This is a genomic window from Thalassovita sp., from assembly GCF_034670005.1.
In the GTDB taxonomy this organism is placed as follows: Bacteria; Pseudomonadota; Alphaproteobacteria; order Rhodobacterales; family Rhodobacteraceae; genus Thalassobius.
In genome coordinates this window covers 1-110,701 of sequence record NZ_JAXMOH010000001.1, presented here as the reverse complement: position 1 = coordinate 110,701, position 110,701 = coordinate 1, and the positions used below count along the sequence as shown (strand labels likewise).

Here is a 110,701-nt window from a genome sequence, read left to right as displayed (position 1 = left end):
TTCTGGGAACTTCGCGTCGCGCGATGATCCCGTCGCGTAGCCAGTCGGTAGGCGAATTGGCCTATGGCTTTGTCTACAAGATGGTCGAGGATGTGACCGGTAAGGACGCGGTCAAGTTTTTCCCCTATGTGATGACCTTGTTCATGTTCATCGTCTTTGCCAACTTCCTTGGCCTGCTGCCGATGAGCTTTGCCACCACGTCGCATTTCGCCGTCACCGTTGTTCTGGCGCTGCTGGTGTTCCTGACCGTGACCATCGTCGGTCTGGTTAAGCATGGGGTCGGTTTTCTGGGCCTGTTCTGGGTGTCCAGCGCGCCGTTGGCGCTGCGCCCGGTCCTGGCCATTATCGAACTGATTTCCTACTTCGTGCGCCCCGTCAGCCACAGCATTCGTCTTGCTGGCAACGTGATGGCGGGCCATGCCGTGATCAAGGTTTTCGCGGGCTTTGCGGCGATTGCCGCGGTCAGCCCCGTCTCGGTGGTTGCGATCACCGCGATGTATGGTCTGGAGGTCCTTGTGGCCTTTATTCAGGCTTATGTCTTTACCATTCTGACCTGCGTGTATCTGAAAGATGCTCTGCATCCGTCGCACTAAGGTCTGTCTCAAGAACTATATCTATTCCAACTTCCAATCGTAAGGAGATACATCATGGAAGGTGAACTGGCACATATCGGCGCAGGCCTGGCAGCAATCGGTTCGGGTGCAGCCGCAATCGGTGTTGGCAACGTTGCAGGTAACTACCTGGCAGGCGCACTGCGCAACCCGTCGGCAGCCGCGTCGCAGACTGCGACCCTGTTCATCGGCATCGCGTTTGCAGAAGCTCTGGGGATCTTCTCGTTCCTCGTCGCTCTGCTGCTGATGTTCGCCGTCTAAGCCTTACGGAACACATCCTTACGGCCGGGTGGGCGCAGCGCGCCCGCCCGGTGTAACCGGAAGTTCCCAAGGAGGACGTCATGGCGACTGAAACGCACGAAGCCGCAGGCCACGCTGCCGAGGCAATGCAAGGAGGGCACGAAGCTGCCGCTCCGGGTATGCCGCAGCTGGATTTTTCCACCTGGGGCAACCAGATTTTCTGGCTTCTGGTCACGCTGGTCGTGATCTATTTCGTCCTGTCGCGCATCGCGCTGCCCCGCATCGCTGCGGTTCTGGCCGAGCGTCAGGGGACAATTACGAATGATATCGCCAAGGCTGAAGAGCTGAAGGCGAAGGCGCTGGAAGCGGAAGAGGCCTATAACAAGGCCCTGGCCGAAGCCCGCGCCGAAGCTCAGCGTATCGGTGCTGAAACCAAGGCTGCAATGCAGGCCGAGTTAAATGCAGCGATCGACAAGGCAGATGCCGAGATCGCCGTCAAACTGGCCGAAGGTGAAAAAGTCATTGCTGAGATCCGCGCCAATGCCGTTGAAAGCATCACCGATGTTGCCAAGGACACTGCCGCAGAAATCATTGCTGCCTTGGGCAGTGAAGCAGATGCAAAAACCGTCAACGCAGCCGTGGCTGCCCGGATCAAGGGGTAAGGGATATGCGTAAACTGGCAACTCTTTTCGCCCTGACGGCCGCCAGCCCGGCATTTGCCGCGTCGGGTCCGTTCTTTTCGCTGCACAACACGAACTTCATCGTGTTGCTGGCCTTTATCCTGTTCATCGCAGTGCTGTTCTATTTCAAAGTGCCCGGCATGATCGGCGGGATGCTGGACAAGCGGTCCGAGGGCATCAAGTCCGATCTGGACGAAGCCCGTGCGCTGCGTGAAGAAGCCCAGGCTGTTTTGGCCTCCTACGAGCGCAAGCAACAGGAAGTTCAGGATCAGGCTGGCCGGATCGTTGCGCAGGCCAAGGAAGAAGCTGGCATTTTTGCCGAGCAGGCCAAGGCGGATTTGGAGAAATCCATTGAACGTCGTTTGCTTTCAGCGAAGGACCAGATCGCTTCTGCCGAAGCCTCTGCGGTACGGGATGTTCGCGATGCGGCGATCTCTATCGCTATTGGCGCAGCCAATGACGTGATCGCCAAGCAGATGACCGCAGCATCCGGCAACAAGCTGATTGACGCGGCCATCAATGAAGTCGAAGCGAAGCTGCACTAAGACGCAACTGCGTGGAACGATCTACAAAAAAAAACACCCCGCCACTGGCGGGGTGTTTTTTTTATGGGATGTCGATGTGCTTTGGCGGGCTTTCGGGATCAGTGATGCCGGGTTTCGGCCGGGTAGACACCTAGGATCTTGGTGTGGGTAGTGAAATAGTCCAGTTCCTCTAGCGCCAGTTTGACATTCGGATCGTCCGGGTGGCCTTCGATATCGGCATAGAATTGGGTTGCGGTGAATGAGCCGTTCACCATGTAGCTTTCCAGTTTGGTCATGTTGACGCCATTCGTGGCGAAACCGCCCATCGCTTTGTAGAGCGCCGCAGGAATGTTGCGAACCTGAAACACGAAGGTGGTCATCATCCCGGTATCACCGCGCCGGTCATGGTTTGGATCGCGCGCCATAACAAGAAAGCGGGTGGTGTTATGGCCGAAATCTTCGATATCGCGGGCGAGGACGTTCAGGCCGTAAATCTCGGCGGCCAGCTCCGAGGCCAGAACACCCAGATCGGTCGCCCCACTGGCAGCCAGATCGGCCGCCGCGCCGGCGCTGTCGGCATAGGCTTCGCCACGGATACCGTGCTGCTTGAGGAAATTTGCGCTTTGCGGCAGTAGCACCAGATGGGCATTGACCGTGCTGATCTGGTCCAGCGTGACGCCGGGATTGGCCATCAGCGCGATGCGCACCCGAACGAAGGTCTCATCGACAATATGCAGCCCGCTTTCAGGCAGCAGCCGGTGGATGTCGGCGACCCGGCCATAGGTGGAATTTTCAATCGGCAGCATGGCCAGTTCGGCCCGCCCGTCGCGCACCGCGGCGATAACGTCCTCAAAGGTGCGACAGGGCAGCGCCTCCATTTCGGGCCGCGCGGCCCGGCAGGCTTCGTGAGAATAGGCTCCGGGTTCGCCCTGAAATGCAATCCGCTGGGTCATATGTTGTCTTTCCTGTCACTTTGCGCGCCTCAGGCGTTTGGTCGCGGAAACTACACCTTGCACAAGGTAAGGGGAAGCGGATACATACGCGCCGACAGACACGAAACGGATGGGTGACCCATGCTTGATACGATGACCCTCACCAAGGCCGGTGGTGCACTTTGCGGAACGCTGCTGGTGTTCCTGCTTGGCAACTGGGCGGCAGAGGAACTCTATTCGATGGAAGGCGGCCACGGCGATCACGCCGAGCAGGCCTATGTCATTGATACCGGTGCCGATGAAGGACACGGTGAAGAAGCCGTCGACGAAGGTCCGAGCTTCGGCGAATTGCTGGCCGAAGCCGATATCGCCAAGGGTGCCAAGGTTTTTTCGAAGTGCAAAGCCTGCCACAAGATCGAAGAAGGACAGAACGCAACCGGACCGTCGCTGTACGGGGTTGTCGGTCGTAATGTCGGGGCGATGGACGGATTCGGGTACTCGGGCAGTCTGGTCGCTGTGGCAGATGTCTGGACACCGGAACATCTGAACGATTTCCTGACCAACCCTAAAAGTTTCGCACCGGGCACCAAGATGTCGTTCGCGGGTCTGAAAAAGATCACCGACCGTGCTAACCTGGTGGCATATCTGGACAGTCTGGATAACTGATCGTAAGCGATCCGCATGAAATTATGCAGCCGCTGTCCTAACTGGGCGGCGGCTTTTTTGCTGGGCAAGGGGATAATCACGTTTTGATCAGGTATTCTTGTCTTGAACCTGCAAGATGTCTCTATAGCTTGATTGAAAAAGCAGAAGTCCATGCAGGAGGACCAGAGATGATCCCTGACCACCGGGAAAACACGAATCGATCCACCGCCAAAGCCATAGCGAAACCAGCGGTGCGGCGCGTGATGGCGATGCTGATGGTGCTGTGCCTGGCACTGCTGGCGCTGCCGCTGAGGGCAGAGGAAAAGATCATCCATAGCCATGGAATTTCCGCCTTTGGCGATCTGAAATACGAAGAAGGCTTTGCGCATTTCGATTACGTCAATCCCGATGCTCCGAAGGGCGGGGAATTTTCGACCTGGGCCTTTGGCACATTTGACAGCCTGTCGCCCTATATCCTGAAGGGCAACGCTGCCGCGATGTCGTCTGTGTTCTTTGATAGCCTGCTGACTGGAAACCTTGATGAACCCGATGCGGCCTATGGTCTGGTCGCCGACTGGCTGGAATATCCCGAAAACAGGGAATGGGTGGTATTCCATCTGCGGCCCGAGGCTAAATTTTCGGATGGCACCCAGATCACCGCGCAGGACGTTGTGTTTTCCTATGAGGTGCTGCGTGACAAGGGGCAGCCGGTCTACAAGGTGCTGTTCAAGGATATCCAAAACGTCGAGGCGCTGGATGACGCGCAGGTTAAATTCACCTTCAACCCCGATGGCCCACTGCGCGAAATGATCATGACCGTGGGCGGTCTGCCGATCTTTTCCAAGGCCTACTACGAAACCCGGGATTTCTCCGAATCCACGCTGGAACCGCCATTGGGATCGGGGGCCTACGAATTGCTGTCGGTCGATCCGGGCCGGTCGGTCAGCTACAAGCGGCGCGACGATTACTGGGCCAAGGATCTGAACGTGAATGTCGGTCAGAACAATTTCGATGTCCTGAAGGTGGAATATTATACCGATTACACCTCGGCTTTCGAAGCGTTCAAGGGTGGCGCCTATAGTTTCCGCGAAGAGTTCCTGTCGCTGCTCTGGGGGACGGCCTATGATTTCCCGGCCATCGAAAAGGGCTGGGTCAAGGTGGAAACCCTGCCCGATGGCCGCCCGGCGGGAACGCAGGGCTGGTGGTTCAACCTGCGCCGACCGATCTTTGCCGATCCCCGTGTGCGCGAAGCGATTTCAATGGCGTTCAATTTCGAATGGTCGAACGAAAGCCTGTTCTACGGGCTGTATGAACGCACCGACAGTTTCTGGGAAAACTCGGACATGCAGGCCGAAGGGATGCCGTCGGAGGCCGAACTGGCGCTGCTGGAGCCGCTGCGCGAATTCGTGCCTGAAACCGTATTCACCGAACCGGCCTTCGTTCCGGCCGTGTCGAACCCATCTAAGGTAGCCGACCGGCGGGTGTTGCGTCGGGCCGGTAAGTTGCTGGACGAAGCAGGATGGACCGTGGGTAACGATGGTATCCGAGTTAACGACAAGGGAGAACGGTTGAAGATCGAGATGCTGAACGACAGCCCGTCTTTCGAGCGCATTTTCAACCCATATATTGAAAACCTGAAGCGGCTGGGGATCGAAACCGCCAGCAAACGCATCGACAATGCGCAGGCTCAGGAACGCGAGAAGAACTTCGAATTTGACATCACGGTACGCCGTTATTCGATGTCGCAGACGCCGGGCAACGAATTGCGCGGTATCTTCGGGTCGGAAACCGCCGATGTGCATGGGGCCAACAACATCGCCGGGGTGAAGAACGAAGCGGTCGATGCGCTGATCAGGGTGATCGAGAACGCCAAGAGCCGCGAAGAACTGACAACGGCGGTCAAGGCGTTAGACCGGGTTTTGCGGGCGATGCATATCTGGGTGCCGCAATGGTACAAGCCGGTGCACAACATCGCCTATTTCGATATCTACGACCGTCCCTATACCGATACCCCACCGAAAATCGCATTGGGGGAAATGGGGCTGTGGTGGTTCAACCCGGACAAATATCAGGCGTTGAAAGACGCCGGGGCAATCCGGTAAGGCAGAACCATGGGAGCCTATATTCTTCGCCGCCTGTTGCTGGTGATTCCGACACTGATCGGGATCATGGTAATCAATTTCGTGCTGGTTCAATTCGTACCGGGTGGTCCGATTGAACAGATCATCGCCCAGGTCCAGGGCCAGGGCGATGTGTTCGAAGGTATTGCCGGGGGCGGCGATGCGGGTGGCGGCAGCGCCGCGGCAACCTCGGAAAGCGAATATGCCGGGGCACGTGGGTTGCCTCCGGAATTCATCGCCGAGCTGGAAAAGGAATTTGGTTTCGACAAACCGCCGTTGCAGCGGTTCTTCAACATGATGTGGAATTATATGCGGCTGGATTTCGGCCAAAGTTATTTCCGGTCGATCAGCGTGACCGATCTGGTTCTGGAAAAGATGCCGGTGTCGATCACCCTGGGCCTGTGGTCTACCTTGATCGCCTATGCCATTTCGATCCCGCTTGGCATCCGCAAGGCGGTGCAGGATGGCGGCCGCTTCGACACCTGGACCAGCGCGGTGATCATCGTGGCCTACGCGATCCCAGGCTTCCTGTTCGCGATTCTGCTGCTGGTGCTGTTCGCGGGCGGCAGTTATTGGCAGATCTTCCCGCTCAGGGGGCTGACATCGGACAACTGGGCGGAACTTTCACTGGTCGGCAAGGTGGTCGACTATTTCTGGCATATCGCGCTACCGGTCTTCGCTTCGACCATCGCAGCCTTTGCGACGCTCACGCTGCTGACCAAGAACAGTTTCCTTGATGAGATCAAAAAGCACTACGTGATGACCGCGCGGGCTAAGGGGCTGACCGAACAGCGGGTGCTGTATGGCCACGTGTTCCGCAACGCGATGCTGATCGTGATCGCGGGGTTCCCGGCGGTGTTTATTGGCGTGTTTTTTGGCGGCTCGTTGATCATCGAGACGATCTTCAGCCTCGATGGGCTGGGCCGGTTGGGATTCGAAGCGGCGGTGGCGCGCGACTATCCGGTGATTTTCGGCACCCTGTTCATTTTCGGTATCATCGGGCTGGTGGTCGGGATTCTGTCGGATCTGATGTATGTCTTTGTCGACCCACGGATTGATTTCGAGAAGAGGGAAGGCTGATGGCGCTGTCCCCGCTCAATCAACGCCGCTGGAATAATTTCAAGCGCAACCGCCGCGCCTTCTGGTCGCTGATCGTGTTCGCGATCTTGTTCGGCCTGTCGTTGTTTGCCGAGTTCATCGCCAATGACAAACCGATTCTGGTGAAGTACCGCGGCGACTTCTATGCGCCGATCTTCCGCTTCTATCCCGAAACCGCCTTTGGCGGCGATTTCCAGACCGAAGCGCCCTATCGCGACCCGGAAGTGCAATGCCTGATCATGAGTGGCGGGCTGGAAGACTGCTGGGACGATCCCGAGGGGATGGTGACAGCGATCTCCGAGGGCACGTTCGACAAAGGTACAGACGGGTTTCAACGCGGCTGGGCACTGTGGCCGCCGATCCCCTACAGTTACCAGACCACTGTGGACCGGCCCGGCGCGGCGCCGTTGCCGCCGAACGGGATGAACTGGCTTGGCACCGACGACACCAAACGCGACGTGGTCGCGCGTGTGATCTATGGCTTCCGGCTGTCGATCCTGTTTACCCTGATCGTCACTACTCTGGCCAGCGTGGTGGGCATTGTCGCGGGGGCCTTGCAGGGCTATTTCGGCGGCTGGCTGGACCTGATTTTCCAGCGGGTGATCGAAATCTGGGGGGCAACCCCGGCGCTTTATGTCATCATCATCCTTTTCGCAATTCTTGGGCGCGGATTTTGGCTGCTCGTGCTAATCATCGTGCTGTTCAGCTGGACAGCGCTGGTCGGTGTGGTGCGGGCCGAATTCCTGCGGGCGCGGAACCTCGAATATGTGCGCGCGGCGAAAGCTTTGGGCGTGTCGAACCGGGTGATCATGTTCCGCCACATGCTGCCCAACGCGATGGTGGCGACGCTGACCATGCTGCCCTTCATCGTCACCGGGACCATTTCGACGTTGGCTGGGCTGGATTTCCTTGGCTTTGGCTTGCCATCCTCGGCGCCAAGCCTGGGCGAACTGACATTGCAGGCGAAACAGAACCTACAGGCGCCGTGGCTGGCCTTCACCGCCTTTACCGTCTTCGCGGTGATGCTGTCGCTGCTGGTGTTCATCTTCGAAGGCGTCAGGGACGCGTTTGACCCGAGGAAGACCTTTCAATGACTGCGCCCGTCTGTATCTCAAAAGGACAGTGCGCCCTTAACGGGTTGAGCGGAACTGCGGTTGTCATGTCTGCCATTATGTTGGGCTGGATTGGGTTCGGGGTTTTGAGCGCCGATCTGTCGGCGCGTAGTTTTGGAAAACTGCTGTGGGTTTGGGCGGTGCCGTTTGGGCCGGTGGCGATGTCGGTGCTCTATGCAGCCTTGATGCGGTGGCAAGCCCGCCCCCTGAGTTGGTTCGGGTTGTCCTTCACGATTGGCGGCGCGATCTGGGGCGTGATCATGCTGAATGCGATGAGGTCTCTATGAGCATACTTGAGGTCAAGGACCTGACCGTCAGTTTCCGCCAGGACGGTAAAACCAATATGGCGGTCAGGGGCGTTTCCTTCAGCTTGGACCGGGGCGAAACCGTGGCCTTGGTGGGCGAAAGCGGGTCGGGCAAATCGGTTACCGCCTTGTCCACGGTGTCATTGTTGGGTGATGTGGCACAGGTCAGCGGATCGGTCACCTATGACGGTCAGGAAATGATCGGCGCCCCGGACCGGTTGCTGCGCAAGGTGCGGGGCAACGATATCAGCTTCATTTTTCAGGAACCGATGACGTCACTGAATCCGCTGCACACGATTGAGCGGCAGTTGACTGAATCTCTGGCGCTGCATCAAGCGGTGGTGGGCAACAAAGCCCGGGCGCGGGTATTGGATCTGCTGAAACGAGTCGGAATCCGTGATGCGGAAAGCCGGTTGGGTGCTTATCCGCATCAATTGTCAGGCGGGCAGCGGCAACGGGTGATGATCGCAATGGCGCTGGCCAACAAGCCCGACATCCTGATCGCTGATGAACCGACCACGGCGCTGGATGTGACCATTCAGGCGCAGATTCTGGAATTGCTGGCCGAACTGAAACGATCCGAGAATATGGGGCTGTTATTCATCACGCACGATTTGAGCATCGTGCGGCGGATCGCCGACAGGGTCTGTGTGATGAAGGATGGCGAAATCGTTGAGACCGGGCCGACGGTCGAGATTTTCGATAATCCGCAGCACCCTTATACCCAAAAGCTGCTATCGGCGCAGCCGGCGGGGCAGCCGGTCGCGGTGCCGGAGGGCGCCAAGGAATTGATCAAAACCGAAGACCTGCGGGTCTGGTTCCCAATCCAGCAGGGGTTTTTCAAAAAGGTCGTCGGCCATGTGAAGGCGGTGAATGACGCCAGTATCAGCGTGCGCGAAGGTGAAACCCTTGGCATCGTCGGCGAAAGCGGATCGGGCAAGACCACGCTGGCGCTGGCAATCATGCGGCTGATCGGGTCCGAGGGCGGTATCACCTTTGACGGGCGCGATGTGCGCGGTTGGTCGACGCGGCAGTTGCGGGCGCTGCGCAAGGAAATGCAAATCGTATTCCAGGACCCGTTCGGCAGCCTGTCGCCGCGGATGACCTGCGAACAGATCATTGCCGAGGGGTTGAGCGTACATGGCGTAGATCCCGGGCGAAACCGGAACGACATGGTGGCCGAAGTGATGCAGGAGGTCGGGTTGGACCCGGCCACGATGCACCGCTACCCGCATGAATTTTCCGGCGGTCAGCGTCAGCGTATCGCCATCGCCCGGGCGATGATCCTGCGGCCGCGTCTGGTGGTGCTGGACGAACCGACCAGCGCGCTGGACATGACGGTGCAGGTGCAGATCGTAGACCTGTTGCGGCATCTGCAGGAAAAACACGGGTTGGCCTATTTGTTCATCAGCCACGATCTGAACGTGGTGCGCGCGATGAGCCACAAGATGATCGTGATGAAGCAGGGCGATGTGGTCGAGGCCGGAACGGCGCAGGCGCTGTTCGACAATCCACAGACGGAATATGCTAAGTCGTTGCTGGTGGCGGCGACGATGGAATCTGGCAGCTAAGGCTGCAGGATCAGATCCCGTCTATTTCGACCACCACGGCGGCATGATCGCTGGCATGGGGCCGGTGGTATCCGACGCCCGGCAGGTGCGGGCCGGTGTTTCGGCGGGTTTCCAGCCCCATACCGCTGCGGATGATCTGCGGTACTGCGTTGGGCCAGCGTCGGGCCAGTGCCGGGCTGGCCAGCAGGGCATCGGGATGACCGTAAAGCCGTTCAATCGGGTTGTGCCAGGACCAGCGGTCCGTCTGCGGGATACGGGTCAACAGATCGGTGGCAAAGTCGCCACGCAGCGGCGCGATGGCCGCGGGGCGGTGTTGGCTATGGGCGGGCTCATTCAAATCGCCAAGGATCATCCAAAGAGCCCGGGCAGGGTCGGGGATTTCGCGTTCGATTAGTGCGCGCAGCGCCAGCGCCTCGGCATGGCGAATGGCCCAAACCTGTTCACTGTCGGGGTAGGGGGCCTTGAAATGGCAGATAAACAGGGTCAGCGGACCGATTTGAGCCAGCAGCACATCGCGCCGGAAGATCGGCAGATCGTCGGCAAGAGCATCGAAATGCAGACCCAGATCATTCGGCGTCAGGGTGGCATGGGACCGGATCAGTGCCGGTTCGATCCGTGACATCAGCCCGACATCCAATCCGCGTCCGTCATTGCCCGGCAGGCAGGTGCGGAATGGATACCCGGCCCCTCTTGGGACCAGGTCATGGGCGTTGAAATGATCCAGCGTCGGCTGATCGAAGACTTCCTGCAATGCCAGGATATCGGCATCCGTGTCGCGGATGACCTGTGCGGTCAGGGCCCGGTCAGCCGGGTCGAGCGCTCTGGCTTGCGCGCCACGATCTTGCGGCACGTCGCCGTCGCGTGCGCCGTCCAGATGGTCGCCGCGCAGGCGCAGGTTTTGCAGGTTGAAGGTGGCAATCCGCATGGGCGCTATCCTATCCGTCAGGGGCAAGAGAAACCGGATACGGATTTCGCTTGCCCCTGTGGTTCAGATCGCCGAGCTGTGCCCGGCCTTGGACAGATCATACGCATCGAAGCTGCGGGCAATGATCCGGGTCAGCGGGCGCGCTTTGGGTGGAATGGAGATATCCAGACCCTTACGGTTCAGAATGCCGGGAAAGGTTGTTTCTACCTTGTCCAGCATGTTCTCGAGTTGTTCGCGGCTGACATCGTAGCATTCGAGAAGTTCTTCGCTATCTATAGCGAAATCGCACATCAGCATTTCAATAATCCGGCCGCGCAGCTTGTCATCTGCGCTGAACACATGCCCGCGAGCAGTCGAAAAATGACCGTCGCGAATTGCAGCCGTATGAGCCCCTGTCGAGGGATGGTTTTGGGCATATCCCTGCGGGAAGCGCGAAATCGATGATGCGCCGACGCCAATCAGAACCTGTGACCGATCATCTGTATAGCCTTGGAAATTGCGCCGAAGCTTGCCAGCTTTCTGCGCTACGGCCAGACTGTCTTCGGGGATGGCGAAGTGGTCGATGCCGATTTCGACATAATTGTCCCACAAGAACAGATTCCGAGCGGTTTCGAACAGTTCCAGCCGTTCCTGAGGGGTCGGCAGCGCGTCGGAGGGTATCATCTGCTGGCGCTTGGCCATCCACGGCACATGGGCATAGCCGTAAAGCGCTACGCGGCTGGGATTGAGCGACAGCAGTTTCTGAACGCTTTCGGTGATCTTTTCGCGCGACTGATGCGGCAGGCCGAACAGGATATCGGCGTTGATGCTGTCAATTCCGTGCGCCCGGATCGCGTCGATCGCGTCACGGGTCACGTCGTAGCCCTGTAGCCGTCCGATGGTCCGCTGAATTTCGTCATCGAAATCCTGGACCCCGATCGAGGCCCGATTCATCCCGGCAGCAGCGAGAGCTGTCAGCCGGGCATCATCAATTTCATTAGGGTCGATTTCCACCGAAAATTCGGCCCCTTCCGCGAACGGGGCGACATCGGCAATTGTCCCCGCCAGATCGCTCATCATAGACGGCGACAGCAGGGTCGGGGTTCCGCCGCCCCAGTGCAGCCGCGACAATTTTACCCCCCGTGGCAGAACGCTTTTCAGAAGAGCCAGTTCAGACTTCAGCGTTTCCATATAGGCAATGACGGGCGAGTCGCTTTGTGTGCCTTGAGTGCGACATGCACAAAACCAACACAGTCGGCGACAAAATGGAACATGGACATAAAGAGATATCTCTGAGTCAGATTCTATCTCTTTGATCCATTGAGAGAATTTTGTAGCATCTACATTTCCGGAAAAATGCGGGGCTGTGGGGTAACTGGTATACCTTGGCACTTTCGCGTCAAACAGTCCCAGTTTTGCAAGTTGCGTTTTTGTTTCCATGCGCATAGCCTGTAGTAGAATCCAGATGGGTCCACTTTGACCCAGATCAAGCGCGCGAACGGTTCGATATGTTGAAAGAAGAGCAATCTCAGAACAGCCATGAGTGTGATGACTGTCCGATCCGGCATCGTGCAGTTTGTGCACGCTGTGAGGCGGATGAGTTGGGCCTGCTGGAAGCGATCAAATATTATCGGACATTTGAAGCCGGTCAGACGGTGATCTGGTCGGGTGACAAGATGGATTTCGTGGGCTCAGTGGTGACCGGTATTGCCACCCTGACTCAGACGATGGAGGACGGCCGCACCCAGATGGTTGGGTTGTTGCTGCCCAGCGATTTTGTTGGGCGTCCGGGCCGCGACGGGTCGGCTTATGATGTCGTGGCGACCACGGATCTGGTCATGTGCTGTTTCCGCAAGAAACCGTTCGAGCAGTTGATGGAAAGAACGCCGCATATCGCGCAGCGTCTTCTGGAAATGACGCTGGACGAACTGGATGCGGCGCGGGAATGGATGTTGGTGCTGGGTCGCAAGACGGCCCGTGAAAAGATTGCCAGCCTGTTGTCGATCATCGCCCGGCGTGATGCGACGCTGAATCTGAGGCCAGCCGAAGGCGCGCTGGTCTTTGACCTGCCATTGACCCGCGAAGCGATGGCGGATTATCTGGGCCTGACGCTGGAAACGGTCAGTCGCCAGATTTCGGCGCTGAAACGCGATGGCGTCATTCTTCTCGAAGGTAAGCGTCACGTGACGGTGCCCGATTTCACCCGCCTGATGGAAGAAGCGGGCGACGATTCCGATGGCGGTATGTTCGCCTGACGACGCGAATGGTGGGGCCGAGCCAGTTACCGGTGTCGGCGTTTGTGATTTCTGTTTTGGGCGATTTTCCCGGTTGAGGATCTACGGCCCTGCAGGCAGCATTTTGATGCCGCCGAAAAAAGCGCGATAAGCAGACCAAACCGCGCCAAGCCCTGAATTACCGTTTTGACACCGCCTGAATACAATGCTCGAAGCCACCGGACATTGTGGGGTTTCCGGATCGCGGGAACTGGGCGGGAAAATCCGCCCAGCCTTATCAATGCGCCATAAAGACAGGCAGTTCCGCTTTTTCCAGCATATCACGCGTGGCACCGCCCAAAATGGCTTCGCGGAAACGCGAATGGCCATAGGCCCCCATCACCACCATATCGGCATCGTTGTCGGTGGCGTGACGCAGGATTACGTCGGAAATTCGCGGCAGTGTTTTCGCCAGAACGTCGATTTCCACCCGAATGTCGTGGCGGGCCAGGAATTGCGACAGCATGCCGCCCGGGTCGGATCGGTTCGGGCCATGTGCCGGCGGATCAATCACAACCACACGCACCGAAGCCGCTTCTTTCAGCAAAGGCATGGCCGCGCGCACCGCTGCCATCGATTCGTTGCTTTCATTCCAGGCGATAGTGATCCGGTTGAGATCAGTGACTTTGCGGTCCTCGGTTGGTAGAACCAATACCGGAACTTTGCCGTCGAACATTGCCGCTTCGATGACCGGTTCCAATTCGGCACCGCGATTTTCTCCATAAGGTTGCGGCAACAGCACCAGATCGGCAAAGCGCGCATGGGCGGCGACATGCCGTCCGATATCGGCCAACTGAGCGACGCCCAGATCTGAGTTCCAGCGGATATCGGATTTACCGAGCCGCTGTTTCACCTTCGCGTCGATCTCTTTGGCCTCTTCATTGGCGCGGGTGATGGTTTCTTGCAGAACCATCGCGTTGGCCCCCGCGTAATAGTATCCGGTCTGGGTCCGATCCACCCCCAGGCAGAGCACCTCAAAATGAGCGTCGTAGGCATTGGCCAGGACGATTCCTTTTTTCAGAATGGGTTCCACCAGGTCGGCATCGGTCAATACCGTGAATAGGGTCTTGTAAGCCATGATTGTCCTCTTTGGTTCAGGCCGCATGTTGCTACCCTAAGCCCCGTACGGGGCGCTGACTTTGATACGGGTCAATTAGAAAGCCCGCGACGCGACAAAAAGGAGGGATTGCTTTTGATGCAGATCAAGGTAACTGACCCGTCCCGGGCGCATTAAACGCACGGTCTGGAACCGCTCGTGCGGCATACGAATCGCGCGGGTCAAAGACGAAGGGACGCAAAATGGTTAACTATATCAAGCTGATCGCGCTTGGTCTGGTCACGCTTCTGGCGCTGATCGCGGCCAATTACGGTCGCGATTTGGCCTATACGGTGAACGCGCTAGAAATCGCGCTGTTCGCTTTCGTGGCATTTATTTTTATCCTGCGCCGCACGGACGAACCGGCGGGCAGGGATTTTTCAGGGGAATATCTGGACGGTGTGGTCCGCTTCGGCGTGATCGCAACCGCCTTATGGGGCGTTGTGGGCTTTCTGGTGGGTGTTATCATTGCCTTCCAACTGGCTTTCCCGCAGCTGAACTTCGAGTTCCTGCAGGGATACGGAAATTTCGGACGTCTGCGTCCGTTGCACACTTCGGCTGTTATTTTCGCATTTGGCGGCAACGCATTGATCGCGACCTCGTTCTACGTGGTGCAGCGTACCTCGGCGGCGCGTCTCTGGGGCGGCAATCTGGCGTGGTTTGTGTTCTGGGGATACCAGCTGGTGATCGTGCTGGCCGCGTCGGGCTATCTGCTGGGGGCAACCCAGTCGAAAGAATATGCAGAACCGGAATGGTATGTCGACCTGTGGCTGACCATCGTTTGGGTCGCTTATCTGTTGGTCTTTGCGGGTACGATCATGAAACGCAAAGAACCCCATATCTATGTGGCTAACTGGTTCTACCTGTCCTTCATTCTGACCGTCGCTCTGCTGCATATCGTCAACAACCTGTCGATCCCGGTATCGGTCTTCGGATCGAAGTCGGTTCAGGTCATGTCGGGTGTACAGGATGCAATGACCCAGTGGTGGTACGGCCACAACGCTGTGGGCTTCTTCCTGACGGCGGGTTTCCTGGGCATGATGTACTATTTCGTGCCGAAACAGGCCGAACGCCCGATCTATTCCTACAAGCTGTCGATCATCCACTTCTGGGCTCTGATCTTCATCTATATCTGGGCCGGTCCGCACCACCTGCACTATACCGCGCTGCCCGATTGGGCGTCGACGCTTGGGATGGTGTTCTCGATCGTGCTGTGGATGCCCAGCTGGGGTGGCATGATCAACGGTCTGATGACCCTGTCGGGTGCTTGGGACAAACTGCGTACCGATCCGATCATCCGGATGATGGTGATTTCGATCGGGTTCTACGGCATGTCGACCTTTGAAGGTCCGATGATGTCGATCCGCGCAGTTAACTCGCTGTCGCATTACACGGACTGGACCATCGGTCACGTGCATTCCGGTGCGCTGGGTTGGAACGGCATGATCACCTTTGGTGCTTTGTATTTCCTGGTGCCCAGACTGTGGAACCGCGAGCGGCTCTATAGCCTGAGCCTTGTGTCCTGGCATTTCTGGCTCGCGACGATCGGTATCATTCTTTATGCGGCATCCATGTGGGTGACCGGCATCATGGAAGGCCTGATGTGGCGCGAAGTGGATGCAAACGGTTTCCTCGTGAACTCGTTCGCCGACACCGTGGCTGCCAAGTTCCCGATGTACGTTGTGCGTGGTACGGGTGGTTTGATGTTCCTCACCGGTGCATTGATCATGTGCTACAACCTGTTCATGACCGTTAAGCGTTCGCCGGCTGTAGAAGCCACGAATGGCTTGGTCCCGGCTGAATAAGGAGGCCTGGAGAGATGGCTATTCTAGACAAACACGTCATTCTTGAGAAGAACGTAACGCTTCTCGCTATCTTCGCCTTCCTCGTCGTGACCATCGGTGGCATCGTTCAGATCGCTCCGTTGTTCTGGCTGGAAAACACCATCGAGGATGTAGAGGGCATGCGCCCCTACACCCCGCTGGAGTTGGCGGGCCGCGACATCTATATCCGTGAAGGCTGCTATGTCTGTCACAGTCAGATGATCCGGCCGATGCGGGACGAGGTCGAACGTTATGGCCACTATTCACTGGCGGCGGAATCGCAATACGATCACCCGTTCCAGTGGGGGTCAAAGCGAACCGGGCCCGATTTGGCCCGGGTGGGCGGCCGGTATTCGGATGAATGGCACGCCGACCATCTGCGCAACCCGCAATCGGTGGTGCCTGAATCGGTGATGCCAAAATATGGCTTCCTCGAACACCGGCAGATTGATGGTCAGTATATCGGCGACTTGATGGCGACGCATAAATTCGTCGGCGTTCCCTACACCGATGACATGATCGAAAACGGGCAGGCCGACTTTGCCGCTCAGGCGGATCCGGATGCCGACTATGATGGGCTTCTGGAACGCTATGGCGAAGACAGCGTGCAGGTGCGTAACTTCGACGGTCATCCGGGTGTTTCGGAAGCGGATGCTCTGATCGCTTATCTGCAAATGCTGGGTACGTTGGTCGATTTCTCGACCTTCACCCCCGATGCAAGTCGCTGAGGAGGGAATGATGGAAACTTATTCCCTGCTCAGAGAGATCGCAGATAGCTGGGTGTTGTTGGCTTTGTTCATCTTCTTTGTGGGCGTCATCGTTTTCGTGATGCGTCCGGGAAGCAGCAAGACTTACCGCAACGTTGCAGACATCCCCTTCCGGCACGAAGACAAACCCGCCCCGGGCGGTGACGCCAAGGAGGCGTGAGGAAATGGCTAAGAAACCAAACCAAAAACAAGAGGTCGGCACCACCGGCCACGAATGGGACGGAATCGAGGAACTCAATAACCCGCTTCCGCGCTGGTGGCTGTGGACCTTCTACGCCTGTATCGTCTTTGCCGTGATCTATTCGCTTGCCTACCCGGCCTGGCCGGGCATCAAGGGGGCCTCTGCCGGTTTCCTTGGGTGGTCGACGCGTGGTGACGTGGCTGCGGAAATCGCCGCTCATGAAGCAAAGCTGGGACCGATCAACGAAAAGCTGGCCTCGGCCGAGCTGACCGAGATCGTGAACGATCCCGAACTGCAAGGCTATGCCGTGTCCGCCGGTTCTGCCGTGTTCAAGACCTGGTGTGCCCAGTGTCATGGGTCGGGGGCAGCCGGTGCCAAAGGGTATCCCAACCTGCTGGACGACGATTGGCTGTGGGGTGGCGATATCGAAGCGATCCACCAGACCATTTCCTATGGCGTGCGCAGCGAGGATTCGGACGACACCCGGTATTCGCAGATGCCCGCCTTTGGGCGCGATGAATTGCTGGAGCCAACTCAGATCAATCAGGTGGTGAATTTCGTCATGTCGCTGTCCGGTGATCCGCTGGATGCAGCGCAGGCAGCGGAAGGCGCGGTTGTCTTCGAAGAAAACTGCGCGGCCTGTCATGCCGAGGACGGCACTGGCGACATCTATCAGGGGGCACCGAACCTGACCGATGCGATCTGGTTGTATGGTGGTGACTTCGACACGATCAAAGAAACCGTCACCAATGCCCGTTTCGGCGTGATGCCCAACTGGGACGCCCGGTTGTCTGAAGCGCAGATCCGTGCCGTGGCGACCTATGTTCACCAGCTTGGTGGTGGCGAGTAACATCGCTTAAAGAATACCCGAGGCGTTTCCCGACGCCCCGGGTCTGGCACCGGTCCTTCCGTCCTGTTCGCGCGTTTCCTGGAAGGCCGGTGCCTCTTATTCCCCAATTCAGAAAAAAATCAACCCATTGAGCTGTCGGTTTTGCGTTGCTGAGCCCGCCGGTTGTCGTCATTTCGGCTCCAGATTGCGATACCGATCCAGGTAAAAACGTAGACGAGCCCAATACCGATGACGATCTCACCGGGAAGAGGGCCGACATCGGCGCGTTGGAATGCCTGGTCCAGATTTTCCACGGGCGTCGGGTGGACGGCCAGTTTTCCGGCATAGGCCAGAGACTGAATCATCAGTATCCACAGATAGTTACGTCGAATCCTGCGTCCAATGGCAGTCATCAGCGGGACGTGGTAGCGCGGGTGCAGGTAATCGTTGGCCAGCGTCTTTTGCCAGTTTTCTTCCAAATGCAGATCGCCGTCATCCAGCATCGGGGCATAAAAATGGGTTTCCATCCATCTCGCGCGCGCGCGCCAGACGTTGAAATAGCGATAGCGCCGGGCCTCTTGCATCAGAAAGAAAATGATCAGAACGCCGACCAGAACCAGCGGTAGTGGTGACGCGTCGGGCGACGCGAAGGAAATCGACAGAGCCACGCCCAGCGTGACGACAGCCCAGTTGGTGGTGGTGTCCAGTCGCGTGCGCCAGATCGTACTTCGGTAAACCTCACCGCGATAGAGATGCGCAACGGCGGTGATTTCTGACGTTGTCAGGCTTTTGCGGTTCTTCTCGCCCCTGTCTGTCAATGCCTCTCCCAAAGTCTTTGCGTGGCCCTTGTGGGCTCGCTCTCCTCCATGTTGATAAATGAACTATGGCATGGAGAAGAACGACCGGTCAAAATCTTCCAAGCAAGCGCCGCCGGGCCGGGCCAGAAGGGCGGGCGGGTTTCGCCTTTTGAAGTGGGGTTTCGATCCGCCTTTCAGCCACCTTGGGATAGGATGGTTCGGTGGCCCCGGTTGGATTGTTCCGTGCCGCAACAAGGAATGAACCTGCAAGTATCGTCAACATTTCAAATCTCCTTTTTTGCATGTCGTGTTCAATTAAATATGGGTAAAGTTCTGTTCTGGCGACTCTGGTAATTTTTTGTAACCGTAAGTATAACTTACGTATGAATTTACGGAATCTGCCTCCTTTACACGCCTTGCGTGCCTTTTCAGCTTTCCATCAGGCAGGCAGCATGGCTGCGGCCGGTACGATGCTGAATGTCAGCCATGCTGCGATCAGCCAGCAGATCAAAGCGTTGGAGGCGCATCTTGGATTGCACTTGCTGGACCGCAAACCGCGCATTCCGGTGCTGACTGATGACGGGGTGCAACTGGCTGCCGTACTGGACCGGTGTTTCGGGGAAATCGCCCGCATGGTCGACAGTTTGGTGGATGCGGATGCAGACCGGCCGATTCAGATTTCTACGACCCCGGCCTTTGCCTCGGGCTGGTTGATGCCGCGGCTGTCCGACTTCCGGCAAAAACATCCAGAGGTCAGTCTGATGATCGACCCCACTGCCGAGGTGAAGCAACTGGAACCCGGCGGGATTGACGTTGCTCTGCGTTATGGCAGTGGGGACTGGCCGGGGCATGACGCCACATTGTTGGTCGAATCCCCGATTGTTGTGGTTGCATCGCCCGACCTTGTGCCGAAACAGGGGCAGCTTTGCCCGTCGGAGCTGGAAAAGCTGCATTGGCTACAGGAATTGGGCACTCATGAAAGCACCGACTGGCTGCGTGAACAGGGGGTGGAAAAGCGCCCGGCTTCGGGCATGACCACGTTGCCGGGAAACCTGATCATGGAAGAAGCGCGGGCGGGACGTGGCGCGGCCGTTCTGGCGCGGGCTTTCGTCGAGCCCGATATCGAGGCTGGGCGGTTGCGGGTGCTGTTTCAGGACGAACGCAAAAAGGGATATTTCCTGGTGATCCGTCCCGGACTGCAGCGGCCCCATCTGAGTGCCTTCACGAAATGGTTAAAGAGTCAGATTTGAAAATAGATATTTGGAAAATATTTATTTGATGCAGGTCAATGCCGCGTCTTGCTATGCCTGTGACAAGGGGTGGAAAAAACCGAAATAATCGGAGTGATTCCGTGTCTCAGACCGAACCCGAAACCCCGCCAAGCCTTTATGCTGCGCGAGAACCCATTTTTCCGCGCCGGGTGAAAGGCGCATTTCGCAATTTCAAATGGGTCTTGATGGCGATCATGCTGGGTATCTATTACCTGACCCCTTGGATTCGTTGGGACCGTGGTCCGCAGTTGCCAGATCAGGCGGTGTTGGTTGATCTGGCCAATCGCCGGTTTTTCTTCTTTTGGATCGAAATCTGGCCGCATGAATTCTATTTCATTGCCGGCCTTCTGGTGATGGCTGGGCTGGGGTTGTTTCTGTTCACCTCGGCGCTGGGCCGGGTGTGGTGTGGCTATGCCTGTCCGCAAACGGTTTGGACCGATCTTTTCATTCTGGTCGAACGCTGGATCGAGGGCGACCGGAATGCCCGTTTGCGCTTGCACCGGCAAAAGAAAATGGATTTCCGCAAAGCCCGGCTTCGGGTGACCAAATGGGTGGCGTGGTTCCTGATCGGGCTGGCCACTGGTGGCGCTTGGGTGTTCTATTTCACCGATGCGCCGACGCTGCTGGTCGATCTTGTCACGCTGAACGCGCATCCCGTTGCTTACACGACGATGCTGGTGCTGACCGCTACAACCTTCCTTTTTGGCGGCTTCGCCCGCGAACAGATCTGCATCTATGCCTGTCCGTGGCCGCGGATTCAGGCCGCGATGATGGACGAAGACACCCTTACCATCGGATATCGCAGCTGGCGCGGGGAACCACGCGGCAAGCACCGCAAGGCCGAGGGCGCGGAAGCCTTGGGCGATTGCATCGATTGCATGGCCTGCGTCAATGTTTGCCCGATGGGCATCGATATCCGCGACGGTCAGCAGTTGGAATGCATCACCTGTGGGCTGTGCATTGATGCCTGTGATGAAATGATGACCAAGGTGGGCAAGCCGCGCGGGTTGATCGATTACATGGCGTTGACGGACGAGGCGGCGGAACGCGCTGGCAAACCGGTCAAGAGCGTCTGGAAACATATCCTGCGCCCGCGCACGATCATGTACACATCGCTTTGGTCGCTGGTCGGTATCGGCTTGGTGGTGGCGCTGTTCATCCGGCCCGAAATTGATCTGACCGTCGCACCGGTGCGCAACCCGACCTTTGTGACGCTGTCGGATGGGTCGATTCGCAACACCTATGATGTGCGACTGCGCAACAAGCATGGCGAGGACCGACCGTTCAATATCACATTGAAGGGCGATCCGACCCTGCGGGTACAATTGGAAGGGACACCTTATTCCTCTGTTTCGGTGCCAGCAGATGACATGCTGTTACAGCGGGTTTATGTGATTGCTCCGAAAGGGTCAGTCCCGGCAGAAAGCGAACGGGTTGAATTCCGCTTCTGGGTCGAAGACACCGCCAGCGGAGAGCGAGCCTATAAAGACACCGTCTTCAACGGGAGGGCCAACTGATGGTCAAGGAAATTACCGGCAAGCATGTTCTGATCGGTTTCGTCGCGGCCTTTAGCGTGATCATCGGGGTAAATCTCGTTTTGGCAGTACAGGCGGTGAGAACCTTTCCCGGGCTGGAAGTGAAAAATTCCTACGTTGCCAGCCAGGAATTCAACAAGCGTAAGGCCGCACAAGAGGCGCTGGGCTGGACCATCTGGGCAGGTGAGGCAGACGGGATGATCACCCTGAAGATCACCAATGCAGAGGGCCGACCAGTGCGCGCTGCCAAGCTGGATGCAGCGGTAGGGCGGCCGACCGAGATCGCTGAGGATGTGACGCCCGAGTTCACCTATGATGGCGAAGCCTATGTTGCGCCTTTGCAGTTGAGCGGTGGCAAGTGGTATGTGCGGATGAAAGCGATTTCCGATAACGGTACCGAATTCACCCAACGGGTGAACCTGCACGTGAAACGCTAAGCCAATGACCGCCGCCATGCGCCCTCCTCCGTCGGCCTGTCCTGCCTGTATCGCCGCGCCCGCCGCCGCAGCCTTGGCCGAACGGGATGAGCCGCAAGAGGCTCGTATAGCCCTGTCAGTGCCCGCTGTGCATTGCGCGGTCTGTATTTCGTCGGTGGAAAGCGCGTTGATGGATCATCCCGGGGTGCGTTCGGCGCGGGTGAACCTGACGCTGAAGCGGGCCAGCGTCGAGGCCGACCCAGATGTCATGCCGCAGGACCTGATTGGTGTTCTGGACCGGATCGGATACGAGGCGCATGAGTTGGACGCGGGGACGCTGTCAGCGACGCAAACCGACAAAGCCGGGCGCGATTTGCTGATGCGGCTGGCGGTGGCGGGATTTGCGTCGATGAACGTGATGTTGCTGTCGGTTTCTGTCTGGTCGGGGGCGGCGGATGCAACCCGCGATATGTTCCACTGGATTTCAGCGGCGATTGCACTGCCGACCATCGTCTTTTCCGGTCAGCCGTTTTTCCGCAACGCCTGGAGCGCGCTGAAGAACAAGCGGCTGAACATGGATGTGCCGATCGTGTTGGCGATCACGCTGGCGGTGGTCACGTCACTGTGGGAAATCTCGCTTTCGGGAGAACATGCCTATTTCGACGCGGCGCTGACGCTGACATTTTTCCTGCTGGCGGGGCGGTATCTGGACCACCGCACCCGGGCGATTGCGCGGTCAGCGGCCGAAGAATTGGCGGCGCTGGAAGTGCCGCGGGCCTTTTTGTTGCTCAATGGCGAGGAAAAGCAGGTACCGGTGGCGGAGTTGAAGCTGGGAGATCTGGTGCTGGTAAGGCCCGGCGGGCGGATGCCGGTGGATGGCGAAATTGTCGAAGGCACTTCGGAAATCGACCGGTCGCTGCTGACTGGTGAAACCTTGCCGGTTTTTGCCGAAGCTGGCCGGATCGTTTCTGCGGGCGAGGTCAATCTGACCGGCCCCTTGGTGGTGCGGGCCACGGCGGTGGGCAAGGACACGTCGCTGCACCGGATGGCCGATCTGGTCGCCATCGCGGAATCGGGGCGGTCGCGCTATACCTCGCTGGCCGACAAGGCGGCCAAGCTCTATGCGCCGGGAGTGCATATCCTGTCTGCACTAAGCTTCTTTGGCTGGTTGCTGTATTCCGGCGATGTCCGGATATCGCTGAACATTGCCGCGGCGGTGCTGATCATCACCTGCCCTTGCGCCTTGGGGTTGGCGGTTCCTGCGGTGACTACCGCGGCGTCGGGGCGGTTGTTCCGCAAGGGGATGCTGATCAAGCACGCAACGGCGCTGGAACGGTTGGCGCAGGTCGATACGGTGGTTTTCGACAAGACCGGCACCTTGACCGCAGGTACGCCCGAGCTGACCAATATGGGCGATCATGTGGTGCGCGATCTGGAAATCGCGCTGGCCTTGTCGCAGGGCAGCGCGCATCCGTTGTCGGTATCACTGAGTTCTGCGCTGACCGCTGCCGGGGTGAAACCGGCCCGGGTCGAAGATTTGACCGAGGTTCCGGGATACGGCACCGAGGGCCGCTGGCAGGGGTGCCGTGTCCGCTTGGGTCGCGCCGCATGGGTTGGTGCAGAGCCGCGTGCGGAAACCAGCGCCTGGCTGGCGGTCGAGGGCGACACGCCGAAAGCCTTTGCCTTTACCGATCGTCTGCGCGCGGGCGCGGATGAGGCGGTCAAGGCGCTGCTGGACAGCGGCAAGGAAATTATCCTGATGTCCGGCGATGCGCCGGGCGCGGTGGAAACGCTGGCCCGTCGGCTGGGTATTCAGGATTGGGTCGCCGAAGCCCTGCCCGAGGACAAGGCGGCGCGGATCGCGGCGCTGGGCGCGCAGGGCAAACATGTGCTGATGGTCGGTGACGGGCTGAACGACACCGCCGCGTTGAGCGCGGCGCATGTGTCGATTTCTCCAGCATCGGCTCTCGATGCGGCGCGGGTGGCGTCGGATATCGTTCTGTTGGGCGGCGATCTGAGTCCGATTGCGGACGCGGTGCAGACCGCCCGTTCCGCCACAAAGAGAATTCGGGAAAATTTCCGCATCGCCACGATTTACAATGTGATTGCGGTACCGATTGCGGTGCTGGGTCTGGCAACGCCATTGGTTGCGGCCTTGGCCATGTCGGCCAGTTCGATTACGGTGTCGCTAAATGCATTGCGGCTGAGGTAAGCGATATGGATGTTCTGGCCTATCTGATCCCGATTTCCCTGATACTGGGCGGCGCGGGCCTGCTGTTTTTTCTCTTCACGCTGCGGACCAATCAATACGACGATCCCGAGGGCAATGCGCAACGCATCCTGAACGGCGATTGGGACGATCACCCCAAGCCCTGATCCGATCACTTTTCACAAAGCTATCAATCCGGAACCTGCCCGCAAGCAGGCAGCGGGCAAGCGCTGAACCGTGTTGCGGTCTGGCGCTTTGTCAGAGTTTGAATGTCTATTATTCTTGGCTGGTGCCGTTGTTCAGCCTGGCCCGACCATGAAGCAGGTAACTTGCCGTGCCTGCAACCGGCGGCAAGCCAAGTCGGCACTGTCACGGGTCAGACCAAGGAAGTTGGCGTCATACCCATTTTTTCGGTTCACGACCTTGCGCAGGCTGCCGTCCAGCGTACTCATTTCCGTCAGTGCGACCTTCAACAATTGCCGTTCGGCGGCATAGCGGCTGGGAAAACGGCCGATATTGATGCCCCAATGGCGCCCGCCCGAAGTGCTGACGCGGGTGACGATTTCAGGTTCTTCTGTAGCGGATTCACGGACGAGGGTTTCTGTGACCGCAGAGGGATTCGAAGTGCTGGCCAGAACCACATCTTCAGGACGCATTTTGGGGCTGACGGTGGCGATGTCGGCGGTCTCGACTTCGGCCAGGGCGCTGTTGATGTCATCCTTAAGCGCCAGCAGGACCGGCGGCTGAGCCTGATTGCCGGGACGCAGCCGAGGACGCAGGCTGAGCTTGACCGCAGTGGCCAGTCTGATGGTTTTGCCTGCGGCCCCGGCTTCGGGTGCGATATCGGCATAGTTGGGCCGCTGCGGTTTGCGGATTGCGACCCGGTTGGGCGCACGGCGAAACCCCAGATCCATCAATTCGGCAACCTTTGCATTGCGGGTGCTGGTGGACCGGCCACCGAAAACGGTGGTGATGATCCGTTTGTTACCGCGTTCGGCCGACGCGACGAGGTTGAAACCGGCGGCCCGGGTGTACCCCGTCTTGATCCCATCTGCGCCCTTGTATGAATTCAGAAAGCGGCGGTTTGTGTTGTTCACTTCGCGGATACCGGCATCGGTTGAGCGGCGCGAAAACAGATTATAATACTGCGGGAAGTCGAAAAACAGGTGACGTCCAAGGGTAGTCATGTCGCGAGCAGTGGACAAATGGCCCGATTCCGTCAGCCCGTTGGCGTTCTTGAACGTGGTCCGGGTCATCCCCAGCGCTTTGGCGGTGCGGTTCATCCGTCGGGCAAAGGCCTCTTCGGACCCTGAGATCGCAATGCCGATGGCGGTGGCGGCATCATTTGCAGATTTCACGGCTGCCGCACGAATCAAATAGCGCAGTTTGATCCGTTGCCCGGTCACCAGACCCAGTTTTGAGGGCGGTTCAGCGGCGGCTTTTTTCGCTACGCGCACGACGGTATCAAGGCTGATCTCGCCATGTTCGATCGCCTCGAAGGCGATGTAGAGTGTCATCATCTTGGTCAGGGACGCAGGGTGTAGGCGCGTATCGGCATTGCGCGAATGCAGCACTTCGCCCGATCGGGCGTCGATAACCATCGCCGCATAAGGGGCCGCGCACACGCTGAGCGGTACGATGGCCAGAAACCAAATTAATGCGATCTTCACCAAACCCAAGCGGGCCGGTTTCCACTGCTGATCCGTCACGATCACTGCCTTTACTGCCTCTGCGCCGCCGGTTTTCCGGTCTGGCGTCTTTTATTATCTAAGAGGCTAACACATGAGTTTTCACGAATAAAGCAATCATTTTTAAGGCTTTTGTCCCGTTCAGAGAAGATGCGCGCGGGATGAGGGTTTAATGCGCAAATCTTGGGGGTAGGTGGGGAGGTATCCCCTACAAGTGCGATTGTGGCAGGAATGTGGTTTTTTCAATCGGCGGTTTTGCTACGTCTCCGGCGCCTGAATTTTCGGCACATTTGGTCGCATCAACCGATGCGCGTGTGTGATCGGATCTCCGGCGGGTCTTGCAGCTGTTTATACATATATGTGGTGGCATCGAACCGCTGGCCGCTAACGTCCATGCAGTAGCCGGGGATGACACCAGCGGTTGCAAAACCGAGGGAGGTGTAAAAAGGTTCGGCCGTATCGCCGGTGCGGGTGTCCAGCGTCAGGAGGGTTTTACCCTCCTCTACCGCAACCGTTTCGGCCCGTTGCATCAGGTGCCGCGCAATGCCCTGTCGCCTGCCGTCGGGATGGACCAGAAGTTTGGAAATCTCGGCCCGGTGTGGCTGATTGCCCGGGGTCGCCAGTACAACGCTGACCGTCCCGGCGATAAACGCCCCGTCACGCGCGACGAGAAGCGCCCGCTGTCCCTGCCGGACCTGATCGAGAACGTCGCCGCGCCAGAAGGCGCGGGCGTCTTCGATGCCGTGGGGAAGGATGAAGCCGACGCTGGCACCATCGTGGACGCGAGCGTGCAGCACCCTGGCCAGATCATCGGCTCCGTGCAGCAGGTCATCAGCGGTCCATCTTTGTATGTCCATCGGGGGTCTCACAGCAGATAAAGGTAATAGTCAGCAGGCGTTTCACCGGTCTGAAACGCACTTTGGCCGAACAGTTTGTAGCGCAGGCAATCGCCCGGGGTCAGAGAATGGACACGAGCCTCGACGGTGACGGTCAACGCGCCATGCAACAGTAAAAGGTGATGTTCCAATCCGGGTCTGGGCGGTCGATCATACTGCAGCGTCTGAAACGCGGGCAGATGGCACAGCAGCACCTCGCCTGTCAGCCCCGCCGCTGCGTCGGATACCACGTCACGGTGGAAACCGGTTTCCGGGTCGGTCCAGCGCTGCCGCGCGCTGGCCGTAATCACAGGGCGGAATTCATTTTCCACCAATGCCAACAGTCTCGACATGCTGAGACCGTAGGCGGAGCAGAGTTTTCCGAGGGTTTCGGTCGTTGGGCTGACCTGAGCTTTTTCTATCCGGGCCAAGCTGGCGCGGCTGACGCCGCAGATTTCGGACAGCTGATCGAGGCTCAAACCGCGTTCTGCGCGCAGGTCGGCAAGATGTTGGGCAAGGCGGGATGTTTGCGGCATTTCTCTTATGTGTTCAATTTTCTCTTTTTAGAGAATTGCCGATTCCTATCTGGACGTAAAGCCTTTAGCCCGCTTCGATCCGTTCGACCAGCGCGGGCAGTTCGCCCAGATGGTCAATCGCCTGATATTTGTGCGCCCCGGCTGGCGCCTCGGCCCGTTCGATTTCCCAGACCAATCCATGCGGGACGTAAACGCCCCAACCTCCGATTTCGACCATCGGTACAACATCGGATCTCATGGAATTTCCCACCATCAGCCCGGTTTCGGGACCGTTGCCCAACCGGTTGAAAATCTCGGCATACACGGTGGGCGTTTTCTGTGACACGATTTCGACCCCGTCGAACAGATCGCCAAGGCCCGATTGCGCCAGTTTGCGTTCCTGATCAATCAGATCGCCCTTAGTGATCAGGATCACCCGGTGGGTTTTGGCCAGAGCAGTTACCGCATCGCGGGCATGGGGCAGTAATTCTATCGGGTGTTGCAGCATGTCCTGCCCGGCATCGACCAAAGCCCGGATTACCGATCCCGGCACCCGGTCCCCGGTCACGTCCAGCGCTGTTTCGATCATCGACAGGACAAAGCCTTTGATGCCGAAACCGTATTGACCGATATTCCGCTTTTCCGCCTGCAAAAGGCGGTCCATCAGATGATCGGGGTCGGCATAATCCTGAAGCAGAGTTGCGAATCGATCCTGTGTCAGGCGAAAAAAACGTTCGTTATGCCACAGCGTATCATCTGCATCGAACCCGATTGTCGCAAGTTTTTCGGCCAAGTTTTCCCCCCCTGTCTGCGGCAGACCTCTTTCCTATTCTAACACACAGGTTATATACACCGTTCTAAGCCACAACCGTCAAAACCGAAGAAGCGCGCTCATGATCGATTGGCCCGTCAAAATGTCTGACAAGAATGACGATGATTCCGATCTGTCCGTCGTCCTGCAGACCCGACCGAAAACCAAACGCCCACCGCTTTATAAAGTCATGCTGCTGAACGACGATTACACGCCGATGGAATTCGTCGTGCAGGTGCTGGAGCGGTTTTTCGGAATGAGCCATGCACAATCCTTTGAAATCATGTTGACCGTGCATAAGAAGGGTCTGGCTGTGGTTGGTGTGTTCAGCCATGAAATCGCGGAAACCAAGGTGACGCAGGTGATGGATTTCGCCCGGCGTCATCAGCATCCGCTGCAATGCACGATGGAAAAGGAATGATCCTTTTCCCCTGTCAAAGGGTCTGAATAGATGAGCCATCCGCGACTGTCGCTGGCCCTGGAGGGCGGCGGTCTGAACCTGTCTGACGACCGGATCGGTGTGTTTGCTGCCCGGTCCGATACCGATTTGTCGGATCTGCCGCAGGCACAATGCCAGGTCGTGACCGGTTTCAAACCCGATTTCGACCGGCTGAGCGGGCAGGGGTTTGAGTGCCTGATCAGGCCTGAGGGCCGTTTTGGTTCCAGCATCATTTTTCTACCGCGCGCCAAACGGCTGGCCCAGGCGCTGATCGCGCGGGCGGTGGCGCTGACCGATGGGGCGGTGGTGATCGACGGACAGAAAACCGACGGCATCGACAGCGTATTGAAGGAACTGCGCAAGCGTGCCGACGTGCAGTCGGTGATTTCCAAGGCGCATGGAAAGCTGTTCTGGTTTGTCAGCGACATCGACCTGAGCGATTGGAATACGCCCGAAACGGTCGAAATCGAAGGCGGTTTCGTCACTGCGCCTGGTGTGTTTTCTGCCGATGGCATCGATCCGGGCTCAGACCTTCTTGCTGCCAGCTTGCCGGAAAAGCTGAGCGGCGACTGGGCCGATCTGGGCGCTGGGTGGGGGTATCTGTCGCGGGCGCTTTTACAGCGCCCCGGGGTGAAGTCTCTGCGCCTGGTCGAAGCGGATCATGCTTCGCTTGACTGTGCGCAGGCCAATATCTCAGATGAGAGGGCCAGTTTCCATTGGGCCGACGCGACCACATGGCAGGCGGATCGCCGGTTAAACGGCATCGTGATGAATCCGCCCTTTCACACCGGGCGGGCCGCCGATCCCGAATTGGGCCGGTCCTTTATCGCGGCGGCGGCGCGGAATTTGACACCTCAGGGTGAGCTGTGGATGGTGGCCAACCGGCATCTTCCTTATGAAACGGCGCTTGCAGGGTTTTTTACCGATGTTAAAGAAGTGGCAGGCGACAATCGCTTTAAGGTGCTGCACGCCAAACGGCCCTCTCGTCAGAAACGATAGACCCGGTTACCCTACCTTTCAGAATCAGGAGCTTCGCACATGACCTTTGCCATTTCGGGCAAGACAGCCATTGTGACCGGCGGTGCCAACGGGATTGGTTTGGCGATCGGCCGTCATTTCATCGACAAAGGGGCGAACGTGGTGTTCGCCGATATGGATGAAGAAAACCTGGCCAGAGAGCTGGGACCGAATGAAGAGGGTAATAGTTATCGCTATTTTTCGGGTGATTTGCGGGAAAAGCTGACTTTGGCAAATCTGCTGTCGGCCACGTTGGATGCTTTCGACAGCGTCGATATCCTGATCAACGCTTCGCGTCAGATTATCACCGCCGATCCGCTGAATGCCGATGACGACGCAGTCGAGGCAATGTTGCAACAGAACTTGCTGACATCGTTGCGGTTGTCGCAACTGGTCGCCAAGCGGATGATCAAGCAGGCCGATGTCAATGGAACCGGCAGCGCCGGGGCGATCGTGAACCTGTCGTGTATCGCGGCGCGGCGTACGTCGCCCGAATTATTGGCCTATTCGGTATCGACTGCTGCCTTGGACCAGATGACCCGGTCTTTGGCAGTGGCGCTGGCACCGCACCGGATTCGGGTGAATGGGCTGTCCTTTGGATCGGTGATGTCGAACAGCCTGATGGATACCCTGCGCGATCACAGTGATTATCGCGGCGAGATAGAAAAGCATACTCCGCTCGGGCGCATCGCGGCCCCGACCGAACTGACGCATGCTGCACAATATCTTGCGTCAGAAGCGTCTGCATTCATGACCGGGCAGATCCTGACGGTCGATGGTGGCCGTACCCTGATCGACCCGGTTTCAGCCCCCGCCCACTAGCCCGTTTTTGTTGATCCTTGCGCCAATGTGACGGTGGCCCTGCGTGACGGCTACTGCTATTTCTGTGATACCGACAGGATGAGGACCCAATGACCGAAGCATTCGCAGCAGAAAAACAGCGCGCCAGCGCGTGGTTCCGGCAATTGCGCGATGATATCGTCGCCGCCTTTGAGGCGCTGGAAGACAGCCAAACCGAAGGCCCCTTTGCCGATCAACCGGCGGGCCGGTTCGAGGTGACCGAGACCAAGCGCGCTTCGGAGGACGGATCGGATGCCGGTGGCGGGTTGATGAGCGTGATGCGCGGCGGGCGTGTGTTCGAAAAGGTCGGCGTGAACGTGTCAACCGTATACGGCGCATTGGGCGAACGTGCGCAGGCCGCGATGGCCGCGCGCAAAGGCATTCCGGGGATGAAAGACGACCCGCGTTTTTGGGCGTCGGGCATTTCGCTGGTGGCGCATATGCAAAACCCGCATACGCCTGCGGTACATATGAACACGCGGATGTTCTGGACCCCGCATGCGTGGTGGTTCGGTGGTGGGTCGGATTTGAACCCTTGCATCGAATATGACGAAGACACCGCTCATTTTCATGCGGTGCAGAAAGCCCATTGCGACAAACACGATGCATCCTATTACCCGCGGTTCAAGGACTGGGCGGATGACTATTTCTATATCCCGCACCGCCATCGTGCCCGTGGTGTCGGTGGGATATTCCTCGATGATCATAACACTGGTGATTGGGAAGCCGATTTCGGCTTCATTCAGGATGTCGGGCGCGCCTTCCTGCCCGCCTTCGTGCCGGTCACCGAAAAACGCCGGAACACGGTGTGGGATGAGGCCGACAAGGACGCTCAGCTGATCCATCGCGGGCTCTATGCCGAATACAACCTGGTCTATGACCGGGGTACCAAATTCGGGTTGGAAACCGGGCATGACGCGAATGCCGTACTGATGAGCCTGCCGCCTTTGGCCAAGTGGGTCTGAGGCGGGCGGACTGAAAGGGCAGGCGCGTTGCGCAGCTGTTAGCCTGTCGCCATATCCGGTTTTCGGATTTTCGGCGCGGCTTCGATCACCAGAGGTTTCAACCCGTCCGCGCCTGCATCCAGCAGCTCGAACAGTTGCAGCCGCATTCGCGGTTCCCAGAAATCGCTGATGTGATCGGCAACGCCCTGCACACCTTCGTCATGCGGTTTGCTTTCGAAAAATGTTGCGATCTGGTTTGCCATATAGATCAGTTTGTCAGGCTTCATTGTGGGCCTCCGGTGTCGATGCGTTCGGCATGGGTGAAAATGTCGAATTGACCGTTCCTGGCGCGGGCGACAAGGGTAATACCCGCCTCTTCGGCCAGTTGGACCCCCAAAGCGGTGGGGGCAGAGACTGCGATCAGCATCGGTGCTCCGATCATCGCGGCCTTCTGCACCATCTCCGAAGATAACCGGCTGGTTACGACCAAAGCGCCCGAGGCCGGGTTTTCGCCTTGCAGTGTCAGGGCTCCGGCCAGCTTGTCCAACGCATTATGTCGTCCGACATCTTCGCGGGCGCACAGTATACCGTCGCCGGGACGGTAGAATCCTGCGGCATGCACGGCGTGGGTTTCGTCATGCAAGGGCTGCACGTTTCGCAATGCATCGGTGGCAATTGCGACGTCCCTCCCACGCAGGGTCGTGCCGGTCCCGACACGGGGCAGCGGTCGCAGCGCCTGATCAAGGCTGTCGATCCCGCACAGCCCGCAGCCCACTGGCCCGGCAATGGCACGGCGTCGCTCGGCAATGGCGGTGGCCCTGTCCTTGGGCAGCCACATCCGCAGTTCGATCCCGCGTTCATGTTCGATCACTTCGATTTCGCCCAGTTCCTGTGCAGACCCGACGATCCCTTCGGTCATCGAAAAGCCAAGGGCGAAATCGGTCAGGTCGGCCGGAGAGGCCATCATCACCGCCAGCGTAGATCCGTTATAGACCAGCGCAACCGGCATTTCGGCGGGCAGAGCGCGATCCAGATCTCGCATGCCGGCCGGGCCAGAGGTGTGAACCGGGAGGATATGAGAGGCGCGCCGCTGCATCGCCTACTCCGCCGCCGGCAGGATGCGCCGCGACCGCTTGGATTGTTCGGCATAGCTTTCCTGCCAATCCGAGGGACCGTTCGACATTGAAACCTGTACCGCTGTCACCTTGTATTCCGGGCAATTGGTGGCCCAATCGGAATAGTCGGTGGTGATCACATTGGCCTGCGTGTCGGGATGGTGGAAGGTGGTGTAGACGACGCCGGGACTGACCCGGTCAGTGATTTTTGCCTTCAGCGCGGTTTCGCCAGACCGCGAAGCCAGCTTGATCCAGTCGCCATCCTTAACACCGCGGACTTCGGCATCATGCGGATGAATTTCCAGAAGATCCTGATCGTGCCAGACTGCATTTTCGGTGCGCCGTGTTTGCGCCCCGACATTGTATTGGCTCAGGATCCGCCCGGTGGTCAGCAGCAGCGGGAAGCGCGGCCCGGTCTTTTCATCCGTCGCCACATATTCAGTAACGATGAACCGCCCCTTGCCGCGCACGAATCCATCGACATGCATGGTCGGGGTGCCTTCGGGATGGGCCTCGTTACAGGGCCATTGGATCGAGCCTTTTTCCTCAATCAGATCATAGGTCACACCGGCAAAACTGGGGGTGGTGGCGGCGATTTCTGCCATGATCTGGGCGGGGTGGGTATAGTGCCATCCGGCACCCATTGCGTTGGCCAGCAACTGGGTCACTTCCCAATCTGCATAGCCGTTTTTCGGCGCCATCAACTTGCGCACCAAGTTGATGCGACGTTCGGCATTGGTAAAGGTGCCGTCTTTCTCCAGAAAACTCGACCCGGGCAGGAAAACATGAGCGTAATTGGCGGTTTCATTGAGGAAGAGATCATGCACGATCACGCAGTCCATCGCCGCCAGACCCGCCGCCACATGTTTGGTATCAGGGTCCGATTGCAGGATATCTTCGCCCTGACAATAAAGCCCCTTGAAAGTGCCTTCTACGGCGGCGTCCAGCATATTTGGAATCCGTAACCCCGGTTCCGGATCGATCTTGACGCCCCAGGCATCCTCAAAAATCGCCCGCACCTCGGGCAATTTGACATGGCGATAGCCCGGCAATTCGTGCGGGAACGATCCCATATCACAGGAGCCCTGAACGTTGTTCTGTCCGCGCAACGGATTCACGCCGACGCCTTCGCGGCCGATATTGCCGGTCAGCATCGCCAGATTGGCAATCCCGATCACTGTGGTTGATCCCTGGCTATGTTCGGTTACGCCCAGACCGTAGTAGATCGCACCGTTGCCCCCCGTCGCATAGAGCCGCGCTGCCTGGCGCAATTCGTCTGCCGGAACGCCGGTCAGCGCCTCGGTCATTTCGGGGCTGTGCCGCGGATCGCTGACAAAGGCCGCATAGTCCTGAAATTCATCCCAATCGCAGCGGGTTCGGATGAAGTCTTCGTTGATCAGGCCTTCGGTCACGATCACATGGGCCAGCGCGGTCACGGCTGCGACATTGGTGCCCGGGCGCAGCGCCAGATGATGCGCGGCGCGAATATGGCTCGATTTAACCAGATCGGTACGGCGCGGGTCGACCACGATCAGCTTGGCCCCTGCGCGCAACCGCTTTTTCAAGCGCGATGCGAAAACCGGATGGGCATCGGTGGGGTTGGCACCGATGACGACCACCACGTCGGCTTGTTCGATACTGTCGAAATCCTGTGTTCCTGCGCTGGTGCCAAAGGTCTGGCCCAACCCGTATCCGGTGGGTGAATGGCAGACCCGGGCGCAGGTATCGGTGTTGTTGTTGTGGAACACGGCCCGCGTCAGTTTCTGCACCAGATAGGTTTCTTCGTTGGTGCAGCGGCTTGACGTGATCACCCCAATGGATTGCCGGCCATGCTTCTGCTGAAGTCCACGCAGGCGATCGGCGGCAAAGCTCAGCGCTTCGTCCCAGCCGACTTCGCGCCATGGCTGGTCGATGCTGTCGCGGATCATCGGGTTCAGGATGCGTTCGCGGTGATTGGCGTAGCCATAGGCAAAGCGGCCCTTGACGCAGGAATGGCCGCGGTTCGCCTTGCCATGGCGGTAGGGCACCATGCGAACCAGTTCATCACCTTGCAGTTCGGCCTTGAACGTACAGCCAACGCCGCAATAGGCACAGGTGGTAAGTACGGATCGTTCCGGCGTACCAAGTTCGATCACCGATTTTTCCTGCAGGGTCGCGGTCGGGCAGGCCTGTACGCAGGCACCGCAACTGACGCAATCGGACGACAGGAAATCATCGCCCGCCATGCCCGCAGAGACCCGGCTGTCCCAACCGCGCCCCTCGATGGTCAGGGCAAAAGTGCCCTGTACCTCTTCGCAGGCGCGCACACAGCGCGAACAGGCGATGCATTTCGCCGGATCATAGGTGAAATAGGGGTTGCTGGTGTCTTTCGGAATATAATCGGGATTGACTTCCCCCGAGGTGTTGCGCGGTTCGAAATGGTTTATTTTGGCCTCATAGCGCACGTCGCGCAGTCCGACCGCACCAGCCATATCCTGTAATTCGCAATCCCCATTGGCCGCACAGGTCAGGCAATCCAGCGGGTGGTCGGAGATATAAAGCTCCATCACCCCGCGGCGCAGCTTTTTCAGTTTGGCACTTTGGGTTTGTACTACCATGCCTTCGGATACAGGCGTGGTACAGGAGGCAGGCGTACCGCGTCGGCCCTCGATTTCCACCATACAGAGCCGACAAGACCCGAACGCCTCAACGCTATCCGTGGCGCAAAGCTTGGGGATCGCGATCCCGGCTTCCATGCCTGCGCGCATCACGCTGGTGCCTGCGGGCACGGTAACCGTGAACCCATCGACGGTCAGGTTGACCATATCCGTTGATTTCGACGCGGCGGTGCCCATGTCGCGATCGTCAGGAATGACAAAATCTCTCATCGAAAAATCCTCCCGCCGTTTTTCTTTTCGCAAATATCCCGGGGGGACTCGGGGGCAGCGCCCCCCAGCGGATCGCCGCGCAAGGGCGTGACGAAAACTCTGTCAAAATTCATTCCGCTGCCTCCTTTACGCCTGCAAACTCTTCGGGAAACTGTTCCAGCGCTGACATCACCGGGAACGGGGTGAAGCCGCCCAGGGCACAAAGCGACCCGTCTTTCATCACCTCGCAAAGATCGGTCAGCAGATCGACGGCCCCCGCATCCCCAGCGGCGATCCGGTCGAGCGTTTCCACGCCCCGTACCGCGCCGATCCGGCAGGGGGTACATTTACCGCAGCTTTCTACCGCGCAGAATTCCATCGCGAACCGGGCCATTCCCAGCATGTCGGCTGTATCGTCGAACACGACGATCCCGGCGTGGCCTATCAACCCGCCCTGATGGTCGAATTCCTCGTAGCCGAAAGGGGTGTCAAACTTGCTCACGCCCATATAGGCCCCGAGCGGACCACCGACCTGCACCGCCTTAACCGGACGACCCGAAGCGCTGCCGCCGGCCACGTCATTGACCAACACGCCCAGCGGCATCCCGAAGGCGGTTTCAAACAGGCCGCCATATTTCACGTTCCCGGCGATCTGGATCGGCATGGTGCCGCGCGAACGGCCAAGGCCGAAATCGGCATAAGCCTTTGCGCCTTTTTGAAAAATCACGGGTATGGTGGCCAATGACAGGACGTTGTTCACCACGGTCGGCTTCCCCATGAACCCCTCAAGCGCGGGCAAGGGCGGCTTGGCGCGGACCACGCCGCGCTTACCTTCAAGCGAATTCAGCAGCGAGGTTTCTTCACCGCAGACATAGGCCCCGGCACCGACGCGGATCTCGATGTCGAAGGCGCGGCCCGAACCCAGTAGATCAGCGCCCAGCAGACCGCTGGTCTGTCCTGTCCGGACAGCCTCGCGCAGGACCGCGATGGCATCGGGGTATTCGGATCGCAGATAGACATAGCCTTTGGTCGCCCCGGTTGCGATCCCGGCAATGATCATGCCTTCGATCAGGCTGAACGGGTCGCCTTCGATGATCATCCGGTCGGCAAAGGTACCACTGTCGCCTTCATCGGCATTGCAGACGATGTATTTCTGGTCGGCTTGCGCACCGGCCACGGTCTGCCATTTGAGGCCGGTGGGAAATCCCGCGCCGCCGCGTCCGCGCAAACCGCTTTCGGTGACCTCGGAGACGATTTCTTCGGGTACCATCTTCAGCGCCCGGCGCAGTCCGGATAATCCGCCATGGGCTTCGTAATCGCTCAGCGACAGTGGATCGATCACACCGCAGCGGGCAAAGGTCAGCCGGGTCTGGCGGGCGAAAAACGGGATTTCCTCGACCAGTCCCAAGGCCTTGGGATGGGTCGACAGATCGCCGAACAGGGCCGGGATATCGGCGGGGCCAACCGGGCCGAACCCGATCCGGCCGGTTTCCGTTTCGATCTCGACCAGAGGTTCCAGCCAGACCATGCCACGGCTGCCATTGCGCAGCAGCGTCACCTCGATGCCACGCGCCTTTGCTTCTGTCCCGATGGCTTCGGCAACCGCATCGGCGCCAAGCGCCTTGGCGGCGCTGTCACGGGGGACATAGATCTTCACGCGCCCGCCTCCGTCAGGATCCGGTCAAGCCTGGCCGCATCGACCCGGCCTACCACCTTGTCATCGATCATTGCCGCCGGACCACAGGCGCAGAGCCCAAGACAATAGACAGGTTCGATCGTCACCGCACCATTTGCCGTGGTGCCGTGCCATTCCAGCCCCAGCTTTGCCAGCGCCGTATCGGCCAGCGCCTTGGCGCCAACGGCCTGGCAGGCCTCGGCGCGGCAGATCTTGACCACGTGGCGGCCTGCCGGTGCATCGCGGAAATCATGGTAGAAGCTGACCACGCCATGTACTTCGGCGCGACCGATATTGAGGTGTTCGGCGATAACGGGAATGGAGGCTGCGGGGATATGTCCGAATTCGATTTGGATCGCATGCAGGATCGGCAAAAGCGGGCCTTCCAGCCCGTCATGTCTGGTTAGAATATCCCGAAGTCGGTCCAATTGAGTATCGGCAAGCGAGGAATTCGACACCGCACAGTCCTCCCTGAAGGTAAACTAGCGCGATCTGGCGCGTTTTCACATCGGGAATCAATATCGTTGTTTCGTTAGTCGATAGGGAATGCCTATCAATCGTTGAAGCGGTCCGATAGCGACGCTGCTTGATCCAAAAGCGCCGCGAGCACCGGCGTATGCGGTTCCCGATAGGGGGCAATCAACCCGACGCGATGGCTGGCTGTGGGCGCTTGCAGGGGAATCGCGGCCAATTCGCCGCTCGTGAGAAAGATCTCCGCGGCCTTCAACGGTAGAATCGTGACCCAATCGCCCTTCAGGACATGGCTGATCAGCACGATCAGAGACGAGGCTTCGATCATTGGTTCTGCTTCAATCCCGGCCTCGGACAGGTGTTGCGTGATGATTCTCCGGTTCTGCATGTCCGGGGTCAGCAGGCAAAGCGACAGGTTGCCCAAATCTTCCCAGCCGATCCGGGAGCGGTCGGCTAGGGGGTGGTCGCGTCGGAGGATCAGCGCATAGCGTTCGGCATAGATCGGTACTGTGCTGACCCGGCCCAGAGGTTCGTTGTCGAGATAGGTCAGACCAGCATCAATTTGCAGGTTTTCCAGCATCGACAGGATTTCAACGGAGGTGCGCGACAGGATGGTGAACCGGACCTTCGGGTGGGTGCGGGCGAATTTTGCCGTCAGATCGGCGACCAGAGCGAGCGCAGTTGGGATCACCGCCAGGCGCAGATTGCCCGACAGGCCCTGCCGCGCGGCGCGCATTTCTTCCTTCATCGTTCTGGCGTCGCCAACGATCTGGCGGGCCCAGTCGAGTACCCGCTGCCCCTCAGGGGTTAGTCCCTGAAATCGTGACCCGCGATAGACCAACATAACGCCCAACTGATCTTCCAGATGTTTGATGGCAGCCGACAGGCTGGGTTGGGTGACGCCGCAGCTTTCGGCAGCGCGGCCGAAATGCTGTTCTCGGGCCAGCGCGATGAACATTTCCAGTTTGTCGATCATACGCTGAGTATCGCCGTTAATACCGAGTGGCGAAAGGGGGCGAAATCCGGTGTGGATTTCGCATTGTTTTCCGGGGCGGGAAAGGCCGACTCAGGCTGCCAGTCCCTTTGACCCTACGTCGAGGAATTTCTTACGCCGGTCACTGATCAATTCCTTGCCGGTTTTGCCAGACAGTTCGCTCAGCATCTTTTCGATCGCATCGCCCACTGCCTGCATGGCGGCGTCGCGGTCGCGATGCGCACCGCCCAGAGGTTCGTTGATAACGTGATCGGCGACACCCAGTTTCTTCAGGTCCTGCGCGGTCAGGCGCAGCGCCTCGGCGGCTTCACGCATCTTGGCGGCGTCCTTCCACAGGATCGAGGCGCAGCCTTCGGGGCTGATCACCGAGTAAACCGAATGTTCCAGCATCGCCAGACGATTGGCGGTGGCAAAGGCAACGGCCCCCCCCGATCCGCCTTCACCGATGATGACCGAGATCACCGGCACACCGATTTGCAGGCATTTTTCCGTCGAGCGCGCGATCGCTTCGGACTGGCCGCGTTCTTCGGCGCCCTTGCCCGGATAGGCGCCGGAAGTGTCGACCAGGGTGATTACCGGCAGGCCGAATTTTTCCGCCATTTCCATCAGCCGTACCGCCTTGCGGTAACCCTCAGGCCGGGCCATGCCAAAATTGCGTTCGATCCGGCTTTTGGTGTCATGGCCCTTTTCCTGGCCCAGTACGATAACCGGCTGATCGTTGAACCGCGCCAGCCCACCCATCACGGCGTGATCGTCGGCAAAATTCCGGTCGCCCGCCAGCGGCGTATATTCGGTGAACAGCGCCTCGATGTAATCCTTGCAATGGGGGCGGTCGGCATGGCGTGCCACCTGACATTTCCGCCACGGGGTCAGATCCTTGTAAAGATCCTTGAGCAGGTTGCCCGCTTTCTTATCAAGTGCCGCGGCTTCGGCTTCGATGTCCATCTCCTCGTTCTGCCGCGCCATGGCGCGCAGTTCCTCTGCCTTGCCTTCGATTTCAGCAAGCGGGCGTTCAAAGTCGAGGTAGTTGGTCATGATAGGTCATTCTCCAGCCGTTATTGGCTGGATATATGGCGGCGACACGTTCCAGATGCAACTGGCAATGCTTTTTGATCGGGCGCAAGGCGGCGGGTGGCGGTGTCGGTTTGTATGGGACGGGTGGGCCCGGCTTGGTGGAGGAGCGCGATGGATAAACTGGATTTCAAAAAGACCGACAAACCGTTTTATAGCGGCAGAACCGGGCGTTGGGACCGGGTACGGGTGCCGCAGATGACGTTTCTGGCGATTGAGGGACAGGGCGATCCGAATGGAGCTGCCTATGCCGCGTCGATTGCAGCGCTTTATCCATTGGCTTATGCGATCAAATTTTCAATGAAAGCCGAGGGGCGGGATTTCGTGGTGCCGCCACTCGAAGCCCTGTGGTGGGCCGACGATATGGCGGCCTTTGTTGCCGGGGATCGAGCGCATTGGCGCTGGAAGGCGATGCTACGGATGCCCGAGGCTGTGACCGAGGATATGCTGAACGCGGCGTACGCGAAGACACTGGCGAAGCTGGTCAAGGCAAAGGACAGCGTCACCGATGCGGATCATGTCGAAGCGGTCGGGCTGTGGCGCTTTGAGGAAGGCGACTGTTTGCAGACTTTGCATTCCGGGTCCTATGCCGATGAGGCTCCGGTGTTGGCGGCGCTGCATCACGAGGTCATGCCGGGCATGGGGCTGACCTTTGCCGGGGATCACCATGAAATCTACCTGTCTGATCCGCGCCGCGTCGCGCCGGAGAAGCTGAAGACGATCCTGCGCCAGCCGGTTAAACCCGCCTGACCTGCTCCAGCGCTGCGCGAAATGCCATTTCGGGGGAACTGAGGACGGGGAAATTCAGATCGCTCAGGCGGCCCGCCGCCGCTGCCATTGACGCCTGTGCCAGCACCACCGCGCCGAGATCACTTCGGTTCGCAGCCGTCGCGCGAACCGATTCTGCGATGGCGGTGACGAAACCATCGTTGTCGCCGGTTTCGAAAAGCCGCCAATGGACCCCGAGAAAGAGCGGCTCGATCCCGTTTTTGTTGCCAGCAAGGTCCATCTCGCGCTTGAGCAGCGACAGGCTTGGCGCTTCAGTGGATTTCAGGCAATAGGCGATCAGGATCGTGCCGCCGCTTTGTGCTGCGACCTGCATCATCGGCTGGTCGATACGAATGGCTCCTGCCGTCTCGGCAACAGGGCCAAGCGTGGTGCAGCTGCACAACACCGGACCGTCCAGCGTCGTGATGGCGTCGTTGATTTCATCGGTCAGTGTCGAGTCTATTCCCTGCTGCGCCCGTGCCAGCCAGTCAGGCCGTACCAGATGATTCAGATCGGTGCCCGGCGCAATGCTGTCGCGTAACCGGTCGAACGTGTTGCGGTGTCCTTCGGCAGTGTGGATCAGAGACAGGGTCATGGCTGCGCAGAGTAGAGCACGGGGATCACCGAGGCCACAAGCAAGACCGCCATGAATATGTTGAAGCTCCGCAACCGCAGTGGCGACGACAAAACCCGCTGCATCTGTTGGCCCAGTACAGTCCAGGTGCTGACCGAAGGCAGGTTGATCAGGCCGAATACCAGCGACACGAAGCCGATGGCCCAGATCGACCGGTCCGGCGCGTAAAGCGTGATCGCGGTCAGCGCCATTTGCCATGCCTTGGGATTGACCCATTGGAACGCCGCCGCTTGAACGAAGTTCATCGGGCGGGAACTCTTGCCTGCTTCGGGCATGTCGGCATTGGCGATTTTCCATGCCAACCAAAGCAGATAGCCGATCCCAACACTTTGCAGAACCGTGTGGCTGAGTGGCACCGCGTCGAATAGCCGGATCAAGCCCAGCCCGACCAGAAGGATCATCACGCTGAAGCCGATGCCGATCCCCAGCATATGCGGAATCGAGCGGCGAAAACCGAAATTCGCCCCGGAGGCGAGCAGCATCATATTATTCGGCCCCGGTGTGATGGACGAGGCGAAGGCAAAGGCGGCAAGCCCGGGAATAAGATCATAAGTCATGGCGCAATGCTATGCCGGTGGGATTGCATTTAAATTGCGTATTGATGCAAAAAGAATGTACTGCTGCAATAAATGATGAAGATAGACATTATTAACAAAAAGATATTGCGTGAACTGTCCATTGATGGCCGGATCAGCAATCTCGATCTGGCGGAAAAGGTTGGGTTGTCGCCTTCAGCCTGTTTGCGCCGGGTCCAGGATCTGGAACGCAGCGGCGTGATCAAGGGCTATCGCGCGGTGATCGACCCGGTGGCGCGGGGCGGTGGCTTTACCGCCTACATCGCGGTTGGGCTGAACCAGCATACCAAGGGCAGCCAGGAAGCGTTCGAACGATCGGTGGCGCGGTCGCCGGAAGTACGCGAATGCCACAACATCACCGGTTCCATCGAATATCTGTTGCGGGTCGAGGTGCACGATCTGGCCGATTTCAAACGCTTCCATACTGACGTGCTGGGCACCCTGCCGCAGGTGAATTCGATCACCACCTACGTGGTGATGGAATCGCCTAAGGACGAGCGCGCCTGAACTGATTTCTACCGAATCGCCCCGATCCTGCCCCCGTCCGTGATACAGATCATGGTCGAACGTCCAGTCCTGGGCAACATCTCGGGTGGCGGGGTGGACCCGCGACGGGAGATTTCAGATGCAAGATGTTGAAAAGCTATTGAAGGGAACGGTCGAGGAACTCGACAGGCTGCTGAACGCGCGCAACGTGCTGGGCGAACCGATTGACCGCGAAGGCGCGACGGTGATTCCGATCGTCAGCTACGGTTTCGGCTTCGGCGCCGCGGGCGGCGAGGATGCCAAATCGGGCGGCGGCGCCGGGACAGGCGCGGGCGGCGGGATCAAGCCGGTGGGCGCGATCGTGTTCGACGGCGAAGGCGCGCGGGTCGAGGCGATCAAGGGCACGGTGTCCAACGTCGCCGAAATCCTGGTCGATGCCGCGTCGAAGGTCGCTGGGTCCAAACTGTCCGGGCAGGGCAAGGCCAGCACCGAGACGTGACCGCGGCCATGTGGCTGGCCGTTCAGATTCTGCTTTTGCTATTGCTGGCCCTGCTGCTGGCAATCTTGGTGCTGGTCGCGCTGCCGGTGCGCTTTGCCATGACCGGCGAGCTCGGCACGGCGGCGCGGTTGCGCTTCACCATTGGGCTGTTGGGTGGGGTAATTCCCGCGATGACGGTTTATGACAGCGCGAAACCGGAAAAGCCGCGCGAGAAGAAGCCCCGGAAGCAACCGAAGCGCCGCAAGGCGTGGCAGGGAAAGGGATCGGCGCGGATGGTGGGCGAATTTCCGGCGCTGCTGCGCGGTCTGCTGCGGCAGATCGAGTTGGAGGAGTTCCGGCTCACCGGCCGCTTCGGCACCGGCGATCCCGCAGATACCGGGGCGGTGTTCGGCATGGTGTCGCCGCTCCTCTATGGCATACAGACAAAGCGGGTGAGCATCACGCTGAAGCCCGATTTCAATGACGCCTGCCTGGACGGCCGGTTGCGGGCAGCGTTGCGGATCACGCCCATCGCGCTGCTGCCGCCGATTCTGCGCTTTGCCTGGCGGGCATTCGGGCCGGTGCGATGATCGCATACGATATCGAATTTGTCAGGTTGCCGCAGGGGCGCGTGGCGGCGATCAGCACCCGGCGGGTGCGGGGGGCTGCGCTGGGCGGCGGGGTCTTCTTTGCCGGGGAAAAGGCACCGGAGGCGTTTCTGCTACAGGGGCCTGACGGGCTGTCCTGCTGGAATGTGCAAGGCGAACGGATGAGCGAGGAGGCGGTCGAGCGCCTGTACCCGGGGGCACTATCGGCGTTTCGGGACGGGTTGGGAGAGGTCTGATTCGAGTGTGAGGATGCGCTTCGCTCTGCGGCGAAGCGGAGGGGGCGCTGCCCCCGGTCGCGCGGAGCACGCCCGTCACTGAAATTGATTCACTGGATCAATTTCCCGGTGTTCCTCGCCCCCCCCGGAGTGTTTTGGCCAAGAAGAAACGGAAAACGGCGGCCCGGGGAGAGGGACCGCCGCTTTACGTTATCCGTTGCGGATCAGCTGTTGGCGATCAGGTCAGCCTGTGCGACGACAACTTCGGCCTGCTTAATGCTGGCGATGTCGACCAGGCGGCCCTTGTAGACGGTGGCGCCTTCGCCCTTGGCCTTGGCGTCTTCCATTGCGGCGAGGATTTCGCGCGCCTCGGAAACGGCTTCCTCGGACGGGGTGAAGACCTGATTGGCCAGCGCGATCTGTTTCGGGTGGATCGCCCATTTGCCGACCATGCCCAGCGTGGCGGAGCGTTTCGCCTGGGCGACGAAGCCGTCATCGTCAGAGAAATCGCCGAACGGCCCGTCCACCGGCAGGATGCCGTGGGTGCGGCAGGCGGCGACGATGGCGGTCTGGGCCCAGTGCCACGGGTCGGACCAATGTTTCGCGCCCTCATGCAGCATGTAGTAGTTTTCCTGGGTGCCGCCGATGCCGGTGGTCTGCATCCCCATCGAGGCGGCGAAATCGGCTGCCCCGAGGCTCATCGCCTGCAGGCGGGGGGAAGAGGCAGCGATGGCTTCGACATGGGCGATGCCAGCGGCGGATTCGATGATCACCTCGAAGCTGATCGGCTTGGTTCGGCCCTTGGCGCGTTCGATCGCGGTGGCCAGCGCATCGACGGCATAGACATCTTCGGCGCAGCCCACTTTGGGGATCATGATCTGGTCCAGCCGGTCGCCGCACTGTTCCAGCAGGTCGACCACGTCGCGGTACCAGTAGGGCGTGTCGAGACCGTTGATCCGCACCGAGAGGTATTTATTGCCCCAGTCGATCGTATTGATCGCCTCGATCGCGTTGGCACGGGCGGTGTCCTTATCCGATGGTGCGACCGAATCTTCGAGGTCGATATTGATCACATCCGCCGCCGAGGTCGCCATCTTGGCGAACAGCTTGGTATTGGAGGCCGGGCCGAACAGTTGGCACCGGTTCGGGCGGGCAGGGGCGGCGGGCTGAATACGGAAGCTCATGGCATCATCCTTCGGGTAACGAAATTGCGAAATTTTCCCGTCGAGGGTTATTAAATTGCGCACCTCTGCGCAAGTTCATTTTGCAGTCGCGGCAATTTCCACCGGCTATGGTGGATGTTTGTTCAAGCTTGCAGAATATTGGGAAAATCTTCGAACATAAGGTCAAATTTCGCAGAAATATCTTTCTGCGCCGCAATATCGTGATGAATTCGCAAAGCAATCCTGTTGCGAATCTGGAGAATGGGTCGGGACATATGATTGAAAGGCCGAAACGATGATTGAGACCCCTTATCTTCTGTTCCTGGGCGATGCGCCCGACCAACTGGCCGCAAAAGTGGCGCAGGGCATCAAGGACTGGCGCCCGGAATTCGCGGTTGGTCAATTCCGTATGGACGGCTGCAAGGCCGATATGGGTCTGACCGACATGACGCTGGAAGAAGCCAAGGCCGCTGGTGCCAAGACTTTGGTCATCGGCGTGGCCAATCGCGGCGGGGTGATCAGCCCAGCCTGGAAAAAGGTGCTGGTGACGGCGCTGGAAGAAGGCTTCGATCTGGCCAGCGGATTGCATAACCTGCTGCGTGACGAGGCCGATCTGGTCGCGGTCGCCGAGGCGACCGGACGCAGCCTGCACGATGTGCGCGTGCCGGAAGTCGATTATCCCATCGCCAACGGCGTCAAGCGGACCGGCAAGCGGGTTCTGGCCGTCGGCACAGATTGTTCGGTGGGTAAGATGTACACCGCCCTGTGTCTGGAAAAGGAAATGCGCGACCGTGGCATGAAGGCCGATTTCCGCGCCACCGGTCAGACCGGAATTCTGATCACTGGCGACGGTGTGCCGCTGGATGCGGTGGTGGCTGATTTCATGGCCGGGTCGGTGGAGTATATCACGCCCGACAATGATGACGATCACTGGGATATCATCGAAGGTCAGGGCAGCCTGTTCCACGTGTCTTATTCCGGCGTGACCATGGCGCTGATCCACGGCGGCCAGCCCGACGCGTTGATCGTTTGCCATGAACCGACGCGGGATCATATGCGCGGGCTGCCGGGCTACAAGTTGCCCAGCCTGGAAGCGGTGCGCGATATGGCGACCGAACTGGCCCGGGTGGCCAACCCGGCGGCACAGGTGGTCGGCTATGCGATCAACACCCAGCATATGAGCGAAGCAGATGCCAAAGCCTATCTGGCCAAGGTCGAGGTCGATCTGGGCCTGCCGGCGACCGATCCGTTCCGGTTCGGTGCGGGCAACCTGGTGGACGCGCTGGCGGCGATCTGATTGAAACGGCAGGCGGGGCACCCGGTGGCGGGTGGCCCGCCGGTTTGAGTATTTGGACCAAGAAGAAGGGGATGGGGCGCGTGACGATTACCGTCGAAAGAGATGTATTTCCGCTGGCGCAGGTGTTTCGGATCAGCCGGGGCGCACGGACCGAGGCGCAGGTTCTGACGGTGAAGGTGGCCCGCGCCGGGGTGACCGGATGGGGCGAATGCGTGCCTTATGCCCGCTATGATGAAACGCTCGACAGCGTGACCGAAGAGATTTTGAGCCTGCCGTCGGATGTCGACCGCGCGGCGTTGCAGACCCTGTTGCCGGCCGGGGCCGCACGCAATGCGGTTGATTGCGCGCTGTGGGATCTGGAAGCCAAGCAGGCAGGCAAGCGGGTTTGGCAATTGGCCGGGTTGGCCGCGCCGGGACCAGAGATCACCGCCTATACATTGTCGTTGGACGAACCCGACGCGATGCGGGCGCAGGCTGAAGTGAACGCGTTCCGGCCCTTGCTGAAGATCAAGCTGGGCACACCCGACGATATGGCGCGTCTGGAAGCGGTTCGTGCGGGAGCACCGAAATCAACGATCATCGTGGATGCCAATGAAGGCTGGAGTGCCGAGGTCTATGCCGATCTGGCACCGCATCTGGTGCGCTTGGGTGTGGCATTGGTGGAACAGCCCCTGCCCGCCGCGCAGGACGACGCGCTGTTGGGGATGGAGCGCCCGGTTCCGGTCTGCGCCGATGAAAGCTGTCATGACCGGTCGTCGCTGCCCGGGTTGAAGGGCAAATATGATGTCGTCAACATCAAGCTGGATAAAACCGGCGGGCTGACCGAGGCGCTGTTGCTGCGTGAAGACGCGTTGGCGGCGGGGTACAAGGTCATGGTCGGCTGCATGGTCGGCAGTTCACTGGCGATGGCCCCCGCGACGCTGGTGGCGCAAGGCGCGATGGTGACGGACCTTGACGGGCCGCTGCTTCTAGCCGAAGACCGCGATAACGCATTGCAATTCGACGCCGCAGGGGTACATCCGCCCGTTGCGGCGCTGTGGGGATAAGGAGACAGCCCATGACCCGTACCGTTTATGTCAACGGTGAGTACCTGCCCGAAACCGAAGCCAAGGTGTCGATCTTCGACCGGTCCTTCCTGATGGCGGACGGGGTTTACGAAGTGACTTCCGTTCTGGGTGGAAAGCTGATCGATTTCGAAGGCCACTTGGCGCGGCTGGAACGCTCGCTCAACGAGCTGGAGATGGAAAAGCCCGAAGCCTTCGACGACCTGCTGGAAATTCATCGCAAGCTGGTGGACCTGAACGGCATCGACGAGGGCATGATCTACCTGCAGGTGTCGCGCGGCTCGGCCGGTGACCGCGACTTCGTCTTCCCCGATCCCGAAGTGGTGAAGCCGACGCTGGTCCTGTTCACCCAGTCCAAGCCCGGCCTGGCCGATAACCCGGTCGCCAAGAAGGGCATCAAGGTCATTTCGATCGAAGACATCCGCTGGGGTCGCCGCGACATCAAGACGGTGCAGCTGCTCTATCCGTCGATGGGCAAGATGGCGGCCAAGAAGGAAGGCTGTGACGATGCCTGGCTGGTCGAAGACGGTCAGGTGACTGAAGGCACCTCGAACAACGCCTATATCGTCAAGGGCGGCAAGATCATCACTCGCAACCTGAGTACCGACATCCTGCACGGGATCACCCGCGCGGCAGTTCTGCGGTTCGCCCGCGAAGCGCAGATGGAAGTCGAGGAACGCGCTTTCACCATTGCAGAGGCGCAGGATGCGGACGAGGCTTTCGTGACTTCGGCCAGTACATTCGTGATGCCGGTGGTTGAAATCGACGGTGCCAAGGTAGGCGACGGCAAGCCCGGGCCGGTGGCCAAGCGGTTGCGCGAAATCTATCTCGAAGAAAGCATCAAGTCGGGAATCTGAGCGCTTCAGGGCGTGTAGGTAAATTGCACACATCCGGTGGCGCGGTCGATAACCGCGCCGCCGGTTTCGACCAGCCAATCGGGATCCTCGAACCCGGCGCAAAGCCGGTAGGCCGTGTCAGAGACGCGGGCATAGTTGTAGGGCGCGCCGTTAAACGGATCTTCCAGCCGTAAGTCGCGCTGGCAGGTACCCACCGCCGGGTCAAGCGAGCCGGGCAGGGTTTCGCCATCGGTATCTGCCACGCAGCGGATGTAAGCACTGAGTTCTTGCAGATCTGACCACCTTGTTTCGTCGCGTTTTTCCATCCGGCCTTTGCCTGGGCCGCCGACGGTCAGCAAACCGAACACCACGAGCCCCGCGACAAGCGCGGTCAGCGTGATCTGGGACAGGCGGTCAACTTGCATTGCCGGCCTCCTTAGTTTCCCCCTGGAAATAGCCGAAGATAAGACCAGCAGTCAGCGCCACCAACGCCGCCTTGGCGATGAAACGGGCGGTCAGGTCACCGCTGAGCAGCGCGTAGATCACTGCGATCAGATCACCCAGCAGCGTGATCGCGGCCAGAAACAGGGTAATGTAGCCGAACCATTTGCGCACTGCCGAGCGGCGCTTGCCGGGATCGGCCTTGGCGGCGCTTTGGGCGCGGCTGTTCATCCACAAGAACAGTGGGAAAAACACCACCAGAACGGAAATTGACCAGCGTACGGTGCTGATATCATAGCGACTATATCGGTTGGTCAGGTCGGGTAGCCACAGGTCGATCAGTTCGAACCCCAGCGTTGTGATGTTCCAAGCGCTCATCGCGAGTGCCAGGAACATCAGCCCGTAGAGAAACGATTCGCGTGCTGAAACATAGGGGCGGGGGCGCGGCACCGGCGGGATGAAACCGGTGTCCGCCCAGGCACTCAGGGCGTCGGAAACTTCGTTCGCGGCCCAACCTGCCTGTTGCAGGGCGGTGGCGATGTCGTCGCGCGACCTTCCCTCCTTCAGGGCTTCGGCCACGAATTGGGCAAGCTGATCAGCCGGGCGCATTGGTTCCCTCCCACGCTTTCGTGCGGCAAGGATGGCATTTCAGGAGCCGTGAGGCACGAAATTTCGACTGCCAGTTTGCCGGTCCGCTTCACTTCTGGTCAAGTAGCAGCTAACCGAAGCGGAAGCTCGACGCCGTTACGCCACCACGAATATTGGTCTGATGGTAGACTTGGGTCGCGGGATCGTCTTCGGCGGCCCCCAGGGCGGCAAAAAGCGGCACTAGGTGGTCTTCCTGAGCGTGGCAGATCCGGGCTTGCGGTGCCTTTTCCCATTCCATAATTGCTTGTTTGCGTTCTGCTGGTGGCAAGGCGAGCGTTTTGGTCAGCCAGTCGTCAAACACGGTCGAAGGGGTCTTGGCGGCCGGGCCGAACATGCGCAGATTGTGATAGCTCAGCCCTGACCCGACGATCAGCACGCCACGGTCGCGCAATGGTGCCAGGGCGCGGCCAAGTTCGAAATGTTCGACCGGATCGTAATTGTGTCGCATCGAAACCTGAAACAACGGTATGTTGGCGTCCGGATACATCACTGCCATTGGAACGAATGTGCCGTGATCATAACCATATTCGTCATCCAGCCGCGTCGGCAATCCCGCAGAATGGATCATCTGCGCCACTTCTTCGGCCAGATTGGGCGCGCCGGGGGCAGGGTATTGGATTTCGTAGGTTTCGGGCGGGAAACCGTGGTAATCGTAGACCATCGGCGGCCGCGCAGAATGCATTACCGCGAATTCGTCGCTTTCCCAATGACCCGAGATCATCAGAACCGCCTTGGGTTTCTGCCCAATTTCGCCGGGCATGGCGCGGAAAGAGGCGGCCAACGGTTCCAGCTCGGCGGCCATTTGCGGTATCCAAGGCCACGGACCGCCGCCATGGGATATGAAATAGGTGGGAAGTCGTGACATCGGGCACCTCGGTCATGATGATCGGTTGTTGCTGCTGGCTGCAACTTAGCCGTGGCATGACATGATCAATAGGCCCATTGACGAACAGCCTTTGTGCGGAAAGGACGACTCCAGGCCTGCGGTGGTCGATGGGTTGCCGTTCAGCCGCCGGTGAATTTCGCGTCACGCTGTTCAAGGAAAGACGCCACGCCCTCTGCATGATCCGTTGAGGATTGCATCAGGGCGAACTGGTCCATGTCCGTCGCGCTGACCGCGCGATTGAGCGGTTTCGTCGCGGTCTCGATCCCCTGCTTGATCATCCTGACGGCAACGGGCGGCATCGCCGCGATCTTGTCGGCGACAGAAATGGCCTTGCCCATCGCCATGCCGTCTTCGGCAATGTAGTCCACCCAGCCCCAGTTTTCGGCCGTTTCCGCATTGATCTGTTCAGCGATGATGGTCAACCGCTTGGTCCGGGCCGGGCCGATCAGGCCCGCGATGCGGGGCAGCGATCCCCAGCTCATGTTCAGGCCGCGTTCTATTTCGGGGATGTAGAATTGCGAAGATCGGCTGCAGACACGCAGGTCCAGCGACGCCGCCAGCGCGACGCCGCCGCCGACACACCAGCCTTCGATGGCGCAGATGGTCATCGGTTCCAGGTCTTCCCAGGCTTTACACATGCGGGGGCCGAGTTGTAGCAATTGTCGGCGTTCGTTCAGCGGCAGGTCGAGCGCGGTCTGGAATTCGGGGTCTTTCAGGTCCATCCCAAGGCAGAACCGGTCGGCGCGGCCGGTCAGGATGATCGCGTTGGTGTCCGCGTCGCCTTCGAAACTGCGCGCCGCTGCGGTCAGTTGGCGCATCAATTCCTGCGACAGCGCGTTTGCCTTGCTGCCGGTATCGAAGCGGACGATGGCTACACGTTGCCCAAGCGGTGTTTCGGCGCGTTCAATACTGACGAACTGTTCGGTCATTCCTGACCTCTGGGTTTTGCCTGTTGGTCAGGGATCAATCCGCACCGCCTACATTTTCGGCAAAGGCTTTCTTGAATTCTTCCTGCTTCGCGACGCTGGCTGCTGTCTGGTTTTGCGCTTTCCAGTCGTCATAGGGCATGCCGTAGAAAATCTCGCGCGCCTCGTCCTTGCTCATCTCGATGCCGCGTTCATTGGCGGCCTCCATGTACCAGCGGCTGAGACAGTTGCGGCAGAAACCGGCGAGATTCATCAGGTCGATATTCTGCACATCTGTGCGCTTGTCCATCAGGTGCTCGCGCAGAGCGCGGAACGCGGCGGCTTCAAGCTCGATACGGGTCTGGTCGTCCATGGTGGCTCCTAAGGTAGTGTTTGTGGAAAGGTCAACCGGGCGAAAATTCGGGCGGCATAGTCCCCGGGAAAAGACCTGTGCGGCTATTTACGCCGCAGTTTGATCACCACATCAACGGCGCTGATTTCCGATCCTTCCGGAGCTTCGGGAAGGCGGGAAATGACCAGCTGTTCTTTGGGTGCATCGGTCAGGTGACCGTCATCTTCCCAGAAGAAATGCGGGTGCTCGTGGGTGTTGGTGTCAAAATAGCTTTTCGATCCATCCACGGTAACTTCCTGCATCAATCCGGCATCGCAGAAGGCGCGCAGTGTGTTGTAGACCGTGGCCAGAGACACGCTTTCACCGTTTTCGCGCACCGAGGCAAACAAGCTTTCTGCGGTGACGTGACGATGCTGTCCGTCGCCGATCAAGAGTGCCGCCAAGGCGACGCGCTGCCGGGTCGGGCGCAATCCCGCCGTGGACAGCCAATCCGATCCCGTTTGCGCAGCTTTTTCGGTCACCGTCATTGTCGCATTCCCTTGTTCACAGGTTAATATAGCGGAGAGGAGCGGCCGAATTCAAATGAAAACAGGTCGCATCAGGCCCAACGCCCGTTTCGCATAGGCTTGCAGGACCTCTTCTCTGGGTGCTAGAGGGGAAAGGAAAGCAACAATATTACCCCGAGGAGCCGGCCTGTATGGCAAACTATCCGAGCAGCTTCGACAAAGAAGACCTTCTGAAATGCGCCCGTGGCGAATTGTTCGGCCCTGGCAATGCCCAGTTGCCCGCGCCGCCGATGCTGATGATGGACCGGATTACCGACGTATCCGGCGATGGCGGCCTGCATGGCAAGGGGCATATCGTGGCCGAATTCGACATCACGCCCGATCTTTGGTTCTTTGACTGCCATTTCCCCGGCAACCCGATCATGCCTGGCTGCCTTGGCCTTGACGGGCTGTGGCAGCTGACCGGGTTCAATCTGGGCTGGCGCGGCTGGCTGGGGCGCGGCTATGCTCTGGGTGTGGGCGAGGTCAAGCTGACCGGAATGGTGCGCCCGGACCGCAAGATGCTGACCTACAAGGTAGACTTCACCAAGGCGATCCAGACCCGCCGGCTGACCATGGGGGTGGCCGATGGTATTGTGGAAGCCGATGGCGAAGTTATCTATCAGGTCAAGGATATGAAGGTCGCGCTGTCTGAAAACTGAGGCCGACCGGGGGATAAAGGGAGAGCGCAAATGCGCCGAGTAGTAGTTACCGGACTGGGCGTTGTGTCGTCCATCGGAAATAATGCCGAAGAGGTTCTGGCGTCGCTGAAAGCGGGCAAATCGGGGATCAGCGCCAATCAGGCGATGATTGAACACGGTTTCCGCAGTCAGGTCGCAGGGGAAGTGAAGATCGACGTCACTGAACATGTCGACAAGCGTACGCTGCGGTTCATGGGGCCGGGGGCGGCTTATGCCCATATCGCTATGCAGCAGGCGATCGCGGATTCCGGGCTTGAAGAAAGCGATATCGTGAACCCGCGCACCGGTCTGGTGGCCGGGTCGGGCGGGCCGTCGACCAGCGCCATGCTGGTGGCGCATCAGACCGTGCTGGAAAAGGGCAGCCCGAAGCGGATCGGACCCTTCGCCGTGCCAAAATGCATGAGCTCGACCATTTCAGCCAACTTGTCGACGGCGTTCAAGATCAAGGGCATCAACTATTCGATCACCTCGGCCTGCTCGACCTCGCTGCATTGCATCGGCAACGCGGCTGAACAGATCATGATGGGCAAGCAGGACGTGATGTTCGCCGGCGGCGGCGAGGAACTGGATTGGACCCTGTCCTGTCTGTTCGACGCGATGGGCGCGATGTCCTCGAAATTCAACGACACGCCGGAAAAGGCGTCGCGTGCCTTCGACGCGGACCGCGACGGGTTCGTGATCTCGGGCGGCGGCGGCATCGTGGTGCTGGAAGATCTGGAACATGCGCTGGCGCGCGGCGCCAAGATTTATGCCGAAGTGACCGGGTTTGCCGCCACTTCGGACGGCCATGACATGGTCGCGCCGTCGGGCGAAGGCGGCGAACGCGCGATGCGGCTGGCGCTGTCGACCTTGGACGAAGACCGCAAGGTCAGCTACATCAATGCTCATGGCACCTCGACCCCGGTGGGCGATGTCGGCGAAATCGAAGCAGTGCGCCGGGTGTTCGGAGAAGGCTATGCGCCGCCGATTTCCTCGACCAAGTCGATGACCGGGCACAGCCAAGGGGCGACGGGCGCACAAGAGGCAGTGTACTGCCTGTTGGCATTACAGCATGATTTCATCATTCCGTCGATCAATGTCGAAACACTCGACCCGGCAATCAAAGACGGTGAAGTGGCGACCAAACTGGTCGAAAATGCAGGTCTCGACACGGTGATGACCAACAGCTTCGGCTTTGGTGGTACCAATGGGTCGATGCTTCTGTCCAAATATTTGGGGTAAACGCGGATGAACGGAGTGCTGAGCGGAAAACGCGGGCTGATCATGGGCGTTGCCAATGAGCGCTCGATCGCTTGGGGGATCGCCAAGGCGATGAGCGAAGCCGGAGCCGAATTGGCCTTCACTTATCAGGGCGAAGCGTTCGGCAAACGGTTGCAGCCGCTTGCGGCCTCGATCGGATCGGATTTCATGGTCGATGTCGATGTGACTGATGAAACGTCTCTGGATGCTGCTTTTGCGGCACTGGCCGAACGCTGGCCCAGCATAGACTTCGTGGTCCATGCCATCGCCTATTCAGATAAGACCGAACTGACCGGTCGTTTCATCAATACCAGCCGGGATAATTTCAAGAATTCGCTGGATATCTCGTGCTATTCCTTCATCGACGTGGCGCGGCGCGCCTATCCATTGATGAAGGAAAGCGGCGGTACGTTGCTGACACTGACTTATGGCGGGTCGAATCGGGTGACACCGAATTACAACGTGATGGGCGTTGCCAAAGCGGCGCTGGAATCAGCCACCCGGTATCTGGCCAACGACCTGGGTCCCGACGGAATCCGCGTCAACGCGATTTCGCCCGGCCCCATGAAGACGCTGGCCGGTGCGGCCATCGGCGGTGCGCGCAAAACCTATAAGCACACCGATCAGAATGCGCCGCTGCGATCGAACGCAACGCTCGAAGCGGTCGGTGGCACCGCGGTCTATCTGGCGTCGGAGGCAGGGGCCTTTACCACCGGGGAAATCATCCGGGTCGATGGGGGTTTCCACGTGTTGGGCATGCCGCAACCCGAATATCTGTAACGATATCGCCCCGCGATGGGGCGAGAGCCCCTAAGAAGGTCATGGGAGCATGCCAGTCCCGGCATATGTTTCAAACCAAAGAACAGGGTTTCTTCTTGGTCCAAACACTCCCGCCGGAGGCAAACTCCGAGTGAAATTGGCGTAGACAATTTCGCGAGATATCGCGCGCGCGCCTTTTGGCGCGCACACTCAGATCAAAACCATTCGGCAGATCAGAACCATTGCCCCGGTTCCATCAGCCCCAGATCCAGCAATTGCCGCGAATGCCATTCGAACGGTGTCGAATTGTGCCAATGGAAGCTTTGGATGTCATAGGTCGAACCGGGGTTGCGTTTCAGTGCCTTGGCGGTGCGGAACGAACAGATCGCGGCGGTCAGATTGTGATGCCAGGGGCAGGCGTAGGTGTTGTATTCTTCATCGTTGAAGGTGTGATCGTCGCGCAAAATCAGACCCGGCTTCGACCTGAACAGCGATATCCGGTCGATCTTGCGGCGCTTGGCCGGAATGTGTTCTTCATAGCGCCAGCGTAGCCCGCCGAAGAAATCCAACTGCCGTTCCTTGGGGTAATTGTGATTGTTTGGATCGTTGCGGGCCAACGCGTAATACCCGGTCTTGTCCAGTTGAGCCGTATCCAGCGAAACCGCATTCGGATTGGCCGCCAGATCGGTGGCATATAGATCGACAACATAACTCAGCATCGCATTGCGCCGCTCCTCGCCATGGAAGGCCAGCATTTCGCCCACCGTGCGGGTTTCGCAGAATGGGTAGAACAGGTATTCGGCGTTGAAGCAGTAGAACATCCATAGGTCGGGGGCAGCGTCGATCACGGCATTGACCGCCTTTTGCACCGCTTGATCGGCCAGCGGATCGAACCGGATCCGGTGGACGCCGTCGATCACGTCCTCGGCCAGATCGAATTCATCGGGCATGAAGACCAGGGTGGACTGAAATCCGGTATTTTGATGATGGCGGATAGTGGTGTCGATTTCGGCTTCGTCTTCGACAAAAACCATTGCCAGCGGCCCCTTAGCCAACGCCGCGCGGCCCTGGGAAAGAAATTCCGACAGGTTATTATAGTACATGCCCAGACCTCTGCCCGTAATTGCTGCCAGAGTCGGCCAATTCCGCCCGCATTGCAAGTCATCCCGGTTCTGGTATAGGACCACGGCCTGAAACTGCGGACAGGATCGGCCCGATGAGCGACGCAAAGAAACTCTATATCAAGACCTATGGCTGCCAGATGAACGTCTACGACAGCGAACGCATGGCCGAGGCGATGGGCGGATCAGGCTATGTTCAGACCGACACGCCCGATGATGCCGATATGATCCTGCTGAACACGTGTCATATCCGCGAAAAGGCGGCTGAAAAAGTGTACTCGGAACTTGGCCGCTTCAAGGGGTTGAAGGCGGAAAAGCCCGATCTGAAGATTGGGGTGGCAGGCTGCGTTGCGCAGGCCGAGGGCGAAGAGATCATGCGCCGACAGCCGCTGGTCGATCTGGTGGTCGGGCCGCAAAGCTATCACCGCCTGCCTGCGATGGAAGCCAGGGCGCGGCAAGGTGAAAAACCGCTCGATATCGATTTCCCCGACGAGGACAAGTTCGAGACACTAAAAAGTCGGCCCAAGGCGCGACGCGCGCCGGCGGCGTTTCTGACCGTGCAGGAGGGATGTGACAAGTTCTGCGCTTTTTGCGTGGTGCCCTATACCCGTGGTGCAGAAGTCAGCCGCCCGGCTGATCGGGTGCTGACCGAGGCGCGCGATCTGGTCGATCGCGGTGTGCGCGAAATCACCCTTCTGGGGCAGAATGTGAATGCGTATCATGGCGCCGGGTCTGATGGGGCTTGGTCGCTGGCGCGGTTGATATGGGCGCTGAATGACATTGATGGGTTGGAGCGTATCCGCTTCACCACCAGCCATCCCAATGACATGTCCGACGACCTGATCGCGGCGCATGGGGACTGTGAGAAACTGATGCCGTATCTGCATTTGCCGGTGCAGTCGGGTAGTGACAAGATTCTGAAGCGAATGAACCGCAGTCATACCGCCGAAAGCTATCTGAAACTGATCGAGAAGATCCGCGCAGCGCGACCCGACATCCTGATTTCTGGCGATTTCATCGTCGGCTTTCCGGAAGAAACCGAGGAAGATTTCCAGGCCACGATGGACCTGATCCGAGAGGTTAATTACGGGCAGGCTTTCAGCTTCAAATACTCCACCCGGCCGGGAACGCCCGCAGCAGAGCGCGCGCAGGTCGATGACGCAGCGGCCAGCGACCGATTGCAGCGGCTGCAAACCCTGATCACCGAACAGCAGCGCGCGGTGCAGGACAGCATGGTCGGGCGCGATGTGTCGGTTCTGTTCGAAAAGCCGGGCCGCTTCGACGGCCAGATGGTCGGCAAGTCCGACTACCTTCATGCGGTGCATGTCGCCAATGCCAAGGTGCAGATCGGCGAAATCGCGCGGGTACGGATTGTCGAGAGCGGCACGAATTCCCTGGCTGGCGAAATGCTTTGAACGTCTGAGGCGTCGCCGCCCGGGCCCGACGCGCTGTTGTTGCGTTGAAAGATCATGCCGGGGCAGATCCTTCTCTATTTCGATTGGGCCGCAGGGCTGGGGGCAAATTCAGGGCCGCGAAGGGGAAAATGCGGAATATCACAGTTTTGTGATTGTATTTTTTCGGCCTGAGACTCATCTTGTGGCTGGATCGTGTGTAGTAACGAATGAGGCAGTTCAGCCGAGCTGAAGCGCAGCTAAACTGCCTTGGCCAGAACAGCGGAACCGCCTTGATATAAAAGAGCAGGAGGCAGGCGTCGTGGCGACACCAACAGCGGTTGAACAGGAACTCCTTGAACTGATCAACCGGGCACGAAGCGACCCATCGGGCGAATTCGATCAACTTATCACCGACGCCGCGACCGGCGCAGCGGTGACGACAGAGATCACCTTTGCTTTGGACTATTTTTCGGTTGATCTGGATCTGCTGCGTAGCCAGCTTGCGGCCTATGGCACGGTGGCTCCGCTGGCTTGGAACGACAGTCTGAGCATTTCTGCGACGGACCATTCCGAATTGATGATCCAGTATGATTCGCAAGAGCATCAGTTGCCCGGTGAAGCGAGCCTTCTGAGCCGGATTGTGGCGGCGGGCTATTCAACGGCGAACTTGGTGGGTGAAAATATTTATGCCTATGCCTATGACGCGGTGTTTGCCCATGCAGGGTTTTATATCGACTGGGGCTACGGCACCGGCGGTATGCAGGACCCGGCAGGGCACCGGATCACGATCCTGAGCGCAAATTATACCGAAGTGGGAATAAGCGCCCTGACCGACACCAACCCCGCCACCGCGGTAGGACCGCTGGTCGTGACGCAGGATTTTGGCGCACGCAGCGATTATCAACCGATGTTGGTGGGCGCCGTGATTCAGGATGGCGACGGCGACGCGTTTTATGATGCCGGTGAAGGGCTGGGCGGGATTTCGGTCTGGGCCACCGATGCGACGGGCAATGTGACCGTGACAACCAGCTGGGACAGCGGCGGTTTCCAGATGGAACTGAACCCGGGGACCTATACGGTCAGCTTCAGAGGCGGAGTTTTGACCGGAATAGCCAGTTACCAAGTGGTGATGGGGAATGAGAATGTCCATCTCTACGGTTATTACGCCGATGCGGTCGTCATTCCTCCGGTCTACGCGACTGGCGACAGCGGGGCGGATTCGCTGGCCGGTGCCGGGGGCGATGACAGTCTCGATGGTGGCGCAGGCGATGATACTCTCGATGGTGGCGACGGAAACGACACCATCCTCGGCGGCCTTGGTGACGATTACATTATTGGCGGCAGCAGCAGCACTGATTTGCGCGACGTGATCTATGGCGGCGACGGCGACGATTTCATCAACGGCGGCAATGGGAACGATGAATTGTACGGCGACGCCGGGATGGATACGATCATCGGCGGGTTTGGTGTCGATACGATTGTCGGTGGTACCGGCGACGACCAATTGACCGGCGAAGCCTGGTCCGACCTGATATTCGGCGGCGACGGAAATGACTTCATCAATGGCGGTTTTGGCTATGACCGGGTCAATGGCGGTGCCGGGGCGGACCGGTTTTTCCATCTTGGCATCTATGATCATGGCAGCGACTGGATTCAGGATTACACTGCCGAAGATGGCGACGTTCTGCTGTTCGGCCGCGCCGCCACGCGCGAGCAGTTCCAGATCAATCTTACCGAAACTGCCAATGCCGGTGTCGCCGGTGTCGAAGAGGCTTTCGTGATCTATCGTCCGACCGGACAAATCATGTGGGCGCTGGTCGATGGCGGCGGACAGGATGAAATCAATATTGTCCTGAACGGAACCACCTACGATTTGCTGACTTGATCGCGTCAACTAGAATGCTACCGTGGTTGGGTGGAAATCGGCTGCCTGACACTTCGACTGCCGATCTGATTTGATAGGGAGAGCGTTATGCTTCTGAATTATTTTGGGTATTATGACAATTTTTTGGGTGATGCGTTTTTTGACGAGTCGGGTAGTGTCGATGTCAACCTGACCATTGTCAGCCCAAATGAATTCGTGCTGGAACAACCGACCACAGGGATCGTGACGACGGTAACCGGCCACGGCTTTGCCTTCTCCGGCGACAGTCCCTCCGGCGGGGTCATCACCGGTATGAGCTTTGCCACGTCCGGGAATGACACCATCGCCACGATGTCTGATTTCAGCTGGAGTCTCGTGGCTTTCGATAATGCTCTGGCTGCGTCCGAAGCCGAGAACTCCGCGCCGCTGGCTGCCCTGTTCACCGCGGCTGGCCCGATTACCATTGATGCCAGCAGCGCGGTCAACGGTATGAGCCTGAACGATTTGGATGAATTATCGCCATTAATCACGACCGACATCACGATCATCGGAACCAATTTCAATGATACGTTGCTGGGCGGGGCGGGCAATGACACAATTAATCCTGGTGCCAATGAAGGCTATGACCGGCTTCACGGCACCGCGGGCAACGACGTTTACGATTTCGCTCAGGCCAATGACAACAGCTTCTATGAAATCGAATATGATATGCTGTCCTCGGCCATCACCGTCACAGTCGATGCAGGGGCCGGTTCCGCATCGGTGACCGGTGCCGACGGCACCGATACGTTCAACAACCTCGCCCCGGCGTTGACCGCCGCTAATGGCGGTTTCAGTGTCATCGGAACCAGTCATAATGATACGTTCAACATCACCTCTGCCGCGGGGTCTTGGGTTGCGGCCAGTGGCGGCGCGGGCAACGACACTTTTAACGTTACCTTGAACGATACGACCCGTCTTTTCTTTGGCTGGGATGGCGCCAGCGGGGCGACTCAGGGCATGGTTGCCGATCTTTCTACCGGGGTGGTCAGCAATGACGGGTTGGGCGGCACCGATCAGATCAATGTTTTGGGTGGGGACCAGAGGCTGGAAATCGATGCGACCGATTACAATGATTCCATCATCGGCAGCGCCCGGGACGAAAGCTTCATCCTGGAACGGGGTGATGACACGCTGGATGGCGGCGATGGCTATGACCGGGTAAGGTATGATCGCTCTGGCGTCACTGCGGTCAATGTCGACCTAGAGGCCGGTACGGCCACTGGTCTTTGGGATGGAACCACCTTTACCCACCATCTAAGCAATATCGAATATGTGCGCGGGTCGCGCGCTGACGACGACACGCTGCTGGGCGGGGCGGGCGACGAAACGCTGGACGGTCGCGGCGGCAATGACAGCCTGGATGGCCGCGCTGGCAATGATTGGCTTAGTGGCGGAGAGGGCGATGACACCCTTTTGGGCGGCGAGGGCAACGATACCTTCTTTGGCTCGGAGGGTGTGGACAGTTTTGACGGTGGTACGGGCATCGACCTGCTGCAGGATGACGTCACCGGTGTCGCAGCTGACGCTTATACACTCTATGTCAATCTGGCGACCGGCGAACATCACGCGCTCGAATTCCCGACCACGGGAAATGATGTGCTCACAAATATCGAAAATTATCAAATGTTCGGTGATATCAATGCCCATTTGACTGGCGATGATTTGGATAACGAGCTGCGCTCTGGCAACGGTAACGACACGTTGAACGGGGGGGCGGGCAATGACACGCTGATCGGTGGCGAAAGCGAAGCCGATCTGCGCGACGTCATCTATGGCGGCGACGGCAATGACAGCATCGACGGCGGTTACGGCAATGACGAACTGCGCGGCGACGATGGCAATGACACGATTATCGGCGGGTTCGGCGTCGATACGGTGATCGGGGCGGCAGGCGATGACGCGCTGACCGGCCAGGCCTGGTCGGACCTGATCTATGGCGGCGATGGCGATGATTTCATCAATGGTGGTTTCGGCTATGACCGGGTCAATGGCGGCGCGGGCGCGGACCGGTTTTACCATCTCGGCGTTTACGATCACGGCTCGGACTGGGTGCAGGATTATACGGCGGCGGATGGCGATGTTCTGGTCTTCGGTCAAAGCGGTGCCACGGCGGATCAGTTTCAGATCAACCTGACCGAAACCGCCAATGCCGGGGTGGCCGGTGTCGAAGAGGCCTTCGTGATCTACCGCCCGACCGGGCAGATCATGTGGGCGCTGGTCGATGGCGGCGGGCAGGATCACATCAATCTGGTGCTGGGTGGAGAGACGTTCGATCTGTTGAGCTGAGCCGGGAATACATTCTTGAGGCAGATCAAATCTTCCGTCCACAAACTCTGAGATGAGTAATCAAAGACGCTTTGCAAGGCGAATCAGGGGCAGAGAATTGCCCCTGATTTTTGTTTGAGTGATCTTAGCAATTTGAGCTTTGGTCCCGTCCGGACCGAAGGGTTTAACGACGAAGGAACCTTTCCATGACCTATCAGCTTGTCCCGGCTGCCGATATCACAACTGTTCATGCCGATGGCGAGGGCCAGCAATACCATTCCGCCATCACCGAACTGGCCGATGGCGGCGCGCTGGTGGTGTTCGAACAGAATGTGCTGCGCCCTGACGGGCTGCGTGATACCGAGGTCACTGCCCAGCGATACGATACGGGTGGCAACCCGGTTGGCGAACCGATGGCCATCGAACGTCTGGAGGGCGTGACGGTCGGCAACACCAACCTGCTGTATTATCCTGTCGCGGCGGGGCTGAGCGGTGGTGGCTATGCCATCGCCTGGCACGACCGCGCCAGCGATGACATCCGGGTACAGACATTCGATGCGGATGGCGATTTGTTGAACGACACGATTCTGGCCCTGCCGCAGCGTTATTTGGAATCGCGCGATCAATACGTGGATGTGAATGGAGCCGCCGACACAGCGGTCATCACCGCACTGGACAATGGCGGCTTCGCACTGTCATGGGATGGAAACTATGCCGGGATACTGGCTGAGTATTCCGGGGCCAGCACGAATTACACCCAGACATTCGATGCCACTGGCACGACCGTTGGCGGACCGGTGCAGATCAACCCATGGGTTGAAAATGTCTCTTATGGTTCTGACCTTTACAGCCAGATTTCGGACATCGCGGCGTTGGATGATGGCAATTATATTGTGGTGATGCGCGGCGGCGAAGGGGCTCCGGGCAATGATAGCGAACAACCTTCGGCCCTCGGGCGGATATTCGACAGCAGCGGCGCGCCGGTCACTGACAATTTCATGATCAACCAGTCAACGGATAGCTGGGCATCCGAACCGTCGGTCGCGGTGTTGGAGAATGGCGATTTCGTGGTGGCCTGGCTGGGAGAAGACAATGCCTCCTGGCGGCGTTTTGCCAGTGATGGGACGCCGGTTACAGATGAGATCGCCCTGGATGATAACTACTATGTCGACATCCGGGTCACGGCGATGCCCGATGGCGGTTTCCTGATTACATCCATGTATTCGGGATATAACCCGGCCTATACCACTTATGGTTATCGCTTCGACGACGCCAATACCCTGGTCGATGACCGCTTTGTCGTGACCGAAAGCCGTTACCCGGATTACGACATAAATTACTACGCCTTTCCGCCAGAATTTGCAGTGTTGGGCAACGATCAGTTGTTGGCGCTGGTCGAGGGCAACGCCAGCTGGAATGGCGACGAAATGGAGGTCATGACCTGGCGCCAACTTGCGGAGGAACTGGGGAGCGACGGGAACGATGCCTTGACCGCCACTGACGGCGGAATGGCGCTGTTTGGGCGCGAGGGTGATGATAGCCTGCAAGGCGCGGCCGGGACCGACTTTCTGGATGGCGGAGCGGGGAATGACACCCTGACTGGGGACGCTGGAAATGATACCCTGATAGCAGGGGCCGGAATTGACAGTCTCGATGCTGGTGCGGGCGATGACCGTCTGGAGGCCGGCACCGGCCAGTCCACCCTAATCGGGGGGGAAGGCACCGATCATGCCTACTTTGATGGGGTGCGGGCGGATGATGTCACGGTAAGTGGCCCGGCGGACGCGCTTGTCATTTCTTATGATGGCAACAGTGTGGAACTTAGCGGTATCGAAACGTTCGAATTCCACTCTGGTTCTTTCTCGGATCACCTGACGCTCGATGAGGTTCTGGTTCTGCGCAACAGCACGATCTATGGCACCGATGAGGCCGATACGCTGGTTGGTGACTATGGTGATGACCGGATCATTGCTTATGCCGGGGACGACCTGGTGACAGGCGGGGAAGGAAACGATTCGATTTATGGCTATGAGGGGAACGATACGCTGCGCGGGGAGGATGGCGGCGATTATATCGAAGGCAGTGACGACAACGACCTGCTGGACGGCGGCGAGGGCGACGATACGCTGGACGGCGGCTACGGGGACGATACGCTGATCGGCGGGGCGGGGCAGGACCGGGCCAATCTGGGCTTCGGGACCTATAACAGCATGACTGTGACTGGTCCGGATACGGCGCTGACCATCGAGTCCTACCGCGGGACTGACCAGTTTCAGGGCATCGAGGAATTTCAGTTCAGCGATGCGCTGATGACGCTCGAGCAAGTTCTCGCGCTGCGTAATCTGGAACTGATCGGAACCGAAAACGCCGACAGGCTCGAGGGCGATTACGGTGATGATTTGATCCGCGGTCTGGACGGCAACGATACGCTGATCGGCAATGCCGGCGATGACACGCTGATCGGTGGCGAAAGCGAAGCCGATCTGCGCGACGTCATCTATGGCGGCGACGGCAATGACAGCATCGACGGCGGTTACGGCAATGACGAACTGCGCGGCGACGATGGCAATGACACGATTATCGGCGGGTTCGGCGTCGATACGGTGATCGGGGCGGCAGGCGATGACGCGCTGACCGGCCAGGCCTGGTCGGACCTGATCTTTGGCGGCGATGGCGATGATTTCATCAATGGTGGTTTCGGCTATGACCGGGTCAATGGCGGCGCGGGCGCGGACCGGTTTTACCATCTCGGCGTTTACGATCACGGCTCCGACTGGATTCAGGACTATAACGCGGCGGATGGCGATGTTCTGGTCTTCGGCCAAAGCGGTGCCACGGCGGATCAGTTTCAGATCAACCTGACCGAAACCGCCAATGCCGGCGTCGCCGGTGTCGAAGAGGCCTTCGTGATCTACCGCCCGACCGGGCAGATCATGTGGGCGCTGGTCGATGGCGGCGGGCAGGATCACATCAATCTGGTGCTGGACGGGGAGACGTTCGATCTGCTGGGCTGATCAAGGTCATCCCACGCGTACATTCTTGTCCGCATGGCGCCAATACAGGGGTGTTTAGCAGTACTGTTTCCAAAATTGACGCAATATGTAGTTAATTTACCTTCACTTACCACATAAAGGTGTTACACTCGGCGCATTCATTTGCGTCGGGTACCGCATTGATTGCTGCTGAATTCGGCGGGCCCGGGGGGTAACAACACGAAGGACAGGGGCTGTGGCGAAAATGATTTCCGAAGCATTTCGTACCGCTTTCGCATGCGCAGTCGTTTCGGTTATGGGGATCACGGGCACGGCGCAATTTGCAGCCGCGCAGGATGCCGGCGGGACGACAGTTTCAGGCGAAAGCTATATTCCGACGATCTGGATTGACCCGGATGGTTGCGAACACTGGGTAATGGATGACGGGGCCGAGGGCTATATGAGCCCGCATGTGAACCGTCAGGGTATTCCGGTTTGCCGCCGCGGCAATGTCTGTGGTGTGATGAACAGCGATCAGCTGTTTGCGACCGACAGCTATCGCATCAACGCAGCGGGACGCAAACGGCTGCAGGATTTCTTCCAGCAATCGCAGGCGCGCGCCTATGTCATCGCCGGTCACACCGACAGCCGGGCATCGGATGCCTACAATATGCGTCTGAGCTATAACCGGGCAAATTCGGTCGCCAGTGTTGCCGCCTCGGTCGGTGCCAAGGTTGTTGATGTGCGCGGCTACGGCGAACGTGTTCCGAAAGCTTCGAATTCGACCGCCGCGGGGATGCAACAGAACCGCCGCGTTGAAATCATCTGTATCCGCTGATCAAGCGAGGGAGAAAACGACATGACTTTAGGGAAAGCCATTGCAGCTCTCGCCATGATCGGCACGCTGGCAGGCTGCGAAGTGGCAGGGCACGGCACGGTGGGGGCAGACAAAACCCGCGACCGGGGTTTTGACAAGAAGCATCTCAGCCAGTTGAAAGCCGGTATCTGGGTCGACCCGAACGGCTGTGATCACTGGATCATCGACGATGGCGTCGAAGGATACCTGTCACAGCGTCTGGACAAATACGGCAAACCAGTGTGTTCCGGCGCGGCGCCTCCGGGCGTGGCGACTGGGCCGTTCAAGAGCGGCAGCACGTTCCCAGACATTCTTTGATCTGTCGGGATTGAAATTTGAAAGCCGCCGGTTTCGCCACCGGCGGTTTTTTTATGCCGGTTTCGTGACAATCGGACACTATATCTTGCGTGTTGGCTGCGAAGTTGGCACCATCATAGTGCAACCAGATGCAAGGAGACCTGATTGTCCCACAGCGTGCTGATCCCGCCCACCGATCCCGAAAGCCTCAACGAAGCGGTTTTGGAGTTTCCAGACAATCGCCTGTTGATAGATTTATGCGGTGAATATGACCGCAATCTGGCCGCAGTCGAACAGAAACTCGGGGTGCATATCCTGCGGCGCGGCAACCAGCTTTCGATCCATGGCGAAACCGACGCGGTACGGGAATGCGAAACCGTTTTGCAGGCGCTCTATGAACGGCTGGAAGCGGGACGCGAAGTGGAGAACGGCGATATTGATCGGGAAATCCGCATGGGTGCCTCGGAAACCGAAACCGGCAGCCGCGACGGCGACCAGTTGGAAATGTTCCGCGGTGGCAAGGTCGAAATCAAGACCCGCAAGAAACTGGTCGAACCGCGCACCGAAGCGCAGAAAGCCTATGTGCAAAGCCTTTTCAACAATGAGCTGGCCTTCGGTATTGGCCCAGCGGGCACTGGCAAAACCTATCTCGCCGTCGCCGTCGCCGTGTCAATGTTCATCGACGGCGCGGTCGACCGGATCATCCTGTCCCGCCCGGCAGTTGAGGCGGGCGAAAAACTCGGTTACCTGCCCGGCGATATGAAGGAAAAGGTCGATCCTTACATGCAGCCGCTGTACGACGCGCTGAACGATTTCCTGCCCGGCAAGCAGACCGCCAAGCTGATCGAGGAAAAGCGTATCGAAATCGCGCCATTGGCCTTTATGCGCGGGCGTACCCTGGCGAATGCCTTCGTGGTTCTTGATGAAGCTCAGAATGCCACTTCTATGCAGATGAAGATGTTCCTGACACGTTTGGGCGAAGGTTCTCGCATGGTGATCACCGGCGACCGCAGCCAGGTTGATCTGCCACGTGGGGTTTCATCCGGATTGCACGATGCCGAGCGGCTGCTGAAACACATCCCTAAGATCAGCTTCAACTATTTCACCGCTAAGGACGTTGTCCGCCATCCCCTTGTCGCCGCCATCATCGAAGCCTATGAGGCCGAGGAAGGCTGATCTTTTCATCTTGGGGAAACACCCCGGAGGTGTGGGGGTTGGCCCCCATTTTGGCGATGTGGGTAACAGATGCTGACCGATACGATCCTCGAAGACGACCGCTGGCAGGAAGCAGGACTGGACCGTCTGGCCGAGGCCGCGGCGCGGGCGACACTGGTGCATCTCGGTCTTGATCCCGACAGGTATGAAGTCGCTGTGCTGGGCTGTAATGATGTCCGAATAGCTGAGCTGAATGCCGATTTCCGTGAAAAATCCACGGCCACCAATGTGCTGAGCTGGCCCAGCGACGAACGCGGGCCTGAAACGGATGGCGACACACCGCTGCTGCCTGACAACGGCGCGCAAGGGCCGGAAGAGGGCCTGGCCGAGGAACTGGGTGATATCGCCATTTCTTATGAAACCTGCCTGCGCGAAGCCAAGGAGGCAGGCAAGCCGTTAGATCGCCATATCACCCATCTGATCGTGCACGCGGTGCTGCATTTGTTGGGCTATGACCATATCCGTGACAAGGATGCCACGTTGATGGAAGGCTTGGAGATCGAAATACTTGGCAAAATGGGTCATCCTGACCCATATAGGGAGGCATAGGCGGGCGTTGTGCCCGCTCATGCTGGTAAGGTAAGATGGGCGATAGCACGGATGGATCTTCTATGGCGGCGCAGAGCGCGCTGCCATCACACAGTTCTCGAAAACCCGGTTTCTTCCGGCGTTTATTTGCGACCCACAGCCCTGAAGAAGCTGTAGAAACGCGAGACTTGGATCAGCAGAAGGTCGAGTTGGAACAGGTTCGACGGCCGCCTGACTTGCAGTCTTTGGGTCGTATCCGGGTCAATGATGTGGCCATTCCCAAGGCCGATATTGTTGCGGTTTCTGCTGACATTTCCAAACCAGAACTGGTCGAAGTGTTCCGCGATACCGGGTTTTCCCGTCTGCCGGTGTTTGACGGGACGCTCGATACACCGCTGGGCATGGTGCATCTGAAAGATTTCGCGCTGGGCTACGGGTTCAATGGGAACGGACAGAACGATCTCGATTTGCGCGGGTTGCTCAGGCCGCTTCTGTTCGTGCCCCCGTCGATGTCGATCGGGGTTCTGCTGCAAAAAATGCAGTCGGACCGGCGGCATATGGCGCTGGTGATCGACGAATATGGCGGTGTTGACGGGCTCGTCACCATTGAGGATCTGATCGAACAGGTCGTGGGCGAGATCGAAGACGAACATGACACCGACGAAGATCAGTTCTGGACGGCGGAAAAGCCCGGGCAGTATCTGGCGCTGGCGAAAACGCCTCTGGATGAATTCGAAGCGGAAACCGGTCAACCGTTGACCGAGGCCGAAGAGATCGATGAGGAAGAAATCGACACGCTGGGCGGGCTGGTATTCATGTTGGCCGGACGGGTTCCGGTTCGTGGCGAGGTGGTGCTGCATCCAGCAGGCCATGAATTCGAGGTCGTGGATGCCGATCCACGCCGCATCAAGCGGTTGCGGGTGCGGCTGAAAACGCAAGGGGCGTGATATTGGCGACCATGCGCTCTCCACTCTGGGCGCTGGCCCCGCATTTCGAAACCTGGATGCGCGGACAGGGATTGCGTCGCCGGATGGGGTTGGCCGGGCTGTTCGGCGTTCTGGCGGCGACCGGGCAGGCACCGTTTGACCTGTGGCCGCTGGCGCTGATAGGTCTGGCCGGGCTGTATTCCAGCTTTCTGATTTCTCACCGCCTGCGTGATGCGGCTTGGATTGGCTGGGCCGGGGGCGTGGGGTATTTCGCACTGGCACTGGCCTGGATCGTCGAACCGTTTCTGGTCGATGTCGCCCGGCATGGTTGGATGGCACCGTTCGCGCTGATCCTGATGGCATCGGGTCTGGCGCTGTTCTGGGGGGCGGCAACCACGTTGGCCTACCGGGTGGGGAAGGGACCGGTTAGCTGGATCGCGGCGCTTGCGCTGGCGGAACTTGCGCGGTCTTACCTGTTGACCGGATTTCCCTGGGCGCTGATCGGGCATATCTGGATCGCATCTGCGATGGTGCAATGGGCGGCCTGGGTCGGGCCACATGGGTTGAGCCTGATCGCGCTGGCAGCTGCCGTCACATTACGACAATTATTTACCAGCCATCCGCTTCGTGCGGCGGTCCCAATTCTGGGGCTGGTGGCGCTGTTCGCAGGCGGTGCCTATGTTGCGGCGCAGGGACCGGCGCCGCGCGCCGCGCCGATCGTGCGGCTGGTTCAGCCCAATGCGCCGCAGCATCAGAAATGGGACCCGGATTACATTCCGGTGTTTTTTCGCCGTCAGATCGACGCGACCACGGCTCTGCCGCGTCCCGACCTGATTGTCTGGCCGGAAAGCGCCGTGCCGGTGTTTTTGGAGCACGGTCAGGACACGCTTGAGGTGATGGCGGATGCGGCGCAAGGTGTCCCATTGGTTTTCGGCATTGAACGGCTGCAGGGCGAGCGGGTATTTAATTCCGCTGCGGTGCTGGGTCGTGATGGTGCGGTGGGGCAGGTTTATGACAAACACCATCTGGTACCGTTTGGAGAGTATATCCCTTTTGGCGATGTGCTGAGCCGAATTGGGATTGGCCGGATGTCGGCAAAACAGGGGGCGGGATTTTCCGCTGGCCCCGGACCGCGCCTGTTCGATCTGGGCGATCTGGGCAGAGCGCTGCCGCTGATCTGCTATGAAGCGGTGTTCCCGCAGGATGTGTCGGGGGCACCGTCGCGGCCCGATTTCCTGCTGCAGCTTACCAATGACGCCTGGTTCGGGCAGTTTTCGGGGCCTTTTCAGCATTTTGCGCAGGCGCGGCTGCGGGCCATCGAACAGGGATTGCCAATGCTGCGGGCCGCCAATACCGGCATATCGGCGGTGATCGACGCCAAGGGCAGGGTGACCGGAAGCCTGCCGCTGGGTCGGGCGGGGTGGATCGACCTGCCGTTGCCTGCCCCGGCTGTGGCCACGGTTTATGCCCGTGTCGGCGATTACTTTGCCGCAATCGCTATTCTTGTGCTGTTTCTCGTCGTTATCATCGGTAATGCGACGGGATGGCACCGAAAAGCCAATTGACCCTAACGGCAGGTACGCGTAACCAATGCTTATCCCCGCTACAACGGCTTCCTGACGTGGCGGGCAGGAACTAATGGAGCACTTTTCATGTCACGACAGAACTACATTTTTACTTCCGAATCCGTTTCGGAAGGACACCCGGACAAGGTGTGCGACCGCATTTCCGATGCGGTGCTGGATGCGTTTTTGGCCGAAGAGCCCGAAGCGCGGGTTGCATGCGAAACTTTTGCAACCACCAACCGGGTTGTCATCGGCGGTGAGGTGGGTCTGTCGGATCAATCCAAGCTGACCGAATACATGGGCAAGATCGATGGCATCGCCCGTGATTGTATCCGGGATATCGGCTACGAGCAGGACAAGTTCCACTGGAACACGGTGGAGATCACCAACCTGTTGCACGAACAATCGGCCCATATCGCGCAAGGCGTCAATGCCGACGGCAACAAGGATGAAGGCGCCGGTGATCAGGGCATCATGTTCGGCTATGCCTCCAATGAAACCGACGCGCTGATGCCCGCCCCGGTTCACTATGCCCACGCGATCCTGCGCCGTCTGGCCGAAGCGCGCAAATCGGGCCAGGAACCGACCCTGCGCCCGGATGCCAAATCGCAGATTTCGGTACGCTACGAAAACGGTAAGCCGGTCGGTGTAAGTTCGATCGTGCTGTCAACCCAACATGCGGACGAAGATCAGACCAGCGATCATATCCGCGAAATCGTCCAGCCTTATATCCTCGAAGTGCTGCCCGAAGGTTGGATCACCGACGACACTCAGTGGTGGGTGAATCCGACCGGCACATTCGTTATCGGCGGCCCCGATGGCGATGCTGGCCTGACCGGACGCAAGATCATCGTGGACACCTATGGCGGTGCTGCCCCGCATGGTGGCGGTGCGTTTTCCGGCAAGGATCCGACCAAGGTGGACCGCTCGGCCGCATATGCTGCGCGTTATCTGGCCAAGAATGTGGTGGCTGCCGGGTTGGCTGAACGCTGCACGATCCAGCTGAGCTATGCCATCGGCGTGTCGCATCCGTTGTCGATCTACGCCGATCTGCACGGCACCGGCGATATCGAATCTGCGGCAATTGAACAGGCAATCCCCAAGGTGATGGACCTGACCCCGCGCGGCATCCGCACCCATATGTCGCTAAACCGACCGATCTATTCGCGTACTGCGGCCTATGGTCATTTCGGACGCGAACCAGATGCCGATGGTGGCTTTAGCTGGGAAAAAACAGATCTGGCTGAGGCGCTGAAAGCAGTGCTGTAATTTCTGGGTTAAGCCCGCCCGGATGGGCGGGCTTAACCGCAAAAAGAGGCGGCAGTCCGTGGAACCCCGCCGCATCGGACTTCGGCGCTGGCGATCTTGACCATTGAACGGGGGGGCTTGACGCATTAGAGACCCCGCCATGACGTCGTCGAATAAACATCCCCGCGCGCCTTGGCGCAATTTCTATGGCCGGATTCACGGTAAAACTCTGAATCAGGCGCAAAAGGACTATCTTGACGAAGACCTTGAGGCGTTGTCGCCGGGCGCGGTGAATTGGCAAGATAACCCCGAACGCACCCCCATCGACATGGCGCAGCGATTCCACGGTAAACCGGTTTGGCTGGAAATCGGCTTTGGCGGCGGTGAGCACCTGGTCCATATGGGCGCGCGATATCCGGAGGTCGACATCATCGGCTGCGAACCGTTCATCAACGGGGTTGCGATGCTGCTGGGCAAAATCCGGCGCTTGGGGACACAGAATGTAGCGGTGCATCCCGGGGATGTCCGCGACCTGTTCGACGTGCTGCCGGATGGCTCGATTGACCGTGCTTTTCTGCTCTATCCGGATCCCTGGCCGAAAAAGCGCCATCATCGTCGCCGGTTCGTGACTCCGGAATATCTGGCCCCGCTGCACCGGGTGTTGAAGCCGGGTTCGATTTTCCGGGTGGCGACGGATATCCCCGATTACGTGCGCCAGACACTGGAAGAAGTGCCAAAGGCCGGGTTCGAATGGCTGGCCGAGGGGGCTGACGATTGGCGTAAACCGTGGGGAGACTGGATTTCCACGCGTTATGAGCAGAAAGCGCTGCGCGAAGGCCGGGTGCCGCATTACATGACGTTCCGCAGGCTGTGATGGCGCGCCATTTTGAGTATTTGGACCAAGAAGAAGCCGCAGATAGACGCACCTGACGGTTTGCGCTATCAGGCGCTGAGGTTGTGAGGAGAAGACATATGTCAGGCCACGGCACCCCGATTCCGATGACATCGTATAAATCTGGCCCGCTGACTGGTGACGCGCATGTGCCCGGCGACAAGTCGATCAGCCATCGGTCGCTGATCCTTGGGGCGCTGGCGGTGGGTGAGACCGTGATCCGCGGTTTGCTGGAAGGCGAGGATGTGCTGGATACGGCCAAGGCGATGCGCGCTTTCGGGGCCGAGCTCACGCGCGATGGCGATGGGGTCTGGCATGTCCATGGTGTCGGCGTCGGCGGGTTCGCCGAGCCGGGCAACGTGATCGATTGTGGCAATTCGGGCACCGGCGTGCGACTGATCATGGGGGCGATGGCGACCTCGCCGATCGTGGCCACCTTCACCGGCGATGCCAGCCTGAACAAGCGGCCGATGGCGCGGGTGACCGATCCTTTGGCGCTGTTCGGAACGCAAGCGGTGGGCCGCGCGGGCGGGCGTTTGCCGATGACTATCGTGGGGGCCGCCGATCCGGTTCCGGTGCGATATAAGGTTCCGGTACCGTCCGCGCAGGTGAAATCGGCGGTGCTGCTGGCCGGGCTGAACGCGCCGGGCCAGACGGTGGTGATCGAACAGGAAGCGACCCGCGACCATACCGAGCGGATGTTGGCGGGCTTCGGCGCCGAGGTCACGACCGAGGTGACCGATGAGGGCCGTGTTATCACCCTGACCGGGCAACCCGAACTGAAACCGCAGACCATCGTAGTGCCACGCGATCCCTCATCGGCGGCCTTCCCGGTCTGCGCGGCTCTGATCGTGCCGGGATCGGACGTGGTGGTGCCCAATATCGGTCTGAATCCGACCCGCGCGGGACTGTTCTATACCTTGCAGGACATGGGGGCCGATCTGAGCTTCGAGAACTTGCGTGAAGAAGGCGGCGAACCGGTTGCCGATCTGAGGGCGAAGTTTTCCCCCGACCTGAAGGGGATCGAGGTCCCGTCCGATCGCGCCGCCAGTATGATCGACGAATATCCCGTCTTGTCGGTGGTTGCGGCTTTTGCGACCGGAGACACGGTGATGCGCGGTGTCAAAGAGCTGCGGGTCAAGGAATCCGACCGGATCGAGGCGATGGCGGCAGGTCTGCGCGCCAACGGGGTCGAAGTCGAGGACGGGCCGGATTGGTGGATCGTCAAGGGGCGGGGCCATGGCAACGTGTCGGGCGGAGCCACCTGCGTCAGCCATCTGGACCACCGTATCGCAATGAGTTTCCTGGTACTGGGCATGGCGACAGAGGCACCGGTCAGTGTCGATGACGGCAGCCCGATCGCCACATCCTTTCCGATCTTCGAGGGGCTGATGGCCGCTTTGGGTGCCGATATTCGCCGCAATTGAGGAAACTGCCATGACCCTGACCCGTCTGTTCTGGATCGTATTCACGGTGGCCATGGCCGTTTACCTGGCGATGGCGTTCTGGACCGTGCCGCATCTGGCCGCGCTTACTGATGGCCAGATGATTCTGGACATGCGGCCGACGGGGTATTCTCATGCGGAGGTGGTCGATTATCTGGTCGCTTTGGGTGATGACGGCCGCGTGTTTTATCTGACGGTGCAACATCGGCTGGATCTGGCCTATCCCGCCTTGTTGGCGGCGAGCTTCGGCATCGGTTTCGCGATCCTTTATAGGGGTTGGCTGCGCTGGGGGTTGATCGGGGCTGCCGTGCTGGGGATGGTGGCCGATTATACTGAAAATGCGCATGTCGCGGCGATCCTGCACGCCGGGGCCGGGGCGGTCAGTGTGGAAATGGTGCAGAGCGCCAGTTTCTGGACACTGGTGAAATCGGCGGCTGACAGCCTGTGCTACATGGCGCTGCTGATCGGCGGTGGTCTGGCCCTGATTGCGCGCTGGAAGCGGCGCGGATGAAACGGGGCAGTTGCCTTTGCGGGCGGGTTCACTATGAAACCGAAGCCGAATTCGGTCCCGCCACGGCCTGCCATTGCAGCCAATGCCGCAAGATCACCGGCAGCTATTCCATCGCCGCCCCGGTGCCAACGGCCAGTGTGATCGTTATTGGGGATCCGCGATGGTTTGTCTCGTCGCCGGGCACCCGGCGCGGTTTCTGTCCCGATTGCGGGTCGTACCTGTTCTGGGAAGAAGGCGACGGCCTGATCTGGGTGTCGTTGGGGACGGTGGACGGGCCGACGGGAACGCGGGTGGAAAACCATATATTCTGCGCTTACAAAGGCGATTACCAAGACCAGACCGACGCGGTGCCGCATTATCGCGAAGGTTGGTCCAGCGAGGAGATCGAGTGATGACTTTTACCATAGCAATCGACGGGCCGGCCGCAGCGGGCAAGGGGACCATTTCCAAAGCGGTGGCCGCGCATTACGGTTTTGCCCATCTCGATACCGGGTTGCTGTATCGTGCGGTGGGCGCGCGGATGCTGGACGGGGTCGAGCCGATCGAGGCTGCGCGAGAGCTGACGCCGGAGGCGCTGGACGCGGCGAACCTGCGCACGCATGAGGTCGCACAGGCCGCCAGCAAGGTCGCCGCGATCCCCGAGGTGCGTGAGGCGCTGGTCGATTTTCAGCGCGCTTTCGCTCGCCGTCAGGGCGGTGCGGTTTTGGATGGGCGCGATATCGGAACGGTGATCTGTCCCGATGCCGAGGCCAAGCTTTACGTGACCGCCAGCGCCGAGGTGCGGGCCGAGCGGCGCTACAAGGAATTGCAGGGCAAGGGGTCGGAACTGAGCTTTGACGACGTGTTGGCCGAGGTAAAGGAGCGCGATGCGCGTGACAGCGAACGCGCCAGCGCCCCGATGAAGGCGGCCGAGGACGCGGTTATGATCGACACGTCCACCCTGTCTATCGAAGATGCGGTCGCCGCCGCGATTCGTACAATCGACAGCAAACGCGCGGCTGGTTAAGCCCCCCGGGGTTCGTCTTTGGCCGTTGGATAGAGCCCTCTGCGCGCGCGGGGCGGTGTCAGTCCGACGTTTCGGTCGCAGCGTCATAACGCTGACGGCAGGCATCGATATTCGGTAAGTTGTCGATCGCCCACTTGCCCATGGAGCGCACCGGTTCACTGAAGGATTTCCCCAGCGGCGTCAGAGCGTATTCCACCTTGGGCGGGATTGTCGGGTGATAGGTTCGGCTGATCAGGCCATCGCGTTCAAGTTCCTTCAACGTCAGGCTGAGCATCCTTTGAGTGATGCCGAGATGACGTTTGAGTTCGTTGAACCGCATGGTGCCACCGTCAAGAGCGATCACGATCATCACGCTCCACCGGTCGCCGACGCGCGCCAGTACTTCTTTGATGCGCTGGCATTGCGAAGGGTCCTGCGCGGGGTGGACGGCGGTTTCTTTCATGTAACCAGGGATCATTGATGTGCCTTCTTGCGACGGGGCAGGTATGGATTATGTATCCGGTTCCGATTCTATACCGCTATATGCGACGAAGAGCAAATGAAGGACCGAAGACATGTTGAAAGAGAAGCTGAGCTGGCGTTACGCGACCAAAAAGATGGATCCCGCCAAAACAGTGCCGGACGATAAAATCGAGGCAATTCTGGAGGCGATCAGCCTGGCGCCCACATCCAGCGGGTTGCAACCGTTTGAGGTGATTGTGGTCAAGAACCCCGAAACCCGCGCCAAGCTGAGCGAAGCGGCGATGGGCCAAAAACAACTGACCGAAGGGTCGCATGTTCTGGTCTTTGCGGCGTGGGATAATTACAGCGAAGAACGGATCAACGCAGTTGCCGCCCAGATGGCTGACGAACGTGGCACAAACGAAATGTTGGACGCCTATTATTCCCGGCTCAAGGCCCTGTATCTGCCGCGCGACGCACAGGTGAATTTCGAACATTCTGCCCGTCAGGCCTACATCGCTCTTGGCATCGCGCTGACCGCCGCCGCGTTCGAAGAAGTGGATGCGACACCAATGGAAGGGTTCGATCCCGCAGCGGTCGACGAAATCCTCGGTCTTCGCGCGCGGGGATTGCGGTCAGTACTGGTGGTACCGTTGGGATATCGTCAGGAAGAAGGCGACTGGCTGGTCAATCTTAAGAAGGTGCGCCGTCCGCGCGATCATTTCGTGACCGAGGTCGCCTGATCATCGGGCAGGGGCCGGTTGGTCCCTGCCTTTCCGGCCTGAGACCTTGCAACCCGGGTCCGAAGGCTGTTTTGTGCGGCTTGAAATGCAGCGGTTTCCAGAAGGACAGAATATGCAATCGAGACGACTTGGAGCACAGGGTGCAGACGTTTCCGCGCTTGGGATCGGCGCGATGAGCTTTGCCGAATTCTACGGGCCGACGACGGATGAAAATTCCTATGCCATCATGGATGCGGCGATGGAGGCCGGGGTCACCCATATTGACACGTCGAATGTCTATGGCATGGGCCGATCCGAAACTGCCATCGGGGCGTTCCTCAAATCCCGCGGCACCGCGGCGCGCGATCATTTCGTCATCGCCACCAAGGCGGGGATTTCCAAAGATGCCGACGGCAACCGCTGCTTCGACAATTCGCCCGGGCATTTCGAGGCCGAACTGGATAAGAGCCTTGAGCGGCTTGGCGTCGAGTGCGTCGACCTGTTCTACATGCACCGCTATCAGGCCGAGCGCCCGATTGAAGAGGTGACCGAAGCGTTGGCCGCGCTGGTGAGAAAGGGCAAGACCAAGTCCATCGGTCTGTCCGAAATCGCCCCCAGTACGCTGCGTCGTGCCGCTGCGGTGCATCCGATTGCGGCGGTACAGTCGGAATATTCGTTGGCCACAAGGGCGCCGGAGCTGGGGCTTTTGCAGGCCTGCGCGGAGCTGGGCACCGCATTTGTGGCGTTTTCGCCGGTGGGCCGGTCCTTCCTCACTGACGACCCGATCCCGGCAGTAAGGGTGGCCGAACTGGGTTTCCTCAAGGTGAACCCGCGGTTCCAGCAACCGAATTACGATTACAACATCGCCGCGACCGACAAGTTTCGTGCGCTGGCGGCGGAGATGGGAATGCCTGCAGCGTCGCTGGCGATTGCCTGGACCCTGAAGAAGGGCGGTCACGTACTGCCGATCCCCGGCACCCGTTCGACCGCCCATTTTGCCGAATTGGTTCAGGGCACGAACGTGTCACTAAGCGATAGCGATATCGCGCGGATCGAACAGGTGCTGCCGGTGGGCTGGGCCCATGGAGATCGTTACAACGCCGGGCAATGGGTCGGACCCGAGCGGTATTGCTGAAATTTGGGCTACCCTGTCGGCTGAAGCCGGTTCCCGGATGATCACGCAATGTTGGGCGCTGTGAATCGGTTCGACATGACAAATGGCAGCGGTTAGGTCTTGCTTTCAAGGCCGCGCCGCTGTATATGCGCCCACGTCGATAAGGCGTAAAGCCATAAACTAAAGAGATCGAGCAGGGTCGGGTCACCGGCCCTCTTTGTTTTGTGATTGCCCGACAGACCAAACCAAGACCGGTGGAGACAACCGCCAGGCCAGTAACATCGATATGTAAAGGATTGAAACGCCACATGGCTGATACCACTATGGAGGAATTCGAAGCCCTCCTTAACGAAAGCTTCGAAATGGACACCCCGGACGAGGGTTCGGTTGTCAAAGGCAAGGTCATCGCAATCGAAGCGGGCCAAGCTATCATCGACGTAGGCTACAAAATGGAAGGCCGCGTTGATCTGAAAGAATTCGCAAATCCCGGTGAAGCACCCGAAATCGCCGTTGGCGACGAGGTCGAAGTCTTCCTGCGCTCGGCTGAAAACGCCCGTGGCGAAGCCGTCATTTCGCGCGAAATGGCGCGCCGTGAAGAAGCCTGGGATCGTCTGGAAAAAGCTTATGCCGACGAAGAGCGTGTCGAAGGCGCGATCTTTGGCCGCGTCAAAGGCGGTTTCACTGTCGATCTGGGCGGCGCTGTTGCGTTCCTGCCCGGCTCGCAGGTTGACGTACGTCCCGTACGCGACGCTGGCCCGCTGATGGGTCTGAAGCAGCCGTTCCAGATCCTGAAAATGGACCGCCGCCGTGGCAACATCGTTGTGTCGCGCCGCGCCATCCTGGAAGAAAGCCGTGCCGAACAGCGCGCCGAAGTCATCGGCAACCTGTCCGAAGGTCAGACCGTCGATGGTGTGGTCAAAAACATCACCGAATACGGCGCGTTTGTCGATCTGGGCGGTGTTGACGGCCTGCTGCACGTCACCGATATGGCTTGGCGCCGGGTCAACCACCCGTCCGAGATCCTGACGATTGGCGAAACTGTCAAGGTTCAGGTCATCAAGATCAACAAAGAAACCCACCGCATTTCGCTGGGCATGAAGCAGCTGCAGGAAGATCCGTGGGATCTGGTTGCTGCCAAGTACCCGCTGAATTCGGTACACAAGGGTCGCGTCACCAACATCACCGATTACGGTGCGTTTGTTGAGCTGGAGCCCGGTGTCGAAGGTCTGGTCCACGTTTCGGAAATGTCCTGGACCAAGAAGAACGTGCATCCCGGCAAGATCGTTTCGACTTCGCAAGAAGTTGACGTCATGGTTCTGGAAATCGACCAGGCCAAGCGTCGCGTGTCGCTGGGTCTGAAGCAGACCATGCGTAACCCGTGGGAAGTGTTTGCAGAAACCCATCCCGAGGGCACCGAAGTCGAAGGCGAAGTCAAGAACATCACCGAATTCGGTCTGTTCATTGGCCTGCCCGGCGAAATCGACGGCATGGTTCACCTCAGCGATCTGTCCTGGGACGAACGTGGCGAAGACGCGATCCAGAACTATCGCAAGGGCGATATCGTCAAGGCCGTGGTGTCGGAAGTCGATGTCGAGAAAGAGCGTATTTCGCTGTCGATCAAAGCGTTGGGCGGCGACAAGTTCGCCGAAGCCGCTGGCGGCGTGAAGCGTGGCTCGATCATCACTGTCGAGGTCACCGCGATCGAAGATGGCGGTATCGAGGTGGAATTCGAAGGCATGAAATCCTTCATCCGCCGTTCGGACCTGTCGCGTGATCGTTCCGAACAGCGCCCCGAGCGTTTCTCGGTCGGCGACAAGGTTGACGTGCGCGTCACCAATGTCGACATGAAAACACGCCGTCTGGGCCTGTCGATCAAGGCACGCGAAATCGCCGAAGAGAAAGAAGCTGTGCAACAGTACGGTTCGTCTGACTCGGGTGCATCGCTGGGTGATATCCTGGGCGCCGCGCTGAAGGGCGACGACGACTGATCTCATCGAGATTGGACTTAAGTGAAAACAGGGCCCCGCAACTGCAAAGTAGCGGGGCCTTTTTGCGTCTAAAAGGGTATGATTTGCGTGTAATCGGGGCGGTCGGCTTTGGGTTTTGTCGGTGCCGAATTGCGATTTTATTGCCGAATCAATGGCTTCTCTGCGGTGCAGCGGTGATGGCCCGGTCGCTTGGCGGGATGACCGCATAGCGGAACTGTTAACGGCGATGTTGGGAATTTGGGCGGAAATGGGCTTAAAATTGGGGGTGCAGGGCGAAAAACCCACCGATTCAATTATTTTCAATCAACTGCTTGTTTGCGCCCGCAGTCTTTCTTCCTATAGTCAGTCAAAATGCGGTAATAAGAACCAAGTCATATGACGGGGGAGAGATAATCGATGATCCGATCCGAGCTGATCCAGAAAATCGCTGACGAAAATCCACATCTCTTCCAGCGCGATGTCGAGAGAATCGTAAATACAATTTTCGATGAAATCACCGGCGCTATGGCGCGTGGCGATCGGGTTGAGCTGCGTGGTTTCGGCGCGTTTTCTGTCAAGAAACGGGATGCTAGAACCGGGCGAAACCCACGCACCGGTGAATCGGTCGAGGTTGAAGAAAAGCACGTGCCTTTCTTCAAGACCGGGAAGCTGCTGCGTGACCGACTGAACGGGAAGTAAATCGCCGATGCGCTATATTCGTTATGCCTTTCTTGCCTGTCTGGGCATTGTTCTGGTCTCTATCGCTCTGGCCAATCGTGGCTCTGTTTCGCTGGCCCTTCTGCCCGACGCCCTGGCCGAGCTGACAGGGCTGTCCTATCGGATCGACTTGCCGCTTTTCGTGTTGATCTTTGGCGGTATCATTGCCGGGTTGCTGATCGGCTTCGTCTGGGAATGGATGCGCGAATACAAACACCGTGCTGAAGCAAGCCGTAAGGCGCGCGAAGTGCATGATCTGGAGCGTCAGCTTAAGCGGGAAAAACGCCGCGCCGACACTGCCGAACAGAAAGACGAAGTTCTGGCTCTGCTGGACGAAGCGTCCTGACAAAATGCCATCCGATGTGAAAGTAAAGATCTGCGGGCTCAAACGGCCTGAAGAGGTAGAGGCTGCGGCCCGCGCTGGGGCGGCTTATATCGGATTGGTGTTTTTCCCGAAATCTCCTCGCTGTGTTACTCTGGACGAAGCCCGCGAATTGGCTTGGGCGGCACCAGTGGGGCTGGCCAAGGTTGCTTTGGTGGTGGATGCGGACGATGCGGCTCTGGACGCGATCAATGAACGCGTCGCCATCGACATGTGGCAGTTACACGGGTCTGAAAGCCCCGAGAGAGTGGCCGAGATCAAGGCGCGCTACGGTCTGCCGGTGATGAAGGCTGTGGGCATCGCGACCAAGGACGACGTCGCTGCGATCGACCTCTATACCGGGGTCGCTGATCAGATATTGATTGATGCCAAGGCGCCGAAAGGGGCAGATCTGCCCGGAGGGCGGGGATTGCCCTTCGATTGGCAATTGGTGGTTCGTAAATACTGGTCTTGCCCGTGGATGCTGGCCGGTGGGTTGACGCCTGAAAACGTAGGCCGGGCGATCAATCTGACCGGGGCACGGCAGGTCGATGTCAGTTCAGGCGTGGAAACTGCGCCGGGGGTGAAAGATCTGGAGCTGATCGAAGCCTTCGTGGCTGCGGCGCAGGCATGAAAGTCCCGTTTTAGCCTGACACCTTCTGGATTTCGACACCCCAATTCATAAGTACTTGGCCCTAAGAAACAGGTCTGAATGTCGGCGACCAAATGAACATCCCTATCGTCATTGGCTGTTCAGCCTGTCTTTTCCTGCAAGGTTGAGATCGGGCAACGACGGGTTAAATTTACACCCGGGCATTTCCTTCGCGTAGCGAAGCCAGTATGAAGATGCCGATACAAATATAGGGCGCACCCGATGACCGATTTTTTCAACAGCTTCATGACCGGCCCTGATGAAAAGGGTCGTTTTGGTGATTTCGGCGGGCGTTTCGTTTCTGAAACGCTGATGCCGCTGATCCTGTCGTTGGAAGAAGAATACGAAAAGGCGAAGACCGACGCCGAATTCTGGGCCGAGATGGATGACCTGTGGAAAAACTATGTTGGCCGTCCCTCGCCGCTGTATTACGCCGAAGGGCTGACCAAGCATCTGGGCGGCGCGAAAATCTATCTTAAGCGGGACGAGCTGAACCATACCGGTGCGCATAAGATCAACAATGTTCTGGGTCAGATCCTGCTGGCCCGCCGGATGGGCAAGACCCGGATCATTGCCGAAACCGGGGCCGGTCAACATGGCGTCGCCACCGCAACGGTTTGCGCCAAATTTGGCCTGAAATGCGTCGTCTATATGGGTGCGCATGATGTTGAACGGCAAAAACCCAATGTGTTCCGGATGCAGCTTCTGGGCGCCGAGGTGATTTCGGTGACGTCGGGGCGCGGCACTCTGAAAGACGCGATGAACGATGCGCTGCGCGACTGGGTGACCAATGTGCGCGATACGTTCTATTGCATTGGCACGGTGGCCGGGCCGCATCCCTATCCGGCGATGGTGCGCGATTTTCAGTCGATCATCGGCAAGGAAGTGCGCTGGCAGCTGGAAGAACAGGAAGGCGAAGGCCGCCTGCCCGATTCCGTGATCGCCGCCATTGGCGGTGGTTCGAACGCGATGGGGCTGTTCTATCCGTTCCTCGATGACAAATCAGTGCGCATCATAGGGGTCGAGGCCGGTGGCAAAGGCGTGAATGAAAAAATGGAACATTGCGCGTCGCTGACTGGTGGGCGACCCGGCGTGTTGCATGGCAACCGAACCTATCTGTTACAGGATGACGATGGCCAGATCCTCGAAGGCTATTCGATCTCTGCCGGTCTTGATTACCCTGGTATCGGGCCGGAACACAGCTGGCTGCACGATACCGGACGGGCTGAATATGTTTCGATCACCGATGCCGAGGCGCTGGAGGCGTTCAAGCTGAGCTGCTCGACCGAAGGCATCATCCCGGCGTTGGAACCCTGCCATGCGCTGGCCCATGTGACAAAGATCGCGCCGGACCTGCCCAGTGACCATATCATGGTGATGAATATGTGCGGGCGCGGCGACAAGGATATTTTTACCGTGGCGCGCCATCTGGGCATCGATATCGTTGGTGAGGTAGGGCGCTGACCTTTTGGGAGAACCGGCATGGCTGACCCTATTCGCGTCGATATTGTTTCCGATGTCATGTGCCCCTGGTGCTTTGTCGGTTATCATCAACTGCGGCTGGCGCAGCAGCAGACAGGGATTGACGCGGACATCCATTGGCACCCGTTCGAACTTAATCCCGACATGGCGTCCGAAGGCGAAAATATTCGGGATCATATGAAGCGCAAATATGGCGCGACTGAGCAACAGAGCGTGGAGGCGCGTGAGCGGCTGAAGGCCATCGGGGAAGAGCTGGGCGCGCGGATCGTTTTTAGCGAGGATAAGCGCATCTATAATACCTTTGCGCTGCACCGGATGATCCATTGGGCCGAACAGGCACAGCTTGGCAGCGCCTTGAAGCTGGCGCTGCTCGAGGCGTATTTTTCCGACAACAAGACCATGAACGATGCCGATGCGATGGCCAATGTCGCGGCAGGCGTCGGGCTGGATCGGGATCGGGCGTTGGAAATTTTGCAAGGCAACGATTACGCTGCTGACGTCCGCGCCAAGCAGCAATTCTGGACTTCGCGTGGTGTCACCGGCGTGCCCGCAATGGTGTTCGACAAAAAGCATCTGGTCGTTGGCGCACAAGGTGCTGCGAATTATGCGTCAATTCTACAGCAATTGTCTGGCGCAGAGGGCTAACAAGCTTAAGGCTGTTTCGAAACGGCTTAATTCCCCGGTGATATGATTGTCTCGTTTCTGTTTGGCGGATCTTTGGGCAAGATGGCCTAGGGGAGTTTTGCCGCCAGTCGGTTCTTTGGATCGGGCTGATCCTTTCTTGGGCCTAGTAATGACAGAATCAGGTTCAGGTCTTTTTCAAGATCGGCGTTGCATTCAGGTTTGGCTGCGCACGCGCCCGGTAAACTCTGGTTTAATTACCATCACCCGGATGTGGATCTGCATGGTTTAGGCAAAAGAAAATTCTTCTAACTATCTGTAATTAAAATATATAATAATAAACCAAGGTTTATTTCAGCAACATGAACCTGGGTGGAATGGCCGATTTGGCGCCGCTGGGTGTTTCCTGTCTTCACACCGGTCGCGGCACAGTCCCCCGCCGGGGTTTCGGCCACAAGCCAAATAGCAAACGCAAATACGCAACACGCAAACTAGGAGACAGACCCATGAAAGTACTTATCCCTCTGGCAGCAACGGTTCTCATGATCAGCAACCCGGCAGCAGCGCGTCAATCAGAAAACGCGATTGGCCGCGTTGTTGCAAACTATGTCGCTCATCTTGAGGCCGGGCTGACCCATTCGGGCAAGGCGGACAGCTTTGCAGGTACATCTTATCAGGAAGCGTCAAACCGCCTGAATGACCGGAACTATGATCCTCGCGATCCTGACAACGCTTGGGGTGGCCAAGATGATGCCAATGGCGACCACGGCGGCAATGGCAACGGAGAAGGCGACCACGGCGGTAACGGCGGAGGCGACAATGGAGAAAGCGACCACGGCGGCAACGGCGGAGGCGACAACGGAGAAAGCGACCATGGCGGTAACGGCGAAAGCGACCATGGCGGTAACGGCGAAGGCGACCAGGGCGGTAATGGCGAAGGCGACCATGGCGGCAACGGCGAAGGCGACCACGGCGGCAACGGTGAAGGCGATAGTGGCGGTAACGGTGACGGCGGCCAAGGCGGTGACGACTGATCGGTCGCGTTCCCATTTGCCAATAATTGGATGACAATCGGCTGCCCTGCTTGACGGGGCAGTCCAATTTCTGCCTAGGTCCATGACATGTTCAAAAAAATTCGCCTGCTCCTTCTGATGACCGCGATGACGCTGGCCGCGCTGCCCGCAGCGGCAGGTCAGAATCGCGACAGCATCGTTTTCCAGTTGAAACAGCAAGGCTACGATCAGATTGCAGTGAGCCGCACATGGCTTGGCAGAACCCGAATCCTCGCCAAGAGGGAAAATGAACAGCGTGAGATCATCATCAATCCCCGAACGGGGGAAATCCTGCGTGATTTTTGGCGCAGCGATGACGCCACAGGGCCAATGCTATTGGCTCATCCGGAGCCAGGGGCGAGATCAGGCGGCGGATCCGGTGGGACTTCAGATAGCCCCGATGACAGTGAAGGTTCAGGAGACGATTCCGGCGATGACGGCGGTGATGATTCCGGCGGCGATGATGCTGGCGACTCTGGCGATAGTGATTGAGGGGCCTGACCGATGCGAAGCTTCTCTTTCATTGCGCTGATATTCGCCATTCAGGCGGTCTGTGCGGTCTTTTTTGTATCCGACATTCTCTTGACGGTTTTTGGCCTTCGCAGCAGCCCAATATCCTGGCAAACCCGCGAATTGCTGGAAATCGGGGCCGCACTGGGGCTGCTTTTGGGCTTGGTGCTGGGCGCTGTTGCAATACTCCGCAGTAGGAGCGAGGCCCGCCAGGTGCGGGGTCAGCTGCGGGTGGCGTCCGGGGCCTTTATGGAATTGCTGGAGGAAAAGTTCGATTCCTGGGCCTTGACGCCAGCTGAACGCGATGTGGCGATGTTTTCGATCAAGGGATTGAACACGGCTGAAATTTCTGGCCTGCGCAACACCTCGGAAGGAACCGTGAAGGCCCAGACCAACGCGATCTATCGCAAGGCGCGCGTGGCGAACCGATCACAACTATTAAGCCTGTTCATCGAAGATCTGATGGCCGATGCATTGCCCGGGGTCGATGTAGACCCCGCGCAAGAACGTCATTCCGGCGCGCGATAAACTTCCAGAATATCGAGTGGGACCATGTCCAGCGCAGCCTGATGGGTGGCTTCCAGCCGCACCAAGGGCGCGCAGCCTTCGTCATGCGCCTGCAAGAAGCGTGCGGCGCACAGGCACCAACTATCGCCCGGTTTCAGCCCGGGAAATTGGTATTGCGGCATCGGTGTGGTCAGGTCGTTGCCTACATATTTCGAAAAGGCCAGAAATTCGGCGGTCATGATGACGCAGACCGTGTGGCTGCCACTGTCTTCGGCGCAGGTGTTGCAATGCCCATCGCGAAAGTAGCCGGTCATCGGGTCGCGGGAACAGGGTTCCAATGCGGTACCGAGGACATTGACGGACGGGTAGGGGGTGACCATGTGCGCGCTCCTTTTCCGGACACCAGTCTAAGGGACTGAGCCCAGTTGAGATAGTGGCAAACACAAAGGACAGGCCTATGTCTGAAAATTTCTGACTTGGCTCACTTGAACTTGTCCATCAGCTTTTCCATCGGGCTGCGGCTGTCTTCTGCCACTGGGGAGGGCTTGGTGGGCAGTTCCGGTTTCGCCTTGGTCCCTCCGGAACTGCGCGGCGGAGCCACCCGCAAGGCGACGGCGTTCAGGAACCGGCCACTATCGCCCTCGGCCAGATCCGCCGCTCCGTCGCTGATCCCGCGTAGCAGATCGTCAAGCCAGTTCTGATCTGCCTTGGCGAAGTCCGACAGCACGTAGCCTGCCACCCGGTCCTTGTGGCCGGGATGGCCGATGCCCAGCCGCACCCTTCCGTAATCCGCTCCGATATGCTGATGGATCGAGCGCAGCCCGTTATGACCGGCATGGCCGCCGCCCTGTTTCACCCGGCACTTGCCCGGTGCCAGGTCCAGCTCGTCATGGAACACCATCACGTCGGCGGGGGTGAGTTTATAAAACCGCATCGCTTCTCCGACAGACTGGCCGGACAGGTTCATGAAGGTTTCCGGTTTCAGCAGGATCACCTTTTCGCGGCCCAGCTTGCCTTCGCTTAATTGGCCCTGAAATTTGGTCCGCCACGGTGCAAAGCCGTGATCTTCGGCGATCCTGTCCAGCGCCATGAACCCGATATTATGGCGGTTGCCAGCGTATTTCGCCCCCGGATTTCCCAGGCCAATCCAGAGTTGCATTTTTGGGGTTCCTTCAATCCTGATTGCGGGTAATCTAACCGGCGTCTTAATCGGATTCAACGGGGTGGTACGGATCGAACATCACATGGAGATTTTTGAATTGAACGGTATCCGGCTACACCTTCCCGATGACGTCAGCAGCCCACAAGTGCGTGCCAAGCTCCATAGTGGCGACTATGAAGGCTTTGAGGCCAAGGCCGCGATGAAGCGGGTGAAGCCGGGGAACAGGGTTCTGGAACTGGGCGCTGGGCTTGGCTATATTTCCGCGATTTGTGCCCGGGCGGCGGGGCCTGAAAACGTACTCAGCGTCGAAGCGAACCCGCGGATGCTGGACGTTATCCGCAGCAATCTCGCGCTGAACGGGTTCAGCGAAGTGCGGCTTGTTCATGCGGCGGTCAGCGAGGGCGAAGAAAAAGGGAGGGAAGTCATCCCTTTCCATGCGGGTAAGGCATTCTGGGGCGGGTCGCTCGATCCGGCGGAGAATCGCAGCGGCGACATGATCAATGTGCCCCTCCTGTGTTTTGGCGATCTAATGGACGCATTTCGACCGCATGTGGTGATCATGGATATCGAAGGCGGCGAGGCCCGGCTGTTTGACCGGCCCTGGCCGGTTCATGTTCGCCGGGTGATGATGGAACTGCACCCGAATAAATATCCCGACACGGTGATCAAGCGGATCGTCGAATGCATGTCCGAAAGCGGATTGACCTATGATCCGGTTGCCAGCAGCGGGCGGGTGATCGGGTTCAAGCGGGTGCAGGGGGACTGATCCCGGTCCCACAATCTGGACCAAGAAAAAACGCGGGCCCGAAGACCCGCGTTTCCCAAAACTCAAAGCGCGATGGCGCCGGGGATTATTCCTCAGCGGCTTCGGCTGCTTCTTCGCCTTCACCTTCGTCTTCGTCATCGGCCGAACGCAGACCCGACGGGGCCGAAACGTTGGCGATCACGAAATCGCGGTCGATCGTCACCTTGGCGCCTTCGGGCAGGGTCACGTCGCTGATGTGCAGAACGTCGCCAATTTCGGTCTCGGACAGATCGATTTCAAGCTTCTCGGGGATGTCACCGGCCAGAACGTTCAGTTCCACTTCGGGGCGGACAACGGTCAGCACGCCGCCCTTTTTCAGGCCCGGGCAGGTTTCCTGATTGAGGAAATCCACGTGGATGAACAGGTTGATACGGCTGGTGCGGCGCAGGCGCATGAAATCGACATGCGTCGGCAAATCCTTGACCACGTCCCGCTGCACGTCGCGGCAGATCACGCGCACGTCGTCCTGACCGTCAACCTTGAGGTTGAACAGGGTCGACTTGAAGCGACCGGCTCTCAGGCGCTTGAGCAGCGCGTTGAACGGGATGTTGATCGGCAGCGGATCGGTGTCACCACCGAAAACGATTCCGGGAACTTTGCCTTCGCGACGAGCCTGACGAGCGGCGCCCTTGCCTGTCCCCGTCCGGGTCTCAGCGTGAAGATCAGGAATTTCTCCAGCCATTTGAATTCTCCAATTTGTCAGATGTGCGGGCATCCTCCAAGGCTGTATGCCCGCATGAAGTCGCGCGTATAGACCAGTCTGGCATGATTGGAAAGGGGTTTTCGCTTTGAGTGTACCGCTGTTATTCATGGGCAATGAGATTGCACGGTGGTGCCGGGCGCCCTTCTGGAACGTCCGGCACCACCATCGCGGTTCAGGTAGATTTCATTGCTTTTGAAATCTGGCCAATCAACCGACTTTTTGCGCACCCTGAAGATCGTCAAAGGATTTTTTCACAAATGCCTTTTCGGCTTCAACATCGCTGTCTGACAAATCGGGTGAAAGTGAATCCCCAAACACCACAAGAAAGTCATCCCAAGTCATTTTGCTGCAATCCGGGGTGGATTTGTACATTGCCATCGCGGTGACTTGTTCTGCTTTGGATTTCAGACTCTCGCTGTTTACCGACCGTTTCCAGACACGATAATCCAATCGGTAAATACCTCCCAGCCGATTCACCGCGATAAAGCGACCACTGGTTTCGTCCTCACTTCCTTCTGATGAACCCAACAAGATCGTAACCGCCTTGCCCGCGATCGAGGCGATGCCGTTCACGATATTTTCGCGCCCGCCATTGATGAAATCGTTAACGGCGCCTTTGATGACATCAACGATCCCGTCAGCATTGTCAGACACATAGGCATGTGTCGCGATGTAGCTATCAAGAACTGTGTGGATTGGCGTATCCAGAGGACTTTCCTGAGAGCCGGCAGACTCGAGAGATTTGTAAATCTCGTCTTTGAAAAAATCCGCTTTGAGAGTCGCCATCGAATGCAGGGTGTCGAGATGGGCTTTTGCTTCTTTCAGGATCGCGGAACTGTCATCGAAACCATTGAGAACGTCTTTTATAGCCGCCATTTGACATGCCTTTCGTTAAGTTCATGGAGTAGTAAAACAACGTATCATTGTGCTAGTGATGCGATATTAATCAATTAATAATTGAATATTGTAATGATTCTGTCAACTTAAACGGGATGCACGGGTCGTCGACCCTCACGATCCTGTTGCTATGCGCAAAGGCGACTCCACTCGGGGCGAAGCGATCAGGATTTGAAGTACAGACAGTCGACTGCATGTCCTGAAATATTTTCAGGAACGGGCAGTTGTACGGTTTCGCGACTGTTTTAAAAGGAAGCGCAGATCAATCCTGCCCGGCCGGGTTCGACAGATACCCGCCCGCCGCGACGATCCGGTCGTAGAGCGCGAATTCCTCAGCCCGCACTTCGCGCAGCTTCGCCTCCATCGCCGGGCTCAGCGGTGCGTCGATCGCGGGCGAGACATTCCTCTGCTTGGTTTCGAAATCCTTGCCCAACCGACCGGTCAGGAACTGCCGCAAGCGCAGAGGGCGTTCATATGCAAAGAGATGATCGACCCGTACAACGCCGTCCTCGGAGGCCAGAAATGTCAATTGTGATCCGATCTTGGCGAATTCGGGGGGCTGCGGCGCGATCACTGCGGCAACGAAATCGTCGAAGCTCATGCCCTCCAGCACACCCTTTTCGGCCCGCGGCGTCGGGCGCGACCGGTATTTGTACCAACTGCGGATCTGTTCGACAGGATGGCGCATCACCGCCACCCGTTCCGGGGTCAGGCCGTGAGCGTTTTTCAGGTAGGGCGCGAAGTGACGCTCGTATTTGCGCAGCGACATGTGCTTGTAGGCTGCCTTGCCGGAAAAACTGATCTCGGACATGCCTTTCAGTGCCAGATGATAGGCGGTGGAACCGGTTTTTGGCACCGCGAACAGTACCAGATTGGCGTCGACGAAAACCAGCATTCGGGGGCCTCTTCATTGGTCCGCGCCACACTGCCCCAGCCTGCCAGAAGTGTCAAAACCCCTGATCTTCTTCTGTTTGAAAATTTCCTTGGGACTCGAGCGGTTGGGTTGTGGGGGCCAGTAGCCCCCCTTGTCACTGCCAGCGACCGCCGAAATCTTCCGGCACCATCAGAACGGAGCGGTCCAGATCGTTAATCCGACGCTGACCACAAAGCGCCATGGAAAGATCCAGTTCCTTATGTAGCACTTCCAGTGCCGCGCTGACCCCCTGTTCGCCCATTGCGCCCAGCCCGTAAACAAAAGCACGGCCGATATATGTACCCTTGGCCCCCATCGCCACGGCCTTCAGGATGTCCTGGCCGGACCGGATGCCGCTATCGAGATGAACCTCGACCTGATCGCCTACCGCATCAAGTATCGACGGCAGCGCCTTGATCGAACTGATCGCGCCGTCCAACTGTCGACCGCCGTGGTTCGATACCACGATCGCGTCGGCCCCCACCTGCAGCGCCATTTTGGCGTCCTCGGCATCCAGAATACCTTTCAGGATCACCGGGCCGCCCCATTCTTCCTTGATCCGGGCGATCTTGCCCCAATCAAGAGTTGGATCAAACTGTTCAGCGGTCCAGGCCCCCAGATTGGCGGCGTCAGTCACCCCTTCGACATGGCCGACAATATTGCCGAAATGGCGCCGCTTGGCGCCCAGCATGCCCAGACCCCACCGCCACTTGGTCATCAGGTTGGCGACGGTCGACGGGGTCAGCTTCGGCGGTGCGCTCAGACCGTTCTTCAGGTCCTTGTGGCGCTGGCCCAGGATCTGAAGGTCCAGCGTGATCACCAGCGCGGAACATCTGGCATCCTTGGCGCGCTGGATCAGGCGGGACACGAAATCGGTGTCCTTCATGGTATAAAGCTGGAACCAGAACGGCTTGCTGGTGGCCTCGGCCACGTCCTCGATCGAATTGATCGACATGGTGGACAAGGTGAAGGGCACGCCGAATTTTTCCGCTGCCCGCGCCGCCTTGATTTCGCCATCGGCGCATTGCATGCCGGTCAATCCGACCGGGGCCAGTGCCACCGGCATGGCCACATCCTGTCCGATCATCTGCGTCGCGGTTGAGCGTCCCGACATGTCCACCGCAACCCGCTGGCGCAACCTGATCTGATCAAAGTCGCTGGTATTTTCGCGGAAAGTCTGTTCGGTCCAGCTGCCGCTTTCGGCATAGTCGTAGAACATCCGCGGTGCGCGGCGTTTGTAAATACGTTTGAGGTCGTCGATGCAGGTAATGACAGGCATAATCGCGCTCTTTCTGCGGTATTGGTTAGGTTTTTTTACCGATTATGGGGAAACAGGGCAATGGCAAATACATTGCCATCCGGCGTCAGATGCACGACCCTGTCAACCCGAGGAAAGAGGAGACCCTATATGTATTTCGACGATCTGCCTGTCGGTTTCGTCTTTGAAACCGGTTCGCGCCAAATTCCGCTGGACGAAATGCTTGATTTCGCCCGTAAATATGATCCACAGCCGTTTCACGTCGATGAAGAAGCGGCCAAGGACACGCCCTATGGCGGGCTGATCGCCAGCGGTTTTCAGACAATGGTGGTTGGATTTCTACTGACCCTGGGGGCCGATGTTTGGAACGAAGCCTCGCTGGGTTCGCCCGGTATCGACGAATTGCGCTGGCTGAAACCGGTGCGCCCGGGTGACACGCTGCGGGTGAAGGCCGAGGTGATCGGGTCGACCCCGTCGCAATCACGCCCCGACCGGGGCCGGACCGACATCCGCTATGACACCTATAATCAGGATGATGAAAAGGTGATGACCTATCGCACCACCCATATCCTGCGCCGGAAGCCGTCGTGATGTAGATCGACGGGGGCAATGCCCCCATTCATTATTTTGTATGTGTTGCGAAGTTATTCTCGTGCGTCAGCACCGGCGCTCCTTTGCATCAGGCGCGGTGGGCGCCGTCGGACAGGGATTTGACAAACGCAGCGACCTGCGCTGCGGATTTGCCTTCTCCGATTTGTTTGACAATAGCAGAACCGACAACACAGCCATCGGCGACGCTGGCGATGGCTTCGGCCGTGTCGGGCGTGTTGATGCCAAATCCGACGATTACCGGCAAATCTGTCTGCGCCTTGATGCGGGCGACTTCCGGTTCGACATCGGTGGCCTGTGCTTCGGCGGCGCCGGTGATCCCGGTGATTGAAACGTAATAGACAAAACCCGAGGTGTTCTGCAGAACTTTTGGCAACCGTTTGTCATCGGTGGTTGGCGTGGCAAGGCGAATGAAGTTGAGCCCGGCCTTCTGAGCCGGAATGCAGAGTTCGTCATCTTCTTCGGGGGGCAGGTCGACCACGATCAGACCGTCGATGCCGGCCGCTTTCGCATCTGTCAGGAAGGTGTCCACCCCGCGATTGTAGATCGGGTTGTAATATCCCATCATAACAATCGGCGTGCTATTGTCTGACTTGCGGAATTCCGTCGCCATATCGAGCGTCTTCTGTAGTGTCTGGCCCGCTTCCAGTGCGCGCTGGCCGGCGAGCTGGATCGTCGGGCCGTCGGCCATCGGATCGGTGAAGGGCTGGCCCAGCTCGATCACGTCAACGCCTGCTGCGGGCAGTGCCTTCATGATCTCCAGCGATTTGTCGTAATCGGGATCGCCCGCCATCATATAGGCCACGAAGGCTTTCTTGTTCTCGGCCTTCAATGCGGCGAATTTGGCGTCGATGCGGGTCATGCGGGCATCCTTTGTTGAATTGCACAGAAGGGATGTGCCCGTTTCGGCCGGGAAAATCAATGCCGCCTTGATCCCCGTTTGCCACAACCGTCACAGGCCGCTTGCGTCGCCCACGGTCCTTGCCTAGAAGCAGCACGGTAATGTCACAGGAGGCCGGCAATGGGCTTTAAGATGGGAATCGTGGGGCTGCCCAATGTGGGCAAGTCGACCCTGTTCAACGCGCTGACGAAAACGGCTGCTGCGCAGGCGGCAAATTTTCCGTTTTGCACCATCGAACCCAATGTCGGTGAGGTGAACGTACCAGATGCCCGACTCGACAAGCTGGCCGAGGTTGCCGGATCGAAAGCGATCATCCCGACGCGGATGACCTTTGTCGATATCGCAGGTCTGGTGAAGGGTGCCTCCAAGGGCGAGGGGCTGGGCAACCAGTTTCTGGCCAATATCCGCGAAGTCGATGCCATCGCCCATGTGCTGCGCTGTTTCGAAGACGGCGACGTCACCCATGTCGAAGGTCGGGTCGACCCGGTCGCCGATGCCGACACGATCGAAACCGAACTGATGCTGGCCGATTTGGAAAGCATTGAGAAGCGGCGCGCCAACCTGGTGCGCAAGCTCAAGGGCAATGACAAGGAGGCTCAGCAGCAGGACCGGCTGCTGGCCGCCGCGCAGGAAGTGCTGGAAAACGGTCAGCCCGCCCGCGTGGTCGAGGTGGATGAGGAAGATGCCAAAGCGTGGAAAATGCTGCAGCTGCTGACCACTAAGCCGGTGCTTTATGTCTGTAACGTGTCGGAAGACGAAGCCGCCAGTGGCAATGCCCATTCCGAAAAGGTTGCCGCTATGGCTGCCGAACAGGGTAATTCGCATGTCATCATCTCGGCGCGGATTGAGGAAGAAATCAGCCAGCTCGACGATGATGAGGCCGAAATGTTCCTGAGCGAAATGGGTCTGGAGGAAGCCGGGCTCGACCGGTTGATCCGTGCCGGATACGAATTGCTGCATCTGGAAACCTATTTCACCGTCGGCCCCAAGGAGGCCCGCGCCTGGACCATCAAGCATGGGACCCTTGCGCCGCAGGCTGCAGGTGTGATTCACGGGGATTTCGAAAAAGGCTTCATCCGTTCTGAAACCATCGCATACGATGATTTTATCGCCTGCAAGGGCGAACAAGGGGCCAAGGAAGCTGGGAAAATGCGTTCAGAGGGCAAAGGATACGTCGTGAAGGACGGTGATGTCCTGCATTTTCTGTTCAACACCTGATCCAGTCAGCCAAAGTCATTGTTGCGAAACGGTCCGGGCACAGTGCCCGGCCGGTTCGAACTGGCGTTTCAGACCGGAGAGCGCCGTAGCACCTGAATCCCTGCAGATCCCATGGTCGGATTGATCCACTGGCGCGAACTGAGCACTTCGCCCGTGTGATCGACCATATAGGTATTGGTGAACTTCAGACCGTCGCCCGCGCATTCTTCGGTCATGATCCGGATTTGTGCCGACACTTCACCGACGCTTATGTTTTGCGAGTCGCCCAAAGCCATGTTGCAGTCGAAACTGAAGGCAATGGTTTGCTCATCGCCAGTCAGATAACGCATCACGCGTCGGGTCTGGCCGGCCTGACGTGTCCGCAGCAGCCGTAGCGTATCTTCGACATTCGACGACATGAGGTCATTGCCTAAGCCGCGCGTTGCCGTGACAACGCCCTGACGCAGGGTCAGCGTTTGACGGGTCGGGGTGATGAAGGTGCGATAAGGTCCATTGCGCTCGGCTTCAAGGATGAATGCCGTTGTTTTATCCTGCTCCCGCACCACCAGGGATAACGGTTTCGGTGTCACCTTAAGCGCGGCGGCAACATCAACATTGGGCGTTTCGGTGCTTTTCTTGCCGAAAGCTGCGATCAGTTCGCGTTTGTAGTCGATGCGACCAGGCGTGTTGCCGCACGCGGCGACAACGCCCAATGCGGCGATGGCCAGCAATGCCGGACGTTTCAAAGCGGATTGCATGTTCATCGCCATACCCGGCCCCATTCGTTGGTCAGCTCTCGTTCGTGGTAATCGCGGATCCGTGGATAGAGGCGATCGCGAACGTTCAGGCGGGCACCGCCGTCCCGGGTCAGTGACTGGATCACGGTTGTATTCTCTTGCCGCGTCGGGCTTCCCAGCACCCAGGCAACGGGAATGGTGATCCGCAGGCCCTTGTCGAACGACCCTTCGCCGAAATCGTTGAAGTCGACATTGGTGAAGGTCGCATAGGCCCCGACACGCCAGCCATTGGCGAATTCGCGGTCCACCGATACGGTCGCGCCGTAGTCGCCCGCCAGATACCGGCCGACATCCAGCTGGCCGTGGAACCCGTTGCCGAGTTCGTAATAGGCCGACAAGTGTCCGGTAAAGGTTTCATAGCTGCGCAGGCCGAACATCTGGTCGAAATCACGCTGCTTGACATAGTTCAGTTCGGCCCCGAGAGCGAGACGACTGTCGATAGGTTTCCACAGCAACTCGCCGGAAACACCGGCAAACATTTTTTCCAGATATCCGAACGACAGCCGACTGTAGAGGTCTTTGCCGGGACGACCGAATGTTGTCAATGTCAGGTGTTCGATCGCCGGGTTGCCCTGTTGGCTGTATTGAGCATAGTCGGTGCGCACCCGTGGCAATGTCGATGTGGAGGCGCGTGTCACCTGATCCAGATTCCCGGTCACTTTCTGGGCAAGCGAACCGGAAATAACCCAGTTCGGAGAAATTTGATAATCCGCCCCGAGGCGAAGTCCCAAATCGGCCCGAAGCGGATTGTCGGGGTCAAACATGCTGAACGCGATATAGGGCGACAACGACCAGCTTAGCGCCGGGTACAGGCCGTCTTCTGCGGCGGGGGCTGTGCCATATGCGTTCTCGATGCGGGTCTTGGCCAGCAGCTCGGTCGCGGGCGCGTTTTCCAGCCGTTCCAGATCGGTCCGGTTGAAGGTGACCGAACTTGTGGTCATACCGTTGACCATCGGTACGATCTTCAGCTCTTCCACTGATGCTGGCAGAATCCGGGTCATCACGCGCGCGGCGCGACCGATGGCTTGGGGTTCTTCCATGTAGCGCGGGTTGCCGAGACGCAGAACCGCCTTGGTCGCTGACAAGGTAAGGCCTTCGAAAATCAGGTCGTCACGTGCCAGCGCCTTTTTCAGACGGGTTTTGATATTGTCGGTCTGGACGCTGTCCGCTGTCCATCCCAGATCCCGCTTGTCCGCTGCAAGACGTGGTTTCACCGGCACCGGGGCACCGTTCCGTCCGCCCGGAGACCCGGCATAACGCGGATTGCTGTGCAGGGTCAGCATCGCGCCAAATTCCGTACCATAAAGCGAAAACAGCGATATCTGGTTGCCGTTTTTCATCCGATAATCGACGCCAAAATTCCACGGCGACTGGCGGTTGAACAGGCCGCTGACGCTGCTTTCCTCGACATAAGCGTCCGAGGAATACTCAACCGTGAAGGTCAGATTGTCCGTTGCCTGCCATTCCAGACCGCCAAACGGGGCAAAATCCCCACGGAACCAGCGGTCGTAATTGGGAACGCCACCGCGCCCGATGATTTCGGTCGGTCGGGTTCCTGTCGATCCGATCGCGCCATAAGACCCCAAGCGTCCCCAGCCCAGACCCCCGGTCAGGCGCAGCCGAGGTGTGATCGCTTTGGTCGCAACGACATATTCGCCACCATAGAGCCCGGTACCCAGAAAATCCTGCAAACCGATGGATACCGCCGGACGCAAATTTCCTTCGGTGAGCAGCTGATAGCGCAGATCGAAGCTGCGGTCGTAGTAAGTTTTGCTGCCATCGTAGGTGGGGGGAATATAAAGCCCGGCAATACCCGAATAGCGGAAGCTACCGCTCAACCGTGGCAAAATCTGAAACGTCAGGGTGGACCGGGTGGTGTCGCCGAACAGGGAAAGCGTGGTCGACAGGGTTGCATCCGGAGCCATATCGGCTGACGGCATGTCGATCAGGCCGACCGTGCCGTAAAGGTTATAGCTGGGCGGTCGCGGTGAAACGAAGGGGTTTTCCGTTTTGTCGTCCGCGACGGCGGCTACCGGGGCGAACAGCAGGGCAAAAATGCCGACCGTCCGGCCCCAACCCGCCACTGTGCGGGTCCCGTCATCGTTTTGCGCTCGGAAGAATCCCATGTGTATATAGCCCGGTCCAATTTCTTAATCGCTAGCCTACTGGGTAGAAAAAAAATGCCCGGCTGTCTATCTGGCATTCCGAGTGAGCAGTGATTCAGACATATCGTTGCTGATGTCCCACAAATGCAGGCGCATCCCTGCGTATACCTGTGATACTTTGACTGTACCAGCCAGCACGCCCGCAAAATTTGTTTGCGCAGGCGCCGCCGGGATGCACCGACTCGCTGAAATCGGATGCATAGATGTACGCTGTTGCAGACAATCCCGGTTAGGCGAAAGTTCTTACTGTTCCGCTCGGGAAGCGGCGGATTTGTTCTGCTCGAACGGGCCCTCGCCGGGGTGGGGCTATTCCGCCGCCGCCACCTTCGGGTCGACCAGCATCACGATGTCTTTCATAATCGCGTTCAGTTCGAAATCCTTTGGCGTGTAAACCTTGGCCACACCCATTTCCAGAAGCCGGGCCGCGTCATTGTCGGGGATGATGCCGCCGACGATCACCGGAATATGTCCCAGACCGGCACCACGCATCCTGTCCATCAGGTCTTCGACCAGTGGCATATGCGATCCCGACAGGATCGACAGGCCGACAACATGCGCCCGGGTTTCCTGCGCCGCCTTGACCAACTCCTCTGGCGTCAGCCGGATGCCTTCGTAGTCGATATCCATGCCGCAATCGCGGGCACGGAAGGCGATTTGTTCGGCTCCGTTGGAATGGCCGTCCAGCCCCGGTTTACCAACCAGGAATTTCAAGCGGCGGCCCAGCCTGTCACTGGCCATGTTCACCGCCTCGCGGATGTCTTCCAGGCCTTCGGTTTTGTTCGATACCGATTTCGACACCCCGGTCGGGCCGCGATATTCACCGAAAACCGCCCGCATCTGCGCCGCCCATTCGCCTGTTGTCACCCCGGCCTTTGCCGCGGCGATTGAGGCGGGCATCACATTGTCACCGGCTTGCGCTGCGGCGCGCAGATCGGCGAGCGCTTTGTCAACCGCTGCCTGATCGCGGTCGGCTTTCCAGCCCTGCAACCGGTCGACCTGATCGGCCTCCATGGCGGGATCGACGGTCATGATGCCACCATCGCCGGTCATCAGCGGCGACGGTTCGCCTTCGGTCCATTTGTTCACGCCGACCACGATGGTTTCGTTTTTTTCGATCCGGTTCAGCCGCTCGGCATTGGAATCGACCAACCGTCCCTTCATATAGTCGATTGCGGCAACGGCCCCGCCCATGCTATCGAGATTGGCCAATTCATGCCGCGCGCCGTCTTTCAGTGCTTCGACTTTGGCGTCGACTGCCGGGTTGCCATCGAACAGGTCTTCGTATTCCAGCAGGTCGGTCTCATAGGCCATGATCTGCTGCATCCGAAGCGACCATTGCTGATCCCAGGGGCGCGGCAGACCCAGGGCTTCGTTCCAGGCGGGCAGTTGCACCGCGCGGGCGCGGGCCTTCTTTGACAGGGTCACTGCCAGCATTTCGATCAGGATGCGGTAGACGTTGTTTTCCGGCTGCTGTTCGGTCAGGCCCAGCGAGTTCACCTGCACCCCGTAGCGGAAGCGGCGGAATTTCGGATTTTCGACGCCATAGCGCTTTTCGCAGATCTCGTCCCACAGATCGACAAAAGCGCGCATCTTGCACATCTCGGTGACGAAGCGGATACCGGCGTTCACGAAGAACGAAATCCGCCCGACCATGGCCGGGAAATCCTCTTCTGGGACGCGCGGGCGCAATTCGTCCAGCACCGCCTGCGCCGTGGCCAGCGCAAAGGACAATTCTTGTTCCGGTGTCGCGCCTGCCTCCTGCAAGTGATAGGAGCAGACATTCATCGGGTTCCATTTCGGCACGTTCGAATAGCAATATTCGGCCACGTCCGCGATCATTTTCAACGACGGTTTCGGTGGGCAGATATAGGTGCCGCGGCTCAGGTATTCCTTGATCAGGTCGTTTTGCACCGTGCCTTGCAGCTTGGAAATATCCGCCCCCTGTTCTTCGGCCACCGCGATATAAAGCGACAATAGCCAAGGCGCTGTGGCGTTGATCGTCATCGAGGTGTTCATCTGTTCCAGCGGAATGTCGTCGAACAACGCCCGCATGTCGCCCAGATGGCAGACCGGGACGCCGACCTTACCGACCTCGCCCTTGGCCAGAATGTGATCGCTGTCATACCCGGTTTGGGTCGGCAAGTCGAAGGCCACCGACAAACCGGTCTGGCCCTTGGACAGGTTCGAGCGATACAGCGCGTTCGATGCCTTTGCGGTCGAATGGCCCGCATAGGTGCGGAACAACCACGGGCGATCGGCTTGGCGGTCTTTATTCGTCTCGGTCATGGCGGCCTCGTGAATCAGGGTGGGCAATAATCTTTCGTCCTGGTGTTGATACTTGGAATTTTGTGGCGCTGTCAATTCGCCGCAACGCGGCATTTTCGGATTATTGACCCTTGTGATTTACCGGAATGCAAAACCGCGCCATGCTGCCAGAATGACGACCACAGTAGAAATGCCGCTTTGGGTTCTGGCTTTGTTGATCGCCTTTGCGGCGGTCACCTTTGCATCGCATTTCCTGTTTCCCTCGGTGCGCTGGTTTTTCCGCAAACGGATGGAGCGGCTGGTGGCGCGGCTGAACACACGTTTGACGAGGCCGATTGAACCGTTCAAGCTGGCGCGCCGTTACGACATGATCCAGCGGCTGATTTATGACCCCGAGATTGGCCAGGCGATCACCGACTATGCGGCAAGCGAAGGCATTCCGGAAAACGTCGCATTTGAACGCGCCCGCCGTTACGCCGGTGAAATCGTGCCCGCCTTCAGCGTCTGGACCTATTTCAGTTTTGCCGCGCGCGTGGCGCGCTGGCTGTGCCGCAGCTTTTATCAGGTCCGGGTCATCAATTTTGATGGTGAGCGTATTGAGCAACTTGATACCGAAGCGACGGTTGTTTTGGTGATGAACCACCGCAGCAATATGGATTATGTGTTGCTGACCCATCTGGCCGCACCGCGTGGCGCGCTCAGCTATGCGGTGGGTGAATGGGCCCGGGTCTGGCCGCTCAGCCGGTTGATCCGCGCCTTGGGGGCCTATTTCATACGGCGCCGGGACGGTGATCTGCTTTATCGGGAAATTCTGGCGAAATATGTCTACCTAGCGACCCGCGCCGGGGTCACGCAGGCGGTTTTTCCCGAAGGCCGGCTGAGTCTGACCGGTCGCTTGGCCGATCCAAAACTGGGTATTTTGAAATATATCGTCGATGCCCGCGATCCGGATGGGCGCGATGTGATCTTTGTGCCGGTGGCGTTGAATTACGATCACGTGCTGGAAGACTGCACGCTTCTGGCCGCCGCCGAAAAATCACAGCGCAGATTTCGGGTGTCGTTGCGGTCGGTGTTTTTGGGGGTGCTGAAGGTGATCTGGATAGGCCAGTCAGGGCGCAGGCGGCGGTATGGGCATGCTGGCGTATGTTTTGGAAAACCGCTGCCGCTTGCCGGGTTCGATGGCGATGTGCAGGCATTGGCCGACGAAATGATGCGTCGGATATCGGCCGCAATGCCAGTGCTGCCAGTGCCGGTTCTGGCCTATCTTCTGCTGTCCCAAGGGGCGACGGATCGGGTGACGTTGGAACTGCAGATGAAAAAGCTGCTGCTGGAAAGCAATCATTCGGCGGTCTATTGGCCACGCAACCATGCGGGGCTGGCGCTGGAACAGGCCATTACGTTGTTGGAACAACGAAATCTGATCCGGTTGGACGGCGACAAAGTGGTGCCGATTGAACGTGAAAAGCCGCTATTGCGGTTTTATGCGGCCTCTGTGGAGCATATTTTTGCTCATGCAGCATCGACAGCTTAGATTTTTCTGCGGTTGCGAGGTCATAAAATTACAAAATCAACTTAAATTGGATTGCATTGTTGCGTGACCGTCTTTATCTCTCGGGTCAGAAGCGCGATTCTGCATCGCGGCATGACCCAAACTTGGAGGCAAAGATGGCTCTGGATACTGATACGGGGATCGCCCCCTACGAAGCCCCTGAAAAGGATCTATATGAAATCGGCGAAATGCCCCCGTTGGGTTATGTGCCGGAAAAGATGTACGCTTGGGCGATCCGTCAGGACCGCCACGGCGAACCGGATAAATCGTTCCAGGTCGAAGTCGTAGACACCTGGAAAATCGACAGCCACGAAGTGCTGGTTCTGGTGATGGCGGCCGGCGTGAACTACAATGGCGTCTGGGCCGGTCTTGGCGTTCCGATCTCGCCCTTCGATTCCCACAAGCATCCCTACCATATCGCCGGGTCCGATGCGTCGGGCATCGTCTGGGCCGTAGGCGATAAGGTCAAAACCTGGAAAGTGGGCGACGAAGTCGTGATCCACTGTAATCAGGACGATGGCGATGACGAGGAATGCAATGGCGGCGACCCGATGTTTTCGCCGACGCAGCGGATCTGGGGATATGAAACCTATGACGGGTCGTTCGCGCAATTCACCCGGGTACAGGCACAGCAGCTGATGCGCCGCCCCAAGCACCTGACTTGGGAAGAAAGCGCCTGTTACACCCTGACACTGGCCACCGCTTACCGGATGCTGTTCGGCCATCATCCGCATGAACTGAAGCCGGGTCAGAACGTTCTGGTCTGGGGCGCTTCGGGCGGACTGGGGTCTTTCGCGATCCAGCTGGCCAATGCCGCTGGCGCCAACGCGATCGGGGTGATTTCGGACGAAGACAAACGTGACTTCGTGATGAGCCTCGGTGCCAAGGGCGTGATCAACCGCAAGGATTTCGATTGCTGGGGTCAGTTGCCCACGGTGAATACGCCAGAATACAACGCGTGGCTAAAAGAAGCCCGCAAATTTGGCAAGGCGATCTGGGATATTCTGGGCAAGGGTGTCAGCGTCGACATGGTGTTCGAACACCCCGGCGAAGCGACGTTCCCGGTCTCGACTCTGGTGGTGAAAAAGGGCGGCATGGTCGTGATCTGCGCCGGAACCTCGGGGTTCAACTGTACCTTTGACGTGCGCTACATGTGGATGCATCAGAAGCGTTTGCAGGGGTCGCACTTTGCGCATCTGAAACAGGCTTCGGCCGCGAATAAGCTGATGATCGAACGCCGTATCGATCCCTGCATGTCGGAAGTCTTCCCTTGGGCGGAAATCCCCGATGCGCATCTCAAGATGCTGAGAAATGAACACAAGCCCGGCAATATGGCGGTGCTGGTTCAGGCCCCCCGGACCGGGTTGCGCACCCTCGAAGACGTTTTGGAAGCAGGCAAGAAATAAGCCTGATACGATAGATTCGAAAATGATCCGCGGTGCCTGGAAATGCGCCGCGGATTTTTTTTATGAAAGCCCTGTAGCTGAGGCGTGCGCACCGGTTCCCGCCCCTTAACCGGTCCTGTCTAGCGTTTTCCCGAACTGAGGGAAAACGATGCTGCGTTATCTTTCCGCCGAGCACCTGCACCGGTATCCGTATCTGCGCGAAACCATGTGTCAGGATGCGGGGAGGCTGAATGCACGGGGTCTGGTCATGGGCGAAACCCGTGATCCGAGGAGCGGTCAGGGGCCACTTTACCTGCTTTGGCAACGCGGCGATGGCCGCCATGGCGGATCGATGCGGTTCGTGCCCCTGTCGGACTGTTCGGCGGTCTGGCATTGTAGTCGGTTCTGCCTGTCGCCAGTTTCCGATCTGAACGTCGCTGCGGCACTGTTGTTGGGGGCGGCGGAAATTCTTGATCGCTTCAGTTTGCACCATTTTACATGCAGCCATGACGCGCGTTTCGCGAGGATTTGCACAGGGATCGGGGCAAGCCCGCGTTTGCTGACCTGCAACGGTGCAGCACAGGTCTGTTTGTGGTCCCCGGACGCTGAGGCCAAGGCTCGCGCGGCGCGCATGGCACGGTTGACGCTGGCGCAATCGGCGATGTGGTTCGAGCGCGCTTTTCCGGACTGTCAGGACCGGAAAGAAATGCAGATCCGAAAGTTTACGAAGAGGCGGCCCTAGCCCTTTGCGTGACCCCGATATAGGGTCGCGCCATGACCATACCCGCGCTGCAATTTTCGCATGATCAGGCCGAAGCCTATGACCGTATCGCCGATGTTCTGCGGTCGGCCGGTGTGGATTTGGCCGAAGGTATCCTGACACCGCCACAGGACGGCAAAACCCGGGTTCTGGCAGTGACCGGCAAGGCCGGTTCGGGCAAAACCTTGTTGCTGGCCGAGCTTTATAAGTCGTTGGAAGCGGCGGGCGTGGATGTGGTGTCGGGCGATTACGAAGGGCGCAAGCGCAAAGACCGGCGCACATTGGCGATCCTTGCCCCGACCAACAAGGCGGCCAGCGTGTTGCGCAACCGGCGGGTCCCGGCAACGACGATCCACCGTATTCTTTACACCCCCGTCTATGATCCAGAATATGAAAAGATAGCGGAATGGCTGGCCGGAAACGGTGAAAAGCCGGAAATCGAAGGCCTAACCGACGAAGCGCTGAACCGTGCCCATGCGTTTTACCAGCTGCATAAGTCAATTCCCGGTGCGCTGGCTGCCGCGGGGCTGCGCGGATCGGATTTCATCACCGGCTGGAAACGCCGTGACGATCCTCTGGATATTGGGTTCGTCGATGAATCTTCGATGTTGGATGAAAAACAGTTCGCCGATCTCAAGGAAATTTTCCCCACTCTGCTGCTATTTGGCGATCCGGCGCAGTTGGCCCCGGTCGGGCAATCGGGCAAGATGGTATTCGACACCATGCCGGAACCTGCCGTGCTGAGCCTGCACCGCATCCACCGGCAGGACGCCGATAACCCGATCCTGGATCTGGCCCATGCGCTGGCAGATCCGGCGCTAGGGTTTGAAGACTTCGAACGCATGGTCGAACAGGCCGCCAAGACCGACGAACGTGTGGTCTGGGCCCAGCGGGTTGAGGTCGACCTGATGGCACGTTCGCCGGTTCTGGTCTGGCGCAATGCCACTCGCATTCGGCTGATCAATGCTTTCCGGTCTGTCTATGACGCCCCTGAAGACGCGTTGCTGGAAGGTGAGCCGTTGATTTGTGACGGGCTCGAACTGCCCTTGAAGCACCGCAAAAAGCGGCTGGATCTCGAAGCGCGCGGGCTGATCAAGGGGGCGCAGGTGATCTATCTTGGCCGGGGCCGGAAAACCGGATTTTCCCGCTTGCATGTGATCGGAGCCGAAGACCCACAAGTGTCCGCCGCGTCCATCGTTAAGATCGAAAAGCCGGACGAAGAAGAACCCTTCATCCCCTTTGCCGCCCGTATGGGGGCGGTGTTTCTGCACGGCGCGGCAGTCACCATTCACAAGGCGCAGGGATCGCAATGGCGCGATGTGCAGGTTTTTGCCCCCGATCTTTACGCGGCGGCCCGGATGGGCAGGGTCGAAGCGGGGCAACCCCTGTGGAAGCGTTTGGCCTATGTCGCCATCACCCGGGCCGAAGAGCGGCTGCATTGGGTGGTGCGGCCGCGACTTTCGAAACCCAGCGGACCGCTACGGGTCGATGATCTGCGCACCGTACCCGCCGCACCACTGAGCCTGTTGCAGGAGGCAGAAGAATGAAAACGATAATCGTCACCGGTGCCAGCGCCGGGATCGGCGCGGCCTGCGCCCGGTCATTTTTGGACCATGGCTGGCGTGTCGGGTTGCTGGCACGGCGAGAAGCGGCGCTGAAACAGGTTGCCGAAGGGGGCGAAAACGCGATTATTCTGCCCTGTGACGTGACCGATCCGGACAGTGTTGACGCCGCTTTTGATCGGTTCGTGGATCAGGCCGGGCGACTGGACGTTCTATTCAACAATGCCGGTATGTTCGGCAGTGCCGCCCCGATTGACGAGATCAGTATCGAGGACTGGCGTCAGGTGCGGTCGGTCAACCTGGACGGTATGTTTTTCTGTGCCCGGGCGGCTTTCAAACGGATGCGGGCGCAAAAACCACAAGGGGGCCGGATCATCAACAACGGATCAATCAGCGCCCACGCCCCGCGCGAAGGGTCGGTCTGTTATACCACGACCAAACACGCGATTACCGGGCTGACCAAGACGCTGTCGCTTGACGGGCGGGCCTTTGACATTGCCTGCGGTCAGATTGACATCGGCAATGCGCGGACCGAACTTCTGCAAGGGATCATCGACCAGAACCCCGATAATCCGCCGCCGACGATGGCGGTGGACGATGTTGCCAAGGCGGTGCAGCAAATGGCCGGACTGGCACCCGAGGCGAATGTGCAATTCATGACCCTGATGGCGACCAAGATGCCCTTTATCGGGCGCGGCTGAGGGCTGCCAATCTGGTAGCCGGGGGATTGTTACCTCTCGCGGATCAGCCGGAACACGGCAGACGCCCCCCAGCCAGCAACGATTGCGATGACCACCGACAACACCCCGTAGATCGGCGCGTGTTCCTGAGCCAGATTATACAGGAAGCGTTCCAGCCCGACCTTGCGTACATCAATGGTGGTTTCGAAATGCGATATCACACTGCCATCCCGGGTCAGGAAAATCCGCGCCTTGTAAGCGCCCTCGGTCAGGTTCGAAGGCAGGGCGATTGACGTCCGAAACAGCGTCTGCTGATCGACCACGACCGCGTTTTCCAGCAGTTGATAACTATTATTTTCCTGCTGAATTCGGATCAGGGCCTTTGTGAAATCTTTGGTATTGCCGAATTCCACCGTGCGGCTGACAGTTTGAATGGCACGATCTACGGTGATTTTGTAACGCTCGTTTTCGATCCGCTCCAGCACCTCGGACAACGGTCCGCTGGAGGCAACGGCATAAAAGACCGGAGCGCTGTCAACTTCCAGTGACGCCGCATTGATCCAGATGCCGAAACGCTGCTCCTTGCGTCGCACCAGCAACGGACCGGAGGGTCCTTCAACGGTAACGATTACTTCTAACGGGTCGTCCGGGATCGGTGTCTCACGCTTGACCGCACCGAACAGCAGAATGTCGGACCCGTCGAACCGTGCGGTGATCGCCACTTGGTTTTGTGACAGGCCCAGCACAATTTCTTCATCTTGTGCGGCAGCTTGTAGCGGCATCAGCATGAGAAAAAACAGGGCCAGAAACCGGCTCATCCTTCCGCTCCCGCTTGGGCCAGCGAATAAAGCTCGGATGGTTCGATCAACAGCTCCAGTGCGATCTTGCCGCAAACGGACAGCACCAGCAGTGCCAACAACACACGCAACATTTCCGCCCTCAGCTTGACCCCGATACTGGTGCCCACCTGCGCCCCGATTACGCCGCCGATCAGCAAGAACAGCGCCAGTGGCAGATCGACGGTATTGTTGGTGATCGCATGCAACAGGGTGGTGAACCCGGCAACGAAAATGATTTGGAACAGCGAAGTACCGACCACAACCTTGGTCGGCATTCCCAGAATATAAATCATCGCGGGGACCATGATGAAACCGCCGCCGACACCCATGATCGCCGCCAGCAATCCAACGGCGAATCCGACGATCAAGGGCGGTATCGCCGAGATATAAAGGCTGGAGGCACGAAACCGCATTTTGAAGGGCAGGGCATGAATCCAATTGCGCTGTTTGCGCTTTTTCGGCATCACACCGCCCGCCTTGCGGGCGCGTTGGATCGCGCGCAGGCTTTCGACGAACATGAGCGCCCCGATGATACCCAGGAACACGACATAGCAAAGCCGCACCATCAAATCGACCTGACCCAGAGATCTGAGATAGTTGAACACAACCACCCCGGCGCCCGATCCGATCAGCCCTCCAACCAGCAGCACATACCCCATTTTCAAATCGACGGTCTTGCGCTTCAGATGCGCCATCAGACCGGATACCGATGAGGCGACGATCTGATTGGCCGAGGTCGCCACCGCCACGGCGGGCGGAATGCCGACAAAAAACAGCAATGGCGTGATCAGAAACCCGCCGCCGACACCAAAGATACCCGACAGGATGCCGACAATGCCGCCCAAGCCCAGTAACAGGAACGCGTTGACCGAGACTTCAGCGATGGGCAGGTAAATATTCATGTCCGTTCCTAGCTCGACCCACGCCGGGTAATCAAGCATGCTGCGCTGCAAATGTGCCTCAACACCGCTTCGGTGTGCTCCATAGGGCATAACCGGGCTGCGCGGACGTATAGCAGGACTAGTTATGCAGCGATTTTTGGCTGTTTTGCTTAGCGTTAAGCCCTGTCGCTTCGCTGAGTTGCGTTGCGGGCAAAACCGGTGAGAATCACTCTGGTCAAAAATCAGTTGCGGCAGGAAACTGCCGGGTCCTTTTGACTCAGTGGGCGATTTCTGAACGATCTGGGGGCAGGCTGCGGGACAGGATCAGCGCCGCCACAGCGCTGCCATCGGGTTGTCGATAATAACCCGGCCGTATCGCAGTCTGCTCGTAGCCCGCTGTCCGATAGAGTTTTATTGCAGGCAGGTTATTTTCGGCTACTTCCAGAAACGATGTTTCGGCTCCGCGCTCTTGAGCGGCCGCATGATAAAGGTCCAGCACCGTACGGCCTTGGCCCTGCCGTTGATACTCTGGTTCTGTCGCCAGCGTCAGCAATTCGGCCTCTTCCGCGATCACCCGCCCTAAGGCGAAAGCATGATCGCTAAAAACAACAAAGACGTGCGGCGATGACAGCAAAGACCGGAATTCGGAAGCCGCCCATGGGCGTTGCGCGGTAAACGCGTCCCGGTGAATGCGGGCCAGCTCTTCAGCTTTCATCGGACAGGATGACCGGCGCCGGATCGCGCGGCGGCGCAGCGTCGGCAGCTTTGATGTAAAGTGGGGCAGGGGGCAGGGTCGTATCGGAATATGTCGCCGCAACAATCCGGGCCATGTTTTCAGCGAGACGCGCCGGAGGCGGAGCAGCGAGCAGTGGCGGCTCTAACAAAGCCGATTCATCCCGCGCTGCCATTCGGGCGGGTTCGCCGGTCGGGGCGATATAGACCTGATCGCGCGGGCCAGGGACAACCGGTATATGCGGTTCGTCATGATTCAGGCTGGTGGCTGCAAACGTGGTCACCCCAAGCGCCGGAATGTCCAGCGCCAGCGCCAGCCCGCGCGCGGCGGATACTGAAATCCGGATGCCGGTAAAATTGCCCGGACCGGTACCGACAGCGATGGCATCCAGATCGGCCCAGCCCTTGTCTGCCTCACTTAATACCTCTTCCAGCAATGGTAACAGCCGTTCCGCCTGACCCCGACCCATGTCTTCGGCCCGGGATGCGACTATTCTGTCACCCGACAGCAAAGCGGCCGCGCAATGCGCGGCCGATGTGTCAAACGCCAGCACCAGTGGTTCAGACGGCAACAGGGCGTACCTCGGTTACTTCGGGAATATAATGGCGCAGCAGGTTTTCGATGCCCATTTTCAACGTCAGGGTCGAAGACGGACATCCCGCGCAGGCCCCCTGCATATGCAGGTAGACCACACCGCGATCGAAGCCGTGAAAGGTAATGTCGCCACCATCCTGCGCCACTGCCGGGCGCACCCGGGTATCCAGAAGTTCCTTGATCTGGCCGACGATTTCGGCGTCCGGGCCGTCGTGCTCGGCATGACCCGACGCCGCAGTGCTGTCGCCCGCCATCACCGGTTGACCGGATTGATAATGTTCCATGATCGCGCCCAGAATGCCGGGCTTGATGTGATCCCATTCGACATCGTCAACCTTGGTCACGGTGACGAAATCGCCGCCAAAAAACACGCCGCTCACGCCGCTGACCGCAAAAATCCGCTGCGCCAGAGGCGATGTGCCGGCCGCGTCTGCCGACGGGAAATCCGCAGTGCCCGCGCCAAGAACGGCCTGACCGGGCAGGAATTTCAGCGTTGCCGGGTTCGGTGTGGATTCTGTCTGAATAAACATCGCGAGGATACCTTTCTAGTTAACTCAGGATATGCGCCCGACATCGCCCGGAGTCAAGGTTTAGAATGGTTCTAATAGCCTCTGGCAGGCTCAGGTGATTGCGTCCAGCCGTTCCTTGGACAGATCGCCGGGCACGATGGTAATCGGTACGGGCAGGCTGCCCGCGCTGCGACTAAGCTGGGTTACCAACGGTCCCGGGCCCTTCTTTTCACTGCCCGCGCCAAGCACAAGCACACCAATCGCGGCGTCGTCGGCGATCTCGCTCAGGATCTCAGTGACCGGTTCGCCCTCGCGGATCACCAACTCGGGATCGATGCCCTGACGGTCGCGCATCCATTTGGCAAATACTTCGTAATGCACTTCGATCCGTTCGCGGGTTTCTTCCCGCATGATGTCGCTCACACCGATCCAGTGGTTGAATTCTTCCGGTGGAATAACTGACAATATTTTCACGCCGCCGCCGGATTTGGCCGCGCGCATAGCGGCGAACCGCATTGCATTCAGGCATTCGCGACTGTCATCCAGGATGACAAGAAATTTACGCATCCCCAACTCCCTGTTTTGCCGGATCATGGCGCAGGCGGTTTGATCTGGCAACCAGGCAGTGATGACCGCTCATTTACACAAGGCCGCGGCGGTGGCGCCGAATTCCTTGTAACGCAGCCAGAACCTTTCATGGGTCCGGCTGTCGGATTGGCGGATTTCCTGCGCTTTGTGCGGATCTTGGAAGAACTTTGCGGCGCGGCGCTGATCGGCGCGGCTTAGCGTTTGGTTGGCCACGTCCTGAATACAGCGGCACAAGGCCCAGCTTTTCTGTTTCCGGTTCGAGGCCATGCAAGCCCGGTCGATCGGTCCGGCCTCGGCGACAATTGGTACAATGGTCATCGCCAACGAAGCGGCCCAAAGGAAGCGTTTCATATATCTGCCTCGTTCTCGGGGTGCGCAGGTGTTTACACCTTATTTTGAACCGCCCCACATGTTACTCTACGTGCTCGACGACCGATTATGCCTCAGGGCGCAAATGATTTCAATTGGCCCCGCTGTCGCGGGAAATGTGGGGGAATAATGAAGAAACTCTTGGTTTTGCTGACACTGATGGCCGCGCCGGTCTGGGCCGAGGACAAGCCGGTCAATATCACCCGGGACACCGCATCGGTGACGATCCCGCTGACCGACGGCACGGCGGAAATCAGGCGCATCGGAGATAACGATCACCGGATCGATGACGACTGGGGCCGTACCTCGCGCGCCTGCCCGCCTTTTTGCATTCAGCCGCAATCGCCCGCACCAGGCGTCACCACGATCGGCGAACTGGAACTGATCGCGCTGTTGCAGGACCCCGAGGTGGTGGTGATGGACAGCCGCACGCCGGAATGGTTCGAGGGCGGGTCGATCCCGGGCGCGATCAACGTGCCTTACACGCAGGTGATTGATCATCTGGGCGAATTGGGCTGTGACATCGATTTTGACGGCTATGTCTGTGAAAACCCCACTCGCGTTGCGTTGTTCTGCAACGGCAACTGGTGTGGCCAATCCCCCACCGCGATCCGCAACATGATCGAAGCGGGCTTCCCTGCCGATCACATTTATTACTATCGTGGCGGTATGCAGGCCTGGCGGTTGCTGGGGCTGACCGTGACAGGGGAATAACGCGATGCGCTGGATTCTGATGACGGGCTTTCTGGTTCTGGCGGGATGCGGGGTGCCGTTCGTGCCGCTGATCTGACCGCCTCAGCCCGGTTTGCGTGCAACGCCCCAATCGGCGCCGGGGTGTTCGCGCACATGGGTGTAGCCCAGATGCGGCAACACCGTATCCCACACCAGCCGAACGGTGCGGGTTTCCTGTTCGTCCTGCGAAAACGCCTTTGTCGTCGCCGGGTTTTTCTGATGATGGGGCGATGTCGCCATTGACCAGTTCATATCGTCCAGCACCAGAATACCGCCGGGTTTGAGCAGCATATCGACCAGCAAAACGCCAAAGCCGGTGCCGTCCCAGTGATGCCCGCCATCGAAATAGCACAGGTCGAATTGCGGCCTTGGCGTGCTGTTGATCAGCTTCTGTAATTCCCAGGTATAGGACCGATGGGCGATGCGCGGCGTGACCCGGTGGTCCAGCCCGGCGGTTTTCAGCAGATCGTTGATATTCGGGGACCGGTTGGCCGCGCTGGTCCGGTCGATAGTGACCAGATGCCCGGCGCCCTGATCTTCCAGAATGGCCCCGATATAGGCGCTGCTTTTACCCTGAAAGAACCCGATTTCCAGAATGTCCTGCGCGCCGTGGTCCTGAATGATCTGCCGCAGCAGTGCCGCATGGGCCTGGTCCATATAGGGGATGTCGGCAAAGGTCTGGGTAATGAAATTGAATTTTGACATGGCTGCCCCGGAATTGACTGCTGCGTTGGGATTGTTATGGCACGCGGTTGGAACAGGGGGAACCGGGATTGTCAGGCAGCAAAGCCCGGGTGTGACGGTCCGGAAACCCGCCCTCCGGTTTGCTGGCGCGGACCAAGGGCGCAACCCGCCCCGCCAGACGCCCGGGCCGCCCGTCGCACCAAAGGTGCGCCGACTATAAATCGGCTCGCCTACGGCGAAACGGCACGGCGATTGGGTGAGGTTCGCGCATCGTTCGGAAGGTTTGCGGAGCGGCGGGATCAATGGCCACATCACAACCGTCGGATCGCCGCACCGCGGCCCGCCGATGGCGCTTGGGATTGGACGGCTTGAGAGGGTCCGGCATAGGGGTGGGTGGGATTTCATCCCACCTTTTGCGCCGATGGTGCCGGGGGATGGTGGGCTGTAAGCCCACCCTACGGCTTTCTAGTCATGGTCTCGGATCGCATTCAGCATCGCTGACAAGTGAGCGGTTTCGCCAATAAGCAAATAGCTAAGTTTTTCTGATGCGCCGGAAAAGGTATGAAAATTTCCAGCCTTCACGTCAAAAATCGTAAACTTAGTTTCGGGCGAAAGGCCAGCTAGCGTTTGGTTCATGATAAGGCCAGCCATTTGGGCTTTCAGCTTTGATAGTTTGTTTTTGTTGAGGAAGAGCTTTATTGCGTGCTTTTCTCCGCCCAGTTCAAGGCCGAGTTCGGGATTCACGGTGATGTTGAACTCAGGCGATTGCCAATCGCTTTTAGGAGGAGCAAACCACTTAATATGCCCAACCTTCGACCTCCATTTTTGATAACAATCAGCAGTTTCTTGGAAATTTTTTTGTTTTTTGGGGTTTTGAGCGGATATGAAGCTTTTCCAGTCTGGATTGACGTGCTCCCCTGAAAAGTCCGCAGTTTGAGGTTAGTCTGTTCTCTGACGAAGGAGACAGACGATGAAGAGAAGCCGTTTCAGCGAAGATCAGATTATCGGCATCCTGAAGGAGCACCAGGCTG

118 protein-coding genes and 1 riboswitch (1 of these 119 cut by a window edge) are annotated in these 110,701 nt (G+C 58.8%); of the genes, 71 read left to right on the top strand and 47 right to left on the bottom strand.

Translation table 11 applies throughout. The annotated features are described in order from the left end of the window. From VOI23_RS00590 to VOI23_RS00575, 4 genes are all read left to right on the top strand, one after another. On the top strand, positions 1-593 hold the 3' portion of the coding sequence (locus VOI23_RS00590; protein WP_323779979.1) for a F0F1 ATP synthase subunit A. Its footprint begins 166 nt before the window's first position; only the last 593 of its 759 coding nucleotides appear in the window; its start codon lies beyond the left edge, outside the window; it ends in the stop codon at positions 591-593. 54 nt (positions 594-647) lie between these two features. Continuing rightward, a complete protein-coding gene (locus tag VOI23_RS00585) occupies positions 648-872 on the top strand; it encodes a F0F1 ATP synthase subunit C (RefSeq protein WP_025046967.1) in 225 nt (74 codons plus the stop codon). A gap of 80 nt (positions 873-952) precedes the next feature. Then, positions 953-1,513, top strand: a complete 561-nt coding sequence (locus tag VOI23_RS00580) for a F0F1 ATP synthase subunit B' (RefSeq protein ID WP_323779971.1) — start codon at positions 953-955, stop codon at positions 1,511-1,513. A gap of 5 nt (positions 1,514-1,518) precedes the next feature. After that, positions 1,519-2,076 (top strand): F0F1 ATP synthase subunit B, encoded by a 558-nt coding sequence (locus VOI23_RS00575; RefSeq protein WP_323779967.1) that lies wholly within the window; start codon positions 1,519-1,521, stop codon positions 2,074-2,076. Between the two features lie 98 nt (positions 2,077-2,174). On the opposite strand, the gene VOI23_RS00570 is transcribed toward VOI23_RS00575, so the two are convergent. Further along, on the bottom strand, positions 2,175-3,008 hold the full coding sequence (locus VOI23_RS00570) for a prephenate dehydratase (protein ID WP_323779964.1): 834 nt from the start codon (positions 3,006-3,008) through the stop codon (positions 2,175-2,177). Between the two features lie 120 nt (positions 3,009-3,128). Between VOI23_RS00570 and VOI23_RS00565 the strand changes: the two genes are divergently transcribed. The 6 genes from VOI23_RS00565 (at position 3,129) to VOI23_RS00540 (ending at position 9,838) form a co-directional block, all read left to right on the top strand. After that, complete coding sequence (locus VOI23_RS00565; RefSeq protein WP_323779961.1) at positions 3,129-3,653, top strand: cytochrome c family protein; 525 nt, start codon at positions 3,129-3,131, stop codon at positions 3,651-3,653. Between the two features lie 167 nt (positions 3,654-3,820). Beyond that, the gene (locus tag VOI23_RS00560; RefSeq protein ID WP_323779958.1) at positions 3,821-5,734 is read left to right on the top strand and encodes an extracellular solute-binding protein; all 1,914 of its coding nucleotides are present in this window, start codon (positions 3,821-3,823) and stop codon (positions 5,732-5,734) included. Positions 5,735-5,743: 9 nt separating this feature from the next. Next, positions 5,744-6,832 (top strand): microcin C ABC transporter permease YejB, encoded by a 1,089-nt coding sequence (locus VOI23_RS00555; protein ID WP_323779955.1) that lies wholly within the window; start codon positions 5,744-5,746, stop codon positions 6,830-6,832. Beyond that, positions 6,832-7,944, top strand: a complete 1,113-nt coding sequence (locus VOI23_RS00550) for an ABC transporter permease (protein ID WP_323779952.1) — start codon at positions 6,832-6,834, stop codon at positions 7,942-7,944. Before VOI23_RS00555 ends, VOI23_RS00550 begins: the two co-directional genes overlap by 1 nt. 65 nt (positions 7,945-8,009) lie before the next feature. Continuing rightward, complete coding sequence (locus tag VOI23_RS00545) at positions 8,010-8,249, top strand: hypothetical protein (protein WP_323779949.1); 240 nt, start codon at positions 8,010-8,012, stop codon at positions 8,247-8,249. Continuing rightward, positions 8,246-9,838, top strand: a complete 1,593-nt coding sequence (locus VOI23_RS00540; protein ID WP_323779945.1) for an ABC transporter ATP-binding protein — start codon at positions 8,246-8,248, stop codon at positions 9,836-9,838. The genes VOI23_RS00545 and VOI23_RS00540 overlap by 4 nt, the downstream gene beginning before the upstream one ends. Before the next feature lie 10 nt (positions 9,839-9,848). On the opposite strand, the gene VOI23_RS00535 is transcribed toward VOI23_RS00540, so the two are convergent. After that, positions 9,849-10,763, bottom strand: coding sequence for an endonuclease/exonuclease/phosphatase family protein (locus tag VOI23_RS00535; protein ID WP_323779943.1), 915 nt, complete (start codon positions 10,761-10,763; stop codon positions 9,849-9,851). 63 nt (positions 10,764-10,826) lie between these two features. Then, positions 10,827-12,182 carry an oxygen-independent coproporphyrinogen III oxidase gene (gene hemN, locus VOI23_RS00530; RefSeq protein WP_323779940.1) on the bottom strand — a complete coding sequence of 452 codons (1,356 nt, stop codon included), beginning with the start codon at positions 12,180-12,182 and terminating at the stop codon, positions 10,827-10,829. A gap of 68 nt (positions 12,183-12,250) precedes the next feature. On the opposite strand from hemN, the gene fnrL reads away from it, so the two are divergent. Then, positions 12,251-12,997 (top strand): transcriptional regulator FnrL, encoded by a 747-nt coding sequence (gene fnrL / locus VOI23_RS00525; RefSeq protein WP_323779937.1) that lies wholly within the window; start codon positions 12,251-12,253, stop codon positions 12,995-12,997. A gap of 256 nt (positions 12,998-13,253) precedes the next feature. Here the strand turns inward: fnrL and VOI23_RS00520 are convergent, their stop codons facing one another. Next, the gene (locus VOI23_RS00520; protein WP_323779934.1) at positions 13,254-14,093 is read right to left on the bottom strand and encodes a universal stress protein; all 840 of its coding nucleotides are present in this window, start codon (positions 14,091-14,093) and stop codon (positions 13,254-13,256) included. 221 nt (positions 14,094-14,314) lie between these two features. Here VOI23_RS00520 and ccoN point away from each other — a divergent pair, with 221 nt between their 5' ends. From ccoN to ccoP, 4 genes are read left to right on the top strand one after another with little or no spacing between them, the layout of a single operon-like run. After that, positions 14,315-15,916: a cytochrome-c oxidase, cbb3-type subunit I gene (gene ccoN / locus VOI23_RS00515; RefSeq protein WP_323779931.1), complete on the top strand. Its 1,602-nt coding sequence runs from the start codon at positions 14,315-14,317 to the stop codon at positions 15,914-15,916. 14 nt (positions 15,917-15,930) lie between these two features. After that, entirely contained in the window at positions 15,931-16,662 is a 732-nt protein-coding gene (gene ccoO, locus VOI23_RS00510; protein WP_323779928.1) for a cytochrome-c oxidase, cbb3-type subunit II, read from the top strand. Between the two features lie 10 nt (positions 16,663-16,672). After that, entirely contained in the window at positions 16,673-16,861 is a 189-nt protein-coding gene (locus VOI23_RS00505) for a cbb3-type cytochrome c oxidase subunit 3 (RefSeq protein ID WP_323779925.1), read from the top strand. A gap of 4 nt (positions 16,862-16,865) precedes the next feature. After that, positions 16,866-17,732, top strand: a complete 867-nt coding sequence (gene ccoP / locus VOI23_RS00500) for a cytochrome-c oxidase, cbb3-type subunit III (protein ID WP_323779923.1) — start codon at positions 16,866-16,868, stop codon at positions 17,730-17,732. A 119-nt stretch (positions 17,733-17,851) separates the two neighbouring features. Here the strand turns inward: ccoP and VOI23_RS00495 are convergent, their stop codons facing one another. Continuing rightward, complete coding sequence (locus tag VOI23_RS00495; RefSeq protein WP_323779919.1) at positions 17,852-18,529, bottom strand: DUF2270 domain-containing protein; 678 nt, start codon at positions 18,527-18,529, stop codon at positions 17,852-17,854. 362 nt (positions 18,530-18,891) lie between these two features. Here VOI23_RS00495 and VOI23_RS00490 point away from each other — a divergent pair, with 362 nt between their 5' ends. From VOI23_RS00490 to ccoS, 5 genes are read left to right on the top strand one after another with little or no spacing between them, the layout of a single operon-like run. After that, a complete protein-coding gene (locus VOI23_RS00490) occupies positions 18,892-19,758 on the top strand; it encodes a LysR family transcriptional regulator (protein ID WP_323779916.1) in 867 nt (288 codons plus the stop codon). Between the two features lie 53 nt (positions 19,759-19,811). Beyond that, positions 19,812-21,296 carry a cytochrome c oxidase accessory protein CcoG gene (ccoG, locus tag VOI23_RS00485; protein WP_416376491.1) on the top strand — a complete coding sequence of 495 codons (1,485 nt, stop codon included), beginning with the start codon at positions 19,812-19,814 and terminating at the stop codon, positions 21,294-21,296. Continuing rightward, positions 21,296-21,751 carry a FixH family protein gene (locus tag VOI23_RS00480; protein ID WP_323779911.1) on the top strand — a complete coding sequence of 152 codons (456 nt, stop codon included), beginning with the start codon at positions 21,296-21,298 and terminating at the stop codon, positions 21,749-21,751. Before ccoG ends, VOI23_RS00480 begins: the two co-directional genes overlap by 1 nt. 4 nt (positions 21,752-21,755) lie before the next feature. Next, a complete protein-coding gene (locus tag VOI23_RS00475) occupies positions 21,756-23,942 on the top strand; it encodes a heavy metal translocating P-type ATPase (protein ID WP_323779908.1) in 2,187 nt (728 codons plus the stop codon). A gap of 5 nt (positions 23,943-23,947) precedes the next feature. Then, positions 23,948-24,106, top strand: a complete 159-nt coding sequence (ccoS, locus tag VOI23_RS00470; RefSeq protein WP_323779905.1) for a cbb3-type cytochrome oxidase assembly protein CcoS — start codon at positions 23,948-23,950, stop codon at positions 24,104-24,106. 132 nt (positions 24,107-24,238) lie between these two features. On the opposite strand, the gene VOI23_RS00465 is transcribed toward ccoS, so the two are convergent. From VOI23_RS00465 to VOI23_RS00450, 4 genes are all read right to left on the bottom strand, one after another. Beyond that, a complete protein-coding gene (locus VOI23_RS00465; RefSeq protein ID WP_323781815.1) occupies positions 24,239-25,540 on the bottom strand; it encodes a D-alanyl-D-alanine carboxypeptidase family protein in 1,302 nt (433 codons plus the stop codon). Positions 25,541-25,926: 386 nt separating this feature from the next. Continuing rightward, on the bottom strand, positions 25,927-26,484 hold the full coding sequence (locus tag VOI23_RS00460) for an N-acetyltransferase (RefSeq protein ID WP_323779902.1): 558 nt from the start codon (positions 26,482-26,484) through the stop codon (positions 25,927-25,929). 8 nt (positions 26,485-26,492) lie between these two features. Continuing rightward, entirely contained in the window at positions 26,493-27,038 is a 546-nt protein-coding gene (locus VOI23_RS00455) for a helix-turn-helix transcriptional regulator (protein ID WP_323779900.1), read from the bottom strand. 64 nt (positions 27,039-27,102) lie between these two features. Continuing rightward, on the bottom strand, positions 27,103-27,810 hold the full coding sequence (locus VOI23_RS00450; RefSeq protein ID WP_323779897.1) for an HAD family hydrolase: 708 nt from the start codon (positions 27,808-27,810) through the stop codon (positions 27,103-27,105). Positions 27,811-27,910: 100 nt separating this feature from the next. Here VOI23_RS00450 and clpS point away from each other — a divergent pair, with 100 nt between their 5' ends. The 4 genes from clpS (at position 27,911) to hemF (ending at position 31,089) form a co-directional block, all read left to right on the top strand. After that, a complete protein-coding gene (gene clpS, locus VOI23_RS00445; RefSeq protein ID WP_323779894.1) occupies positions 27,911-28,249 on the top strand; it encodes an ATP-dependent Clp protease adapter ClpS in 339 nt (112 codons plus the stop codon). 30 nt (positions 28,250-28,279) lie between these two features. Next, positions 28,280-29,266, top strand: a complete 987-nt coding sequence (locus VOI23_RS00440) for a class I SAM-dependent methyltransferase (protein ID WP_323779890.1) — start codon at positions 28,280-28,282, stop codon at positions 29,264-29,266. Positions 29,267-29,305: 39 nt separating this feature from the next. Beyond that, positions 29,306-30,106, top strand: a complete 801-nt coding sequence (locus VOI23_RS00435; protein ID WP_323779887.1) for an SDR family oxidoreductase — start codon at positions 29,306-29,308, stop codon at positions 30,104-30,106. A gap of 89 nt (positions 30,107-30,195) precedes the next feature. Beyond that, positions 30,196-31,089, top strand: coding sequence for an oxygen-dependent coproporphyrinogen oxidase (hemF, locus tag VOI23_RS00430; RefSeq protein ID WP_323779884.1), 894 nt, complete (start codon positions 30,196-30,198; stop codon positions 31,087-31,089). Positions 31,090-31,127: 38 nt separating this feature from the next. Here hemF and VOI23_RS00425 read toward each other — a convergent pair whose 3' ends face one another. The 7 genes from VOI23_RS00425 to VOI23_RS00395 form a co-directional block, all read right to left on the bottom strand. Continuing rightward, positions 31,128-31,355 (bottom strand): formate dehydrogenase subunit delta, encoded by a 228-nt coding sequence (locus VOI23_RS00425; protein WP_323779881.1) that lies wholly within the window; start codon positions 31,353-31,355, stop codon positions 31,128-31,130. Next, positions 31,352-32,110, bottom strand: a complete 759-nt coding sequence (gene fdhD / locus VOI23_RS00420; protein WP_323779878.1) for a formate dehydrogenase accessory sulfurtransferase FdhD — start codon at positions 32,108-32,110, stop codon at positions 31,352-31,354. Before fdhD ends, VOI23_RS00425 begins: the two co-directional genes overlap by 4 nt. 57 nt (positions 32,111-32,167) lie before the next feature. After that, the gene (gene fdhF, locus VOI23_RS00415; RefSeq protein ID WP_323779876.1) at positions 32,168-35,050 is read right to left on the bottom strand and encodes a formate dehydrogenase subunit alpha; all 2,883 of its coding nucleotides are present in this window, start codon (positions 35,048-35,050) and stop codon (positions 32,168-32,170) included. A gap of 109 nt (positions 35,051-35,159) precedes the next feature. Next, the gene (locus tag VOI23_RS00410; RefSeq protein WP_323779874.1) at positions 35,160-36,686 is read right to left on the bottom strand and encodes a formate dehydrogenase beta subunit; all 1,527 of its coding nucleotides are present in this window, start codon (positions 36,684-36,686) and stop codon (positions 35,160-35,162) included. Beyond that, the gene (locus VOI23_RS00405) at positions 36,683-37,162 is read right to left on the bottom strand and encodes a formate dehydrogenase subunit gamma (RefSeq protein ID WP_416376490.1); all 480 of its coding nucleotides are present in this window, start codon (positions 37,160-37,162) and stop codon (positions 36,683-36,685) included. The genes VOI23_RS00410 and VOI23_RS00405 overlap by 4 nt, the downstream gene beginning before the upstream one ends. A 95-nt stretch (positions 37,163-37,257) precedes the next feature. Then, on the bottom strand, positions 37,258-38,151 hold the full coding sequence (locus VOI23_RS00400; protein ID WP_323779871.1) for a LysR family transcriptional regulator: 894 nt from the start codon (positions 38,149-38,151) through the stop codon (positions 37,258-37,260). 90 nt (positions 38,152-38,241) lie between these two features. After that, positions 38,242-39,204: an acetyl-CoA carboxylase carboxyltransferase subunit alpha gene (locus tag VOI23_RS00395; protein ID WP_323779868.1), complete on the bottom strand. Its 963-nt coding sequence runs from the start codon at positions 39,202-39,204 to the stop codon at positions 38,242-38,244. A 150-nt stretch (positions 39,205-39,354) separates the two neighbouring features. On the opposite strand from VOI23_RS00395, the gene VOI23_RS00390 reads away from it, so the two are divergent. Then, entirely contained in the window at positions 39,355-39,990 is a 636-nt protein-coding gene (locus VOI23_RS00390; protein ID WP_323779865.1) for a GyrI-like domain-containing protein, read from the top strand. Here VOI23_RS00390 and VOI23_RS00385 read toward each other — a convergent pair. Further along, positions 39,977-40,603, bottom strand: coding sequence for a hypothetical protein (locus tag VOI23_RS00385; protein ID WP_323779863.1), 627 nt, complete (start codon positions 40,601-40,603; stop codon positions 39,977-39,979). The two genes, VOI23_RS00390 and VOI23_RS00385, sit on opposite strands and share 14 nt — an antisense overlap. Then, complete coding sequence (locus VOI23_RS00380; protein WP_323779860.1) at positions 40,600-41,199, bottom strand: LysE family translocator; 600 nt, start codon at positions 41,197-41,199, stop codon at positions 40,600-40,602. Before VOI23_RS00380 ends, VOI23_RS00385 begins: the two co-directional genes overlap by 4 nt. Positions 41,200-41,271: 72 nt before the next feature. Here VOI23_RS00380 and VOI23_RS00375 point away from each other — a divergent pair, with 72 nt between their 5' ends. From VOI23_RS00375 to VOI23_RS00360, 4 genes are all read left to right on the top strand, one after another. After that, on the top strand, positions 41,272-41,724 hold the full coding sequence (locus VOI23_RS00375) for an Lrp/AsnC family transcriptional regulator (protein ID WP_323779857.1): 453 nt from the start codon (positions 41,272-41,274) through the stop codon (positions 41,722-41,724). Between the two features lie 118 nt (positions 41,725-41,842). After that, entirely contained in the window at positions 41,843-42,202 is a 360-nt protein-coding gene (locus VOI23_RS00370) for a GerW family sporulation protein (RefSeq protein ID WP_323779854.1), read from the top strand. Continuing rightward, on the top strand, positions 42,199-42,771 hold the full coding sequence (locus VOI23_RS00365) for a DUF2953 domain-containing protein (RefSeq protein WP_323779851.1): 573 nt from the start codon (positions 42,199-42,201) through the stop codon (positions 42,769-42,771). Before VOI23_RS00370 ends, VOI23_RS00365 begins: the two co-directional genes overlap by 4 nt. Beyond that, positions 42,768-43,025, top strand: a complete 258-nt coding sequence (locus tag VOI23_RS00360) for a hypothetical protein (RefSeq protein ID WP_323779848.1) — start codon at positions 42,768-42,770, stop codon at positions 43,023-43,025. Before VOI23_RS00365 ends, VOI23_RS00360 begins: the two co-directional genes overlap by 4 nt. A gap of 203 nt (positions 43,026-43,228) precedes the next feature. Here the strand turns inward: VOI23_RS00360 and VOI23_RS00355 are convergent, their stop codons facing one another. Further along, a complete protein-coding gene (locus VOI23_RS00355) occupies positions 43,229-44,188 on the bottom strand; it encodes an L-malyl-CoA/beta-methylmalyl-CoA lyase (RefSeq protein WP_323779845.1) in 960 nt (319 codons plus the stop codon). A 274-nt stretch (positions 44,189-44,462) separates the two neighbouring features. On the opposite strand from VOI23_RS00355, the gene dgcN reads away from it, so the two are divergent. The 3 genes from dgcN to VOI23_RS00340 all read left to right on the top strand — a co-directional run bounded on the left by dgcN (position 44,463) and on the right by VOI23_RS00340 (position 47,385). Next, positions 44,463-45,464 (top strand): N-acetyltransferase DgcN, encoded by a 1,002-nt coding sequence (gene dgcN / locus VOI23_RS00350; RefSeq protein WP_323779843.1) that lies wholly within the window; start codon positions 44,463-44,465, stop codon positions 45,462-45,464. A gap of 80 nt (positions 45,465-45,544) precedes the next feature. Beyond that, on the top strand, positions 45,545-46,510 hold the full coding sequence (gene dgcA, locus VOI23_RS00345; protein WP_323779840.1) for an N-acetyl-D-Glu racemase DgcA: 966 nt from the start codon (positions 45,545-45,547) through the stop codon (positions 46,508-46,510). A gap of 11 nt (positions 46,511-46,521) precedes the next feature. Further along, complete coding sequence (locus tag VOI23_RS00340) at positions 46,522-47,385, top strand: D-amino-acid transaminase (RefSeq protein WP_323779837.1); 864 nt, start codon at positions 46,522-46,524, stop codon at positions 47,383-47,385. A gap of 5 nt (positions 47,386-47,390) precedes the next feature. Here the strand turns inward: VOI23_RS00340 and VOI23_RS00335 are convergent, their stop codons facing one another. From VOI23_RS00335 to irrA, 6 genes are all read right to left on the bottom strand, one after another. After that, positions 47,391-47,789, bottom strand: coding sequence for a hypothetical protein (locus VOI23_RS00335; protein WP_323779834.1), 399 nt, complete (start codon positions 47,787-47,789; stop codon positions 47,391-47,393). Then, the gene (locus tag VOI23_RS00330) at positions 47,779-48,414 is read right to left on the bottom strand and encodes a DUF5671 domain-containing protein (protein WP_323779831.1); all 636 of its coding nucleotides are present in this window, start codon (positions 48,412-48,414) and stop codon (positions 47,779-47,781) included. The genes VOI23_RS00335 and VOI23_RS00330 overlap by 11 nt, the downstream gene beginning before the upstream one ends. Positions 48,415-48,523: 109 nt before the next feature. Next, positions 48,524-49,318 (bottom strand): class III extradiol ring-cleavage dioxygenase, encoded by a 795-nt coding sequence (locus VOI23_RS00325; RefSeq protein WP_323779829.1) that lies wholly within the window; start codon positions 49,316-49,318, stop codon positions 48,524-48,526. Positions 49,319-49,458: 140 nt separating this feature from the next. Next, positions 49,459-50,268 carry an enoyl-CoA hydratase/isomerase family protein gene (locus tag VOI23_RS00320; protein ID WP_323779826.1) on the bottom strand — a complete coding sequence of 270 codons (810 nt, stop codon included), beginning with the start codon at positions 50,266-50,268 and terminating at the stop codon, positions 49,459-49,461. Between the two features lie 34 nt (positions 50,269-50,302). After that, complete coding sequence (locus VOI23_RS00315; RefSeq protein WP_323779823.1) at positions 50,303-50,617, bottom strand: DUF1244 domain-containing protein; 315 nt, start codon at positions 50,615-50,617, stop codon at positions 50,303-50,305. Positions 50,618-50,700: 83 nt separating this feature from the next. Continuing rightward, positions 50,701-51,123, bottom strand: coding sequence for an iron response transcriptional regulator IrrA (irrA, locus tag VOI23_RS00310; protein ID WP_323779821.1), 423 nt, complete (start codon positions 51,121-51,123; stop codon positions 50,701-50,703). Positions 51,124-51,293: 170 nt separating this feature from the next. On the opposite strand from irrA, the gene fabA reads away from it, so the two are divergent. The 3 genes from fabA to VOI23_RS00295 are packed head-to-tail and all read left to right on the top strand — an operon-like array spanning position 51,294 to position 53,861. Further along, complete coding sequence (gene fabA, locus VOI23_RS00305; RefSeq protein WP_058264121.1) at positions 51,294-51,803, top strand: bifunctional 3-hydroxydecanoyl-ACP dehydratase/trans-2-decenoyl-ACP isomerase; 510 nt, start codon at positions 51,294-51,296, stop codon at positions 51,801-51,803. 30 nt (positions 51,804-51,833) lie between these two features. Beyond that, positions 51,834-53,063 (top strand): beta-ketoacyl-ACP synthase I, encoded by a 1,230-nt coding sequence (fabB, locus tag VOI23_RS00300; RefSeq protein WP_323779815.1) that lies wholly within the window; start codon positions 51,834-51,836, stop codon positions 53,061-53,063. Between the two features lie 6 nt (positions 53,064-53,069). Continuing rightward, the gene (locus tag VOI23_RS00295; protein WP_323779812.1) at positions 53,070-53,861 is read left to right on the top strand and encodes an enoyl-ACP reductase; all 792 of its coding nucleotides are present in this window, start codon (positions 53,070-53,072) and stop codon (positions 53,859-53,861) included. A gap of 212 nt (positions 53,862-54,073) precedes the next feature. Here the strand turns inward: VOI23_RS00295 and VOI23_RS00290 are convergent, their stop codons facing one another. Further along, complete coding sequence (locus VOI23_RS00290) at positions 54,074-54,943, bottom strand: hypothetical protein (protein WP_323779810.1); 870 nt, start codon at positions 54,941-54,943, stop codon at positions 54,074-54,076. Positions 54,944-55,056: 113 nt separating this feature from the next. Here VOI23_RS00290 and miaB point away from each other — a divergent pair, with 113 nt between their 5' ends. The 16 genes from miaB (at position 55,057) to cmk (ending at position 73,987) form a co-directional block, all read left to right on the top strand. Continuing rightward, a complete protein-coding gene (gene miaB / locus VOI23_RS00285) occupies positions 55,057-56,376 on the top strand; it encodes a tRNA (N6-isopentenyl adenosine(37)-C2)-methylthiotransferase MiaB (RefSeq protein WP_323779807.1) in 1,320 nt (439 codons plus the stop codon). A gap of 298 nt (positions 56,377-56,674) precedes the next feature. Continuing rightward, a complete protein-coding gene (locus VOI23_RS00280) occupies positions 56,675-58,240 on the top strand; it encodes a CAP domain-containing protein (RefSeq protein WP_323779805.1) in 1,566 nt (521 codons plus the stop codon). Positions 58,241-58,327: 87 nt separating this feature from the next. Further along, complete coding sequence (locus tag VOI23_RS00275; protein ID WP_323779802.1) at positions 58,328-60,547, top strand: calcium-binding protein; 2,220 nt, start codon at positions 58,328-58,330, stop codon at positions 60,545-60,547. 185 nt (positions 60,548-60,732) lie between these two features. Continuing rightward, positions 60,733-63,540, top strand: a complete 2,808-nt coding sequence (locus VOI23_RS00270; protein WP_323779799.1) for a calcium-binding protein — start codon at positions 60,733-60,735, stop codon at positions 63,538-63,540. A gap of 223 nt (positions 63,541-63,763) precedes the next feature. Continuing rightward, entirely contained in the window at positions 63,764-64,336 is a 573-nt protein-coding gene (locus tag VOI23_RS00265) for an OmpA family protein (RefSeq protein ID WP_416376499.1), read from the top strand. Positions 64,337-64,357: 21 nt separating this feature from the next. Then, the gene (locus tag VOI23_RS00260) at positions 64,358-64,672 is read left to right on the top strand and encodes a hypothetical protein (protein ID WP_323779797.1); all 315 of its coding nucleotides are present in this window, start codon (positions 64,358-64,360) and stop codon (positions 64,670-64,672) included. 144 nt (positions 64,673-64,816) lie between these two features. Then, positions 64,817-65,827, top strand: a complete 1,011-nt coding sequence (locus tag VOI23_RS00255; RefSeq protein WP_323779794.1) for a PhoH family protein — start codon at positions 64,817-64,819, stop codon at positions 65,825-65,827. 69 nt (positions 65,828-65,896) lie between these two features. After that, on the top strand, positions 65,897-66,415 hold the full coding sequence (ybeY, locus tag VOI23_RS00250; RefSeq protein ID WP_323779791.1) for an rRNA maturation RNase YbeY: 519 nt from the start codon (positions 65,897-65,899) through the stop codon (positions 66,413-66,415). Positions 66,416-66,450: 35 nt separating this feature from the next. Continuing rightward, complete coding sequence (locus tag VOI23_RS00245) at positions 66,451-67,341, top strand: hemolysin family protein (protein ID WP_323779788.1); 891 nt, start codon at positions 66,451-66,453, stop codon at positions 67,339-67,341. 11 nt (positions 67,342-67,352) lie between these two features. Continuing rightward, on the top strand, positions 67,353-68,885 hold the full coding sequence (gene lnt / locus VOI23_RS00240) for an apolipoprotein N-acyltransferase (protein WP_323781807.1): 1,533 nt from the start codon (positions 67,353-67,355) through the stop codon (positions 68,883-68,885). A 32-nt stretch (positions 68,886-68,917) separates the two neighbouring features. Continuing rightward, positions 68,918-68,966: riboswitch (SAM-SAH riboswitch) on the top strand. Positions 68,967-68,972: 6 nt separating this feature from the next. Next, on the top strand, positions 68,973-70,154 hold the full coding sequence (metK, locus tag VOI23_RS00235) for a methionine adenosyltransferase (RefSeq protein WP_323779785.1): 1,182 nt from the start codon (positions 68,973-68,975) through the stop codon (positions 70,152-70,154). A 139-nt stretch (positions 70,155-70,293) separates the two neighbouring features. Then, positions 70,294-71,007: a tRNA (guanosine(46)-N7)-methyltransferase TrmB gene (gene trmB, locus VOI23_RS00230; protein ID WP_323779782.1), complete on the top strand. Its 714-nt coding sequence runs from the start codon at positions 70,294-70,296 to the stop codon at positions 71,005-71,007. 98 nt (positions 71,008-71,105) lie between these two features. Then, positions 71,106-72,452: a 3-phosphoshikimate 1-carboxyvinyltransferase gene (gene aroA / locus VOI23_RS00225; RefSeq protein ID WP_323779779.1), complete on the top strand. Its 1,347-nt coding sequence runs from the start codon at positions 71,106-71,108 to the stop codon at positions 72,450-72,452. Positions 72,453-72,462: 10 nt separating this feature from the next. Beyond that, positions 72,463-72,981, top strand: a complete 519-nt coding sequence (locus VOI23_RS00220) for a hypothetical protein (protein ID WP_323779777.1) — start codon at positions 72,463-72,465, stop codon at positions 72,979-72,981. Beyond that, positions 72,978-73,373, top strand: coding sequence for a GFA family protein (locus VOI23_RS00215; RefSeq protein ID WP_323779774.1), 396 nt, complete (start codon positions 72,978-72,980; stop codon positions 73,371-73,373). Before VOI23_RS00220 ends, VOI23_RS00215 begins: the two co-directional genes overlap by 4 nt. Further along, a complete protein-coding gene (gene cmk / locus VOI23_RS00210) occupies positions 73,373-73,987 on the top strand; it encodes a (d)CMP kinase (protein WP_323779772.1) in 615 nt (204 codons plus the stop codon). Before VOI23_RS00215 ends, cmk begins: the two co-directional genes overlap by 1 nt. 58 nt (positions 73,988-74,045) lie before the next feature. Here cmk and VOI23_RS00205 read toward each other — a convergent pair whose 3' ends face one another. Continuing rightward, positions 74,046-74,444 carry a helix-turn-helix domain-containing protein gene (locus tag VOI23_RS00205; protein WP_323779769.1) on the bottom strand — a complete coding sequence of 133 codons (399 nt, stop codon included), beginning with the start codon at positions 74,442-74,444 and terminating at the stop codon, positions 74,046-74,048. 97 nt (positions 74,445-74,541) lie between these two features. Here VOI23_RS00205 and VOI23_RS00200 point away from each other — a divergent pair, with 97 nt between their 5' ends. The 11 genes from VOI23_RS00200 to VOI23_RS00150 all read left to right on the top strand — a co-directional run bounded on the left by VOI23_RS00200 (position 74,542) and on the right by VOI23_RS00150 (position 84,154). Next, positions 74,542-75,171 (top strand): NAD(P)H-dependent oxidoreductase, encoded by a 630-nt coding sequence (locus VOI23_RS00200; RefSeq protein ID WP_323779766.1) that lies wholly within the window; start codon positions 74,542-74,544, stop codon positions 75,169-75,171. A gap of 112 nt (positions 75,172-75,283) precedes the next feature. Then, positions 75,284-76,285 (top strand): aldo/keto reductase, encoded by a 1,002-nt coding sequence (locus VOI23_RS00195; RefSeq protein ID WP_323779763.1) that lies wholly within the window; start codon positions 75,284-75,286, stop codon positions 76,283-76,285. A gap of 287 nt (positions 76,286-76,572) precedes the next feature. Next, positions 76,573-78,252 (top strand): 30S ribosomal protein S1, encoded by a 1,680-nt coding sequence (rpsA, locus tag VOI23_RS00190; RefSeq protein WP_323779761.1) that lies wholly within the window; start codon positions 76,573-76,575, stop codon positions 78,250-78,252. Positions 78,253-78,648: 396 nt separating this feature from the next. Then, complete coding sequence (gene ihfB / locus VOI23_RS00185; protein WP_323779758.1) at positions 78,649-78,930, top strand: integration host factor subunit beta; 282 nt, start codon at positions 78,649-78,651, stop codon at positions 78,928-78,930. A 7-nt stretch (positions 78,931-78,937) separates the two neighbouring features. Continuing rightward, positions 78,938-79,294, top strand: coding sequence for a LapA family protein (locus VOI23_RS00180; RefSeq protein WP_323779755.1), 357 nt, complete (start codon positions 78,938-78,940; stop codon positions 79,292-79,294). A gap of 4 nt (positions 79,295-79,298) precedes the next feature. After that, positions 79,299-79,943 (top strand): phosphoribosylanthranilate isomerase, encoded by a 645-nt coding sequence (locus VOI23_RS00175; protein ID WP_323779752.1) that lies wholly within the window; start codon positions 79,299-79,301, stop codon positions 79,941-79,943. A 240-nt stretch (positions 79,944-80,183) separates the two neighbouring features. Beyond that, on the top strand, positions 80,184-81,425 hold the full coding sequence (gene trpB, locus VOI23_RS00170) for a tryptophan synthase subunit beta (protein WP_323779749.1): 1,242 nt from the start codon (positions 80,184-80,186) through the stop codon (positions 81,423-81,425). 18 nt (positions 81,426-81,443) lie between these two features. Further along, positions 81,444-82,088: a DsbA family oxidoreductase gene (locus VOI23_RS00165; RefSeq protein WP_323779746.1), complete on the top strand. Its 645-nt coding sequence runs from the start codon at positions 81,444-81,446 to the stop codon at positions 82,086-82,088. A 482-nt stretch (positions 82,089-82,570) separates the two neighbouring features. Then, positions 82,571-83,098, top strand: coding sequence for a hypothetical protein (locus tag VOI23_RS00160; RefSeq protein ID WP_323779743.1), 528 nt, complete (start codon positions 82,571-82,573; stop codon positions 83,096-83,098). 87 nt (positions 83,099-83,185) lie between these two features. Continuing rightward, positions 83,186-83,608, top strand: a complete 423-nt coding sequence (locus VOI23_RS00155; RefSeq protein ID WP_323779740.1) for a hypothetical protein — start codon at positions 83,186-83,188, stop codon at positions 83,606-83,608. A gap of 12 nt (positions 83,609-83,620) precedes the next feature. Beyond that, positions 83,621-84,154 (top strand): helix-turn-helix transcriptional regulator, encoded by a 534-nt coding sequence (locus tag VOI23_RS00150; protein WP_323779737.1) that lies wholly within the window; start codon positions 83,621-83,623, stop codon positions 84,152-84,154. On the opposite strand, the gene VOI23_RS00145 is transcribed toward VOI23_RS00150, so the two are convergent. Both VOI23_RS00145 and pth read right to left on the bottom strand, forming a co-directional pair. Continuing rightward, a complete protein-coding gene (locus tag VOI23_RS00145) occupies positions 84,136-84,513 on the bottom strand; it encodes a DUF2237 domain-containing protein (RefSeq protein ID WP_323779733.1) in 378 nt (125 codons plus the stop codon). The genes VOI23_RS00150 and VOI23_RS00145 overlap by 19 nt on opposite strands. Before the next feature lie 101 nt (positions 84,514-84,614). Beyond that, entirely contained in the window at positions 84,615-85,292 is a 678-nt protein-coding gene (gene pth, locus VOI23_RS00140; RefSeq protein ID WP_323779731.1) for an aminoacyl-tRNA hydrolase, read from the bottom strand. Between the two features lie 85 nt (positions 85,293-85,377). On the opposite strand from pth, the gene VOI23_RS00135 reads away from it, so the two are divergent. Further along, complete coding sequence (locus VOI23_RS00135) at positions 85,378-86,061, top strand: FkbM family methyltransferase (RefSeq protein WP_323779729.1); 684 nt, start codon at positions 85,378-85,380, stop codon at positions 86,059-86,061. Between the two features lie 85 nt (positions 86,062-86,146). Here the strand turns inward: VOI23_RS00135 and VOI23_RS00130 are convergent, their stop codons facing one another. The 4 genes from VOI23_RS00130 to VOI23_RS00115 form a co-directional block, all read right to left on the bottom strand. Next, positions 86,147-86,782: a 50S ribosomal protein L25/general stress protein Ctc gene (locus tag VOI23_RS00130; RefSeq protein WP_323779727.1), complete on the bottom strand. Its 636-nt coding sequence runs from the start codon at positions 86,780-86,782 to the stop codon at positions 86,147-86,149. A 228-nt stretch (positions 86,783-87,010) separates the two neighbouring features. Beyond that, positions 87,011-87,679 (bottom strand): hypothetical protein, encoded by a 669-nt coding sequence (locus VOI23_RS00125; RefSeq protein ID WP_323779724.1) that lies wholly within the window; start codon positions 87,677-87,679, stop codon positions 87,011-87,013. 283 nt (positions 87,680-87,962) lie between these two features. Beyond that, on the bottom strand, positions 87,963-88,595 hold the full coding sequence (locus tag VOI23_RS00120; protein WP_323779721.1) for a hypothetical protein: 633 nt from the start codon (positions 88,593-88,595) through the stop codon (positions 87,963-87,965). Positions 88,596-88,728: 133 nt separating this feature from the next. Further along, positions 88,729-89,892, bottom strand: a complete 1,164-nt coding sequence (locus VOI23_RS00115; protein WP_323779717.1) for an alpha-hydroxy acid oxidase — start codon at positions 89,890-89,892, stop codon at positions 88,729-88,731. Positions 89,893-90,021: 129 nt separating this feature from the next. Between VOI23_RS00115 and VOI23_RS00110 the strand changes: the two genes are divergently transcribed. Continuing rightward, positions 90,022-90,462: a MaoC family dehydratase gene (locus VOI23_RS00110; protein ID WP_323779713.1), complete on the top strand. Its 441-nt coding sequence runs from the start codon at positions 90,022-90,024 to the stop codon at positions 90,460-90,462. Between the two features lie 88 nt (positions 90,463-90,550). Here VOI23_RS00110 and trpA read toward each other — a convergent pair whose 3' ends face one another. Continuing rightward, on the bottom strand, positions 90,551-91,342 hold the full coding sequence (gene trpA / locus VOI23_RS00105) for a tryptophan synthase subunit alpha (RefSeq protein ID WP_323779710.1): 792 nt from the start codon (positions 91,340-91,342) through the stop codon (positions 90,551-90,553). 159 nt (positions 91,343-91,501) lie between these two features. On the opposite strand from trpA, the gene ychF reads away from it, so the two are divergent. Continuing rightward, positions 91,502-92,599 carry a redox-regulated ATPase YchF gene (gene ychF / locus VOI23_RS00100; protein ID WP_323779707.1) on the top strand — a complete coding sequence of 366 codons (1,098 nt, stop codon included), beginning with the start codon at positions 91,502-91,504 and terminating at the stop codon, positions 92,597-92,599. 68 nt (positions 92,600-92,667) lie between these two features. Here the strand turns inward: ychF and VOI23_RS00095 are convergent, their stop codons facing one another. From VOI23_RS00095 to VOI23_RS00085, 3 genes are all read right to left on the bottom strand, one after another. Then, on the bottom strand, positions 92,668-93,348 hold the full coding sequence (locus tag VOI23_RS00095; protein ID WP_323779704.1) for a YjbF family lipoprotein: 681 nt from the start codon (positions 93,346-93,348) through the stop codon (positions 92,668-92,670). Then, positions 93,339-95,501: a YjbH domain-containing protein gene (locus VOI23_RS00090; RefSeq protein ID WP_323779700.1), complete on the bottom strand. Its 2,163-nt coding sequence runs from the start codon at positions 95,499-95,501 to the stop codon at positions 93,339-93,341. The genes VOI23_RS00095 and VOI23_RS00090 overlap by 10 nt, the downstream gene beginning before the upstream one ends. Positions 95,502-95,846: 345 nt before the next feature. After that, on the bottom strand, positions 95,847-97,826 hold the full coding sequence (locus tag VOI23_RS00085; RefSeq protein ID WP_323779698.1) for a protein meaA: 1,980 nt from the start codon (positions 97,824-97,826) through the stop codon (positions 95,847-95,849). Between the two features lie 151 nt (positions 97,827-97,977). Between VOI23_RS00085 and VOI23_RS00080 the strand changes: the two genes are divergently transcribed. The 5 genes from VOI23_RS00080 to VOI23_RS00060 all read left to right on the top strand — a co-directional run bounded on the left by VOI23_RS00080 (position 97,978) and on the right by VOI23_RS00060 (position 103,762). Further along, positions 97,978-99,336 (top strand): 1-acyl-sn-glycerol-3-phosphate acyltransferase, encoded by a 1,359-nt coding sequence (locus VOI23_RS00080; protein WP_323779695.1) that lies wholly within the window; start codon positions 97,978-97,980, stop codon positions 99,334-99,336. 134 nt (positions 99,337-99,470) lie between these two features. Beyond that, positions 99,471-100,760 carry a crotonyl-CoA carboxylase/reductase gene (gene ccrA, locus VOI23_RS00075; protein ID WP_323779692.1) on the top strand — a complete coding sequence of 430 codons (1,290 nt, stop codon included), beginning with the start codon at positions 99,471-99,473 and terminating at the stop codon, positions 100,758-100,760. Positions 100,761-100,908: 148 nt separating this feature from the next. Continuing rightward, positions 100,909-101,481, top strand: a complete 573-nt coding sequence (locus tag VOI23_RS00070; protein WP_323779689.1) for a hypothetical protein — start codon at positions 100,909-100,911, stop codon at positions 101,479-101,481. A gap of 32 nt (positions 101,482-101,513) precedes the next feature. Continuing rightward, positions 101,514-103,046 carry an ATP-dependent DNA helicase gene (locus tag VOI23_RS00065; RefSeq protein WP_323779687.1) on the top strand — a complete coding sequence of 511 codons (1,533 nt, stop codon included), beginning with the start codon at positions 101,514-101,516 and terminating at the stop codon, positions 103,044-103,046. Further along, positions 103,043-103,762 carry an SDR family oxidoreductase gene (locus tag VOI23_RS00060; RefSeq protein ID WP_323779684.1) on the top strand — a complete coding sequence of 240 codons (720 nt, stop codon included), beginning with the start codon at positions 103,043-103,045 and terminating at the stop codon, positions 103,760-103,762. The genes VOI23_RS00065 and VOI23_RS00060 overlap by 4 nt, the downstream gene beginning before the upstream one ends. Positions 103,763-103,791: 29 nt before the next feature. Here VOI23_RS00060 and VOI23_RS00055 read toward each other — a convergent pair whose 3' ends face one another. From VOI23_RS00055 to VOI23_RS00025, 7 genes are all read right to left on the bottom strand, one after another. Continuing rightward, positions 103,792-104,559 (bottom strand): TIGR02186 family protein, encoded by a 768-nt coding sequence (locus VOI23_RS00055; protein ID WP_323779681.1) that lies wholly within the window; start codon positions 104,557-104,559, stop codon positions 103,792-103,794. Next, positions 104,556-105,482, bottom strand: coding sequence for a sulfite exporter TauE/SafE family protein (locus VOI23_RS00050; protein WP_323779679.1), 927 nt, complete (start codon positions 105,480-105,482; stop codon positions 104,556-104,558). The genes VOI23_RS00055 and VOI23_RS00050 overlap by 4 nt, the downstream gene beginning before the upstream one ends. A gap of 256 nt (positions 105,483-105,738) precedes the next feature. Next, a complete protein-coding gene (locus VOI23_RS00045) occupies positions 105,739-106,176 on the bottom strand; it encodes a GNAT family N-acetyltransferase (RefSeq protein ID WP_323779676.1) in 438 nt (145 codons plus the stop codon). Continuing rightward, positions 106,166-106,765, bottom strand: coding sequence for a tRNA (adenosine(37)-N6)-threonylcarbamoyltransferase complex dimerization subunit type 1 TsaB (gene tsaB / locus VOI23_RS00040; RefSeq protein ID WP_323779672.1), 600 nt, complete (start codon positions 106,763-106,765; stop codon positions 106,166-106,168). Before tsaB ends, VOI23_RS00045 begins: the two co-directional genes overlap by 11 nt. Then, a complete protein-coding gene (locus tag VOI23_RS00035) occupies positions 106,755-107,318 on the bottom strand; it encodes a NifU family protein (RefSeq protein ID WP_323779669.1) in 564 nt (187 codons plus the stop codon). The genes tsaB and VOI23_RS00035 overlap by 11 nt, the downstream gene beginning before the upstream one ends. A 90-nt stretch (positions 107,319-107,408) precedes the next feature. Continuing rightward, positions 107,409-107,864: a universal stress protein gene (locus VOI23_RS00030; RefSeq protein ID WP_323779667.1), complete on the bottom strand. Its 456-nt coding sequence runs from the start codon at positions 107,862-107,864 to the stop codon at positions 107,409-107,411. A 69-nt stretch (positions 107,865-107,933) separates the two neighbouring features. Then, entirely contained in the window at positions 107,934-108,236 is a 303-nt protein-coding gene (locus VOI23_RS00025) for a hypothetical protein (RefSeq protein ID WP_323779664.1), read from the bottom strand. Between the two features lie 147 nt (positions 108,237-108,383). Between VOI23_RS00025 and VOI23_RS00020 the strand changes: the two genes are divergently transcribed. Further along, a complete protein-coding gene (locus VOI23_RS00020) occupies positions 108,384-108,968 on the top strand; it encodes a rhodanese-like domain-containing protein (protein WP_323779661.1) in 585 nt (194 codons plus the stop codon). Between the two features lie 81 nt (positions 108,969-109,049). Here the strand turns inward: VOI23_RS00020 and VOI23_RS00015 are convergent, their stop codons facing one another. From VOI23_RS00015 to VOI23_RS00005, 3 genes are all read right to left on the bottom strand, one after another. After that, positions 109,050-109,691 carry a class I SAM-dependent methyltransferase gene (locus tag VOI23_RS00015; RefSeq protein ID WP_323779658.1) on the bottom strand — a complete coding sequence of 214 codons (642 nt, stop codon included), beginning with the start codon at positions 109,689-109,691 and terminating at the stop codon, positions 109,050-109,052. 444 nt (positions 109,692-110,135) lie between these two features. Continuing rightward, positions 110,136-110,414 (bottom strand): hypothetical protein, encoded by a 279-nt coding sequence (locus VOI23_RS00010; protein ID WP_323779656.1) that lies wholly within the window; start codon positions 110,412-110,414, stop codon positions 110,136-110,138. A gap of 91 nt (positions 110,415-110,505) precedes the next feature. Continuing rightward, positions 110,506-110,701 (bottom strand): hypothetical protein (locus VOI23_RS00005; protein ID WP_323779653.1); only part of this gene is annotated, 196 nt, incomplete at its 5' end.

What these genes read in the sequence shown, in the direction of transcription:
- pth (WP_323779731.1), bottom strand. Translation starts at nt 85,292, where the DNA reads ATGCAACTCTGGATTGGCCTGGGAAATCCGGGGGCGAAATACGCTGGC.
- VOI23_RS00435 (WP_323779887.1), top strand. Translation starts at nt 29,306, where the DNA reads ATGACCTTTGCCATTTCGGGCAAGACAGCCATTGTGACCGGCGGTGCC.
- dgcN (WP_323779843.1), top strand. Translation starts at nt 44,463, where the DNA reads ATGATTGAGACCCCTTATCTTCTGTTCCTGGGCGATGCGCCCGACCAA.
- ccoN (WP_323779931.1), top strand. Translation starts at nt 14,315, where the DNA reads ATGGTTAACTATATCAAGCTGATCGCGCTTGGTCTGGTCACGCTTCTG.
- irrA (WP_323779821.1), bottom strand. Translation starts at nt 51,123, where the DNA reads ATGACGGTGACCGAAAAAGCTGCGCAAACGGGATCGGATTGGCTGTCC.
- VOI23_RS00460 (WP_323779902.1), bottom strand. Translation starts at nt 26,484, where the DNA reads ATGGACATACAAAGATGGACCGCTGATGACCTGCTGCACGGAGCCGAT.
- VOI23_RS00455 (WP_323779900.1), bottom strand. Translation starts at nt 27,038, where the DNA reads ATGCCGCAAACATCCCGCCTTGCCCAACATCTTGCCGACCTGCGCGCA.
- ccrA (WP_323779692.1), top strand. Translation starts at nt 99,471, where the DNA reads ATGGCTCTGGATACTGATACGGGGATCGCCCCCTACGAAGCCCCTGAA.
- VOI23_RS00375 (WP_323779857.1), top strand. Translation starts at nt 41,272, where the DNA reads ATGATGAAGATAGACATTATTAACAAAAAGATATTGCGTGAACTGTCC.
- VOI23_RS00245 (WP_323779788.1), top strand. Translation starts at nt 66,451, where the DNA reads ATGGGCGATAGCACGGATGGATCTTCTATGGCGGCGCAGAGCGCGCTG.
- VOI23_RS00020 (WP_323779661.1), top strand. Translation starts at nt 108,384, where the DNA reads ATGAAGAAACTCTTGGTTTTGCTGACACTGATGGCCGCGCCGGTCTGG.
- miaB (WP_323779807.1), top strand. Translation starts at nt 55,057, where the DNA reads ATGAGCGACGCAAAGAAACTCTATATCAAGACCTATGGCTGCCAGATG.
- VOI23_RS00090 (WP_323779700.1), bottom strand. Translation starts at nt 95,501, where the DNA reads ATGGGATTCTTCCGAGCGCAAAACGATGACGGGACCCGCACAGTGGCG.
- VOI23_RS00535 (WP_323779943.1), bottom strand. Translation starts at nt 10,763, where the DNA reads ATGCGGATTGCCACCTTCAACCTGCAAAACCTGCGCCTGCGCGGCGAC.
- VOI23_RS00080 (WP_323779695.1), top strand. Translation starts at nt 97,978, where the DNA reads ATGACGACCACAGTAGAAATGCCGCTTTGGGTTCTGGCTTTGTTGATC.
- VOI23_RS00120 (WP_323779721.1), bottom strand. Translation starts at nt 88,595, where the DNA reads ATGCTGGTTTTCGTCGACGCCAATCTGGTACTGTTCGCGGTGCCAAAA.
- VOI23_RS00220 (WP_323779777.1), top strand. Translation starts at nt 72,463, where the DNA reads ATGACCCTGACCCGTCTGTTCTGGATCGTATTCACGGTGGCCATGGCC.
- fdhF (WP_323779876.1), bottom strand. Translation starts at nt 35,050, where the DNA reads ATGAGAGATTTTGTCATTCCTGACGATCGCGACATGGGCACCGCCGCG.
- VOI23_RS00110 (WP_323779713.1), top strand. Translation starts at nt 90,022, where the DNA reads ATGTATTTCGACGATCTGCCTGTCGGTTTCGTCTTTGAAACCGGTTCG.
- VOI23_RS00295 (WP_323779812.1), top strand. Translation starts at nt 53,070, where the DNA reads ATGAACGGAGTGCTGAGCGGAAAACGCGGGCTGATCATGGGCGTTGCC.
- VOI23_RS00025 (WP_323779664.1), bottom strand. Translation starts at nt 108,236, where the DNA reads ATGAAACGCTTCCTTTGGGCCGCTTCGTTGGCGATGACCATTGTACCA.
- VOI23_RS00130 (WP_323779727.1), bottom strand. Translation starts at nt 86,782, where the DNA reads ATGGCTGGAGAAATTCCTGATCTTCACGCTGAGACCCGGACGGGGACA.
- VOI23_RS00550 (WP_323779952.1), top strand. Translation starts at nt 6,832, where the DNA reads ATGGCGCTGTCCCCGCTCAATCAACGCCGCTGGAATAATTTCAAGCGC.
- metK (WP_323779785.1), top strand. Translation starts at nt 68,973, where the DNA reads ATGTCACGACAGAACTACATTTTTACTTCCGAATCCGTTTCGGAAGGA.
- VOI23_RS00385 (WP_323779863.1), bottom strand. Translation starts at nt 40,603, where the DNA reads ATGACCCTGTCTCTGATCCACACTGCCGAAGGACACCGCAACACGTTC.
- VOI23_RS00085 (WP_323779698.1), bottom strand. Translation starts at nt 97,826, where the DNA reads ATGACCGAGACGAATAAAGACCGCCAAGCCGATCGCCCGTGGTTGTTC.
- VOI23_RS00125 (WP_323779724.1), bottom strand. Translation starts at nt 87,679, where the DNA reads ATGGCGGCTATAAAAGACGTTCTCAATGGTTTCGATGACAGTTCCGCG.
- VOI23_RS00060 (WP_323779684.1), top strand. Translation starts at nt 103,043, where the DNA reads ATGAAAACGATAATCGTCACCGGTGCCAGCGCCGGGATCGGCGCGGCC.
- hemN (WP_323779940.1), bottom strand. Translation starts at nt 12,182, where the DNA reads ATGGAAACAAAAACGCAACTTGCAAAACTGGGACTGTTTGACGCGAAA.
- VOI23_RS00145 (WP_323779733.1), bottom strand. Translation starts at nt 84,513, where the DNA reads ATGGTCACCCCCTACCCGTCCGTCAATGTCCTCGGTACCGCATTGGAA.
- VOI23_RS00135 (WP_323779729.1), top strand. Translation starts at nt 85,378, where the DNA reads ATGGAGATTTTTGAATTGAACGGTATCCGGCTACACCTTCCCGATGAC.
- VOI23_RS00030 (WP_323779667.1), bottom strand. Translation starts at nt 107,864, where the DNA reads ATGCGTAAATTTCTTGTCATCCTGGATGACAGTCGCGAATGCCTGAAT.
- fabB (WP_323779815.1), top strand. Translation starts at nt 51,834, where the DNA reads ATGCGCCGAGTAGTAGTTACCGGACTGGGCGTTGTGTCGTCCATCGGA.
- VOI23_RS00065 (WP_323779687.1), top strand. Translation starts at nt 101,514, where the DNA reads ATGACCATACCCGCGCTGCAATTTTCGCATGATCAGGCCGAAGCCTAT.
- VOI23_RS00095 (WP_323779704.1), bottom strand. Translation starts at nt 93,348, where the DNA reads ATGGCGATGAACATGCAATCCGCTTTGAAACGTCCGGCATTGCTGGCC.
- VOI23_RS00425 (WP_323779881.1), bottom strand. Translation starts at nt 31,355, where the DNA reads ATGAAGCCTGACAAACTGATCTATATGGCAAACCAGATCGCAACATTT.
- ccoO (WP_323779928.1), top strand. Translation starts at nt 15,931, where the DNA reads ATGGCTATTCTAGACAAACACGTCATTCTTGAGAAGAACGTAACGCTT.
- VOI23_RS00275 (WP_323779802.1), top strand. Translation starts at nt 58,328, where the DNA reads ATGCTTCTGAATTATTTTGGGTATTATGACAATTTTTTGGGTGATGCG.
- VOI23_RS00270 (WP_323779799.1), top strand. Translation starts at nt 60,733, where the DNA reads ATGACCTATCAGCTTGTCCCGGCTGCCGATATCACAACTGTTCATGCC.
- VOI23_RS00315 (WP_323779823.1), bottom strand. Translation starts at nt 50,617, where the DNA reads ATGGACGACCAGACCCGTATCGAGCTTGAAGCCGCCGCGTTCCGCGCT.
- lnt (WP_323781807.1), top strand. Translation starts at nt 67,353, where the DNA reads ATGCGCTCTCCACTCTGGGCGCTGGCCCCGCATTTCGAAACCTGGATG.
- VOI23_RS00355 (WP_323779845.1), bottom strand. Translation starts at nt 44,188, where the DNA reads ATGAGCTTCCGTATTCAGCCCGCCGCCCCTGCCCGCCCGAACCGGTGC.
- VOI23_RS00265 (WP_416376499.1), top strand. Translation starts at nt 63,764, where the DNA reads ATGATTTCCGAAGCATTTCGTACCGCTTTCGCATGCGCAGTCGTTTCG.
- ybeY (WP_323779791.1), top strand. Translation starts at nt 65,897, where the DNA reads ATGCTGACCGATACGATCCTCGAAGACGACCGCTGGCAGGAAGCAGGA.
- VOI23_RS00440 (WP_323779890.1), top strand. Translation starts at nt 28,280, where the DNA reads ATGAGCCATCCGCGACTGTCGCTGGCCCTGGAGGGCGGCGGTCTGAAC.
- VOI23_RS00070 (WP_323779689.1), top strand. Translation starts at nt 100,909, where the DNA reads ATGCTGCGTTATCTTTCCGCCGAGCACCTGCACCGGTATCCGTATCTG.
- VOI23_RS00575 (WP_323779967.1), top strand. Translation starts at nt 1,519, where the DNA reads ATGCGTAAACTGGCAACTCTTTTCGCCCTGACGGCCGCCAGCCCGGCA.
- VOI23_RS00520 (WP_323779934.1), bottom strand. Translation starts at nt 14,093, where the DNA reads ATGGCTTACAAGACCCTATTCACGGTATTGACCGATGCCGACCTGGTG.
- VOI23_RS00115 (WP_323779717.1), bottom strand. Translation starts at nt 89,892, where the DNA reads ATGCCTGTCATTACCTGCATCGACGACCTCAAACGTATTTACAAACGC.
- VOI23_RS00260 (WP_323779797.1), top strand. Translation starts at nt 64,358, where the DNA reads ATGACTTTAGGGAAAGCCATTGCAGCTCTCGCCATGATCGGCACGCTG.
- VOI23_RS00330 (WP_323779831.1), bottom strand. Translation starts at nt 48,414, where the DNA reads ATGCGCCCGGCTGATCAGCTTGCCCAATTCGTGGCCGAAGCCCTGAAG.
- VOI23_RS00155 (WP_323779740.1), top strand. Translation starts at nt 83,186, where the DNA reads ATGTTCAAAAAAATTCGCCTGCTCCTTCTGATGACCGCGATGACGCTG.
- VOI23_RS00565 (WP_323779961.1), top strand. Translation starts at nt 3,129, where the DNA reads ATGCTTGATACGATGACCCTCACCAAGGCCGGTGGTGCACTTTGCGGA.
- clpS (WP_323779894.1), top strand. Translation starts at nt 27,911, where the DNA reads ATGATCGATTGGCCCGTCAAAATGTCTGACAAGAATGACGATGATTCC.
- VOI23_RS00175 (WP_323779752.1), top strand. Translation starts at nt 79,299, where the DNA reads ATGCCATCCGATGTGAAAGTAAAGATCTGCGGGCTCAAACGGCCTGAA.
- VOI23_RS00580 (WP_323779971.1), top strand. Translation starts at nt 953, where the DNA reads ATGGCGACTGAAACGCACGAAGCCGCAGGCCACGCTGCCGAGGCAATG.
- VOI23_RS00200 (WP_323779766.1), top strand. Translation starts at nt 74,542, where the DNA reads ATGTTGAAAGAGAAGCTGAGCTGGCGTTACGCGACCAAAAAGATGGAT.
- VOI23_RS00325 (WP_323779829.1), bottom strand. Translation starts at nt 49,318, where the DNA reads ATGTCACGACTTCCCACCTATTTCATATCCCATGGCGGCGGTCCGTGG.
- ccoG (WP_416376491.1), top strand. Translation starts at nt 19,812, where the DNA reads ATGCCTGTGACAAGGGGTGGAAAAAACCGAAATAATCGGAGTGATTCC.
- trpA (WP_323779710.1), bottom strand. Translation starts at nt 91,342, where the DNA reads ATGACCCGCATCGACGCCAAATTCGCCGCATTGAAGGCCGAGAACAAG.
- VOI23_RS00555 (WP_323779955.1), top strand. Translation starts at nt 5,744, where the DNA reads ATGGGAGCCTATATTCTTCGCCGCCTGTTGCTGGTGATTCCGACACTG.
- trmB (WP_323779782.1), top strand. Translation starts at nt 70,294, where the DNA reads ATGACGTCGTCGAATAAACATCCCCGCGCGCCTTGGCGCAATTTCTAT.
- VOI23_RS00570 (WP_323779964.1), bottom strand. Translation starts at nt 3,008, where the DNA reads ATGACCCAGCGGATTGCATTTCAGGGCGAACCCGGAGCCTATTCTCAC.
- VOI23_RS00180 (WP_323779755.1), top strand. Translation starts at nt 78,938, where the DNA reads ATGCGCTATATTCGTTATGCCTTTCTTGCCTGTCTGGGCATTGTTCTG.
- aroA (WP_323779779.1), top strand. Translation starts at nt 71,106, where the DNA reads ATGTCAGGCCACGGCACCCCGATTCCGATGACATCGTATAAATCTGGC.
- cmk (WP_323779772.1), top strand. Translation starts at nt 73,373, where the DNA reads ATGACTTTTACCATAGCAATCGACGGGCCGGCCGCAGCGGGCAAGGGG.
- VOI23_RS00540 (WP_323779945.1), top strand. Translation starts at nt 8,246, where the DNA reads ATGAGCATACTTGAGGTCAAGGACCTGACCGTCAGTTTCCGCCAGGAC.
- VOI23_RS00340 (WP_323779837.1), top strand. Translation starts at nt 46,522, where the DNA reads ATGACCCGTACCGTTTATGTCAACGGTGAGTACCTGCCCGAAACCGAA.
- trpB (WP_323779749.1), top strand. Translation starts at nt 80,184, where the DNA reads ATGACCGATTTTTTCAACAGCTTCATGACCGGCCCTGATGAAAAGGGT.
- VOI23_RS00045 (WP_323779676.1), bottom strand. Translation starts at nt 106,176, where the DNA reads ATGAAAGCTGAAGAGCTGGCCCGCATTCACCGGGACGCGTTTACCGCG.
- VOI23_RS00055 (WP_323779681.1), bottom strand. Translation starts at nt 104,559, where the DNA reads ATGAGCCGGTTTCTGGCCCTGTTTTTTCTCATGCTGATGCCGCTACAA.
- VOI23_RS00505 (WP_323779925.1), top strand. Translation starts at nt 16,673, where the DNA reads ATGGAAACTTATTCCCTGCTCAGAGAGATCGCAGATAGCTGGGTGTTG.
- VOI23_RS00465 (WP_323781815.1), bottom strand. Translation starts at nt 25,540, where the DNA reads ATGGTTATCGACGCCCGATCGGGCGAAGTGCTGCATTCGCGCAATGCC.
- VOI23_RS00150 (WP_323779737.1), top strand. Translation starts at nt 83,621, where the DNA reads ATGCGAAGCTTCTCTTTCATTGCGCTGATATTCGCCATTCAGGCGGTC.
- VOI23_RS00585 (WP_025046967.1), top strand. Translation starts at nt 648, where the DNA reads ATGGAAGGTGAACTGGCACATATCGGCGCAGGCCTGGCAGCAATCGGT.
- VOI23_RS00390 (WP_323779865.1), top strand. Translation starts at nt 39,355, where the DNA reads ATGGATAAACTGGATTTCAAAAAGACCGACAAACCGTTTTATAGCGGC.
- ihfB (WP_323779758.1), top strand. Translation starts at nt 78,649, where the DNA reads ATGATCCGATCCGAGCTGATCCAGAAAATCGCTGACGAAAATCCACAT.
- hemF (WP_323779884.1), top strand. Translation starts at nt 30,196, where the DNA reads ATGACCGAAGCATTCGCAGCAGAAAAACAGCGCGCCAGCGCGTGGTTC.
- ccoS (WP_323779905.1), top strand. Translation starts at nt 23,948, where the DNA reads ATGGATGTTCTGGCCTATCTGATCCCGATTTCCCTGATACTGGGCGGC.
- ccoP (WP_323779923.1), top strand. Translation starts at nt 16,866, where the DNA reads ATGGCTAAGAAACCAAACCAAAAACAAGAGGTCGGCACCACCGGCCAC.
- VOI23_RS00360 (WP_323779848.1), top strand. Translation starts at nt 42,768, where the DNA reads ATGATCGCATACGATATCGAATTTGTCAGGTTGCCGCAGGGGCGCGTG.
- VOI23_RS00035 (WP_323779669.1), bottom strand. Translation starts at nt 107,318, where the DNA reads ATGTTTATTCAGACAGAATCCACACCGAACCCGGCAACGCTGAAATTC.
- VOI23_RS00205 (WP_323779769.1), bottom strand. Translation starts at nt 74,444, where the DNA reads ATGATCCCTGGTTACATGAAAGAAACCGCCGTCCACCCCGCGCAGGAC.
- VOI23_RS00370 (WP_323779854.1), top strand. Translation starts at nt 41,843, where the DNA reads ATGCAAGATGTTGAAAAGCTATTGAAGGGAACGGTCGAGGAACTCGAC.
- fdhD (WP_323779878.1), bottom strand. Translation starts at nt 32,110, where the DNA reads ATGCGAGATCTGGATCGCGCTCTGCCCGCCGAAATGCCGGTTGCGCTG.
- VOI23_RS00165 (WP_323779746.1), top strand. Translation starts at nt 81,444, where the DNA reads ATGGCTGACCCTATTCGCGTCGATATTGTTTCCGATGTCATGTGCCCC.
- VOI23_RS00320 (WP_323779826.1), bottom strand. Translation starts at nt 50,268, where the DNA reads ATGACCGAACAGTTCGTCAGTATTGAACGCGCCGAAACACCGCTTGGG.
- VOI23_RS00490 (WP_323779916.1), top strand. Translation starts at nt 18,892, where the DNA reads ATGAATTTACGGAATCTGCCTCCTTTACACGCCTTGCGTGCCTTTTCA.
- VOI23_RS00480 (WP_323779911.1), top strand. Translation starts at nt 21,296, where the DNA reads ATGGTCAAGGAAATTACCGGCAAGCATGTTCTGATCGGTTTCGTCGCG.
- VOI23_RS00545 (WP_323779949.1), top strand. Translation starts at nt 8,010, where the DNA reads ATGTCTGCCATTATGTTGGGCTGGATTGGGTTCGGGGTTTTGAGCGCC.
- VOI23_RS00400 (WP_323779871.1), bottom strand. Translation starts at nt 38,151, where the DNA reads ATGATCGACAAACTGGAAATGTTCATCGCGCTGGCCCGAGAACAGCAT.
- VOI23_RS00560 (WP_323779958.1), top strand. Translation starts at nt 3,821, where the DNA reads ATGATCCCTGACCACCGGGAAAACACGAATCGATCCACCGCCAAAGCC.
- VOI23_RS00015 (WP_323779658.1), bottom strand. Translation starts at nt 109,691, where the DNA reads ATGTCAAAATTCAATTTCATTACCCAGACCTTTGCCGACATCCCCTAT.
- fabA (WP_058264121.1), top strand. Translation starts at nt 51,294, where the DNA reads ATGGCAAACTATCCGAGCAGCTTCGACAAAGAAGACCTTCTGAAATGC.
- VOI23_RS00380 (WP_323779860.1), bottom strand. Translation starts at nt 41,199, where the DNA reads ATGACTTATGATCTTATTCCCGGGCTTGCCGCCTTTGCCTTCGCCTCG.
- VOI23_RS00215 (WP_323779774.1), top strand. Translation starts at nt 72,978, where the DNA reads ATGAAACGGGGCAGTTGCCTTTGCGGGCGGGTTCACTATGAAACCGAA.
- VOI23_RS00290 (WP_323779810.1), bottom strand. Translation starts at nt 54,943, where the DNA reads ATGTACTATAATAACCTGTCGGAATTTCTTTCCCAGGGCCGCGCGGCG.
- VOI23_RS00335 (WP_323779834.1), bottom strand. Translation starts at nt 47,789, where the DNA reads ATGCAAGTTGACCGCCTGTCCCAGATCACGCTGACCGCGCTTGTCGCG.
- rpsA (WP_323779761.1), top strand. Translation starts at nt 76,573, where the DNA reads ATGGCTGATACCACTATGGAGGAATTCGAAGCCCTCCTTAACGAAAGC.
- VOI23_RS00050 (WP_323779679.1), bottom strand. Translation starts at nt 105,482, where the DNA reads ATGAATATTTACCTGCCCATCGCTGAAGTCTCGGTCAACGCGTTCCTG.
- VOI23_RS00475 (WP_323779908.1), top strand. Translation starts at nt 21,756, where the DNA reads ATGACCGCCGCCATGCGCCCTCCTCCGTCGGCCTGTCCTGCCTGTATC.
- VOI23_RS00160 (WP_323779743.1), top strand. Translation starts at nt 82,571, where the DNA reads ATGAAAGTACTTATCCCTCTGGCAGCAACGGTTCTCATGATCAGCAAC.
- VOI23_RS00395 (WP_323779868.1), bottom strand. Translation starts at nt 39,204, where the DNA reads ATGACCAACTACCTCGACTTTGAACGCCCGCTTGCTGAAATCGAAGGC.
- ychF (WP_323779707.1), top strand. Translation starts at nt 91,502, where the DNA reads ATGGGCTTTAAGATGGGAATCGTGGGGCTGCCCAATGTGGGCAAGTCG.
- fnrL (WP_323779937.1), top strand. Translation starts at nt 12,251, where the DNA reads ATGTTGAAAGAAGAGCAATCTCAGAACAGCCATGAGTGTGATGACTGT.
- VOI23_RS00195 (WP_323779763.1), top strand. Translation starts at nt 75,284, where the DNA reads ATGCAATCGAGACGACTTGGAGCACAGGGTGCAGACGTTTCCGCGCTT.